This window comes from Methylobacterium sp. CM6246 (assembly GCF_054818005.1).
In genome coordinates this window covers 4899463-5011636 of sequence record NZ_JBTXKY010000001.1, presented here as the reverse complement: position 1 = coordinate 5011636, position 112174 = coordinate 4899463, and the positions used below count along the sequence as shown (strand labels likewise).

The following is a 112174-nucleotide window of genomic DNA, read 5'->3' as shown; positions in this document are numbered from 1 at the left end:
CGGCGCGCCGACGCAAGCTGTGCTGTTCCTGCTGCTCGGCCTGCTGCTATGGTGGAAGCACGCACCCAACATCCGCCGACTCGCGGCCGGCTCAGAGGGGCGTATCGGCCAGAAGGGCTGAGCCGTCACGGGCGACGGCGTGATCCCGAGGAGGGGGCGCCATGCAGCTCAGCGACGCCCAGCGCCTCGACTGGCTGCGGCTGATCCGGACCGAGGGCGTAGGCCCCCGCAGCTTCCGCTCGCTGATCAACCGGTTCGGCGGCGCCGCCGCAGCCCTCGAAGCCCTGCCTTCGCTGACCGGGCGCCAGGGGAAACGCATCGAGCCGCCGAGCCGGATGCAGGCCGAGGACGAGGTCGCCGCGCTGGCACGCCTCGGGGGTCGGCTGCTCGCCACCGGTGAACCGGACTTTCCGCGCCTGCTTCAGGTTACCGACGCGGCCCCGCCGCTCATCGCGCTGCGTGGCGACCCCAGGATCCTGGCGCGGCCCGCCATCGCCATCGTGGGGTCGCGCAATGCCTCGACCGCGGGGCTCGCCTTCACGGAGCGGCTGGCCCGGGGCCTCGGCGAATCCCGTCTCGCAGTGGTCTCGGGGCTCGCCCGGGGGATCGACGCCCGCGCCCACAAGGCCAGCCTGCACACCGGCACCGTCGCAGTGATGGCCGGCGGGCAGGACCGGATCTACCCCGCCAGCCACGCGGCCCTGGTCGACGCGATCCTGGGGGAGGGCGGTGCGGTGCTGGCCGAGATGCCGATCGGCTGGGACGCGCGCGGCCGCGACTTCCCACGGCGCAACCGCATCATCTCGGGCTTGGCCTACGGCACGATCGTGGTGGAGGCGGCGCGCCGCTCCGGCTCGCTGATCACGGCGCGCTACGCCCTGGAGCAGAACCGCGAAGTGTTCGCCGTCCCGGGCTCCCCGCTCGACCTGCGGGCGGAGGGCACCAACGACCTGATCCGCCAGGGCGCGACCCTGGTGGCCGACATCGACCACGTCCTCGCCGTGATCGGCCCGATCATCGATCGCGGCCCAGATCCCGATGCAGCCCCCGCACGGGACCGGCCGGACTTCGCCGAGCAACCGGATTTCTGGGACGAGATCGATCTGGATCGGCGGGCGGACCTGCTCAACGACAGCACCAGGATGGCCGCCGGTCCCGACGCGCCGGCGGTCGAACCGGAGGAGCCTACAGACGACCGCCAGAGAATCATCGCCCTGCTGGGGCCGTGCCCGGTTGGGACCGACGAGCTCGCGCGCAGCGCCGGGGTCGGCGCCCGGGTGGTGCAGACGGTGCTGCTGGAGCTGGAGCTCGACGGCCGGATCGAGCGGCACGACAGCGGTGCGGTCTCGCTCCTCAGTCGTTGAGTGCGTCTGCGTCGGAATCCGCGAGGTTGCGCATCACGTCGAGGCAGCCCTGCAGGATGTAGGCGGCGGCGAGCTTGTCCACGAGCTGGCCGCGCCGGGCCCGGGAGGCATCCGCCTCGATCAACGCCCGGGTCACCACGGCCGTGGACAGGCGTTCGTCGAAGAAGACGTGCGGGATGTCGATGATCGGCCTGAGGTTGCGGATGAACGCGCGGGTCGATTGCACCCGCGGCCCCTCGCTGCCGTCCATGTTCAGGGGCAGCCCCATCACCAGGCCGCCGACCGCGTGCTGCCGGCACAAGGCGGCCAGGCGCTGCGCGTCCGGGGTGAACTTCACCCGGCGGATCGTCTCGAGCGGGCTCGCGATCTGGCGGCCGAGATCCGACAGGGCGAGCCCGATCGTCTTGGTCCCGAGATCGACCCCGATCAGGCGCGCGCCACCGCGCGATGCGGCCGCGAAGGTGCGGATCTCGTCGAAGTTCATAGCTCCGCCTGATGCATCGTCCCGAACGGTGGTCGCCGGCTTTCGGGACGATGCCGCATAAAAACTGAGAGCATCATTCAGGATTCCGACCCTTGGCGATGCTCTAAGCGACCCCGGCGCCACGCGCCAGCGTGGCCTCCGAGATCCCCTCGAACCCGGCGGGGAGCGACGCCGCCCCGGGGCCCAGGACCAGGGCGGCGGAGGGTCCGGTCACCCGGGTGAAGAAGTCGGCCAGGCTCTCGCCGCCGAACCGCACCGTCTCGAGGTCGGGCGCGAGCAGCCAGATGTCGTATTCCTCTCCGGTGCCGGAGACGTCCCAGAACAGGAAGCTGCCGTCCTCGCCGGCGCCGAAGAAGCACGCGCGCTCGATCACCGCCGGGTCGCCGTCCTCGACATCGAAGCGGTGCGGTTCCCCGCCATCCTCCAGCATCGCCACGGCGTTGCCGACGCTGATGGCGATCACCCCGGCCTGGGTGGCCAGATCGCTGGCCTCGTACGGCGACGGCACGGCGATCCGGAACTGCCCGCCCGCCAGGCCGATGCCGCAGGTCTCGCAGAAGCTGCGGTAGGAGGCGGGCAGGGGGAAGCCCAGCTCCGCCGCGGTACGGTCGAGGTCGGCCCCCTGCGCCGTGAACCCCGCCGCCAGGCTCGTGAACACAGACTCCCACATCACAGCCACTCCACCGTCCACAGCGTTAACGCTCTCCGTAGATCGACCCGGATGCGCCCGGCGCCGTTCGCGAATAGGTAGGTTAAGACTTCGTTAATCCACACTCCGGGTATCGCCATGACGACGATCGGCCAGCCCTGCACTCCGGCCCAGCCCAGCCGCAAACGATCCGTGACCCGCAAGCACTGCTGGATGTTGGTCCTGGCCTTCGAAGTCCTGGTCTTCGGCGCCTCGCAATCGGTCTTCCGGCCCGTGCGCCCGGCCGGCATCACCATCGAGATGTCGGTCACGCCGAACCACGTGGTGACCTAGCGCATCGCGCTGGGCAGCGGAACCGGCACGATGCGCTAGATCGTTGGTCCGCATCGTCTTTTTCCGAAATCCAGCCGCTACCGTCCGGAAAGAGGCGTTCGGCGCGCCTCTCGCCCGCCATCCTGAGGGGCGGGCCGGCTTTAACGCCCGCGTTGCGGCGTGTCGAACCGCAGTGCTATAGCGCGGCCGGCGCCGGGGATGCCTCCCGGGCAGGGACGAACGGGACGGCATGTCGGTCGACGAGAAGACGGTTCGGCGCATCGCGCATCTGGCGCGGATCGCGGTCACCGACGACGAGGTCGGTCCGCTGCAGGGTGAGCTGAACGCCATCCTGGCCTTCGTCGAGCAGCTCGGCGCCATCGACGTGAGCGGCGTCGAGCCGATGACCTCGGTCACCCCGATGGCAATGAAGAAGCGCGAGGACGTGGTCACCGAGGGTGGCCGCGCCGCGGACGTGGTCGCCAACGCCCCCGAGACCGAAGACAATTACTTCCTGGTTCCGAAGGTCGTCGAGTAGGCTGCATCCAGGCTTCGGCGAAGCTAACATTCTGGCGGCATGCGCGCCGTGGCGCGCGAGGACGGGAACAGCGTGGATCCGAACGAACTCACCCTGGCCGAGGCGCGCGACGCCCTCAAGGCGAAGCGGATCTCGGCCCGCGAGCTGACCCAGGCCCATCTCGACGCGATGGCCAAGGCCCGCGCCCTGAACGCCTACATCCTGGAGACGCCGGACCGCGCTCTCGCGATGGCGGATGCCGCGGACCAGAAGTTCGCGGCCGGTGCGGCGCGCCCGCTCGAAGGCATCCCGCTCGGGATCAAGGACCTGTTCTGCACCGAGGGCGTCACCACGACCGCGGGCTCCAAGATCCTCGAAACCTTCGTGCCGCACTACGAATCGGCTGTTTCGGCAAACCTCTGGCGCGACGGCGCCGTGATGCTGGGCAAGCTGAACCTCGACGAATTCGCCATGGGCTCATCCAACGAGACCAGCGCCTATGGCAACGTGGTTTCGCCCTGGCGGCGCAAGGGCTCCGAGGCGCAGCTGGTGCCGGGCGGGTCCTCCGGCGGTTCGGCCGCCGCCGTGGCGGCGCGGCTGTGCCTGGGCGCCACCGCTACCGATACCGGCGGCTCGATCCGCCAGCCCGCCGCCTTCACGGGCACGGTCGGGATCAAGCCGACCTACGGCCGCTGCTCGCGCTGGGGTACGGTGGCCTTCGCGTCCTCCCTCGACCAGGCCGGCCCGATCGCGCGCACGGTGCGGGACTGCGCGATCCTGCTCGGCTCGATGGCCGGTCCGGATGCGCGCGACACCACCTGCGTCGACCTCCCGGTACCGGACTTCGAGGCCGCGGTCAGCCGCGGCGTGAAGGGCCTGACCATCGGCATCCCCAAGGAGTACCGGGTCGACGGCATGCCGCCCGAGATCCAGAAGCTCTGGGACGACGGCGCAGCCTGGCTGAAGGATGCCGGCGCGACGATCAGGGAGATTTCCCTGCCGCACACCTCCTCGGCGCTGCCGGCCTATTACATCGTCGCCCCGGCCGAGGCGTCCTCGAACCTCGCGCGCTACGACGGCGTCCGCTACGGCCTGCGCGTACCCGGCAAGGACATCGCCGGGATGTACGAGAACACCCGCGCCGCCGGCTTCGGCCGCGAGGTCAAGCGCCGGATCATGATCGGCACCTACGTGCTCTCGGCCGGCTACTACGATGCCTATTACGTCCGCGCCCAGAAGATCCGCACCCTGATCAAGCGCGACTTCGAGGAGGCTTACGCGGCCGGGATCGACGCGATCCTGACCCCGGCAACGCCGTCCTCGGCCTTCGGGATCGGCGAGAAGGCGTCGGCCGACCCGGTGGAGATGTACCTCAACGACGTGTTCACCGTGACGGTGAACATGGCGGGGCTGCCAGGCATCGCCGTCCCGGCCGGCATCGACGGCCAGGGCCTGCCCCTCGGCCTTCAGCTGATCGGCCGTCCCTTCGACGAGGAGACGCTGTTCGCGGTCGCCCAGGTGATCGAGCAAGCCGCCGGCCGGACGACCCTGCCCGAGCCTTGGTGGGCATGACAGTCCCCTTCTATCCCTGGACGGTCTGGATCTGGGCCGCGTTCGATCCGGCGCTGATCGTGGTGGCGGTCTATCTCGGCTGGACCGCCAGCCAGTTCGGCAAGGTCTTCATTGCGGCGATCGCGGCGCTCGGATTCTCGGTCCTGTTCTCCTGGGCGGTGAGCGCGGCTGGGATCCCGTGGCCGGCGCCGATCACCCATGACGGGCCGACCTTCTTCCCGGTACGGACGATCGCCGCCCTGCTCTGGGCCATGCTCGCCTATGGCGCCCGGCGGACGATCGCCCGGCGCGCTTGATTCTTCCGCGAAGCGGCCCGTAAGTGCTTCTCGAGAGTAGGACAGCGGCACACCGCGCGATCCCATCCGCGACCGCATCCTGAGGTGACCGCGCACGCGCGCCTACCAAGGGGGCCGCGAACGAGCCCACGAGGCCGCTGCGCAGCACCTCAGGATGCGGTCGTGAATCGGATCGTGCGGAGACCGCATCACATCCTGGCCCGGACCACCATGAACGCACCTGTCGACCCCAAGAAACTGATCAAGGGCGGCCTGCACGACTGGGAGGTGATCGTCGGCATGGAGATCCATGCCCAGGTCTCCAGCCAGGCGAAGCTGTTCTCCGGCGCCTCGACCGAGTTCGGGGCCGAGCCGAACGACCACGTCTCGTTGGTGGATGCCGCGATGCCCGGCATGCTGCCGGTGATCAACGCCGAATGCGTCGCCCAGGCGGTGCGGACCGGTCTCGGCCTGAAGGCGCAGATCAACCTGCGCTCGGTGTTCGACCGGAAGAACTACTTCTACCCGGATCTCCCGCAGGGCTACCAGATCTCGCAGTACAAGGACCCAATCGTCGGCGAGGGCGAGGTGCTGGTCGACATGGCCGACGGCACGTCGATCACGGTCGGCATCGAGCGGCTGCACCTGGAGCAGGATGCCGGCAAGTCGCTGCACGATCAGGATCCGCTGCGCAGCTTCGTCGACCTCAACCGCTCGGGCGTGGCGCTGATGGAGATCGTCTCCCGGCCGGACCTGCGCTCGTCTGAGGAAGCCAAGGCCTACGTGACCAAGCTGCGCACGATCCTGCGCTACCTCGGCACCTGCGACGGCGACATGGAGAAGGGCTCGCTGCGCGCCGACGTGAACGTCTCGGTACGCCGCCCGGGTGAGCCGCTGGGCACGCGCTGCGAGATCAAGAACGTCAACTCGATCCGCTTCATCGGCCAGGCGATCGAGATCGAGGCCCGGCGCCAGATCGCGATCCTGGAAGACGGCGGCAAGATCGACCAGGAGACCCGCCTGTTCGATCCGGGCAAGGGTGAGACCCGCTCGATGCGCTCCAAGGAAGAAGCGCATGATTACCGCTACTTCCCCGATCCCGACCTGCTGCCGCTCGAGTTCGACCAAGCCTATGTCGACGCGCTGGCGTCCGGCCTGCCGGAGTTGCCGGACGCCAAGAAGGCGCGGTTCGTGAAGGATTACGGCCTATCCCCCTACGATGCCGGCGTGCTCGTGGCCGAGCGCGCCTCGGCCGACTATTACGAGGCGGTCGCCAAGGGTCGCGACGGCAAGGCCGCGGCCAACTGGGTGATCAACGAGCTTTTCGGCCGCCTCAACAAGGAGGGGCTCTCGATCGACGCCACGCCGGTCTCGGCCGACCAGCTCGGGGCGATTGTCGACCTGATCGGCGAGGGCGTCATCTCCGGCAAGATCGCCAAGGACCTGTTCGAGATCGTCTGGACCGAGGGCGGCGACCCGCGCGCCGTCGTCGAGAGCCGCGGCATGAAGCAGGTCACCGACACCGGCGCCATCGAGGCGGCGATCGACCAGATCATCGCGGCCAATCCCGACAAGGTCGCCCAGGCCAAGGAAAAGCCGACCCTGCTTGGCTGGTTCGTCGGCCAGACCATGAAGGCCACCGGCGGCAAGGCGAACCCGGCGGCGGTTAACGCCCTGCTGAAGGACAAGCTCGGCATCGCCTGAAGGGAGATCGGCAAAGCGCGCGCCGCTTGGTGATGCGACGTCCGCCTTGCCGGTTCCTGTCACCAGCCAGGGATGTCGGCGCGAGAAGTTCGAGCCCGGTCGGCGCCGTCATCTCGGGCGCGGATACTTCGTCCGGCCATCGCGGGCGGCGTTCATCGCGCCAAGTGGTGTGACCGCCGCGGCGATGCCGGGCGGTGGAGAGCCGATCGGGACCTGATGGGAACCGCGGCGGAAGCGGCGCGATGTGGGGCCTTTCGCGCATTCGAAGACGAGCCATCGCTTGGCCGCTTCTGCGCCCCTGAGGCCGCCTCCGTCCGGTTGTTCGTCTGATGCCGCTGGATTCCGGGCCGAACCTGTCCCGAAGCCGTCTAGGCGGCGTCACGCTGCGGTGGAGTCATCCCTGTCTCCTCCAGCTTCCGGAAGCTGATCTGGACCAACACATCCCCGACGTGCCGGCCATCTCTCCGGTTTGTGTTCACTATCGCTGAACACATCCGAAGATTGCGCCGCCTTCAGATGCCCGTCAACACCCGATTTCCGGCCAGGCTCGATTTTCCAAGAACCCCCCCCGCATCCTTCGCGGCGCGGGACAGCCGAATCAAAGACTTACGGGCCGGGGCTCGGCACCGCAAAAGTTTGTCTCGTGCCCGTCTGGATCGACCGCATTTCACTGGCCGGCACCCCTGTCGTCCTCAACCAGAAACCCGATGCCGCGCTCGAAGAACTCGTCCGTGTCGCCGCGCAGGTCGACGCTATAGGCGCTCTCCGAAGCGTTTCCGGAAACCGGCTCGACATAGACATTCAGGTTCAAGATCCGGTTCGAAACCTTCTCGACCTCCCCGGTGATCGCGATGGCGGCGCCGAGCTTGCGGGCGAAGACACCGACGCAGCCGCTGCAGCGGCGTAGGTCTTGCGCTCCAGGCGACCTCGTCTTTCACCGGGTCGGTCGGCGCGACCACGGACAGACCCATCTTCCGGAGCAGGTCGCGCAGTTGGTCGCTGGTGCGTTCGAGCCGCGCCCGGTTGGCCTCGTCGCCCGGCACGGGGGAGAAGTTGGAGATTTGGACGTCGAACACCGCGGCCGTCTCGCGGGCCGCGACGGCTCGGCCCGCCGCACACAGCAGGCCTGCCGCGCTGAATACGGTCCGCAACGAGGGCGCCTCCTGATCGGCGCGCATTTCGGCCCCTTCAGGACCAACCCTGTCGAGGTCCGGGATCAGCGTCGATCGGCTTCGACCTGCGGGCCGGACGGGCCGGAGATCAGGCCCGAGACCCGGTTGCGCAGGTCCATGAACCATGTCGGCATCGGCGCGCGGCCATCACCCACCACCACGGTCGCGGTCATGCCGGCCACCAGCGGCACGTCGGCGGGCTTGCGGTCGATGCGGACGCGGACCGGGACGCGCTGGGCGAGGCGCACCCAGGTATAGACCGGGTTCACGTCCGGCAGACCCTGGGTGCTCGCCGCCGCGTTCGCCGTCGAGATACCAAGCGTGATGCTCTCGACCGTCCCCGTGAGATGCGGATCGTAGCCCATCAGCTTCACGTCGGCCGCATCGCCGACATGGATGTTGGCCATCTTGGTCTCCTCGAAATAACCGTCGATCCAAAACGAGTCCGTATCCACGATGCTGATGTTCGAGGTGCCCGTGCGGGCGTAATCGCCGACCCGCATCAGCAGGTTGGTGACGCGGCCGTTCACCGTGGATTTCACCTGGGTCCGTTCGAGGTTGACCTTGGCCTGCCGCAGCTGCGCCTGCGCGCTCTCCAGCGCCGCCTCGGCGATCTTGGCGGTGCCGGCGTATTGCTGCTTCTCCTCGACCGACGTCGACACGGTGGTGAGCGCCTGGCGCCGCGCGGATTGCGCATTCTTCACTTGGAGGTCGGCCTCGCGGTTCTTCACCTCGGCATCGGCCGAGGTGACGTTGACCTCGAAATCGATCGGATCGATCACGTAGAGCAGGTCGCCCTTCCGGACGAGCTGGTTGTCCTGCACGCGCAGCGCCACGATCTGCCCGGAGACCTGCGGGGCGACGTTGGCAACCTGCACGCGGACCCGGCCGTCGCGGGTCCACGGCGCCGCCACATAGAACTCCCAGACGAACCAGGCGGCCGCGAAGGCGACGAGCAGGATCACGCCCGTGGCGGCCAGCCGTAGGACCTTCCCGGCGCGGCCCCGCCGCGCGGTGAGGGGCGGCGGATCGGCCGGGCGCGGCGCCTCCTCGCGGTGAGCGGCTCTGGGATCGTCCTCGTCGGCGGTGGTGGCAGGCATCAGATGAACGCGATCAGGAGGGCGAGGACGCAGACGTAGATGCCGGCCTCGGCGAGCGGCGCGTTGGCGACGTAGCGGCTGAACCGGATCCGGGCAAAGACCCAACGCAGGCCGAGGAGGATCACGAAGGCCGCAAGCGCATACGCGACGAACGAGGAGACCAGGACCCCACCGATATGGATATCCTCATACATGTCGGTTTCGCGCCAAACCCTAAGTTAGAACAATGCGATATCGAGGCGCCGCAGGACGCGTCGATGGCGCGCGATGGTTCGGGCCGCGGTCACCAGGTCACTGGCGGCCCGCGCCGTCGTCAACCGCAGAACCCGGTCCTCCTGGGAGGCTGCCCGGATCAGGTCCCGTGCGGCGCTCTCCAGCGCCCTGTCGTCGCCGGTGGCAAGGCCGGCCCTGGCCCGCTGGATCGCGGCCCGCAACGGCTCGACCGACCAGAGCCGCCGCAGCTCCGCATGGGCCCGCGCGGCCGAGGCTTCGAGCCGGGCCAGCGCGAAGGCGTGCGACAGGCTCGCCCGGCGCACCGCCCCGCTGCCTGAACTGTAGCCGGCGAATTGGAACAGCCTGTCCGCGTTGAGGCTCGTGCGGGTGGTCGCGTCCCCGCCTTCGCCGACCAGGGCGTCGGCCAGCGACCGCTGGGCCGAATCGAGGGCGTAGACCCGCTGACGCTCCGGCGTGACCGGCAGGAGCAGGCGGACCACGATCGACAGGACGATGGCGGCGATCACGACCAGAAACGCGTTCAGCAGGAAGCTTTGGGCGTCGTAGCTCTGCGGGTTGGACGGGCCCAGCAGTACGGGGAAGAACACGATCACGATGAAGCCGATTCCGAAAGTCTTCGGATTCAACGACAGGAAGCAGCCGAGGAAGATCACCGGCGCCATCACGATGGCGAGCATCGGGAAGCCCTGGACGCCGTCGAGGAACACGAACCGCGCGATGCCCGCGAACATCGCCGCCAGCGTCATCCCGATGACCACGCCGTTGGCGAACTTCTTGGGATCGGGCGTTACTGACGAGAGCGCCGCGGTGGACGCCACCTGGACCAGCGCGAAGGATGCCTGCGGGAGCCCGAGTGCCACGAAGGCGGCGGCCGTGATGGCAAAGCCGATCGCCACCCGCAGGGCCCCGCGCAGGGCCACCGGGAAATCCCGGTGCGTCGGCAGCCTGGCGTCGCGCAAGGGCCGATGGCCGTCGGCCACCGCCTGGATCCCGTCCTGCGCGAAGGTGGCCGCGCAGGCGACGTCGAGGGCACGCTGCAGGACCACGACCTCGTCGAGGGGCCTTTTGCCGTGGCGGATCGCGGCGTCCACCAGATCCCGCAGTCGGGCGTCGTCCCGCTGGAGCGTCTCGGGGTCGGGATCCTCGGCGACGCGGCGGCAGATCGCGAGCGCCTCCTCCACCGCAGGGCTCCGCGTGCGCAAGCAGGCGGAGGCCGCAGCGACCGCGCGGACCGCAGCCGCCAGGACGTAGAGCGCCGCGATGCAGCTGCGCGCGCCCGCGGCCCGCCAGGGTCCGTCGTCGAGCTCGCCCGCGATGGCGCTGGCATCGGCCCGCATCGGCGCGATGGTGCGGATCAGCGCGGCGGTCCGCGATGCACCCAGATCGCCGTCCGACAGGGTCTCGCGGGCGTAGGCGCGCGTGTCGTCCCAGGCCTTGCGCAACTGCGGCAGCAGCGTCCGCCAGGTACTCGGCGAGGCAAGGGCGTCGTTGATGAAGGTGATGACGATGATGCCCAGCACGATCACGGCGACGCGGGAGACCGCGGCATCGAAGGTGCCTTGCGGCTCGTCGATCTGGCCGAGGGCGACGATCGCCACCGTGTAGCCCGACAGCATCGCCCCGTAGGCGCGCGTGTCCTGGAGGTACTGCGCGGTGAACACGCACAGCCCGAGCCAGACCGTGAACGAGAGCAGCAGCAGGACCCGGTCCTGGCCGAATAGCGCCATGAACAGGATCGATACGGCGGCGCCGATCAGCGTGCCCAGCAGGCGGTAGACGCCCTTGGAGATCGCCTGCCCGCGCTTCGGCTGCGCGAGGATCGCCACGCAGGTGGCCGCCGACGAGGCGCTGTCGAGTTGGAGCCAGAACGCGGCAGCCAGGGCCAGCATCATGGCGATCCAGATCCGCAGGGCGAACGCCCAGGCCGCGGGCTTGGGCACCCAGGCATCGAGGAAGCCGATCAGTCGGTCGCCGATCGCCGCCTGCCGGGGCGAGCCGGCATGGGCCGAGACCTCAGCCATGCTGCACCGGGTCCGGCGTGCTTGCGCAGGGGCGATACCTATACCGGGAGGAACGCCGGCACGACGGCATCGACCACGCGCACCGATCGGCTGCCGGGTATGCCGCAGACGGCCGGAGTGCCTGCCGATCCGTCATGTCAGCACCGAATTCCACCCACGCTCCCGTTCAAACCAGCAACGAACGAGAGGTGCGGCGGTTCGCGTTGCTGTCAAGCTTTGTCGCCGCCTTTCAGCCGCTTGTTGCAGCTGCTCCAGTATTGCGGCCATTTCGGCCCTTGAGTGGTCTTCTGAGCGTCGGAGAGGGCGCGCCACTGGGCGCCGCACGTCTTCTGCCGTTCGCGAGCCGCGCTCTGCCCGGCGCTCGGCGCCTTCGTGGAGGGCTCCTTGGCGGCCGGCTCCTTGGCGGCCGGCTCCCGGGTGGCCGGCTCCTTGCCCGCGGGGGCCTCGCTCGCGGTCGGAGCCGGCGCCTCCTTCGCCAGAAGCGGCTGGACCAAAAAGAGCGGCGCTATCAGCACCGCAATCCGCACACGACGATCGAACATCGAGACTCCCCCCGGGATCACAATGATTCCGGGGGGCAATCTCGCCGGACGGCCACGCTTCGGACAAGGGCGCGGCAGCTTTCGCCAACAAGACAGGTGCGCGCTCTCGGAAACGTGAGCCCGTCGCAATCGACGCCCTTGAGCGCGGCCGGGAAATCGTCTTCACTGCCGGCAGTGTCCGAGATCGGCGGGGGAACGCCGCGCCGCCGTGTGATCGGTCGAGGAGCAGATCAAGATGGCAGCGGTGTCCGGGCGGCCGATCGACGTCCATACCTGGAGCACGCCGAACGGCTGGAAGATTCCGGTGATGCTCGAGGAGTGCGGGCTGCCCTACCGCGTGGTTCCGGTCAACATCGGCAAGAACGAGCAATTCACGCCCGACTTCCTGGCGATCTCACCGAACAACAAGATCCCGGCCATCGTCGACCCGGACGGGCCGGGCGGGCAGCCGATCACGGTGTTCGAATCGGGAGCAATCCTGCAGTATCTCGGTCGCAAGACCGGCCAGTTCTACCCGACGGACGAGCGCGCCCGGGTGGCCGTGGACGAGTGGCTGTTCTGGCAGGTGGCCGGGTTCGGCCCGATGCTCGGGCAGACGCACCACTTCAAGATCTACGCGTCCGAGAAGGTGCCGTACGCCATCGAGCGCTTCACCGCCGAAGCCAACCGCCTCTACGGGGTGCTGGAGCGCCGGCTCGAGGGTCGGGACTACCTCGCGGGCGACTATTCCATCGCCGACATCGCGACGGTGACCTGGGCCAAGCTCAACTTCAAGCAGGGCGTCGAGATCGCCGCCCTGCCGAACGTGGCGCGCTGGCTGGACTCCGTGCTGGCGAGGCCGGCCGTCCAGCGCGGCCTCGCGGCGATCTAAGCCTCAGTTCTTGTTGGCGGCCTGCTGGTTCACGTCCGGAACCCGCGTCCAGGTCTGCGAGCCGCAGAGCACCTTGAGCATGCAGCCCGAGACGCTGAGCTCGGCCTCGCTCTCGCGCTCCAGGCTGACGGTATAAACCTTGCCCTCTTCAATGTTGTAGAGTTCGCCGGTGAACTTCTCCTCGTCGGGCTTAAGGCCGTCGATGAGCTGCAGGCCGATCACCGGACGGCTGCGCTTTTTCGGATCGGGGTTCTTCACGTCGGTCTTGGCGGCGCCGTTCTCGGCGGTGGGTGCCTTGAGCCAGACCACCTTGCCGCAGACGAGCTTCTGGCCGAGGCCGCAGCGGTCGATGCGGATCTTGGCGCGGCCATCGCCGGTGAGCCACGTGCCGGACGGATCCTTCCCGGTATCGGCGGCGGCGGCCGAGAGTCCGGCGAGCAGGAGGGTGGCAGAGAGGGCGAGGCGCATGGTTCGTCTCCGAATTTTGGGCACCGAAGGCGCCTGAGGGGCGGACGAAATCGGCTTGGGCCGAGTGAGCCGCCGCAATCAGGCGATTTTTCGGCGGTGTTGCGGCGGAGCCACGGCTCAGTTTGTTTCACCTGTTGGCAAAGCCGCCTCGCGTGCGACACTCAACGCCAGCGCAGGACTCGCTAACGCACGCCCTTGACGATATAACTCATGAGTTATAATCAGGTCGGACGGCCCGGCAATGACGTGGACGGTCGCTTTCGACGTGGATTTTCGCGCGGAGTTCGCCGCGTTCGATGCTGAAGCCCGAAAAACGATCGCGGCTTATGCCTTGGGCCTAGCCAGCGAAGGCCCGCAGCTGGGCCGTCCCATGGCCGACACCCTCAAAGGCTCGAAGCACGCGAACATGAAAGAACTGCGTCCGACCGTGAACAAGGTCGAATGGCGCGTGGCCTACGCATTCGATGTGACGCGCTGGGCGATCGTGCTCGCAGCCGCATCTAAGGGCGGTCGATCTTCGGCGCTTGTCTACAAGCAAATGATCGCGACGGCGGCTGCGCGTTTCACGCGGCATCAAGCGAATTTGGTTTCGTCCCGGACCACACAATCGGCCGCGCATACCCGTTCGCAACGCAGCAGCAGAAGGACGCCGAAGCGATGACGGAGGGCTTCAGATGACAAAGGACGCGCAGCGCGGAACCATCGTACCGCTCACCGACATCCTGGCGGAGTTTTCCCCAGGCGATCAGGCGGAGATCCAGGCCCATGCGGACCTGCTTGTCCAGGAGAGCCGAACCTTGGCGCAGTTCCGGCGCGACATGGGGATGACGCAGGCAGAACTGGCGCAGGCGCTGGAGACCTCTCAAGCCTACGTGGCCAAGCTTGAACGTAATCCGTCCGCGGACATGCAGGTTTCCACCATCGCCCGCATCGCTTCCGCCCTCGGCGGAAAGGTCAGGATCGTCGTCAGCCTGCCGGGCAGGCCGGATGCGACCTTCGCGATGCCGGCTGCCGGCCCGCGGAAGAAAGCCGCGCGTTCGAGGAAGAGCTCGGCCACCGCCTGAGCTTCGGCTCCCGGATTCGGCGCGACGCCGCGATCGCCGGCAGAGCCCAGTCCGTGCGCCGCTTGAGGCCCGGTAGGGCGCCCGCTATAAGCCTGCGGCGGAAGCGAAATTTTCGCGCCTGAGATGCGCCCGTCAGCCCGGCGCGCACCCTCCGCCTTTTTCACAGACAGACCGGACACACCATGGCAACCGAGCGCACCTTCTCGATCCTCAAGCCCGACGCCACCCGGCGCAACCTGACCGGCGCCGTGAACGCGGTGATCGAGGAGGCGGGCCTGCGCATCGTCGGCCAGCGCCGCATCCGCCTGACCCAGGAGCAGGCCGAAAAGTTCTATGAGGTCCACAAGGAGCGGCCCTTTTTCGGCGAGCTCGTCAGCTTCATGACCTCCGGCCCGGTGGTCGTGCAGGTGCTCGAGGGCGAGAACGCCGTCGCCAAGTACCGCGAAGTGATGGGCGCCACGAACCCGGCCCAGGCCGCCGAGGGCACGATCCGGAAGCGGTTCGCCGAGTCCGTCGGTGAGAACACCGTGCACGGCTCGGACAGCGCCGAGAACGCCAAGCTCGAGATCGCGCAGTTCTTCAAGGATTCCGATATCGCCGCCTGAAGCGGAGGCCGGGGTGGCGGGTCGGGCACACCGTTCCGCCATCCCGTCGCATTCCCCCCGGCAGCGGGGTGAATGCCGCCCGGTGTGTCCGGTCCGTCATTGACGGAGCGGCGCCCCGCGGCGTCCAACGGCCGAGGTTATTTGACCCTCAGCCCTGGACCGCCAAGACCATGACGATGCGCCGCCTGCCCCTGCTGATCGCGTCCGGCCTGATCGCGATCGGCGCGACCGCCGCCCTCGCGGGCGGATCCCCGGCCCCGTTCCAGCAGTACGAGCCGGATCCGGCGCTGAAGACGGCCACGAAGGCCAGCCTCGAAGGCCGCGTGCGCCATGCCTGCACGGTCGTCCAGGCCCGGCTGACCAGCGCCCCCGAGGCGTCCCTCGAGCGTCCCTGCGGCTGCTACGCCCGGCAGACCCTGCGCAGCCTCGACGAGTCTGAGGTCGAGTCCTACCGGGCGACCGGCTACTTCAACGATTCCGCCCGCGCCAAGGCCCTGTCGGCGCTCGACAGCTGCAAGCTGCAGCGGCCGATCTGATCCTCCCGGGGCGCGGCCCCGGCCCCTCCCGAAGGGGCTTGTCCCTTCGGGATCCCGCTACAGGCTGAACAGGACGCCGTCCGGTGCGGTGTCGGCGATGACGACGCGGTCGCCCTCCAGCCGGGCACGTCCCCCGGCCACCAGCGCCAGCACCGCGGGATAGAGCCGCCGCTCCTCGACGATCACCCGATCGGCGAGACTGTCCGGGTCGTCGCCCTGGCGCACCGGGATCGCGGCCTGCGCCACGATCGGCCCGGCATCGAGTTCGGGCACCACGAAGTGAACCGTGCAGCCATGCAGCCGCACGCCGGCTTCGAGCGCCTGGGCGTGCGTGTGGGTCCCCTTGAACAGCGGCAGCAGCGAGGGGTGGATGTTGAGCATCCGCCCGGCCCAGCCGGCTACGAAGTCCGGCGTGAAGATCCGCATGAATCCGGCAAGGCAGACGAGGTCGATGTCGGCGGCCCGGAGTTCGGCGTCGAGGGCGGCATCGAAGCTGGCCCGATCCCGGAAACCGGTGTGGTCGATCGCCCGGGCCGGAATCCCGGACGCCGTCGCCCGCGCAAGGCCGGCGGCATCCGGACGGTTCGACAGGACCAGCACGATCTCGGCCGGGTAGGCCGGATCCTTCGCAGCCTCGATCAGCGCGACCATGTTCGAGCCGCGGCCCGAGATCAGGACCGCGACGCGGGTCTTCCGGGGGGCGGCCATCAGAGCGCGAGGCGTCCGCTGAAGGTCACGGGCTCGGAGCCGCGCGCGGTGATCCGGCCAAGGCGCACCGGCGCCTCGCCGGCCCGGGTCAGGGCCTCGTCGACGTCGTCGACCGCCTCGGCGGCGGCGATCACCACCATGCCGATGCCGCAGTTGAAGGTCCGCAGCATCTCCGCCTCGGCGACACCGCCCTCGCGGGCGAGCCAGCCGAACACCGGGGGCGGGGTGATGGCGTTGAGGTCGATGGCGATGCCGATATCGTCCGGCAGCACCCGAGGCAGGTTGTCGGGGAAGCCGCCGCCGGTGATGTGCGCGAGCGCGCGGATGCCGTCGGTCGCCTCCAGGGCGGACAGCAGGGGCTTCACGTAGATCCGGGTCGGCTCCAGCAGGGCGTCTCCGAGGCTGCGGCTCGCGTCGAACGGGGCCGGCGCGTCCCAGCCCAGGCCGGTCTTGGCGACGATGCGGCGGACGAGCGAGAAGCCGTTGGAATGGACGCCGGAGGAGGGCAGGCCGAGCACCACGTCGCCGGGTCGGATACCGGGCTTCGGCAGCAGCGTGCCGCGCTCGGCAGCGCCCACCGAGAAGCCGGCGAGGTCGTAATCCGAGCCGTCGTAAAGGCCCGGCATCTCGGCGGTTTCGCCGCCGATTAGTGCGCATCCGGCCTGCCGGCAGCCCTCGGCGATACCGCGCACGATGTCGGCGCCGACGCCGGGCACCAGCTTGCCGGTGGCGTAATAATCCAGGAAGAACAGCGGCTCGGCGCCCTGGACCACGAGGTCGTTGACGCACATCGCCACCAGATCGATGCCGATCGTGTCATGGCGACCGGTCTCGATCGCGATCTTGACCTTGGTGCCGACGCCGTCGTTGGCCGCAACCAGGATCGGGTCGCGGAACCCCGCGGCCTTCAGATCGAACAGGCCGCCGAAGCCGCCGATCTCGGCATCCGCCCCCGGCCGCCGCGTCGAGCGCACCAACGGCTTGATCGTCTCGACCATCGCGTTGCCGGCGTCGATATCGACGCCCGCCTCCGCGTAGGTCAGTCCCTGTCCATCCTTGGCGGTCATGCCAGCGTCGTCCCGGTCATCATCGGGTCCGCTCTAGCGGCTTCCAGCGCGCTGCGCGAGTCGGCTGGCGCGTGCCTTGATCGGGACCTGCCCGATCTCCACTCTGCGACAGGGCGTGCTATGCGGCCCGAGGGGGGACGACATCATGCGCGCACGGGCTGTCATCGGGCTGGGGAGCCTCGTCGCCCTCGGCCTCCTGGTCTACCTGCTGCGCGAGGTGATGCTGCCGTTCGTGGCCGGCATCGCGCTGGCGTACCTGCTCGATCCGCTGGCGGACCGCCTGGAGCGCCTGGGCCTTGGCCGCCTTGCCGCGAGCCTGCTGATCCTGGCGCTGTTCGTCGTGGCGCTGATCGTGTCGCTGCTGATCCTGATCCCGCTGACCGCCAATCAGGTCGCGGGCTTGGTGAACGCGCTGCCCGCGATGGTCTCGCGGCTCCAGGGGATCATCGCCGAGCGCGCCGGGCCGCTGCTGGAGCGCGTCGGCGGCGACAACGTGCTCACCGAGCTGCAATCCTCCGTTGGCACGCTGGCGAGCCAGGGCGGCGCGTGGCTGCTCGCGTTCCTCAAGTCGATCTGGTCAGGCAGCCAGGCGCTGATCTCGATCGCGTCGCTGCTGGTGGTGACCCCGGTCGTGGCCTTCTACATCCTTGTCGACTGGGATCGGATGATGGCGGCTCTGGACAGCTGGGTGCCCCCCCGGCACCGGGCCACGGTGCGCGACCTCGCACGCCAGATCGACGGCGCGATCACCGGCTTCGTGCGCGGCCAGACCCTGGTCTGCCTGATCCTCGGCAGCTTCTACGCCGTCGGCCTCTGGCTGGTCGGGCTCAATTTCGGGGTTCTGATCGGGCTGATCGCCGGCCTCCTGACCTTCATCCCGTATGTCGGGACGCTCACCGGCTTCATGCTCTCGGTCGGGGTCGCCCTGGTGCAGTTCTGGCCGTCCTCGGACTGGCTGCATCTGGGGCTGACCGTGGGCGTGTTCCTGATCGGCCAGTTCCTCGAGGGCAACGTGATAGCTCCGAAACTGGTGGGCGAGTCGACCGGCCTGCATCCGGTCTGGCTGATGTTCGCGCTGCTCGCCTTCGGAACCCTGTTCGGCTTCGTGGGCCTGCTGCTCGCGGTGCCGGTGGCGGCCTCGCTCGGCGTACTCGTGCGGTTCGCCCTGAAGCGCTATCTTCAAAGCCGCCTCTATCATGCCGAGCAACCGGTGCTGATCGACCTGAACGACGAGGCCGGCCGGACCTTGACCGCCACCAAGACGCGGTCATCCTGAACGATCGATCTGGGCACCCCATGCGCGAGAACGCACCACCCCGGCAGCTGGCCTTCGACCTGCCCCTCGATCCCCGGTACGGCCGCGAGGACTTCCTGGTCGGGCCGGCGAACGAGGCGGCCTACGCGCTGGTCGAAGCCTGGCCGGACTGGCCCGACAGCGTGCTGGTGCTGACCGGCCCCTCGGGCAGCGGCAAGAGCCACCTCGCGGCGATCTGGGCCGAGCGGGCCCATGCCTGGACGGCCGCAGCCTCCGAAATCGGGGCGGATGCGGTCCAGCACCTCGTCTCGAACGGCGCGCTGGTGATCGAGGATATCGATCGCGCGGAGGGGCGCGACGAGGCGGCCCTGTTCCATCTGCTCAACCGCGCCCGCGAGCGGGCGTGTCCGGTCCTGCTGACCAGTGCCTCCGGCATCGACGCCCTGGGCCTCGTGACGCCGGACCTGCGTTCGCGGCTGCGCCTGGCGCCGAGCATCGCCATCGAGGCGCCGGACGACGCGCTGCTGCGCGCCGTCCTGGTCAAGCTGTTCGTCGACCGTCAGCTGGTGGTGGATCTCAGCGTGATCGAGGCATTGGCGCTGCGGATCGACCGCTCCTTGGGACGCGCGCGGGATCTCGTCGCCGAACTGGATCGGGACGCGCTCGGACGCGGGCGGCGGATCAGCCGGCCTCTGGCGCTGGCCGTGCTACGCCGCATGGGGTTCGACGACGAGTTCGATCCGGACGCTTAGAAGCGGAAAGCCGTGGCCGTCACGAAAGCGTCGTGAAAGCTACGGGTGTAGAATGGTAGACGCGCCGGCAGCGGCAAGGACAGGAATCGGAATGGAATCGACGCAGAAGCCCATGGACCGCGACGCCGCCGACGAGGCCGCGGAGCCCCGTCGGCCCGACGCGACCGATCCGGCCCCACGCCGCCCCGCCGCCAGACGCGCGCCGGCCAACCGCACGGCCGCGTCGAGCCAACCGGCCGAGGACACGGCCGATGCGAGCGCACCGGCTCCGCGGGCGCGCGCTCCCGCCTCTCGTACGGCCTCGCGGAGCGCGGCCGTCAAGAGCGCTGCGGTGACGAGCGACACCAACCCGAAAGCGATGGCCGCCGCGGCACCCGGTGCAACCGCTGAGACGAAGCCTGTACCGATCGATACCGCCGACGAATGGCCCACCGTCCCGGCGGCACCGGTGGAGCAGCCGGCCGGCGCGGCGCGGGAACCCGTGGTCGAGGCCGGGCGCTCTCTCCGGCATTCCCCCGAGCGGTTCGTGAACCGCGAGCTGTCCTGGCTGCAATTCAACCGCCGGGTGCTGGAGGAGGCCTCCAACCCGAACCATCCGCTTCTGGAGCGCCTGCGCTTCCTGTCGATCTCGGCGAACAACCTCGACGAGTTTTTCATGGTCCGCGTGGCCGGCCTGATCGACCAGGTCCGGGCCGGTCTGACGCTCCCGTCCCAGGACGGGCTAACGCCGTCCGAGCAACTGAACCGGATCGGTATCGAGGTGGCGCGGCTCGCCGCTGACCAGCAGGCGCGCTGGCGCCAGCTCCGGGTGGAACTGCAGGCCTCCGAGATCGAGATCGTCGAGCCCGCCGCCCTCACCGCCGAGCAGGCCGCCTGGCTGGAGGAATACTTCCTCAACCATGTCTCACCGGTCCTGACGCCGCTCGCGATCGATCCGGCGCACCCGTTCCCGTTCATCCCCAACCTCGGCACCACCATCGCGCTGGCGCTGGTGCGGCCGCGCGACGGCCGGCTGCTGCGGGCCCTGATCCGGGTTCCCGGCGTCATCGACCGGTTCGTTCGCCTGCCCACCAGCCAGAGTGAGACCGCCGCGCGCCTGATCTCGATCGAGCAGGTGATCGGGATGTTCACCGGTCGGCTGTTCCCGGGCTATCTGGTCAAGAGCAGCGGCGCGTTCCGGGTGGTGCGGGATTCGGATCTCGAGATCGAGGAGGAGGCAGAGGACCTCGTCCTGCATTTCGAGACCGCCCTGAAGCAGCGCCGCCGGGGCGTCGTGATCCGCCTCGAGGTCGAGTCCGGCATGTCCGAAGACCTCCGCGGTTTCGTCGCCGACGAACTCGAGATTTCAGCGGACGCGATCTTCCTGATCGAGGGCATGCTCGCCCTCAACGAGCTGTCCCAGATCGTCGGGATCGACCGGCCGGACCTGAAGTTCAAGCCCTACAACCCGCGCTTTCCCGAGCGGATCCGCGAGAGCGGCGGCGACGTGTTCGCGGCGATCCGCCAGAAGGACTTCATCGTCCACCACCCCTACGAATCCTTCGATTCGGTGGTGCAGTTCCTGGCCCAGGCGGCCCGGGACCCGAACGTCGTGGCGATCAAGCAGACGCTCTATCGCACCTCGTCGAACTCCCCGATCGTCGCGGCGCTCGCGGAGGCCGCCGAACTCGGCAAGTCGGTCACCGCGCTCGTCGAGCTGAAGGCCCGGTTCGACGAGGAGGCCAACATCCGCTGGGCGCGCAACCTGGAGAAGGCTGGCGCGCAGGTGGTGTTCGGCTTCGTCGAGCTGAAGACCCACGCCAAGCTGTCGCTGGTGGTCCGGCGCGAGGGCGACAAGCTCGTGACCTACTGCCATGTCGGCACCGGCAACTATCACCCGATCACGGCGCGCGTTTACACGGACCTGTCGTTCTTCACGGCCGACCCGGCGATCGCCCGGGACGTCTCGCGGATCTTCAACTTCATCACCGGCTACGCCGAGCCCGCCGAACTGGAGCGGATGTCGGTCTCGCCCCTGACGATGAAGAACCGGCTGCTGGAGAACATCGAGGCCGAGGTCGCCCACGCCAAGGCCGGCCGGCCGGCGGCGATCTGGATCAAGTGCAACTCCCTCGTCGACGCGCAGATCATCGACGCGCTGTACGATGCGTCCTCGGCCGGCGTGCAGATCGATTGCGTGGTGCGCGGCATCTGCTGCCTGCGGCCGGGCATCCCGGGGCTGTCCGAGACGATCCGGGTCAAGTCGATCGTCGGGCGCTTCCTGGAGCACGGGCGGATCTACGCCTTCGGCAACGGCGTCGGGCTGCCGCACCCGAAGGCGACGATCTACATCTCGTCGGCCGACCTGATGAGCCGCAACCTCGACCGCCGGGTCGAGGCTATGCTGCCGATCACGAACCCGACCGTGCACCAGCAGGTCCTCGACCAGATCATGCTGGCCAACCTCCTGGACAACCGTCAGAGCTGGCGGCTGCTGGCCTCCGGGGGCTGCGAGCGGATCCAGCCGGCGGACGGTGAGGAACCGTTCAACGCGCACAAGTACTTCATGACGAATCCAAGTCTTTCCGGCCGGGGCAAGGCATCGAAGAAGTCGAGTCCCCGCGCTCTGAGCCGTCGGGCTCAGCGCGCCTAAGTGCACCGGCCGATGCGCGGGACGCTCGACAGGTTTCGGGACCATGTTGTGCGGGTCTGCGTCCGGAAACTCCGCCCGGTGAAAGGGCCGGGCGGCCGAAACGTTGCTCTGCCGGCCCGATTGGGCTTAGAGCTTGCGCCGTCGCCAGGGATCCCGGTTCGGCCGCGAGCGCAGCGAATCATCGACGTGGAGCCGATCTCGGTTGCGGCTTCGGATTGCACACGCGGCCCGCCGGTCCGGCCGGCCACGTTCCATCAAGGACTCGGACGTTTGGGCAGCCCTCGCGCCAACCTCACCCTCGCGCATTCCGCCGACCGGCCTTCGCGCGATCCGCGGCCGCCGGTGGCGATCATCGATATCGGCTCGAACTCGGTGCGGCTCGTCGCCTATGACGGCCTGAGCCGCGCGCCGACGCCGCTCTACAACGAGAAGGTCCTGTGCGGCCTGGGCCGCAACGTGCTGACCACGGGCCGGCTGAACGAGGACGCGGTCAACCGTGCGCTGACCGCCCTGGGACGGTTCCGCGTGCTGTGCGAGACCATGCGGGTCGGCCGGGTGTTCGTGCTGGCGACGGCAGCGGCCCGGGACGCTGAGAACGGGCCGGACTTCCTGCGCGCCGCCGAAGCCGCCTGCGGCCAGGAGATCCAGCTGCTGTCGGGGCGCCGTGAGGCGGAGCTGTCCGCCATGGGCGTGATCTCGGGCTTCCACGCGCCGGATGGCGTGGTCGGCGACATGGGCGGCGGCTCCCTCGAACTGGTGGACGTGCGCGGCACCGTGGTCGGCCAGGGCGTGACCATGCCGCTCGGTGGCCTCGCCCTGCAGGACCTCTCCGGCGGGTCGATCAAGAAGGCCGCCAAGATCGTGCGCGAGCATATGCGCAAGGCCGAGCCGCAGCTCGAGACCCTGCGCGGCCGGACCTTCTACGCGGTCGGCGGTACCTGGCGCGCCCTGGCGCGGCTGCATCAGGCGGCGCGCGGCTACCCGGTCCACGTGATGCACGGCTACGCGGTGGAGCCCACCGACGAGATGAGCTTCCTGCAGATCGTCGAGCAGACGGATGTCAGCCTGCTCCAGGACGTCGACACGATCTCGGAGGCGCGCCGCCCGCTCCTGGCCTACGGCGCCGTGGTGCTCGAAGAGATCATCCGGGTCGGGCGCCCGCGGGAAGTCGCGATCTCGGCCTCCGGGGTTCGGGAGGGCTTGCTGTTCGAGCAGCTCGACCGCGACACGCGACTCGTCGATCCGCTCCTCGCCTCGGCGGCGGAGTTCAACGCTTTGCGCTCCCGCGCGCCGCGCCACGGCGAGGAGTTGATCGCGTGGACGGACCGGTTCGTGGCGACGCTGGACGGCCCCGAGACCGCGGACGAACGCCGCCTGCGCCATGCGGGCTGCCTGCTCTCGGATGTCGGCTGGCGCGCGCACCCCGATTACCGCGACGAGCAGAGCATCGCGGCGATCCAGAACGCCGCCTTCGTGGGGGTGGACCATCCGGGACGGGCCTATCTCGCCCTCGCGGTCTCGCTCCGCCACAGCGGCCTCGCCCCGGAAAAAGCCAACCCAATCCTCCGGACCGTGGCGGGTCCGCGCCTGTTCGAGCGGGCCCGCCTGCTCGGCGCGATGCTCCGGGTGGCGTTCCCGATCTCGGCCGGCATGGACGGTGCGCTCACCCGGGCGCCGCTCCTCGTCGAGGATGGCCGGGTCACGCTGCGGATGCCGCGGGATTGGGCCGCTCTCGCCAGCGACCGCCTTCTGAACCGGGTGCGCGCACTCGGCCGCGTGGTCGGGACGGACGGGCGCATCGAGATCGACACCGCCGCCTGACCCGACGCGGCCGGCCTGTCAGGCGCGCCGGTTCTGGAGCCGGATCGGCCGGGTACGACGGCCCGAACCCGAAACCGGATCGCGACCGCGGACGCCTGTTCGAGCGGGTACTTCAGTCATCACGTCCCGGGGCACGCCACGAAAGCCCTGCGTGCGACAAACGCGCGGCCTCGCCGCTGCGACGGTGCGGAGCTTTGGCCCAGCATAAAAATTCTCTATTAACAGCCGATGTGTTGTCGGCACCACCGTATAATATGACGTCGTCTAAGCTATAACTATTTAATCATTTATTATAATTCTTTAGTTACTCAACATCAAATTACAGCAAATCCATCGCATCAGTAGGATGCGGTGCATCGAAAGAAAGTTTCAGGTATCAGGATCTGCAGAGGCCGTGGGCGGCCATCGGATTGTGATCATGCGTTGGCTTGGACGGTTCTCGATACGGACGCTCCTATGCTTGGTGATCGCCGCTCTGGCGGTGATGTTGCTGAGCTATACGACGACTGCGCTCGTCTCTGCGCAGGAACAGGCCCGGCAAGCCAATCTCGCCGTCACCCTGGCCCATACGAGTCGGCGCCTGCTCAAGACGATCCTGCCACTGCGTCTCGAACGCGGCTCGACTCTCGCCCTGGGTAGCCAGGAACCCGCGGCGCCGAACACGCTGTCGGCGATCGCGACGAACCGGCAGGCGATGATCGAGAGTTTCGCCAGGGCCCAAGACCTCCTGCACGAGCAGACCGTTCCGGCGGTGACCGCGACCGTCACGCGGCTGAACGCAGCGCACGAGGCCGTGAACGCGCTGCGCCCCCGCATCGACGCGGCCCTGCGCCTCACCAAGGAGCGACGCGACGCGACGCTGATGCCCGCGATGCTCGCCGCCTATCAAGAGCTGCTCGATGCCCTGACCGCAACGACGAACGCCGTGGACGGCGCCATCCCCCGTTCGGACGCCGCCCTGCAGCGTTATCTCGGCCTCAAGCGTGCGGCCTGGGCGGCGCGGGTCGCGATCGGAAACGTCGCCCTCCGGGTCCAGACGTCGCTGGCGGCCGGCACCTCCTGGACCCTGCCCGAGACCGTGGCGGCTGCCGGGGAACGGGCGCGGTTGGAAACGGCCTGGGCCGTCACCACCGAGGCCGCCGCCTCCGTCTCGGATACGGTTCGGTCTGCGTTCCAGAATGCCGACGCCAAGAACTTCCAGGGCGAGAACGCGGCCATCGCGAAGGCCGTGTTCGACGCCCTGAGCCAGGGAACGCCGCCGAGCGTGACGTTCCAGGACCTGCGGCAGCGGAATACCGAGACGCAGGCCACCATCGTCGATCTCGCCTACGCGAGCCTCGACGATATGATCGAGCACGCCGACCTCCTGGCCGATGCGGCACGCGGCATCCTGATCCGCAACGTCGCCGCCCTCGCGGCGGTCGTCCTCCTGGTCGGCCTGGGCCTCGTCGTCATCTTCGCCGGCGTGCTCAGGCCGATCCGGACGATGTCGACGACGATGCGGGACCTCGCCGCGGGCGACGCCTCCGTGGAGGTGCCGGTCGGACAGTATCGCAACGAGTTCGGGCCCATGGCGGCGGCCGTGCAAGTGTTCAAGGACAACCTGATCCGGAACCGTCAGCTGGAAACCGCGGCCGCTGAGGCGCGCCTGGCAACGGAGCAGCAACGCAAGGCCGGCATGCGCCAGATGGCCGAAGCCTTCGAGACGGCGGTCGGCGGCATCATCGGTCAGGTCTCGTCCTCGGCCGCCGAACTCCAGGCGACCGCCCAGACCCTGACGGCCACCGCGAACCAGACGGCCAGCCAATCGACGACGGTGGCCGCAGCGGCCGAGCAGGCGGCCAGCAACGTCAACACCGTGGCGGCCGCCTCGGAGCAGCTGGGTTCCTCGGTGCAGGAGATCGGCCGGCAGGTCGACGGATCGGCCAAGCTGGCGCTGGGGGCGGTCACCGAAGCCGGGCAGACCGGCGCGCTGGTGCAGGAACTCTGCAGCGCAGTAGTGCGGATCGGCGACGTGGTCGGGTTGATCTCGAACATCGCCGGGCAGACCAACTTGCTGGCGCTGAACGCCACGATCGAGGCGGCTCGGGCCGGAGAGGCCGGGCGCGGCTTCGCGGTGGTCGACTCCGAGGTGAAGGCGCTGGCCGAGCAGACCGCCAAGGCGACGGAGGAAATCTCCGGCCAGATCGCGCGAGTGCAGGCCTCGACCGGCCAGGCCGTGACGGCGATCGGCACGATCACGGCGCGGATCCGGGACATCAACGCCGTGGCGACCTCGATCGCGGCGGCGGTCGAGGAGCAGGGGGCCGCAACCCAGGAGATCGTCCGCAACGTCGGGCAGGCGGCAGCGGGCGCAGGGGAAGTCACCAGCAACATCGCCGGCGTCGCCAGTGCCGCGGAGGAAACCGGCAAGGCCGCGAGCCAGGTGCTCGGCGCGGCCACCGACCTGTCGCGGCAATCCGAACACCTCACCGCCGAGGTGTCCCGCTTCCTCGACACCGTCCGGGCGGCCTGAAGGCGCGACTGGGAACGATCCCTGCAGCCGAAGCTGCCGGGATCGTTCCGCTCAGTTCACTCGGAGATCATGCCGGCGCCGGCTTCGCCCCCGGGCAGGGGCGCCGGCTCGGATTGCGCCTCGACCACGGCCGCGGCGGTGACGTTGACGATGCCGCGGGCCGTAACCGACGGCGTCAGTATGTGGGCGGGCTTGGCCGGGCCGATCAGCAGCGGCCCGACCGGCAGCGCGTCCGCCAGAACCTTGGCGAACTGGAACGCGATGTTGGCCGCGTCGAGGTTCGGGAAGATCAGGACGTTGGCCGCGCCCTTGAGGCGCGAGCCCGGCAGCACCCGGTCGCGCACCAGCTCGGAGAGCGCCGAATCCGCCTGCATCTCGCCGTCGACCATCAGGTCCGGGTCGCGCGACTGCAGAAGCGCCAGCGCCTCCCGCATCTTCATGGCCGAGGGGGAATCCGACTGCCCGAAATCCGAGTGGCTCAGCAGGGCGATCTTGGGCGTCAGGCCGAAGCGGCTGACATGGCCGGCGCAGGCCTGGGCGACCTCGGCGATCTCCTCGGCGGTGGGATTCTGGCGGACATGGGTGTCGGCCAGGAAGTACGCGCCTTCGCTGGTCACGATCAGGCTCATGGCGGCGCATTGGGCGATGCCGGGCGCCAGGCCGATCACGTCGCGGATGATCCTGAGCCGGGTCTCGAACCGGCCCTCCAGGCCGCAGATCAGGGCGTCGGCCTCGCCGCGCCGGACCGCGATGGCGCCGATCACGGTGTTGTTGGTGCGCACGAGCGTGCGGGCTGCATCCGGGGTGATGCCGCGCCGGCCGGCGACGTCCAGATAGGTCTGGACGTAGGCGCGGTAGCGGGGATCGTCCTCGGGATCGATCAGCTCGAAGTCGCGACCCTCCTGAATGGAGAGGCCGAAGCGCTTCAGGCGTGATTCGACCACGCGCGGGCGCCCGACCAGGATCGGGAACGCGACCTTGTCCTCCACGATCGCCTGGACGGCGCGCAGGACCCGCTCGTCCTCACCCTCGGCGTAGATCACCCGCTTGGGGTCGGCCTTCGCCTTCGAGAACAGCGGCTTCATGATGAGGCCGGACCGGTGGACGAACCGGTCGAGGCTGTCGACGTAGGCGTTGAAATCCGTGAGCGGCCGGCCGGCGACGCCGGAATCCATCGCGGCCTTGGCCACCGCCGGGGCGATGCGCACGATCAGGCGCGGGTCGAACGGGCTGGGGATCAGCGATTCCGGGCCGAACGGCCGTGCCTCGCCGCCATAGGCCCGCGCGACCACGTCGGAGGGAGTCTCGCGGGCGAGCGCCGCGATCGCCTTCACGGCCGCCTGCTTCATCTCCTCGTTGATGCTGGTGGCGCCGACATCGAGCGCCCCACGGAAGATGTAGGGGAAGCACAGGACGTTGTTGACCTGGTTCGGGAAGTCCGAGCGGCCGGTGCAGATCATCGCGTCGGGGCGCTTGGCCTGCGCGAGGTCCGGCATGATCTCCGGATAGGGGTTGGCGAGCGCCATGATCAGCGGCTTGTCCGCCATCTTCTCCAGCAGCTCGGGCTTCAGGACGCCGCCGGCCGAGAGGCCGATGAACACGTCCGCCCCCGGGATCACCTCGGCCAGCGTGCGCGCCTCGGTCTCTTGGGCGTAGACGTCTTTCCACCGGTCCATCAGCTCCGGGCGGCCCTTATAGACCACGCCCTTGATGTCGGTGACCGTGATGTTCTCCCGGGTCGCGCCGAGCGAGACGAGCAGGTTCAGGCAGGCCAGCGCCGCCGCGCCGGCGCCGGAGGTGACGATGCGGACATCCGAAAGCGCCTTGCCGGCGAGTTCGAGCCCGTTGAGGACCGCCGCCGCCACGATAATCGCGGTGCCATGCTGGTCGTCGTGGAAGACCGGGATGTTCATCCGGGCCCGGCACTGCTCCTCGACCTCGAAGCACTCCGGCGCCTTGATGTCCTCCAGGTTGATGCCGCCGAAGGTCGGCCCGAGCGCGCAGACGACGTCGACGAGCTTGTTGACGTCCTTCTGGTCGACCTCGATGTCGAACACGTCGATGCCGGCGAACTTCTTAAACAGGACCGCCTTGCCCTCCATCACCGGCTTGGAGGCGAGCGGGCCGATATCGCCGAGGCCGAGGACGGCGGTACCGTTGGTGAGCACCGCCACGAGGTTCTGGCGGATAGTCAGTTCGGCAGCCTGTTGCGGGTCGTCGTAGATCGCCATGCAGGCGGCTGCGACGCCGGGCGAGTAGGCGAGGGCGAGGTCGCGCTGGTTGCCGAGCGGCTTGGTCGCCTGGATCTCCAGCTTCCCGGGCTGCGGCAGGCGGTGGTAGACGAGCGCCCCGGCCTTGAGGTCCTCGGACATGTTATCGGCCATCGCTCACCTTCCAGCTCGCCTACTTTCCCGGAGACGACGCGGTCGCGCACCGCGCCGGATCCCATCGTGACCGGTCTGTTGCACCGGCTGCGTAGGGGGCGCAACCCGCATAACGAGACGCGGATCCACCTCGCCGCGCTGGCGGGCGCGCACGGCTTCTCCATAGGCGCTTACTCGTACGGGCGTCCCAAAGTGCGCTTCCCGGAGAGCGGCCGTCGCCTGACGATCGGCCGCTATTGTTCCATCGCCGACAAGGTCGAGATCCTGCTCGGCGGCGACCACCGGCTCGACTGGGCCTCCACCTACCCGTTCGCGGCGATGCGCGGCCTGTTCCCGGATGCGCGTGCACCGGCGGATTACCACGCCTCGCGCGGCGACGTGGTGATCGGGCACGATGTCTGGCTCGGGTCCGGCTGCATGATCCTGTCCGGCGTCACGATCGGGCACGGCGCCGTGGTCGCGGCCCGGGCGGTGGTGACCCGGGACGTCCCGGCCTACGCTGTGGTCGCCGGCAACCCGGCCCGGGTGGTGCGCCACCGCTTCGACGAGGCCACCGTGGCGGCGCTGGTGGAGACCGCCTGGTGGGACCGGCCGCACGCGACGGTGACGCGGCTGGTGCCGCTGCTGCAGAGCGGGCGGATCGCCGACCTGCTCGCGGCGTTGCGCGCCGAGCCGGATTCCCGTACCGGCGAGCCCTTCGCCCTGCCGGACCCGCGCGGGGCCGCACACGAAACCGACCCGAGATCCGGATGATGACCGACACGCCTCCCGACCGCCTGGCCGCGAACCCGAACAGCCCGTTCTACGACGAGGCCATGCTGGAGCGCGGCGTCGGCGTGCGATTCAAGGGCGTCGATAAGACCAACGTCGAGGAATACTGTGTCAGCGAGGGCTGGGTCCGCCTCTCGGCCGGCAAGACCCTCGACCGGGCCGGCAACCCGATGACCGTGAAGCTGAAGGGCACCGTCGAACCCTACTTTCGCGAGCCCGAGGCCGAGGCCGAGGGTTGAGCCTCTCGTAGAGTCAGTGCCGCGCTGAAGTTCTTCAATGCCCCCAGGACCAGCGTATGAACCTGATCCGGCGAGCGGGGCGCATCGATGATCAGGCTCGTCAGGATGTCATTGCGCCGGGCGCGCTGCTTGGCGGTTCGTGCATGGTTCGACAGACGCAGGTGCCAGGGGCTCTTAGATAGCGCGAGATAGAGGCTGTCACCGCGCTCGTTCCGGGCGACGATGGCGAAGCCCTCGGCCTCCAGAAGCCGTGCGGCAAGGGCCAGCGCGGCCGATGGGGGGAGGGTGCTCACGGCCCGGCCGGCTCGATCGTGCCGAGGCTGCGTCGGCCGAGCGCCCGCGCCTTGAGCGCCAGTGCCGGCCGTTCGACGCCGTACCAGGACAGCGCCGCCACCGGCAGCGTCACCGCGAGCGCGGGAGCGAGCAGGGCGAGGCCGGAGGGCTCTGGCCAGAGGGCATGCAGGCTCTGCTGCACCGGCCAGCCGTAGAGATAGATCCCGTAGGACAGGTCGGCCCTCGGATCGAACAGGCCGCGCGCCATCGGCCCGAGGGCGAGCCACACGGCGCCGTAGGCTTCCGCCAGGAACAGCAGGGGCGGGTAGGCCGGCGTTCGAGCGAGGAGCGTGGCCGCGACAGCCAGGCCGGCAAGGACGACACCCGAGACGCGCAGGCTGTCGCGCCACAGATACAGTCCGGCGCCGGCTGAAAAGATGAGCGGCAGCCGCAGGACCGTCTCCAGACCCTTCGGCAACTCGGGGCCACGCCAAGCTATGGCGGCCGTCAAGGCGACAGCGAGCCCCGCAACGATCAAGAGCGCCGGGATCCGCCGGCGGAGGAGGCCGCACAGGGCGGCGAGCAGCACGCCCAGGTAGCAAAGAGACTCGTATTTTAAGGTCCAGATCGTGCCGAGCGGCGCCCGGTACGGGTTGGCCTCGAAGACGCCGGGCAGCGCGGCGTTGCTCTTGAAGGCGGTCAGCGTCCCGCGCACGAACGACCAGAGGGCTGGATCGCGCAGGTACTCGCTCAGCGGCAGGCGCGTCATCGCGGCGCCGAGGAGCAGAGAAACGAGCACGGTGGCGGCGACGAAGCCCGGGAGGATCCGCAGGGCGCGGGCCAGCGCGTAGTCTCTGAGGCCGCGCCGGTCGCAGCTCATGGTGACGAGAAACCCCGAGACCGCGAAGAAGCCGTTCACCGCGTGCTCGCCCAGAGTGTAGCCGGTGAGCCGCGACAGCGGCTCGTCGCCCGCGGCCCCGGTAGCGACGCTGAAGGCGTGCGAAACGACCACCGCCAGCGCCAGCGCCAGGCGCAAGCCGGTGAAGCCGTTGCGGCCGCGTGCCAGGGCGGTGGCGATCGTGGGGCCGGCCATCAGCGCAGCCCCTCGCGGGCCAGGGCGTCTCGGCCGCGCAGGAAGGCGAGGGCGCCGGATGCGGAGCCACCGTACCGCTCCAGCCCGGACCGGCGCAGGGCGAGTGCCGAGAGCGCGACCTTCGGCAGGTTGGTCATGAGGTGGGACACGCTCGGGTCGGGCAGGCCGTATTTGCGGCTGACATAGGCCCGCGACCACGCCTGATGCCAGCGCGACCGGAACACCCGGCCAAGCTCCGGTGCGGACGAGCGCCCGCGACCGTGCAGAGCCACGGCGCCGTGGACGTGGACGAGGGCGCGGCCCGCATCGGCTACGCGCCGACAGAGGTCGTCGTCCTCGTAGAAGAGGAAGATGTTCGGATCGAAGCCGCCGAGGTCGAGGAACAGGGCCCGCGCGATCATCAGACAGGCCCCGGACAGGAACGGCGCGCAGGCATCGCCCTCGGGCAGCGCCGGGCGTCCCCCCGGGTTGGTGAGATACGGCGCCAGCAGCGAGCGCGCCTGGTAGAAGAACCGCCCGTCCGGCTCGACCAGGCGCGGCGCCAGCAGGCCCACATCCGGCCAAGCGGCGGCCGCCGCCAGCAACGCATCGACGGCCCCCGGCTGCAGGACCACGTCCGGATTGACGATGAGGACCCGCTCCGCCGTCACGGCCGCGGTGACGCCGATATTGTTGGCGCGGCCGTAGCCCTCGTTGCGGGCGTTGCGGATCACCCGCGCGCCGGCGGCCTCCGCCACCGGCACGGAGGCGTCCCGGCTGGCGTTGTCGACCACGATCGCCGGCACGTGCTGCCGCGCCAGTGCCGCCAGACAGGCCGGCAGCACGTCGGCGCTGTCATGGGCGACGACGACCGCGACGAGGCTCGCCACGGCGCGACCGGTCCGCCTGCGCTTACGCCTTCTTCTCGGGCAGGTTCAGGCGGATGTGCAGCTCGCGGAGCTGCTTGGGCGTCGCCTCGGAGGGCGCGCCCATCATCAGGTCCTCGGCGCGCTGGTTCATCGGGAACAGCACGACCTCGCGGATGTTCGGCTCGTTGCACAGGAGCATGACGATGCGGTCCACTCCCGGGGCGATGCCGCCGTGCGGCGGGGCGCCCATGCGCAGGGCGTTGAGCATGCCGCCGAACTTCTGCTCCAGCACATCGTGGCCGTAGCCGGCAATCGCGAAGGCCTTCTCCATCACGTCGGGGCGGTGGTTGCGGATCGCGCCGGAGGACAGCTCGATGCCGTTGCACACGATGTCGTACTGGAACGCCTTGATGTCCAAGATCTTCTTGGTCGTCTCGCCATCCTGGCCCTCGTTGGCCAGGGCCTCGAGGTCGAGGGCCAGAAAGTCCTCGCGGTCGATGTTCGGCATCGAGAAGGGGTTGTGCGAGAAGTCGACGCGCTTCTCCTCCTCGCTCCACTCGTACATCGGGAAGTCCGTGATCCAGCAGAACGCGTACTGATCCTTGTCGCAGAGGCCAAGCTCGTCGCCGACGCGGATGCGGGCCTTGCCGGCGAGCGCCGCCGCCTTGGCCTCGGTCCCGGCGGAGAAGAACACCGCGTCGCCCGCCTTCGCGCCGGTCTTCTGCGCGATCAGGGCCTGGACCTCGGCCGGGATGAACTTGGCGATCGGCCCCTTGCCGGTAAGCTGCCCGCCGTCGTCCTCGAACACGACGTAGCCGAGCCCGGGCGCGCCCTCGGAGCGGGCCCAGTCGTTGAGCTTGTCGAAGAACGAGCGCGGCTGCGACGCGGCTCCGGTCGCCGGGATCGCCCGGACCACGCCGCCGGCACTGATGACGCCCTTGAAGGCCTTGAACGCCACGTCGTCCCGGGCGAACTCATCGGTAACGTCGGCGATGATGAGGGGATTGCGAAGGTCCGGCTTGTCGACGCCGTATTTCAGCATCGAATCCGCGAAGGTGATGCGCGGGAACTCCTTGGTGACACGCTTGCCCTCGGCGAACTCTTCGAAGACGCCGCGCAGGACCGGCTCCACCGCCTGGAACACGTCTTCCTGGGTAACGAAGCTCATCTCGATATCGAGCTGGTAGAACTCGCCCGGCGAGCGGTCGGCGCGGGCGTCCTCGTCACGGAAGCAGGGCGCGATCTGGAAGTAGCGGTCGAAGCCCGCGATCATCGTCAGCTGCTTGAACTGCTGCGGCGCCTGCGGGAGCGCGTAGAACTTTCCGGGATGGACCCGGGACGGCACGAGGTAGTCGCGCGCGCCCTCGGGCGACGACGCGGTGAGGATCGGCGTCTGGAACTCGAAGAAGCCGCCGTCGCGCATCCGGCGGCGCAGCGCGTCGATGATCGCCCCGCGCTTCATGATGTTGGCGTGGAGCTTGTCCCGGCGCAGGTCGAGGAAGCGGTACCGCAGCCGCGTCTCCTCAGGGTATTCCAGATCGCCGAAGACCGGCAGCGGCAGCTCGCCGGCCGGACCCAGCACCTCCAGATCGTCGATGTAGACCTCGACCGCCCCGGTCGGCAGCTCGGCATTCTCGGTGCCGGCGGGCCGGGTGCGCACGCGCCCGTCGATACGCACCACCCATTCCGAGCGCGCGACCTCGGCGGCCTTGAAGGCGGGCGAGTCGGAATCGACCACGCATTGCGTCAGGCCGTAATGGTCCCGCAGGTCGATGAACAGCACGCCACCATGGTCGCGGATGCGGTGGCACCAGCCGGAGAGCCGGACGGTCTGTCCGACGTCGGACGGGCGGAGCGCCCCGCAGGTGTGGGAACGGTAACGGTGCATGACGGGCTTCTTCTCTGGGAAGGCGGGCACCATTCACGCGAGGCCCCCCAAGTCAAGCACGCGACGCCGGAAACCGGTGCCGAACCGGACCTCCAGCCTACCGGACGGGGCCCACGATCCCCATATGATGTCCATGAGCCAAAACGCGTTTTCCGTTTCTGTCGGCCGTCCCGACCGGCCCGTCGAAAGCCAGTCCGGCGCCTGGCGCACGCTACCGCTCGAGGGGCATTTCGATCTGGTCTACGAGGACGCGACCGGTGCCTGGAGCAACCGCTCCCTGTCTGCGCGCGAACTGAAGCTCGGACCGGGCCGGACGCTCCTGGGCGGCATCGACGCCCGCCGGGGCGGCTATCGCGGCTTCCGGGTCGACCGGATCCGCCGCCTGACCGACGGCGCCACGGGCGAGCGCATCGAGACCGGCATCCTGGATCGCCTGCTCGGGCGCGCCGAATCCCAGCGCCGGGCCGACGCAATGCGGATCCGCCGGCAGGCCCAGGCGCGCCGCCGGACGGCTTTGGCGAGCTGACCGGGCGCAAAGAGGACCGTGTGAAACATGGGGACCTTCGCGCAGGCGTCTCCCCATGACGGCGCCGGTTGCGTATAGCCGGATCCATGGACCTGATTACCACCACCGCCGCGCTGCACGACATCTGCTCGCGTCTCGCCGAGCAACCCTTCGTGACCGTCGACACGGAGTTCATGCGCGAGACGACGTACTACCCGAAACTGTGCCTGATCCAGATCGCGGCACCGGACGGGACCGGCGTATTGGTCGATCCCCTGGCGCCGGGCATCGACCTGCAACCGTTCATTGATCTGATGGCCGACGAGCGGACCGTGAAGGTGTTCCACTCGGCCCGTCAGGATCTCGAGATCATCTGGCTGATGGGCGGGATCCTGCCGCAGCCGTTCTTCGACACGCAGGTTGCCGCCATGGTCTGCGGCTACGGGGATTCCGTGTCGTACGAGCAGCTCGTCAACGACGTGGCGAAGGCCAAGATCGACAAATCGTCACGGTTCACCGACTGGTCGCGGCGGCCGCTCTCGGAAGCCCAGCTCAGCTACGCCCTGTCGGACGTCACCCACCTGGTGAAGGTCTACGAAGTCCTAGTCGCCGAGCTGCTGCGCACCGATCGCGGCGCCTGGCTCGACGAGGAGATGGCGGTCCTGACGTCGCCGGAGACCTACCGGGCCGACCCGGCCCAGGCCTGGCGGCGGCTTTCCGGACGGATGCGCAAGCCCCGTGAGATCGCCGTGCTCATGGAAGTAGCGGCCTGGCGCGAGAGCGAGGCACAGTCCCGGAACGTCCCCCGTGGCCGGGTCCTGAAGGATGAGGCGGTGATCGACGTCGCCTCGGCGGCGCCACGCGGTGCCGAGGCCCTGGGCCGGCTGCGGACGATTCCGGCCGGCTTCGAGCGTTCGCGCACTGGAGCCGACATTTTGGCCGCCGTGGAGCGCGGTCTCACCCGGGACACCGGTGACATCCGCATACCGGAGCGGATGCGCCGGAGCGGCGGCAACGGTGCCATCGTGGAATTGCTGAAGGTGCTGCTCAAGGCAGTGTGCGAGTCCGAGGCCGTCGCGCCGAAGATCATCGCGACGGTGGACGACCTGGAGGCCATCGCGGACGACGACACCGCCGAGGTCGCCGCGCTGCAGGGCTGGCGCCGGACCCTGTTCGGCGACAAGGCCCTCGCCTTGAAGCAGGGTCGTCTGGCGCTTTCGGTCGAGAACGGCCGCATCGTGGTTCGAGAACTGGAGCCGACGAGCGCGGTGGGTCACTCGGGTGTCGATGGCTAGGGTCACGGGCGGGCGCCGGGACAGCGTCTGCGAAGGCGGTGGCGGTCGATAGGTGTTTACCGCGCCTCGGCGCCGGATGTGGCCCTGACCGGAGCCACTCTGAGTAAATTTCCGGCATCCTGGGATCGAGGAAGAGAGACATCTCTCAGCGAACCATCTTCGGGGCCCAGGCCGCCTGTTCGAATGTCGCCCCAAAGAAGGATGGCCGGTCGTCGGACCTGGCTCACATGGCCTTCGCCGTAAGCGTTACCCCGATCGAGGATTAGGTCCGTGTCGACCCCCGGCCCACGGCCAGGCGCAGCCAGTCTGTTTGATTTCTGTGGCGCTGTTATCGAAGCGGGGTTGCACCCCGGCACGGTAGGCGACCGCACCGAAAGACTCGAACGGAGTTGTCTTCAGCGTATCGCGCCCGCCGTGAACGGTATCAGCGGCGATCTGCTCCCCAGATGCTGCGAAGCACAGGGCTGTTGCCGGTTGTCCGTATCAGCGCAGCACCGTGAAGCTTCCGACGCCTGCACGCCGACGACGCTGCCGCCTCACGCAACAATACGGTCACGAGGGCGTGACACTTCGCGGCGGTAGGATTAAGTGGCAATGTTGCTTGCCACTTAATCCTACCGCCGCGTCACGCGTATGTTCGAACCGAACGAGATCCTGACGACGCTGACCGGGCGGGGCCTTGTCACGGCTGAAGGATGCCAAAGCGTTCGTGTCCGCTACCGTGTCGTCGTGGAGCGAAGGCAGGGCGGTGTGTTCGCCCACGGTGACCTCCACGGCAGCCACGCCGGCTTGAGACCGATCTGGCTCGAACCCGATGCCCAGCTCCGTCTCAAGAACGGCCGCCGCGTCGACATCTCCCTGACGGACCTCGTCGGCGACAGTGCCGAATTCGAAAGCGTTGGCGACGTCGGCGCGCTGTGACCGGTAACGACCGACGTTACTGACGGCCGGCAAGGGCTGTCTGCACGCAGTGTTCGTAGGGACGCCCGACCACCCCGCACCAAGCTGTCCCCGGCCGAGCCTGAACCCGCCGATGCCGGCGCAACACCCGGCCCAACCCGCCGGACCGTTGCTGTCTTGAACGTCACGAATCGAGCCGGGACGATTCGGCAATCACAGCCTCGTGAGGAGCACGAGCCACGGGCTCCAAAACGTCGCATCCAACGCGAGCGGCGGGACTACAAGCAGTCTTCAACCCACGAAAACGCCGTCATTTCCCAAGCTCGACCATTTCGCACCGCGATTGACCAAGCTCTCAGCCTGCGCCCTGAATACCGGTTATGGTCACGCTCATCAGGCAGTCGGAGCATAGTGGAACGAGCCGGGCGGCCTGGGCGTGCAAGAACTGCATGGACAGCACGCTCTGCAGCCTGAGACGGGCCCAAATAGCCGCACCCCAGCTTGTGCAGCGCAGCATTCCACATTGCACAGCAATGACATTCGCGCGTGTTTTGTTACGCAAAAAGAAGCTTTCACCGTATCCCCAAGGCTCAGCAACATCGAGTTGACGGCGCTCAAAAATCTCTTAAGGTCCGGGCAAGCTTCGGTTTCGAGGGAGCCGCCTCAGGGATGGCGGCTCCTGGCGAGGGGATCTTTCGATCTCCTCAAGTCCGCTACGCCCGCTACCGAAGCGTCCATCCCTGTCGCAAACAGTCAGGTCGGGGTCCGAGCGACGCCACTCTCTAAGTGCGTCTGTACGACTCTTAAGACTTGTCGGAGGAACCCATGAGAGCGGTACATCTCCTCGCGCTCGGCGCAGGTGTCGCGGCTATCGCCGCGCCGGCGCTGGCCAACGAAAGCGTCCTGAAGAGCATCGCCAACCCGGCGGAACAAGCGCTTCAGACGGTCGACTACGGCAACACCCGTTATTCGAAGCTCGATCAGATCACCTCGGCGAACGTGAAGAACCTCCAGGTTGCCTGGACCTTCTCGACCGGCGTGCTGCGCGGCCACGAGGGCTCGCCGCTCGTGATCGGCAACATGATGTACGTGCACACGCCGTTCCCGAACATCGTGTACGCCCTGGACCTCGACCACGAGGCCAAGATCGTCTGGAAGTACGAGCCGAAGCAGGATCCGTCCGTGATCCCGGTCATGTGCTGTGACACGGTCAACCGCGGCCTCGCCTATGCCGACGGCACCATCCTGCTGCACCAGGCCGACACCACCCTCGTGTCGCTCGATGCCAAGACCGGCAAGGTGAACTGGTCCGTCGTCAACGGCGATCCGAAGAAGGGCGAGACCAACACCGCCACGGTTCTGCCCGTGAAGGACAAGGTCATCGTCGGCATCTCGGGCGGCGAGTTCGGCGTGCAGTGCCACGTCACCGCCTACGACCTGAAGACCGGCAAGAAGGTGTGGCGCGGCTACTCCATCGGCCCGGACGACCAGATGCTGGTCGACCCGGAGAAGACCACCTCGCTCGGCAAGCCGGTCGGCAAGGATTCTTCGCTGAAGACCTGGGAAGGCGATCAGTGGAAGACCGGCGGCGGCTGCACCTGGGGCTGGTTCTCGTACGACCCCAAGCTCGACCTGATGTACTACGGCTCGGGCAACCCCTCGACCTGGAACCCCAAGCAGCGTCCGGGCGACAACAAGTGGTCGATGACCATCTGGGCGCGTAACCCGGATACCGGCGTCGCCAAGTGGGTCTACCAGATGACCCCGCACGACGAGTGGGACTACGACGGCATCAACGAGATGATCCTCACGGATCAGAAGGTTGACGGCAAGGAGCAGCCGCTCCTGACCCACTTCGACCGTAACGGCTTCGGCTACACGCTGAACCGCGAGACCGGCGCCCTCCTGGTCGCCGAGAAGTTCGATCCGGCCGTCAACTGGGCGACCAAGGTCGATATGGACAAGGGTTCGAAGAACTACGGCCGGCCGCTGGTCGTGTCGAAGTACTCGACCGAGCAGAACGGCGAGGATACCAACTCCAAGGGTATCTGCCCGGCGGCCCTCGGCACCAAGGATCAGCAGCCTGCTGCCTTCTCGCCGAAGACCAACCTGTTCTACGTGCCCACCAACCACGTCTGCATGGACTACGAGCCGTTCCGGGTGACCTACACCCCGGGCCAGCCCTACGTCGGTGCGACCCTGTCGATGTACCCGGCCCCGAACTCGCACGGCGGCATGGGTAACTTCATCGCCTGGGACGGCGTCAACGGTAAGATCAAGTGGTCCAACGCCGAGCAGTTCTCGGTGTGGTCCGGTGCTCTCGCGACCGCCGGCGACGTGGTGTTCTACGGTACCCTCGAAGGTTACCTGAAGGCTGTCGACGACAAGACCGGCAAGGAGCTGTTCAAGTTCAAGACGCCGTCGGGCATCATCGGTAACGTGATGACCTACCAGCTCAAGGGCAAGCAGTACGTGGGCGTCCTGTCGGGCGTCGGCGGCTGGGCCGGCATCGGCCTCGCGGCCGGTCTGACCGACCCGAACGCCGGTCTCGGCGCGGTGGGCGGCTACGCAGCCCTCTCGCAGTACACCAACCTCGGTGGTCAGCTGACCGTCTTCGCTTTGCCGAACTAATCGGCCGCAGGGTTTAGGTGTCGAAATGGTGCCGGCGCGGGTTTCCGCGCCGGCATCCTTGTGATTAGAATTCGTCGTAAGAGGCTACGGCTCCAAGCGAGACGAAGGGCCTCGCTCCAGGGAGACTACGCGTTGCACAACCTCAGCAACATCGTCACGCGGCCGTTTCTCGCCGCCCTCGCCCTAGCGACCGTTTCCGCGGTTGCCGTACATGCTGAGGATGCCAAGCCTGCCGATCCGGCTCTCGCCAATTCGCTGAACGCGAACGACAAGACCGCCGAGCAGGACCCCGCTCTACTTAAGAAGAACGCCGCCGTTAAGGTCGAGGACGGCAAGTACGTCGACGCCGACGGCCATCCGACGTACCACGTCACCAACGATGGCAAGAAGCTCGACTGGTACACCTACTCCGGTTACCGCCGCTATCACGCCGAGTGCCACGTCTGCCACGGTCCTGATGGCATGGGCTCGACCTACGCGCCGGCCCTGAAGGACTCGCTGAAGCACCTCTCGTACGAGGAGTTCATCGGCATCCTGGTGGGCGGCAAGCAGGACATCAGCGCATCCGAGCAGAAGGTCATGCCGGCCTTTGGCGATAACAAGAACGTCATGTGCTACTCGGACGATCTCTACACCTACCTCAAGGCCCGGGCCGATGGCGCGGTTGGCCGCGTTCGTCCCTCCGACCACGAGGACAAGCCTGAGACCGCCCGGAAGGCCGAGAAGGAGTGCATGGGCGGCTGATGTCCTCCCCTGCATTGTCCTTTACCCGGACGCTCGCCCTCTGCGCCCTGTCGATGACGGTGGCGCAGGGGGCTGCCGCGCAGCATCTGCCGGACACGGTTACAACCGATGTGCTGCGCGTCTGCGGCGATCCCGGCAACATGCCGTTTTCCGAGCGTAAGGAAGACGGCTTCGAGAACAAGATCGCGGCGATCATCGCCGACGAACTGAAGATCAAGGTCCGGTATTACTGGCTGACCCAGGGTCCTGGCTTCGTGCGCAACACCCTGGGCACCGGCCTGTGCGACCTGATCATGGGCCAGGCCTTCGGCAGCGACCTCGTCCAGACCACCAATCCCTATTATCGCTCGTCCTACGTGCTCGTCACCCGCACGGGAGAACTCGACGGCATCACCGCCCTCGACGATCCGCGGCTCAAGGGCAAGGCGATCGGGGTCATCGCCGGCACACCACCGGTGAACCGGATGGGTGATCTCGGCCTCGTCTCGACCATGAAGGCCTACGCGCCCTATCAGCTCGATCCGGCCCGCAAGTACCAGACCGTCGGCGCCGAGATCGTCGGGGGGCTGGCTGCCAAGGACATCGATGCAGCGGTGCTCTGGGGACCGGCTGCAGGATGGCTGGCGAAGCAATCCGGAACGCCCATGACGGTGACGCCCCTGCTCAAGGAGCCCTCCCGTCCGCCTATGGCCTACCGGATCGCCATGGGTGTGCGCCTCGGCGAGAACGACTGGAAGCGCTCGCTCAATACGGTCCTGCGCAAGCGCAAAGCAGACATCGATAAGGTACTGCGCGACTACGACGTGCCGCTCCTCGACGACGAGGCCAATGAAATGGCCGAACCCGGCGCGAAGTAGGCCACGCTTCGGACTTGCGGGCTGACAGCCGCCCGCAAGCCTCAGCTCAGACTCGCGTGATCCCGGCGCGGTTAAGCTTGGCCAGGGCATCGGCGACGCGCTCGCCGCCGATCACGAGATCGGGGGCGATCTCGGCCAGTGGCACCAGCACGAAGGCACGCTCCCGCACATGACGGTGGGGCAGAACCAGCCGCGCGTCGTCCACCATTGCTCCCTCGTACGCCAGCACGTCGACGTCGATCACCCGGGGGCCCCAGCGCTCCTCGCGGATGCGCCCGAGCGCATGCTCGACGCCGAGGCAGGCATCGAGCAGCCCATGCGGATCGAGCGTCGTATCGACGGCCACCGCACCATTGAGAAACCAGGGCTGATCGGTCTTGCCCCAGGGCGGCGTCCGATAGTCGGCCGAGCGGGCGACCACGTCGATGCCGGGCGTCGCGGCAAGCCCCGCGACCGCACGATCGAGCATCGCGGCCATGTCGCCGATGTTGCTGCCGATGCCGAGATACGCCCTCATGCGCGGGCTCCGCGGTGGCGCGTGATCTCGACGCTGACCCCATCCAGGATCGCGGGCACCGGCGCGCTCGGCTTGTCGATGCGGATCGTGATCGATTCAACCATGGCGTGGCGTTCGAGGATCGTGGCCGCGATCGTCTCGGCGAGAGCCTCGATGAGGTTGAACCGGCGCTCCGTCGCGATCATGACGGCGATCTCGGTGAGGTCCGCGTAGCTGACCGTGTGGGCGACGTCGTCTGAGCGACCGGCCGGCGCAAGGTCGAGCCGCGCATCGATCGAAATGTAGAAGCGCTGACCGAGCACGGCTTCCTCGGGCAGCACGCCGTGGCGCCCGAACACCGCGATGCGGGCGACGCCGATCCGGTCCGTGCTCATCGGGCGTCCGGCCGCATGACGGCGTCGACAACCCGAACGGCATCGACATGGGCCGCGACGTCGTGGACCCGCACGATGTCGGCTCCGAGCGTGGCGGCGAGGGCATGGGCTGCGAGCGATCCGTAGAGCCGGTCCGCCGGCCGGGTTTCACGGTCGTGCAGTCGGCCGAGCAGCGATTTGCGGGAGACTCCAACCAGGACGGGAAAGCCCAGGGCCCGGATCTCGGGAAGGCGCCGCAGCACGTCCAGGTGCTGCGTCCAGGTCTTGCCGAAGCCGACGCCAGGATCGAGCACGATGTCGCGCTCCGGAATGCCGGCCCGCCGGGCGATGTCGAGCGAGCGCTCGAAGAAGGTCAGCAGGTCCGAGATGATATCCAGATCCGCGTCGATGGTCTCACGGTTGTGCATGATCACCACGGGGGCGCCGTGTGCGGCTGCCACGGAGGCGATGTCGGGCTCTCGCTGGAGGCCCCAGACGTCGTTGACGATGCGCGCGCCCGCTTCGAGCGCGAGACGCGCGGTGGACGCCTTGTAGGTATCGATCGAGATCGGGACAGTCAGGCCGGGTGCCACCGCCCGGATCACCGGCAGGACGCGGGCCTGCTCCTCCTCGGCCGGGACGGGAACGTGGCCCGGCCGGGTCGATTCACCGCCGATATCGAGGATCGCGGCGCCCTCGTCCACGAGGCGCTTCGCCTGGGCGACCGCCTCGGCCTTACCGGAGAACAGGCCGCCGTCGGAGAACGAATCGGGCGTGACGTTGAGGATGCCCATGACCAACGTGCGCGACCCGAGGCCGGGCAACAAATCGGACAGGCCGGGGGAGGGGGGCACGGATCGGGTCCCGTTCTCAGGAGCGGTTCGGGACCCGGTGTGATCGAAACCACAGGCCAGCGCAACGCCGGCCGTCATGGTCCGGTCATCAGCCGCGATAGCAGCGGATTTCCGCCTCGGCCTGCGCGCGCCGGAGATCGGCGACCTTGTCGTCGAAGATCTTGGTCGCCTTGAACTCGTTCGCCCGGTTGCCGATGCCCTGGCGCATCGACAGGACCGTGCTCGCCTGCACGTACTTGTCGTAGGGCAGGATCGCGGCGAGCTGGTCGAGGGAACAGGAGCAGCGCTGCATGCTCTCGCGGGTCTGGCCGTTGGCTGCCATGCAGCCGAAGACGTAATCGACCCGCGCGTCGGTGGGATAGTCGTTCTCTTCAGCCGCCCAACCGGCGAGGCCGGACAGGCACAGGGCGAGGGCGGCGAGCGCGCCGCGTTCAGCCAGCTTTCGGATCATAGCTCAGCTTCTCCTCGAGCAATTCGCCACCCTCGGCGTTCTTCGACGACGCCTCGATGGAGACGATCTCGCCAGGAACCGTCGGGGCGATGATGAAGGTGTAGATCATCTTGTCCATGCCGCGCATGCGCTGTTCCATGGCATCCTTGGCGAAGGGCTGGATCTCGACCCGCCAGCCATCGACCTCGCGGCCGCCTACCGAGACCTTGGTCGGCGTCACGGTCGCGGCCTCACGCAGTCCCTTACGGATGGCGAGCTTCAGGTAGCGCGGGTTGGCCTCCAGCACCTTCGCCAGAGAGCGGAGGTGGTTCTCCAGGAACAGCGAGACCACCGGGTTGCCGCTCATGTCCTCAAAGGGACCGGCCGGCACGCGGTTCAGGCCGGAGAACATCATGACGCGGATGTCGCGTGCCTCCGGGCTCTTACCTGGCTCCAGCGTGAGCGTGAGCGTATCCGACAGGGGCGGCCCGAACGGTCCCTTGGCGATGCCCGACCGGCGCAGGTAATCGTACGTGATCGTCGAGCCGGGGGCCGCGTTCTTCATATGCGGCTGCTCGAACAGCAGATCGGCCGCACTGGGCGGGGCCGCCGCGTTGACCTGGGTGACCGCCGCGGGCTTGGGCGCATCTTCAGCAAACGCCGGCGCCGCGGCCAGCACCAGCGCGACGGCTGTCGTGGCAAGAAGCTTCACGAGTTGACGTCCTCCTTGAAAGGCGACCGGACGTTGCTGCCGATCGTCCGATACACATATTCCGGCGGCGTCTCGGCCGCTTCTTCGACGGCCAACGCCCGCACCTTGGCGTGGAGCGGCGAGAGCGAGCAGGCCGGATCGGTCGCCGCGGCATCCCCGGCGAGCGCCAGCGCCTGACAGCGGCAGCCGCCCCAATCCTTCTCCCGACGGTCGCAAGAGCGGCAGGGCTCCTTCATCCAGTCGGTCCCGCGATAGGCGGTGAAGGCTGGCGAATCCCGCCAGATCTCGCCCAGCGCGTGGTCGGTGACGTGCCAGAACTCGAGACCCGGGATCGTCTCGGCCGCGTGGCAGGGCAGGACTTTGCCCTGGGGCGTGACGTTCATCAGCTTGCGGCCCCAGCCGCCGGCACAGGCTTTCGGGTATTTCGCGTAGTAATCCGGCACGACGAGGTCGATGACGAGCTGACCCTTGAGCCGCTCACGTGCGGCCTCGACGATCCGGATTGAGGCATCGACCTGCGCCTTGTCGGGCATCAGGGCCGCGCGGTTGACGTAGGCCCAGCCGTAATACTGCGTGTGCGCCACTTCGAGGCGCTTGGCACCCATCTTCACGGCAAGGTCGATGAAGCCTTCGACCTCGTGGATGTTACCGCGATGGATCACCGAGTTCAGCGTCAGCGGCAGCCCCAGCTCGACCACCTTGGCGGCGAACTCGAATTTCTGCGGCTGCGCGTTCTTCAGGCCCCCGATCTTCTCCGCGTTCTGCGCATCGACGCCCTGCACCGAGAGCTGCACGTGGTCGAGCCCGACATCGTAGAGCGCCTGGAGCTTGCCCAGAGCACCGCCCACCCCGGAGGTGATCAGGTTCGAGTAGAGGCCGAGATCCGCGCAGGTCTTGGTGATCTCGACGATATCGTTGCGCGCCGTCGGCTCGCCCCCGGAGAGGTGGACATGGAGGACGCCGAGGCCGGACGCCTCCGTCAGGACACGCTGCCACGTGGCCGTGTCGAGCTCGCCGGAGCGACGGTCGAGCTCCAGCGGGTTCGAACAATAGGGGCAGCGCAACGGACAGCGGTGGGTCAGCTCGGCGAGCAGGCCCACCGGCGCTGGAACGTCCGGCCGGTTCGGCGTCAGTGCGTTCATCGCTCCAGGACCCGTTTTTCCGCCAGCCCGTCCAGCATCACCAGGATATCGGCCTCGATGGCCCGCGGATCGGCCGCATAGGTCCGGCCAAGCTCGTCGGCGATCGCAGCGACGCTGCGGTTCCCATCCACGAGCTTGAGCACCGCCACGGCGTTGTCGTCGAGGTCGAAGGTCCGCTCGGGAGCGAGCAGGACGTATTTGCCGCGGGTCTCGTCGTGGCGCAGCCGCACGCCTCGCGGAAGGCGCGGCCGGTCGTCGGCCGCCATCTTGCGAACGCCGGACCCCGCCGTCGCGACGGGTGCTTCCGCAACGAGACCGGTTCCCGGCGTCCACGCATCCGGCGGGATCATGCCGGGGGCGACATAGGCGAAATAGAGGGCGTCGAGCTGGGTCCAGAGCACGTTGCACTTGAACGTCAGCGCGGCCATCGCCTGAAGCTGCAGGTCCGGCGTCGTCGCATGCGTCTTCACGTAATCGAGGGCGAAGTCTGCATCACGTGGTGCCTGGATCAGGCGCTTGTCGAAATACGCCAGCGTGTCCTTGGTGATGAAGTCGTAGTTCTTCAGCATCCCGGCGACGCGCTCCGAGATGATCGTCGGCGAGAACATCTCGGTGAGCGACGAGGCGATCGCCTCCAGCAGGCTCTTCTCGGCGACGAAGTGGACGTAGGCCTCGACGGAAAACTTCGTGGCAGACAGGATGCCACGGGTCGACAGCACGTAATCCCGGTCGAACCCGACACCCTCGGCGAGCTTCAGCCAGCGCTCGATGCCCCCGTCGCCGGGATGATCACCGTCGTGATCGACGATGCGCTGGCGCCAGATCCGCCGCAGGGACGCGTCGGTCATCCGTGCGAGCACGGCGGCGTCCTTCACCGGGATCATCGCCTGATAATAGTAGCGGTTTAACGCCCAGGCCCGGACCTGATCCTTCGAGAGCTTGCCGTCGTGCAGGAGCCGGTGGAACGGATGCAGGATGTGGTACCGACGCGCGCCGATGTCGCGCAGAGCTGCCTCAAGCTCGTCCGGGGAGAGCAGCCGCTGGCTCTCGGCAGAGTCGGGGGTCGACGAAGGGGTCGGGAAGACTGCGTTCATGGCGTTACCGGAATCCGTTCTCGGGTCGCGTTTCCTGTACTCCGATCCCGCCCTCTGCGCGGGAACCATCCCGAGTGCCGGCAACGACAGTTCGGAATGATGCCCCGCCGGGGCGAATGTCCGGGCTCGATCCCGATATAGTGCCGGCTCGGCCTGTACCCAACCGGTGGGCGAGATTGCCTCAGAGGGCGAGGCTCAGACCGTCATGGGCCACGGTCCAGCCGGCCGCCTCGACATCGGCGCGCTCCGGCGAACCTTCGACCAGGACCGGATTGGTGTTGTTGATGTGGACGAAGACGCGGCGGCCGAGCGAAACGCCGGCCAACGCATCGATCGAGCCATTGTCGCCCCGCATCGGCACGTGCCCCATCCGCCAGCCGGTCTTGGTGCCGACGCCGGCGCGGATCATGTCGTCATCGTGCAGGACGGTACCGTCGAACAGCAGAGCGTCCACGCCGGCGATCCGGTCCCTGAGCGCGTCCGTGACCCGGGCGCATCCGGGGATGTAGGCGAGGCGACGCCCGCCCGCCTCGATCAGCGCGCCCACGGTGGTCTCGGTCTCGGCTCCGATCTCCATGGTCTCGTCCTCGAGCCAGAGCGGCACCTTCCCGGGAACCGGGAACAGCGTGACGGACAGGCCGGGCAGCGGCTCGAACCGCTGGTCCATGGCGATCGGCTGGCGGGCGACGACGCCCTCGGCCATCACGTCGAACACGCGGTTGGCATTGACGGAGTCCAGGATGCCGCGGGTGGCGTACAGCGTATAGGGCTGGCCCTCGCGCAGGGTGAGCAGACCCGCCACGTGGTCGACGTCTCCGTTCGTGAGGAGCACGGACCGGATTGGCGAGTGGCGCAGTCCCTCGCGGGGATGCATCTGGGAATTGTCGAAGAGTTGTTGCCGGATATCCGGCGAGGCGTTGATCAGGAGCCAATCGGACCCGTCCGCGGAGACCGCGATGCTCGATTGGGTCCGTGGGCGCACCCGGTCCGGCTCGGACCGCGCAAGGGTGCAATTGGGGCAGCGGCAGTTCCACTGCGGGAGGCCGCCACCGGCAGCGGAGCCGAGAATCACGACGCGCATGGTGCGGTTCCCGCGATCCCCGGCCCCGGAAATCTTAGTTGAAGGTGTCGATCTCGGCCGACTCGTAGCTCGTCACTTCCATGCCGACACAGATCTCGGACACAACAGGGGCAGCCCACTTCATGGTGTTTCTCCTTGGCGGTATCCTCACCAGGCGTCTCGGGTTCCTAAGAGTACCCTAAGACACTGATGGCGCTCTGGTTTTCCGGCGCGCCACCGATATCGGCGATTCAGCAGCGGGCTTCAAGCACTAAGTTGCCGGATACTCCCAAATTTTTTGTGAGACTCTAGCTAAATGCCCGGCTCACCATCAAAACCGTTACCGGATTCGACTTAAGTATAGTGGCTCATTGGCGGAAATCGGGACCGCGTAGTTCGAGCATGAAGCCCTTGCCCCGAACGGTGACCAATCCTGGCCCCCCGTACCGAACGAAGTCCGCCATCTTGGAGCGTAGATAGCCGATATAGACGTCGACCACGTTAAGGGAGAGGCCGCCCTGGCTGGCCCAGAGCCGGTCGAAGATATCGGCGCGGGACACCGGCTTGCCGATGCTCTCCATCAGCATGGCGAGGAGATCGGCCTCCCGCGGGGTCAGGCGCGCGCTGGCCTCGCCGCAGCTCGCCTGACGGGTGTCGAGATCGAGCAGCAGCCGCCCGGCACTGATCCGCGAGCGCGGCGCCTCGGCCTGCTCGCGCCGCATCAGGTGCGTCCGCAGGCGCGCCACGAGCTCGTCGAACACGAACGGCTTGATGATGTAGTCGTCGGCGCCGAGCGCCAGGCCCTCGGCCCGGTCGCGGATCTCGTCGCGCGCCGACAGGAACAGGATCGCGCCCGGGAAACCACCCTCACGCAGGGACCGGCAGACATCGTGGCCGGAGCCGTCGGGCAGGTTGATGTCGAGCAGGACGGCGCCGGGCGCAGGATCATGCGCCGCCTTCAACGCCTCGTCGACGCAGGCGGCGGTACCGACCTCGAACCCTTCGGCCTCCAGGCCGCGGGCCAACAGCCCCCGGATGTCGATATCGTCCTCGACGATCAGGATCCGCGTCATGCGGCTGGCTCCCTCACCTGCATGGTACTGGCCGTATTCCCAGCCGTGCCGCTCTCCCATGCCGGATCGAGCGCCGGGATGTCCAGGCTGACCCGAGCGCCGCGTCCGTCGGGGCCGGCCCCGAGGCGGATCGAGCCGCCATGCTGCTCGACGATCCAGCGCGCGAGCGCCAGGCCGATGCCGAAGCCGGTCTCGTCGGGGCTCGCTCCGGCGCCGCGGCGGAAACGCTCGAACAGCTCGGCCTCCGACGCGCCGAAGCCGGGCCCGTCATCGGTCACGGTTATCAGGGCGCGGGCTCCGGGCTCGCCCGACAACGCGACCTCGACCCGGGCCAGCCCCTTAGCGTGACGCAGGGCGTTGTCCACGAGGCTCTCCACCGTCTGGCGCATCCACTCGCGGTCGGCCAGGCACTCGACGTCCTGGGTGCCGGGATCGAGGCTGAGGCCGACGCGACGTCGGGCCGCCTCCGAGGCCATGTTGTCGACGGCCTCGGCCAGCACCGAGGCGAGCCCGAGCGGACGCTTGTCGAACTCGATCTCTCCGGACTCCGATCGCGCAACGCGCAGCAGATCCTCGACCCGAAGCTTCAACCGCTGCGCCCGCTTCCGGATCGTCGCGAAGACCGGCGCCGGATCCGCACCCCGGGACGCACCACGCAGCGCCAGATCGCATTCGCCGAGGATGACTGTGAGCGGCGTGCGCAACTCGTGGCTGACATCGGCGAAAAAGCGCCGGCGGGAGCGATCCACGGCCTCCAGGCGGGCGTTGGCGGCCCGCAGGTCCGCGGTGCGGGTCGCCACGGTGTCCTCCAGGGCAGCACGGTCGGCCACCACCCGGGATTCGCGCCGGGCGAGGCGTGCGGCCATGCGGTTGACGTTGGTCATCAGCAGCCCGAGCTCGTCGCGGGTCGCCACCGATAGGCGCGTATCGAGGGCACCGTGGCCGATGGCGCTCGCCGCCCGACGGACCTCCTCGATCCGCGCCAAGGTCGGGCGGGTGACTCCGCGATAGAGAACCGCCAGGAGCACGAGGGCCGCCGCAACCGCCGAGGCTGCGGCCACGCGCAGACGCACCGACAGGGCGCGTGCCTGTTCGGACCCGAGCGCCATGCTGCGCCGCTCCGCCTCGATCAGGAACGACAGCGGCTGGCCGGTCATCGCCCCGAAGCCGTTGAGCGCACCCTTGATCGCGTCCTGACGCTTCTCGGGTTCGGTCTGCCGGTTGATCCGCGCGACCTGACGGTCGAGCACGACCCGGGCGGCGCGCAGCTGCGCCATCGGTCGCGTCCGGGCGGCGTATTGCATGCGGTCGGCCGGGTCGTCGCTCGGCGGGAAACTCTGGGCCAGCGCCTCGTCGACCGTGGTGAGCGCCCGGTCGGCATTGTCGCGGGCGATCGCCATGGCCTCGGGCTGCCCGTCAGGATTGCCGACCGTCTCCACCGCCGCGAGGCCGAACTGAGTGAGGCGGCCGGACAACTCGGCCAGCAGCTCGAGACGGCGCTGCGCTTCGAGGGTGCGGTCAACCGTCCGTTCGGCCGCCGCGATCGAGGCCAACGCCGCGAGGGCCGCCAGCATCACCACGATCGCGGTGCCACCAAGCAGCAGCGCGAAACGGAGTTTCAGCGAGCGCATCGGTGCCGCCCGGCCGGGGCTCGTCGCCGGCAACCGGCCGCCCGGAGACCCGGCGCCGGGAGGCGGTCTAGGGACGCGCTCACAGGTTTTTCGGCAGGCTGCCGCGCGCGGCGCAGCGCCAGCGCTCGACATGCCAGTCCGGATGGGCGGCCTGCCAGGTCGCCAGCGCGCTCTGCGAATGGCGCAGGCAGATGAACGGGTTCGAGCCCTCGTAGGACATTTCGATCCTGTCCTCGCGGCAGGTCGAGGGCTGGGCGACGAGACAGATCGACAGAAGCAGGAGCATGGGCGTCTCCCCAATGTGCCGGCCTCGTACGGGCCCGCTTGGACAGAGCATATGCCGCGTGCGGCCGCTCTGCCCAGGGTGACGTCAGGACGCGACCCAGATCTCGCCCTTGGCGAGGGTCGCGAGGTCGCCGGAATAGCGCCGCAGCGGCCGATCGAGCAGCGCGGCATGCTCCGCGCTGAGGCCCCGGAGTGATTTTCCAAGCAGCTTCAGGAAGACGAGATCGTGCGTCCCGGTCTCCACGAAGGTCGGCGACAACCGTCCGTGCGAACCGATCAGCAGGGTTCCACGGCGCATGCCGTAGCCCGGATGGTCCCCGACGGTCAGGGCGGCCAACGTCCCCGCGATCATCCGAGAGCCGGCATAGGCACCCGCCCGGCCAGCCAGGAGGATCCCGCGCCGCATCCGGTCGCCGAGATGCGCGCCTGCCGTTCCGCGGATGATCAGCGTCGCACCATCGAGGCCGGCCTTGGCCGCGTACACGGCACCGCCCGCATAATCGCCGGCATCGCCGTCGATCGTGATGGCGCCACCGGTGGCGCCGGAGCCCGCATAGGGTCCGGCATCGCCGGTCACGGTCAGGCTGCCGCCGGCCATGCCCTCACCGAGGCGCTGGCCGACATTGCCGGTCACGCGGATCGCTCCTTCGGACAGGGCAGCGCCGACCCGGTCGAGGCGCTCGTGGCCGCCCTCAATGGTCAGGGTGTCGGAGCCGTCCAGCGAGACGGAGAAGCAGTCGCCGAGACGCACGCCGGTGCGGGATGTCCCGATCTCCAGGCGTTCGGCGTCGGCCTGGGAAAGCCGGCTCAGGGCCAGCGGATTGATGTTCAGGAAGTCGAGCCGCTCGGGCGGGGCCGCGCGCAGGGTGAGGGTGCTCAAGGCTCAGCCCTCCGTCTTGGTGTCGTCGCGCGCGAGCAAGTCGCGCAGATGGTAATGGTGACGGCCTAGATTGCCGCCGTAATTGCCCGCCGTCACGGCGATCAGCCCGTGCTTTCCGCCGATCTCGGTGGCGGCATGGAGGCCGGCGCGCATCGAGTCGGACACGCCCTGCGAGGTCAGGGCATCGATCACGATCTCCAGCACGACGCCGCAATCGGCCGGCAACGCCGAGCCGGCACGGCCCTTTAGGGTCGGGCAATAGGCATCGTTGGTCGAGGCCATCATGCCCTTGGTGCGGCCGCCGACCTTCGAGCCCGAACGGACTATGCCGCCCGGGAACGGCAGGATCGCACCTTGTACCGCCTTGGCCGCCTCGACGGCCGCCTCGGCGACGATCAGGGTTTCGGAATGGGTCCGGCCAAGGAACAGCAGGTTACCGCCGCCCACGGCGCCATCAACGGACCGGACCGAATCCTCGCAGAGGAACTCCCCGTCCATCACGGGGATGCGCCAGTAGCGCCGAAGCTTGCCGCTGGCGTCCGGCAGCCGCTTGGCGATGGCGAAGCCGTCACCGAAATACCGGATCGCGCCGCCGAGCTTGATCTTCGTCGGTCCGTCCACGCCGGCATAGCAGGCCGTGCCCGGGCAGGTGAGGATGCACTGACCCACGCGCTTGATCAGCTGGTCCTTGAGGCCGTTCGGCTCGAAGCCGAACAGCAGGATGCGCACGCCGTGCCGCCCGTCCGGGGTTTCGTCCGGCGACAGCACGGCATCGATGCCGGCCTCGGCGCCGCAGCCGATCACCGACGTGGCGAAGCCTGTCATGGTGGTCGCGGCGATCATCGCCCATTTGGCGGTGTCGTTGGTGACGATGATGGCGGTCCCGGCCACATCGAACGCCTCCGCGAAGGTGTCGATGATCGGGATGCCGTTGAGGCTGAGGTCAGACATGGTTGTTTCCGCCACTCGCCCCGCTGATCACGCCCGGCATGGCACCGCCTCGAAGGTGTCCGTATCTGCGTCGAACGCCGCGTCCGGGACAGCGAAGCTGTCGAGCCCCTCGCCGAACCGGTCCGTCAGGTAGGCGTCGGCGCGCTTGGCCATCGCCGGATCCGACTCGACCGAGAGCGAGAGCGTCCGGCCGGCGCGCCATTCCACCACCTCGCCATCCTCGACGATCGGCACGCCGTCCTTGAGGACCAGCTTTGCGGCCGTGAACATCGCCGTGCGGTCGGATGTGTCGCGGTAGACCGCCACGTCGGCACAGGCCCCGGGCCGCAGGTGGCCACGGTCGGCGAGTCCCAGCAGCTTGGCCGGGCCGGATCGCGTCAGCTGAGCGATTTCCGAGAGGCTGTATTCCCGCTCGAGAGTCGGCAGGCTGGACCGCTCCGCGACGATACCCGGCAGCGTCGCGATCTCGCGATCGCGCTCAGCTTTGTCCATCAGCCAGTGGATGATGCGCGGGTATTGCGTGAACGGGCCGCCGTTCGGGTGGTCGGTGGTGAGGATCGTGCGCTCCGGATCCGTGGAGAGCAACATGATCTCCAGACCGATCGCCCATTGCAGCGAGCTGGTCGGGCCGCGCGGCCGGTACAGGAACGGCACCACGCCGCCGCCTTCGGCATCGCCGGCGTTCAACACCCACTTCTTCGGCTTGGCACCCTTACGGCCGGCGAACTGCCGCAAGATGTCGAGCGAGACCGTTACGGTCTGTCCGAACACCACCTGCCCGATATCGAGGGTCGCGTTCGGGTTGTCGGCGATGGCCTGGGCGATGCGCTCGGCCGCGGAACGGAAGCCGCCACCCTCGGTGGCGCCGTAGGCATAGAACTGCGCATGGGCGAAGTGGATGCGTCGGCCTTCCGCGGCCTCCAGGGTCTCGATGAACGAATCGTCCGCGCCGGGCAGGCCGAGATTGTTGCAGTGGACGTGCAGCGGGTGCGGGACGCCGATCTCTTCGACCGCGTCGAGCAGCGACCCCATGATCTGCCGAGTCGAGAGACCGTAGACCGGAATCTCGTCATCGAGAGACAGGCGCAGCGCGCCGTCCTTGAAGGCGGATGCGCCGCCGGCGTTGATGCACTTGACGCCGAGGCCGCGCGAGGTGGCGACCGAGAGCGCCACAAGATCGCGGACGGCATTCCCGCCCTGCCGTTCGCGCAACAGCTGCAGAAGCTGGTCGTCGTTGCCCATCACGGTGAGCGCGCCGCGATCCAGCAACGGGATGTCGGCCAGTTCGAGCTGGGTCGCCAAGGCGTGTGTCGGCGGCATCGCCGGCTCGACCGCGGTGGTGTAGCCCATCCGCGCGTAGGTCGAGCCGATCCAGCCCGCAGCTCCGCCGGCATGCGCGAAAGGATGCCCCTCGGGCGAGGCCTCGCTGACATAGAGGTCGGGCAGGAGCAGGCGCGAGGTGATCACGTTGCCGCCGGCAATGTGCGAGTGCACCTCGACGCCCCCCGCCATCACGACGCAGCCGGACGCATCGATCACCCGATCGGGCGCCCGGCCGGCGGGCTCGACGATGCGGCCATCCTCGATCCAGACGTCGCCGACGGCATCGCGGGACGCGGTCGGATCGACGACGCGCCCGCCCCGGATCACGCTCAGCATGCGGGCTCACTCCTCGACACGGCGCCAGCTTCGACCAGGCGCTCTGTCAGGGCACCCAGTACCGACGCGGCGGACGGCAGGTCCGTCGGGGCCGAAGCCGGCCAATAGGTCAGCGCGGCGCGCTGCTCGTTCCACAAGACGCCGCCCAGGTCGCGTCCCGGACGGCCGACCGCAATCACCACGTCGGCGAGAGAGGCTTCCGCCTCGGCGACCAGCGCCACGGACGGCACGGCAGCCAGCCAATTCGGCCGGTCCACCGGCAGCGCGGCGAGCCAGACGACGGCATCGACCTCGCCAGCGGCGACCTGCCGGGCGACATCGAAGCGCCACGGATCATGTTCGGGGACGCGGCGGCCGAACCCGCTGCGCGGCGCCTGCCCGGTCAACCAGGCGGCCACCGGCACGACGGCGCGGTCCTGATCCGGTCCAGCCACCGAGAGCGTGAAGCAACGCGTGGTCTCGTTCAGCTCCATGGCGAAGCCCTGGAGCATCTCCACGCCCAGTTCACCGAGCTCCGCGGGATCGTACAGCAGGACGCCGTACTGTGCGGCGGCGATCCGCGCGACGAGCTTGGCCTGCGGCGTGTCGCCTGCGAGATGGCCTTTGGCGTAAGCGCGCAGTTCCGCGACGGCCTCCGCCAGCCCGCCCGTAGCCGGGCAGGACAGCGCCGCCTGTGAGCCCTCCGGACCGGCTCCCAGCGCCAGGAGCGCCCGGTCCGAACCGGCAGCGCGCCCACGCGTGGGCTTCGATTCCGCCAAGCGTTTGATGAGTGGCGTATGCCAAGTGGCTGCGCCGACCACGAGCACGGCATCGGCCCGGCCGACCGCCTCGGCCGGCGTCGAGGTCATGGCGCCCACCCGGCTCAGCGAGCCTAGCTCGGCATACGTGCCGACCGCGCCGGCGGTATCGATGGAGGCGCCGATGCGCCCCGCGAGATCATAGGCCGCGCGGATCGCGGCGACGTCGGCACTCAGGCCGGCGATTACCGGCGCGCGCGCCTTGGCGAGCAAGGATACGGCCGCCTCGATGGCGGTGCCCGCGTCCGTCGCGCCACCCTTCACCCAGGCTGCCATGCTCCCTCACGCGACGTTCTTGTTTGGCTTCGGAGCGGGCGACGGCCGTAAGACCGGACGAAGCAGGTTCACTCCCGAAGGAGAATCCCGCCGGATCGGAATGGCTCGACCGCCCGACAGGTCCGGGCGGGCGGCAACTCGGCGCGCCGTCGCTGCCCTAGGTTTGCATTCATCCGCACGCCTCGGCAAGGGGGGTTCGCATTCTGGTTCGGCCGATCGGCCGCAAGATCCCGTTGCTTCGGCCGCCCGCCGTATGGGAAAAGCGCGCCGGTTCGGCGTGTGGATTTCGAAGACATGGGCGTGGGCGAGGTCCCCCAGCGGAACGAGGCGGCCGCTTCGAGCAGCATCATCCGAGTCGAGGCGCCCGCGCGGCTGCATTTCGGATTCCTGGACCTGCACGGCGGCCTGGGCCGCCGCTTCGGCAGCATCGGGCTGGCCATCGACACGCCCTCCCTGGCGCTCACCGGCCGCCGGTCCGCACTCCTGTCCGCCACGGGCGAAGAGGTCGAGCGCGTCCAGGGCTACGCCCGTGCGGCGGCGAGCCATCTCGGCGGGTCCGACGCGGTGGCGATCGCGGTCGAGCGGACGATCCCGGCGCACGCTGGATTCGGATCGGGCACGCAGCTCGCGCTGGCCGTGGCGGCCGCGATGGCGCGACTGAGCGGGGCTTCCTTCTCGGCGGCCGCGTTCTCCTCCAGCCTCGATCGCGGCAATCGGTCGGGGGTCGGGCTCAGTGCGTTTACCGAGGGCGGCTTGATCGTCGATGGCGGCCGCGGCCCCGATGGCGCAGTACCGCCGGTCACCGCGCGCCTCTCCTATCCCGAAGCCTGGCGGATCGTGCTCATCCTTGATCGGAGCATGGCCGGCGTGCACGGGACGCGGGAGGTAGAGGCGTTTCGCGACCTCCCGCGCTTCCCCGAGGCACAGGCGGCCGAGATCTGCCGGATCGTGCTGATGCAGGTCCTGCCGGCGGTCGCGCTCGCCGAGCCGCACGGCTTCGGCGCGGGAATCACCCGGATCCAGGATCTCATCGGCGATCATTTCGCCCCGCACCAGGGCGGCCGCTACGCCAGCGCCGCCGTCGCACAGGCCCTCGACCAAGCCGCCGCGCAGGGCGTGCCCGGCTACGGCCAATCGTCCTGGGGACCGACCGGATTCGCGCTGATGCCGTCTGAGGCCGACGCCCGGTCCCTGGTGGCAAGTCTCGACCGCGGCGGGCCGCTTCGCTTCCTGATTGCCCGCGGCCGCAACAGCGGCGCATCGATAACCACGGGGGACTGAACCGGCGGGTCCGGACTTGACCGCGGCACCCGCAGCGGGTTTGGACGGTCTGCAGGCGCAGGTTGATGCGCGCCAAACGGGATAGAACGTCATGGCCCGCTCGATCCTCCACATGCTGACGCCGCTCCGGCACATGAGCCCGTTCGACGTGAACATGGCCGTCGACGCCGGCTTCGAGACGGTGGTGACCTACACCGAGGTCAGCCTCGCCGACGTCGTGTCGCTGACCCAGGATTCGATCTTCTCGCGCTCTCCGGCGGACGGCACGCGGACCGGCATCTTCATCGGCGGCAAGAACGCCGAGGACGCCCTCGACATGGTCGACCGCGCCAAGAAGGCGTTCGTGCCGCCGTTCGTGAACCACGTCTTCGCCGATCCCGCCGGCTCGTTCACCACCGGCGCCGCCATGGTGGCGCAGGTCTCCCGGGCCCTCCGGCAGAAATTCGGCACCGATCTGACCGGCAAGCGCATCGTGATCTTCGGCGGCGCCGGCGTGGTCGCCTACGTGGCCGCGGTGATCGGCGCGCTTCAGGGCGCGCAGACCGTCCTGGTCGGCCATGACGGCGAGGAGCGGGTCTCCAAGATCGCCTTCACGATGAAGTGGCGCTTCGGCATCGAGGTCGGCGCCGTCGACGGGACGACACCGGAGGACCGCCGCGTAGCCATCCGGGACGCCGACGTGATCCTGTCGGCCGGGCCGGCTGGCATCCCGATCCTCTCGGCCGAGGATCTGAAATCCGCTCCGAAGCTTCTCGTCGCGTCCGACGTGAACGCGGTGCCGCCCGCCGGGATCGCCGGAATCGACGTCAACGCCGTCGACGTGCCGCTGCCGACCGGCAAGGGCGTGGGCATCGGCGCCCTCGCGGTGGGTAATGTGAAGTACCAGACCCAGCGCCGCCTGTTCGATCGGATGCTCGCCTCCGATACGCCGCTCTGCCTCGACTTCCGCGACGCCTACACGCTGGCCGTCGAGATCGCGGGCTGAGCCGGCTCCGGCGCATCCCGGCGTGGCAGAGGCGATCCTGATCGCCGCTCAATCCGGGCGCGCCCTCGCGGAGGCGGCTCGGCGGGCGGGAATGCGCCCCTTCGTGGCCGACCTGTTCGGCGATTCCGATACGCTGGCGCTCAGCGAAGCCTACCGGCCGCTCCCGGGTCGCTTCGGCAGCCCGATGGCTTTCGAAGCGACCCTGGCGGCAATCGACGCCTTGGCCGAAACCGCAGGCTCGGTCGTCGGCCTCGTCCTCGGCAGCGGCTTCGAGGACGCGCCCGGCCTGATCGCCCGGGCCGCCGAACGGCACCGTCTGGTCGGCGCCGATGCGCCCGCGGTCGCCGCACTCAAGGATCCGTTCGCGCTCGCCGCGCTCTGCGTCCGGCTCGACATCCCGCATCCCAAGATCGCGACCGATGCACGTCCCGACCCGTCCGGCTGGTTGCTGAAGCGGACCGGCGGCAGCGGCGGCAGCCACATCCGTCCGGCGGGTCGCGGCCCCGCGCCGGACGCGCATTATTTTCAGGCCCGGGTCCCGGGCCGACCCCACGCGCTGAACTTCCTCGCCGACGGACGCGCGATCCAAATGCTGGCGGTGACGGAGCAATGGTGCGCGCCGTCGCCGATCCAGCCCTACCGGTTCGGCGGTGCCGCAACCGGCGCTGCGACGGAAGCTCGGCTTCTCCCCGACGCGCTGATCGCTACGGTCGCGGAGGCCGTTGAGAGCATCGTTGCGGCGACCGGCCTGCGCGGCCTCGGCAGCGCCGATTTCCTGGTCGACGGGTCCGGCTGCTGGTGGCTCACCGAGATCAACCCGCGGCCCGGCGCGACCCTCGACATCCTCGATCGCCGGAGTACGCCGCTCCTGGCGGCCCACATCGCGGCCAGCCTCGGCGCCATGCCGGCGCTCGGTGCGCAACCGGCGGATGCGGCCGCCGCCCAGATCTGTTACGCGGGTCGGGAGCATGCGCCCGTGCCGGATTTCGCCTGGCCGGATCATGTGCGCGACCGCCCGCGCCCCGGCACGGTGGTCCGCCGCGACGCGCCTCTCTGCACGGTGCTTGCCCATGGGGCCGACCGGCAGATGGCGCTCGACAGTTTGAACACGCGGACGGCGCGGCTCCAAGCCGACCTCACCGCCGAGAAAATGCACCCCGAGGAAACCCTGAGATGAGTGCCAGCCAATCCTATCCCAGCGTCAACGCGCTGACGGCGCCGCTGATCGAGCGGTTCGTGGCCGACGCCGCGACGCTGCGCCTGTCCGTTTCGCAGACGGCCGGCGGAGCCCGGATGGTCGATGCCGGCGCCCAGGCGCGCGGCTCCATCGAGGCCGGACGACGCATCGCCGAGATCTGCCTCGGCGGCCTCGGCACCGTGAGCATCGCCCCGAGCGGCCCGATCGCCTCCTGGCCGTATTCCGTGATCGTCCATGCGGCCGACCCGGTGCTCGCCTGCCTGGGCAGCCAGTATGCGGGCTGGAGCCTGGCCGATGAAGCCGGCGATTCCGGCTTCTTCGCCCTCGGCTCGGGCCCCGGCCGCGCAGTCGCTGCGGTCGAGGATCTGTATCAGGAGCTCGGCTATCGGGATTCCGCTTCGAAGACCGCTCTGGTGCTCGAAGCCGCCGGCGGTCCGCCCGACAGCGTCGTCGCCAAGGTCGCCGAAGCGGCCGGCTTGCGGCCCGAGGACCTGACCTTCATCTTCGCACCGACCCAGAGCTTGGCCGGCTCGACCCAGGTGGTCGCCCGGGTACTCGAGGTGGCCCTGCACAAGGCCCACACGGTCGGGTTCGACCTGCACGCGATTGTCGACGGCATCGGGTCGGCCCCGCTTTCGCCGCCGCACCCGGACTTCATCAAGGCGATGGGCCGCACCAACGATGCGATCATCTACGGTGGCCGGGTCCAGCTCTTCGTCGATGCCGACGATGCCGACGCCAAGCAGCTCGCCGAGCAGATCCCGTCCACCACGTCGAGCGACCACGGCGCCCCGTTCGCCGAGATCTTTTCGCGGGTGAACGGCGATTTCTACAAGATCGACGGCGCGCTGTTCTCGCCGGCCGAAGCGATCGTCACGTCGGTGCGCACCGGCGCCACGTATCGCGGCGGCCGCCTGGAGCCGACGCTGGTCGAAGCGTCGTTCGCTTAAACGCGGGGCGTTCGAGCTCCGGTTCACGAGGCATCGCGGCGTAGACGACGTCGCACTGCCAATCGCATGAAGCGAGGGTTCCTCTCTCCCCAGTGGGAGAGGGGGAAGCCGGTCCCGGCCGGCCCTCGCGATCGCGCTTCGCACCCACACAGATCCGGTGCTTTCCCGTGCAGGAAAGGGCCGTCGAGAGTCTCCGATCCATGCGCATCGCCCTCGCGGCCGATAACGGCAGTTGGCACAAGGCCCGGCTCCTGGCGGCCCTGCGGGCGCAGGGGGTCGAGCCGGTGCTGTTCTCCCTGGCCGACGTGATCGTGGCCACCGGCGGCGGCGAGCCGCTGCGGGTCCCGGGCTTCTCCGACGAATTGCCCGGCGGCGTGTTGCTGCGGACCATCGCGGGGGGCACGTTCGAGGCGACCACCATGCGGCTCGGCGTGCTGCACGCCCTGGTCTCGGCGGGCGTGACGGTCTGGAACCCGCCCACGGCCATCGAGCGCTCGGTCGACAAGGCGGCGACCTCGCTGCTGATCGCCCGTGCCGGCCTTCCGACCCCGGAGACCTGGGTCGTCTCGAAACGCGAGGCCGCCGCGGAGATCGTGGAGCGGGAAGCCCGCCCCGGCGCACCTCTGGTCCTCAAGCCGCTGTTCGGCTCGCAAGGGGAGGGTCTCGCGCTGATCGAGACACCCGGGGACCTACCGGACGAGGAGGCTGTAGCCCGTGTCTACTATCTTCAGCGCTACGTGCCGCGGCGGGACGGGCTGTGGCGCGACTATCGTGTGTTCGTCTGCGACGGACGCGCGATCGCCGGCATGATCCGGGAGGGCGACGGCTGGATCACCAACGTCCACCGCGGGGGCCGGCCGCTGCCCTGGGCCATGCCCCGGGACGCCGCCGAGATGGCCGAGGCCGCCGCCGCCGCGGTCGGGGTCGACTATTCCGGGGTGGACCTGGTGGAGGACGGGGAGGGCGGCTTCTCGATCCTCGAAGTCAATTCGATGCCGGCCTGGTCCGGCCTGCAGACCGTGTGCGACACCGATATCGCCGGCGCTGTCGTGCGCGGTTTCCTGTCCGCCGTCCGGGGCGCCAGCATTCCGCGGCTCGTGGTGGCATGACCGGTCTCGCGCCGGGGCTGATCGGCACGCTCTACCGCGCCGCCTGCCTGGCGGAACTCGACGCGCTGAAACCCGGCAACGTCCACGCCTACGCAGCCGGCCATCGCATGGTCATGGCGGATTTCGTCACCAGCGCCGACGTCTCGGCACCGGAGCTGGCGCGGGCGGGATCAGGCGTCGGTGCGCGGGTCCGCGCCGGGGTCGCGGCCACCCTGGCGGCCGTCGCCCAGAACACCAATCTCGGCATCCTGCTCCTGTGTGCGCCGCTTGCCGTCGCAGCGGAGGGGGGCCGATCGGTCGAAGCGGTGCTGGACACCGTGCAGGCTGACGATTCCGAAGCGGTCTTCGCAGCGATCCGGCTCGCGAACCCGGGAGGCCTCGGCCGGGCCGACCAGCACGACGTATCGGCCGCCGCCCCGGCCTCCCTGCGCGCGGCCATGGCGGAAGCGGCAGATCGCGACCGCATCGCTCGGGCCTACGGCACGGGCTTCGCGGACATCGCAGAGATCGGGCTGCCGGCCCTCGCCGGCGCGCGCGCCGCAGGCCTCGATCCGACCTGGTGCACCACCGCGATCCACCTCGCCTATCTCCGGACCGTTCCGGACAGCCACATCGCCCGCAAGGCCGGCGCACCGGTGGCGGAGTCTGTTCGCCTGGAGGCCGCAGGCTTACTCGGCGGTCTCGATCTCGCCACACGTCCGGTCGAGCCGCTGCTGCTCTTCGACGCGTCGTTGAAGGCGCGCGGGCTCAACCCTGGCACCAGCGCGGATTTCACGGTGGCGACCGTGTTCTGGGACGCCCTGACTACGGCAGGCGCCGCCCTGGCGTGATACGCGGATAAGTTCCAGCTTTTCACGGCCCGCGGTCAAAGAAATTCCTCAGATCCAGGGCCTTGCGCGGGTTGTGAGCCGCTGGGTCGCACTGTAGGGTCCGGCGCGCTGTCCGGCCCAACCGGCTCGGCCCAACCGGCTCGTCCGGAGGTTCGGGCGCCGATAACAAGGATGGCTTCCCGGCCGCTGGCATTGTCCGGCGCCGCGGCCCTATTTCGGAATCCAGGGAGAGACACCGAATGGCGAAGATCACCAAGGTTCAGGTTGGCGAAGCCCTCGTCGGCGACGGCAACGAAGTCGCTCACATCGACCTGATCATCGGACCGCGCGGCTCGCCCGCCGAGACGGCTTTCTGCAACGGCCTCGTGAACAACAAGCACGGCTTCACCAGCCTGCTCGCGGTCATCGCGCCGAACCTGCCGTGCAAGCCGAACACCCTGATGTTCAACAAGGTCACCATCAACGACGCCCGTCAGGCCGTCCAGATGTTCGGCCCGGCCCAGCACGGCGTTGCCAAGGCCGTCCAGGATGCCGTCGCCGAAGGCATCATCCCGGCCGATGAGGCCGACGACCTGTTCATCCTGGTCGGCGTGTTCATCCACTGGGAAGCGGCCGACGACGCCAAGATCCAGAAGTACAACTACGAGGCCACCAAGCTCTCGATCCAGCGCGCCGTGAACGGCGAGCCGAAGGCTTCGACCGTCACCGAGCAGCGCAACTCGGCTCAGCACCCCTTCGCCGCCAATTAGATTGGGGACGGTCCTGGACAGAGTGAGCCTCCGCCCGCACCGCGGGGCCTGCTCCAGCGACTGGCTTCTATCTTCTTAGGCCGATAGGCACGACGACAGACGGGACGGCGCAAGCCGTCCCGTTTTTTTTGGTTCCGCAATCACTCGACGTGGAAGAGCGCGCTCGGGGCAGCGAAACCTGGGCCCTTCAATCGAGCAGCGTTCAAGAGTTCCCGACGATCAGGCCCAGTCCTGGCATCGATGCGGCCTTGTTGACGAGCATGGCGGCACCGCATAGACGACCGTCCTCATGACAAGCTTGCCGTTCACCGCATCCTATCGCCCGCCCTTCTCATAGCGGCGGCTTGCTTATCTTGCCCAACCGCTGCGTCGTCGGCGGTTGCACTTCATCATGATCCGTCGACCTCGCGTCTGCCCGAGGTCACCGTGTCAGTCTCCCAAGCCACTCAATTCCGCCCCGCCGTCGGGGTCATCGGTTTCGGCGCCTTCGGTCGCCTGATCGTCCGGCATCTCGGGCCGCACATGGCGCTGCGCGTCTACGATCCACGCCCGGCCGAGGCCGATTCCCAGACCTACGGCGCCGTGCGGACGGACTTGATCGCGGCGGCACGCTGCTCCGTCGTCATCCTGGCCGTTCCGGTATCCCGCCTGTCCGATGTCGTGGCCGACATTGCCCCTCATCTCCGATCGGGAACGCTGGTGGTCGATGTCGGCTCGGTGAAGATGATCCCCGTCGAGATCATGCGGGCGGGATTACCGGCCGGCGTCGAGATCCTGGGAACCCATCCCCTGTTCGGCCCGCAGAGTGCCGTCGGCGGGATCGCGGGACTGAAGATCGCGGTGTGCCCTGACACCACGGGACGGCACGGGCGTCGTGCTGCGGCTTTCCTCCGGACGGTGCTGAAGCTCAAGGTGATCGTCACGACGCCCGAGGCCCACGACCGCGAGGCCGCGGCCGTGCAAGGCCTGACGCATCTGATCGAGCGGGTGCTCGTCGCCATGGAGCCGCTTCCCACTCACATGACCACGCGAAGCTTCTCACTGCTCATGCAAGCGGTCGACATGGTCCGGCACGACGCCCCCGAAGTGTTCGAGGCGATCGAGCGATCCAATCCGTTTGCCGCTGATGTCCGCCAGCGCTTCTTCAAGCTCGCTGCCCAAGTCGAGGCCGATCTCGCACGCAGAAATCTTTCTGCAGCCGTCGAACAGCCGCCCCTCATGACGGCCCGGACTTCCGCGGGACCGTGAGACGGCCGTGTCATACCAACGAAAAAAGGGGCCGCCTTTCGGCGACCCCCTTCGTCAGATCGATGGTTGGCGTGGACTTAGAAATCCATGCCGCCCATGCCGCCGCCGCCCGGCATCGCGGGGGCGCCGCCATCCTTCTTCGGCGCGTCGGCCACCATCGCCTCGGTGGTGACCAGCAGGCCGGCCACGGAAGCGGCGTCCTGCAGGGCGGTACGGACGACCTTGGCCGGATCGACGATACCGGCCTGGATCATGTCGACATACTCTTCGGTCTGGGCGTTGAAGCCGTAGGTCTCCGAGGAGGTGTTGTCGGTGATCTTGCCGACGACGATCGAACCTTCCACGCCTGCGTTCTGGGCGATCTGACGGATCGGGGCCTCAAGCGCCTTCAGCACGATCTTGATGCCGGCCTGGACGTCCGGAACATCGCTCTTCAGCGCGGCGACCGCCTTCTTGGCACGCAGCAGTGCAGTGCCGCCGCCCGGGACGATGCCTTCCTCGACAGCCGCGCGGGTGGCGTTGAGGGCGTCGTCGACACGGTCCTTCTTCTCCTTGACCTCGACCTCGGTCGCGCCGCCGACGCGGATCACCGCGACGCCGCCCGCGAGCTTGGCCAGGCGCTCCTGCAGCTTCTCGCGGTCGTAGTCCGAGGTGGTCTCCTCGATCTGCGCCTTGATCTGCGAGATCCGGCCCTCGATGTCGGTCTTCTCGCCGACGCCGTCGATGATCGTGGTGTTCTCCTTCTCGATGCGCACCCGCTTGGCGCGGCCGAGCATGTCGAGCGTCACGTTCTCGAGCTTGATGCCGAGGTCCTCGGCGATCATCTGGCCCTTGGTCAGGATCGCGATGTCCTCGAGCATCGCCTTGCGGCGGTCACCGAAGCCCGGCGCCTTCACGGCTGCGACCTTCAGGCCGCCGCGCAGCTTGTTCACCACGAGGGTGGCCAGCGCCTCGCCCTCGATGTCCTCGGCGATGATCAGCAGCGGCTTGCCGGTCTGCACCACGGCCTCGAGCACCGGCAGCATCGCCTGCAGCGACGACAGCTTCTTCTCGTGGATCAGGATGTAGGGATCCTCGAGCTCGGCGACCATCTTCTCCGCGTTCGTGATGAAGTACGGGGACAGGTAGCCGCGGTCGAACTGCATGCCCTCGACGACGTCGAGCTCGGTCTCGGCCGTCTTGGCCTCCTCGACCGTGATCACGCCCTCGTTGCCCACCTTCTGCATGGCGTGGGCGATCATCTCGCCTATCTCCTTGTCGCCGTTGGCGGAGATCGTGCCGACCTGGGCGACCTCGTCGGAGGTCGAGACCTTCTTGGCGCGCGCGATGATGTCCTTCACCGCGGCGGCGGTGGCGAGGTCGATGCCGCGCTTCAGGTCCATCGGGTTGATGCCGGCGGCGACGTACTTGGCGCCTTCGCGGACGATGGCCTGGGCCAGCACGGTGGCGGTGGTGGTGCCGTCACCCGCGATGTCGTTGGTCTTCGAGGCCACTTCGCGCACCATCTGGGCGCCCATGTTCTCGAACTTGTCGGCGAGTTCGATCTCCTTGGCGACGGTGACGCCGTCCTTGGTGATGCGCGGGGCGCCGAAGCTCTTCTCGATCACGACGTTGCGGCCCTTCGGGCCCAGCGTCACCTTCACCGCGTCGGCAAGGATATCGACGCCGCGCAGCATCTTATCGCGGGCGTCGGCGGAGAAACGAACGTCTTTCGCTGCCATGGTTTGCCTCTTGTGGTTGGGTTGGACCCCAAGGCCTCAGGTGGCCTCAAAGGGTTGGAACGGGCGATCCGATCAGGCGGCGACGACGCCCATGATGTCGGATTCTTTCATGATCAGGAGGTCCTGACCGTCGATCTTGACCTCGGTGCCGGACCACTTGCCGAACAGGACGCGGTCCCCCGCCTTCACGTCGAGCGCGTTGACGCGGCCCTGCTCGTCGCGAGCGCCGGGACCGACGGCGACGATCTCGCCTTCCTGCGGCTTCTCCTTGGCGGTGTCCGGAATGATGATGCCGCCCTTGGTCTTCTCCTCGCCCTCGATGCGACGGACGACCACGCGGTCGTGCAGCGGACGGAACTTCATGAGCTGCCCTCTTGCTTCAGGTCTGCAGTTGGCGTTGATGCGGCGTGCGCGGCCGCTCCCAAGCCCGACTGTTAGCACTCTGTCTTGGCGAGTGCCAATGACGGCGGCGAGTTAGCTCTCGTGCGGCTCGAAGTCAAGACTGTCGCACCCGCGCGCGACGGCGAGATGACCCGGCATCGGCCCTTATTTCCCCTAGGATAACGCGCCCTCATGCTGAGCCTCCACGGACCCGAAGGCGCGGTGACGCCTGAACGCGGCGGCCCGATTCCCGGCAATGCCGTCTGGCTCGATCTGAACGACCCGAGTTCCGAGGAGGCCGCCGCCGTGGAAGCGGCCACCGGCCTGCGCGTACCGTCCCGGGCCGCACTGTCGGAGGTGGAATCCTCCAGCCGGCTGCGGCGCGTGAAGGGCGGGCTGTCGCTCTCGACGCCGATGATCACCTTCGAGCGCAGTGATTCCCAGTTGAAACCGCTGGGGTTCCTCCTGTCGAAGGATCACCTCGTCACGATCCGGTTCCACGACATGCGCGCGATCGACTCGTCGGAGAAGCGCATCGCCGACGGCGACGGCAGCGTGACGCCGAGCGAGATCTTCCTCGTGATCCTGGAGGAGTTGGTCGACAGCCTCGCGGACGCCCTGGAGGACATGGCCTCCGAACTCGACACGCTGTCCACGCGGATCTTCGACTTCGATGTCCGCGGCGCCGATCGCCGTCGGCTGGAAAGCCCGCCGCCCCGCCGCCGCGACCTGGCGCTGCGGCGGATCCTGCGCGGCATCAGCAACCGTGGGAAGGTTCTCGGGAAGATCCGCGCGAGCCTGCTCGGCCTGGAGCGGATCGTGCCGTTCGTGTCGGCCGCTTGCGAAGGGCTCGGCCTGCCCGGCGACGGTCGCTTCGAGACGATCCGGCGCGACATCGACTCCCTGGACGAGTTCGAGACGCGGCTTGCCGAGAACGTTCAGTTCCTCCTCGACGCCACATTGGGGCTCATCAACATCGAGCAGAACAACGTCTTCCGGGTACTGACGGTGGTGTCTGTGGTTGGTGTGCCGCCGACGCTGATCGCCTCGATGTACGGCATGAACTTCAAGCACATGCCGGAGCTGGACTGGGCCTACGGATATCCCTACGCCCTCGCGCTTATTTTGATCAGCGCTCTTGCTCCAATTGTATATTTCCGAAGCCGCGGGTGGTTCTGATATTCGTCAGCTTAAAAGGCAAAAGCTGTCTTTAATACAAATCTAAGCCTCTGCCAATCAACTATTACAACTTACTTTGATTGAATATTTCATTTGACGCGCTCTCAATGCAGGCTTCGGTTTCAAAGACTGTCGAATTATATAAAATTTAACCCAATCTCGGCCATATGCTCGCAGGAGCAGCGTGGACACCGATATGTTCAAGAGAACCGTCTATAACGAGGCGCAGGCCAAGCTTGACGCCCTGGACCGGTCGTTGGCGATCATCGAACTCTCGATGGACGGGCAAGTCCTGAGTGCCAACCACAACTTTTTGCACCTGATGAAGTACACCCTTGCGGATGTACAAGGCAAACATCATCGCATCTTTGTCGAACCGATGGCTGCCAAGTCGCCAGAGTACACGGAGTTCTGGTCGAAGCTGAAGGACGGTCAGTACGTCACCGGCGAATTCCTGCGGATCGACAAGAACGGCACGGAGGTCTGGCTGGAGGCGACCTACAACCCCGTCCTCGACGCGCGCGGCAAGCCGGTGAAGGTGGTCAAGTTCGCGGCCGACATCTCGGCCAAGAAGAACGATATCGATCGGCTGATGTCGATGATCGACAACATGCCGGTCGCGGTGATGACCGCCGATCCCCGCAACGAGTTCAAGATCAACTTCCTGAACGCGACCTCGCGCCGGACCCTCGGGCCGCTGGAGCAATGGCTGCCGATCAAGGTCGACGAGATGCTCGACCACTCCTTCGACGTGTTCCACAAGAACCCGCGTCACCAGCGTAACATGCTGGCGGATGCGAGCCGGCTGCCGCACCGGACCAAGATCAAGGTCGGGCCGGAGACCCTCGATCTGCAGGTCACCGCCGTCAACGACCGGAAGGGCAATTACATCGGACCGATGCTGACCTGGGCCGTCGTATCCGCGCAGGTGAATATGTCCACCGACGTCAGCCGTGTCGTCGATGCCGTGGGTTCGGCGATCCGCGAGATGCAGCATTCGGCCGAGGGGCTGACGCAGTCGGCCGATTCCGCTCGGCAGAAGGCCTCGTCCGTGGCGGCGAACTCCGAGCAGATGAACGGCGCAATCCAGGAGATCTCGGGTCAGGTCGGACGGGTCTCCGAGCGCGCCCGCCAGATCGCGGTGCAGGCCGAGACCACGGACGCGACGATGCGGCAGCTCGCCGAGAACGCCCGGGAGGTCGACGCGGTGGTCGGCATGATCAAGTCGATCGCCGGGCAGACCAACCTCCTGGCGCTGAATGCCACGATCGAGGCCGCGCGGGCGGGCGCCGCCGGCCGGGGCTTCGCGGTGGTGGCGAGCGAGGTCAAGGCTCTGGCCGAGCAGACCGCGAAGGCCACCGGCGAGATCACCCAGCAGGTTGCGGCGATCCAGAGCGCAACCGGCGAGGCGGTCGGAGCGATCGAGATGATCACCGCCGCCGTCGCCGAGCTCTCGACGCTGACCCTGGCGATGGCGAGCGCTGTCGAGGAGCAGGCGGTCTCGACGCACGAGATGTCCGGCAATATCGGCGGCGTTTCGCAGGCCGCCAATGCCACCGGTCAACTGGCGGAAGCTGTCCTGGGAGTCGCCGAGAGCCTCGCCGGACACTCAGCGGATCTCTCGGAGAGTGTCACGCGGTTCATGAAATCAGCCTGACCTGGATCACGCGCGAGCCGCGGCGTGAAACGCGCACGCGGTTTGCAACGTATCGGCGGTTCGGACTGTCCGGATGGAGCTGAACCGATTCCCCACGCCGTCATCACGCTCCGCAGCCTCACAAGGTCTTGGCGGACAACCCTCATCGCCGTGGCGTCCTGCGCTCCGGCTTTCGCATTGGCCGAACCGGCGGGCCTGGAACCGCCGCCCGGCAGCGTGGCGATCGCGCGTCTCGCCGCCCGGGGCGTGCAGGTCTATGCCTGCATCGCTGCCGAGAACGGCCCGGCCTGGGGCCCCGCCAAACCCGAGGCCGAACTCGTCCAGCCGGATGGAAGCACGGTCGGGCGCCACTTCGAGGGACCGGTCTGGGAGGCGCAGGACGGATCCCGGGTGCTCGGTACCGTCATCGCTCAGGTGCCCGCACCGCGACCCCAGGCGGTCGCGTGGCTGCTACTCTCCGGCCGGACGTCCGGAACCGGGTTGCTCGCCGGAACGCAGTATGTCCTGCGCAGCGACACAGTCGGCGGTGAGAAACCGCAGGGCGTCTGCATGCCGGGCCAGACGGCGCGGGTGCCCTACAGCGCGACCTACACCTTCTATCGCTGACGTCTCACGGCGCTCGTTCACACGGCCCCACCCGCGGCGAGGCGATATTTCGAACTGTCACGCGCGCTCCCGTCAATCCCGCGCCAGCTGCGCTCGGCCGATGGTGAAGACCCGTCCATCCCCGAGCAGATGGGCCGTGAACCCATTGGGGAATAGGCCGTCGATGGCCCGGTCGCGGACGTTCAGCCCGCCCGCGTAGGCACCGAAGGCGGGCATCACCAGGCGGGTGCCGTCGGTGACGAAGCAGCGGCGGCGGACCGCCCGGCCGCGCATGGCGACCTTTCCGCAGGGATGGAGATGGCCGGCGATCTCACCGGGGACCGGTTCGCCGCTCGGCTCGTGACGCAGGATCAGGCCGCCCAGGGTTAGCGCGTCGGCGTAGCGGCCGCCGACGCCCTCGCTAACCGCCGCGTCGTGATTGCCCGCGATCCAGACCCAGTCCCGGCCCTCCTGCAAAGCCGACACCATGGCCCGGTCGCCGGGCTCCATCCGCTCCGGGCCGCGGACATCGTGGAACGAATCCCCGAGCGCGACCACGCGCGCCGGATCGTGGCGCACCACCGCCTCGTGGAGGCAGGCGAGGGTCTCGCGGGTGTCGTAAGGCGGCAGGAACTGGCCGGTGCGGGCGGCGTAGGACGACCCCTTCTCCAGATGGAGATCGGAGACGATCAGCGTGCGGTGCTCGGGCAGCCACACGCCGCCACACAGATCGAGCACCAGGGTCTCGCCCGCCAGCAGCAGGGTCGGGTGCTTGTGAGTCTTCTCGAGTCTCAGGCCGGCCGCCAAGATCGCATCCTCGGTCTCGATGGGGGAGGGCGGATCGACGGTCAGGACAGGGCTTCCTGAAGAAGCTCCGCCTCGGCCTCGGCCAGGATCTCGTCGGCCCCCTCACCGTAGACCCGTTCGCGCCCGATCTCGAGCATCACGGATACGGAGAGCGGCGAGACTCGATCGAGAGCCTTATGGATGATTCGCCCCTGAATGCGCTCTAGCATCATGCCGAGGCGCCTCACGTCGAGGAGTCCGGTTGCCGCATCCTGTCGCGCGGCGCGCAGCAGGAGATGGTCGGGCTGGTGCTTGCGCAGCACGTCGTAGATCAGGTCCGTGGAGATCGTGACCTGGCGACCGGACTTCTTCAAGCCGGGATGATGGCGCTCGATCAGGCCGGCGATCACCGCGCATTGCCGGAACGTGCGCTTCATCATCGCCGATTCATCGAGCCACGCCTCGAGGTCGTCGCCCAGCATGTCGACCGCGAACAGGTCGCCGATGAAGTCGGGGTCCAGCGCGGCCCGCTCCGAAACATCGCGGGTCGTCCAGATCGCGATGCCGTAATCGTTGGCTGCGAACCCGAGCGGGCGCAGGCCATCACGCTCCATCCGCCGTGTCAGCAGCATGCCGAGCGTCTGATGCGCCAGCCGTCCCTCGAACGGAAAGGCCGTGAGATAGTGCCGCTTGCCCCGAGGGAAGGTCTCTACCAGCAAGTCGCGCTCGCCCGGCAGCACGGAGCGGCGGCGCTGCTGCAGCAGGTACTCGCCGATCTGCTTCGGCAAGCGATCCCAGGCGAACGGGTCGGCGATGATCGCCCGGACCCGCTCGGCCAGGAAGGTCGAGAGCGGGAATTTCGCACCGGCATAAGAGGGAATCGCAGGATCGGTCCCCAGTGGCGCGCGGGTCACCAGGGCCTCGTCCTCGGCCAGGCCCTCGAAGCGCAGAGTCTCGCCCGCAAACAGGAACGTGTCGCCGATCGTCAACGTATCGGCGAACTCGTCCTCGATCTCGCCGAGCACCCGGCCGCCCTTCGGCAGGACTGTGCCGGGCTTGCCGCGCAAGGTCCGTCCGAGCCTCACCCGGACCCGCGCCGCCTCGACGATCGTGCCGACATTCATGCGGTAGGCTTGCGCCGTCCGGGCATCGCGCACGCGCCACAAGCCGTCGGGCCCACGCAGGATCTTGGCGAAACGCTCGTAGGCACGCAGGGCGTAGCCGCCGGTCGCGACGTAATCGACGACCTGCTCGAACGATTCCCAAGTCAGGCTGGCATAGGGTGCTGCGGAGACGATTTCGTCGTAGAGGCCGACCGGATCGAAGGCGTCGGCGCAGGCCATACCGAGCACGTGCTGGGCGAGCACGTCGAGGGCGCCGAGCCGCGCGTCCGGGGTGTCCTGCGCGGCCGCCTCGACGGCATCGAGGGCCGCCTGGCACTCCAGCATCTCGAAGCGGTTGCCGGGTACGAGATAGGCCTTCGACGGCTCGTCCATCCGGTGGTTGGCCCGTCCGATCCGCTGCATGATCCGGCTCGCGCCCTTGGGAGCCCCCACGTTGACCACGAGATCGACGTCGCCCCAATCGATCCCGAGGTCGAGGGTCGCGGTGCAGACGATCGCCCGCAAACGTCCCTCCGCCATGGCGGCCTCGACCCGTCGCCGCTGCTGCGCGTCGAGGGAGCCGTGATGGATCGCGATCGGCAGCGCGTCCTCGTTGAGACGCCACAGCTCCTGGAATGTGTACTCGGCCTGGAGCCGGGTGTTGACGAAGACCAGGGTCGTCCGGTGCTCTTTGATCAATGCGTAGATCGCCGGCATCGAGTGCCAGGCAGTGTGCCCCGAAATCGGCAGCGACCGTCCGAGATCGAGCAGGCGCAGGTCGGCCTTGGCGCCGCCTTGGACGGTCACGAGGTCAGCCATGCAGGGTTCTGCGCTGCCTTCCTCCCCTAAGGAGGCGGGTAGACCGGCCGTAAGACCGGTTCGGGAAAGCGAAGCGCCGCCGGAGACGTCCCGACCGGCTTCCTCTTCTGAGCTGTCGCTCGGCTCCTTTTTCCGATTGCTGCGCAGGGTACCTTTCCCCGCACAGGGAAGAGGAGGCTTCTGCACCTGCGGCACCAGATACTTCCGCAGCTCATCCGGCTCGCGCACGGTGGCGGACAATCCGATCGCCGCCAGATCCGGGGCGAGGCGGTGCAGCCGGGCGAGCGCCAGGGAAAGCAGATCCCCGCGTTTCGAGGTCACGAGGGCGTGCAGCTCGTCGAGGATGACGCAGCGCAATCCCGCGAAGAATTCGGTGGCGTCGCGATGGGCGATCAGAAGCGCCAGTTGCTCGGGCGTCGTCAGCAAAATGTCGGGCGGGCGGCTGATCTGGCGAGTCCGCTTGTGCGCCGGGGTATCGCCGGTGCGGGTCTCGACGCGCACCGGGAGGCTCATCTGGGCGATAGGCGCGTCCAGGTTGCGGGCGATGTCGACCGCCAGGGCCTTGAGCGGCGAGACGTAGAGGGTATGCAGGCCTCTTGAAGCCTTGGCCTCGGCTTTGGTGGCCCCCCGTTCCGAGAGGGCAACCAGGCTCGGCAGGAATCCCGCCAGCGTCTTACCGGCCCCGGTCGGCGCCACCAGGAGCGCCGACCGGCCCGCACCGGCGATCCGAAGCAGGTCGAGCTGGTGCGGACGCGGCGTCCAGCCACGCGCCGCGAACCACGCCCGGAAGGCCTCCGGCAGGATCTCGGATCGATCGCTCAGGCCAGGGCCATCAGGAAGCGGTCGATCAGTTCCAGGGCACGCTCGCTCATCGGGCCCGGGTACCGGGCGAAGACATGGCAACCGCCGGGATAGATGGCGGTGTGGCCGCCATTGCCGGCGGCGGCCCAGCGCGCAGACATGTACAGCGTGTCGTCGAGGAGCGGATCCGCGGTCCCGATGGTGAACAGGGCCGGCGGTAGACCTTTCAGGTCGGCATAGATCGGCGACACGTCCGGACGTCGCCGGTCGATCCCCTCGCGGACGTAGCCGTCGGCGAACTTGGTGAGATCGAGGGTGTTCACGACGAGGCGCTCGTCACCCCAATTGCGCACCGACGGGGTCAGGCCGAGATCGTAGAATCCCGCGTTGAGGTTGGCGCCCCGGAACGCGCGCGGCTGGTTGTGCCGGTCCCGCAAGCGCAGCAGCACCATCACGGCGAGATGCGCGCCGACCGATTCGCCGCCGATCGTCAGCGCATGGATGCCGAACTCCGCCCGTCCGGGTCCCGCCAGCCAAAGGGCGGCGGCCTCGCAATCGAGCAGCGCGGCCGGATAAGGATGCTCGGGGGCGAGGCGGTACTCCACCGACAGCACGACGAAGCCGCAGGCGTCGGCGATGCGCTCGAGCCAGGGATCCTGTTCGTCGGCCGCGCCCCAGACCCAGCCGCCCCGGTGGATGTGGAGATAGGCGCCGCGCACCTTCGTGTCGGCCTTCGGGCGGATCACGCGGAGCTTGAGCGGCCCGCTGGGCCCCTCGATCGTCATCCATTCCGCCCGGGCGCTGTGCGGCATCGCCGGGGCCGCCTTGGTCCCGGCGCGACGGCGGGCACGAACCTCCTCGATCGGAAACGACCAGGGATCGGGCAGGGCGGCGTGCGCCGCGACGATCTCGGCATTGAGCCGAAGCGTCTCGGGATCGATCGTCGCCGGGTCGAACAAGGCGTGGTCGATCATGTTGGGTCTCGTCCCGTCGGCGCTGTCCCGCGGCCATTCCCGGCATCTTGGCGGGACGGCTCTCGCTTGCCATCTCGGGTCCGTGGGTGAAACCCGCTAACGCCCGATCCGGGATCCGGTTTCGACGCGGTGTTGTGTGCCGGCCACGGTTCCGCCCGTTTCCTCGCCGATCCCGACCCTTTCTGGCTTCATGAGGACGCGATGCTCGTCGATCACGACCGGCGCCGGCAAGGCGCTCCGCCGCCGAACGCCGCATACGGGGCTGAGACCTACCAGCGGCGGCCCTCGGCGCTGCACCGATTCCTGGGTGGCTCGCCGGCCGGAGTCTTCCTGCGCCTGCTGTTCCTGTCGGTCCTGGTCGGCGCCTTCATGTCGATGCTCGGCCTGACGCCTGGCCGGCTGTTCTGGCACGCCTACGACTCGGCCCGGGCGCTCCTGGAGATCGGCCTCGCCTCGCTGCACGATTTCGGCGGCTGGATCGTCGCGGGCGCCGTGGTCGTCATCCCGCTCTGGCTGCTCTCGCGGCTCTTCGCGACGTCGCGCTGACCGGACCGCGCATGGTCCGGCTCGGCTAAGGCCGCGGCATGACGCATCCGCCCACCGCCCCGGTCCTGCCGACGCATCGCCGCGTATTGGCACTGGCCCTGCCGATGACGCTCGCCAATGTCACGACGCCGATGCTCGGCTTCGTCGGCGCGGCGGTGATCGGCCGGCTCGGCGATGCGGCCCTGCTCGGCGCGGTTGCGCTGGGCGCCGTCATCTTCGATGCCATCTTCTGGTCGTTCGGGTCCCTACGCATGGCAACCGCGGGACTGACCGCCCAGGCGGTCGGGGCCCGGGAGGGCATTGAGGTCGACCGTATCCTGGCCCGGGCGCTGATGGCCGGCGCCGCGATCGGCCTGAGTTTGGTCGTGCTGCAATGGCCGATCGCGCAAGCCGCCTTCGCGGTCAGCGGCGCCAGCGAGGCGGTGACGTTGGGGCTCGCGACCTACTTCCATATCCGCATCCTGTCCGCGCCCTTCGTGCTGGCAAGTTATGGCGTGCTCGGCTCGGTGGTGGGGCGTGGGCGGACCGATCTCGGTCTGCTGCTGCAGGTGGCGATCAACCTGATCAATGTCGGGCTGACGCTCGCCTTCGTGCTCGGCCTCGGCCTGGGGCTCGCCGGCGCAGCGCTGGCGTCGCTCTGCGCGGAGGCGGCCGGGCTGGGGCTAGGCCTGATCGTACTGGCGCGGCTCGGATCGCGACCGTTCCGGGTGCCGCTGCGTGATCTGCGGGACGCCGCCGCCCTGCGCCGGACGCTCAGCGTCAATCTCGACGTGATCCTGCGCACCCTGGCGCTGATCACCGGCATCGTGCTGTTCTCTGCGCTCGGCGCACGCCAGGGCGACGTGGTCCTGGCGGCCAATTCCGTCCTGTGGAATCTGTTCCTGATCGGCGGCTTCTTCCTCGACGGCTTCGCCACGGCGGCGGAAACCCTGTGCGGACAAGCGGTTGGCGCGGGGAATGCGGACGGGTTCCGGCGGGCCTCCGCCTTGAGCCTGCGCTGGTGCCTGGGCTTCGGGATCGGGGTCAGCCTGCTGGCGCTCGGTGGGGGGCCGGGCTTCATCGACTTCGTCACCACGAGTGCGCCGGTGCGCGAGACCGCCCGGGCGTACCTGCCGTACGCCGCGCTGGCGCCGTTCGCGGCGGCGGCGCCATTCGCCTATGACGGGATCTATATCGGCGCGACCTGGACGCGGGCGATGCGCAACCTGATGGCGGGCGCGCTCGTGATCTACTGCGCGGCCCTGGTGCTGGTGCAGGTGTTTGGCCTCGGCAATGCCGGGCTGTGGCTGGCCTTCGTGGCGTTCCTGGGTGCCCGCGGCCTGTTCCAGGCAGTGGCGTTTCCCCGCCTGTCCCGCGCCACGTTTCGCGGATCGACGAATTCTGCAGATGGGAATCCGACGCCAGCCTCCGCGTAGTCTGCGAAGCGTAAGCCGCGGCCCCCGAAACCGAGGTCGTTCTTCGAAGAATTGCGGTCCGGGCGCGCGGCCCGGCTCAGCGCGGATCCTTCCAGGCCGTGGCGGCCGGCGGCGCAGCCCGGGCGACCGTCCCAGTTGTGCGCGGGATCTCTGCCTCGGCGCGGCGTTGGGGCGCCCGGCGGATGCTGCCGTACCGCCGGCCCCTACGGAGGTGGCGGCGTCCGCGCTCGCTGGAATGGCCGACGAACCCGCCGACCACGGCGCCGGCGACCGCCCCGATCGGGCCGCCCACCAGGGCGCCGGCCACCGCGCCGGAGCCGACCCCCAAGGTGGTCCGGCTCTGAGCCCGGGCCGGATCGGGTGCCCCGGCCAGGACCAGGCCGGCGAGGACGAAGACGGTCGAGAGAGCGCGCATCAGACTGGATCCCGGGATCCAAGGATTGAACCCGGGCCGCCTTTAGCCGTGAGAACATGACCAAAGCACGGCTGGATCCAGCACCGCCCCGGACCGTATCAAACCGCGCGCAGACTCACCGATGGCAGGACATCGGGCGTGGCGTATCGAACGTTCTGCTCTAGGGTGCAGTGCAACGAAGGCCGGCCGGGGAGCGGCCGCAGGAGGGAGATGCCCATGGCCACGACGACGGACCTGCGCCTGCGCCGGAGCGTGCTCTACATGCCCGGCTCGAACCAGCGGGCGCTCGACAAGGCCAAGACCCTGCCGGTGGACAGCATCATCCTCGACCTCGAGGACGCGGTCGGCCCCGAGGAGAAGGAGCTCGCCCGGGAGCAGGTCTGCGCCGCGGTCAAGAGCGGCGCTTACGGCAGCCGGGAGTTGGTGATCCGGGTCAACGCCCCGCAGACCCCCTGGGGCGAGGCCGACCTCCACGCCGCCATCGAGGCCAAGCCCGACGCGATCCTGATGCCGAAGGTGTCGTCCTCGGCGGTGCTGGAGAGCATCGCCGACCGGCTCGAATCCCTCGACGCCCCGGAGGGCATCGCCGTCTGGGCGATGATCGAGACCCCGGCCTCGATCCTCAACATCCAGGAGATCGCCCGGGCCAAGCGCGATCCGCGCATGCGCCTGACCTGCCTGGTCCTGGGCACCAACGACCTCGCCAAGGACACCTGGGCCAAGATCGTGCCGGGCCGGGTGCCGATGCTGCCCTGGATGATGATGGCGCTCGCCGCCGCCCGGGCCGAGGGCCTGGCGATCCTGGACGGCGTCTACAACGACATCGCGGACACGGAAGGCTGCCGCGACGAGTGCCGCCAAGCCCGCGACCTCGGCTTCGATGGCAAGACCCTGATCCACCCGACCCAACTGGAGCCGGCCAACGCCTCGTTCGCGCCCACCGCCGAGGAGGTGCGCCGGGCCAAGCTGGTGATCGAGGCGTTCGAGCGCCCGGAATACGCCAAGCGCGGCGCGATCAAGCTCGAAGGCCGCCTCTACGAGCGCCAGCACCTCGGCGTGAACCGCCGGGCCGTGACCTGGGCCGAGGCGATCAGGGCGAAGGGGTTCTGAGATCGGGTGTCCGACGCGGGTTCCGGCCCGCGTCGAGATCGTGGTGGGCGTGTCCCGGGGCGGGCGGCGCAGCCCGCGTCGGTACGCGCTTGAACGGACGCGCGGCGCTACCACACGGGATACGCGGGTTGCACGGTTCCCCTCTCGAGGGCCGATCCTCCATATCTGATCACCTGCACCGTCATTCCGGGGCGCCGCTCGGCCGATCGCGGCTCGGACGACGGCAATCGACAGCGATTCGCCTGACAGCTCGGTGCACGCCCTCCCAAAACTCATCGGCCGGCGCGGCGAGCCCCGGCGGATCCTGGGTGCGCGCGTGGACGATTGACCCATCGCCGTTAACATGGGCGTGTCATGGGAGAGGTCTTTAAGCCTAGCGTGACAGAAGGACCGTGACGGTGCCCCGCCTGCCCGTGCACGCCCGTGCACTCCCGAATCGATGGCCCCGGCGTGCCGTACGGCCCGGCCCGTACCTCTTGGCGGCCCTGGCGCTTTGCCCGGCCACGGCGCGCGCCGACGACCTCAGCGCGCTGTTCGATCACAACACCATCGTCTCGGTCGGCGGTTTCGCCGGCGCCGGCCCGCGCTTCCAGGGAAGCCGGGCGGCCGGGCTCTGGGGTTTGCCCTACCTGTCGTTCCGCAAGGCCGACGAACCCCGCGACTGGTGGTCCCCGGACGATGGCCTCGATGCCACGCTCGTGGGCGAAGGCCCGGTCCAGCTGGGTGCCGTCCTCGATTTCCGGGAAGGCCGGTCCCGCCGCGACGACCAGCGCCTCGCCGGCCTGCCGCACTTGCCGGCCACGGTCGGGCTCGGCCTGTTCGGAGAGGTCTGGCCGGTCCCCGATACGTTCAGGCTGCGGGCCGAAGTCACGCAGGGCGTCCGCGCCCATGACGGGATCATCGCCAAGCTGGCGGCCGACTGGGTGGACCATTTCGGACGGTTCACCCTCAGCCTGGGCCCCCGTTTCGTGGTCGGCGATGCCGCCGCCATGCATCTGGATTTCGACGTCCCGGTCGCCACGACGCTCGTGAATCCTGTCCTGGCCCCGTACCGGGCTTCGGCCGGACCGCGTTCCGCCGGAGCGACGGCGACGCTGAGCTACGATTGGTCCGACGCATGGCAGAGCCTCGGCTATGTCCGCTACGACCGGCTGATCGCCGCGGCGGCGGCGAGCCCGATCGTGCGCCGCGTCGGAACCGCGAACGAACTCACGGTTGCGGTCGGGGCGATCTACTCATTCCGCATGTTTCCTTGAACTTGGACAAAGACCAACGAGCGGTCTTCTTCTTGATCGCATAGATCACGCGTTCGTGAGTATCTTCCGCCAAACGATCACGGGCCCGTGATGACTGTGGCTGATCGGGCACGGTCGAAAAAAGTTCATGTTTTAAGCTGCCGCCGCGGGATTGTTTCCGAAGTTTTGCGCTACTCACTCTCCCTATCGAGCGGAGAGCACCGTTGGCACGCATACTTCTGACGGGCGGGACCGGGTTGATCGGCGGCGCCGTGCTTCACCAGGCCCTCAGCCGCGACGACGACGCGAGCTGGGTCTGCCTGGTCCGGTGCACGAGCGTGGAGCAGGGGCGCCAGCGCATCGCCGCGCGCCTGGAGCGGTTCACCGACGCGTTCACGGCCCAGCGCCTGGTGCGCAAGATCGAGATCGTGCCCGGCGACTTCACCCGGGCGGACCTCGACATGGATCCGCGGCTCGACGCGTGCACCCACGTGCTCCACCTCGCCGCCGACACCTCGTGGTGGGGCGGCGAGCGCGTGTTCCGGACCAACCAAGACGGCACCCTGGCGCTCGCCCGCCGGGCCCGGGCCATGCCGGGATTGCAGCGGTTCCTGCATGTCGGAACCGCCATGATCTGCGGTGCGGGCGCCCCCAGCCTGGTGGAGGAGGCGGCTTATCCCGATGCCGACGCCCAGCACATCGTCGGCTACACCGAATCGAAGGCGGCGACCGAGACATCGCTCGCCGCGCTATTCCCCGACCTGCCGATCGTGGTGGCGCGCCCATCGATCGTCGTCGGTCATGCGACGCTCGGCGCCGCGCCGAGTTCGAGCATCCTCTGGGTCCTGCGCGCCGCCGACGCCCTGCGCATGCTGCCCTGCAGCCCGGAGAGCTGCGTCGACATCGTTCCGGCCGACTGGGTCGCCGAGATGCTGATCGGCCTCCTCGCGAAGCGTGAGCTGAACCACACCCTCTATCACCTCTCCGCGGGCACCGCCGGGCGGACCCGCTGGGCCGACGTGATCGCCGCCTTCGAGGCGGCGGATCCGAGCGACGGGGTGCGTGCCTTCCAGCGCTTCGATCTCGAGCGCGACCACGCCCGGTTGCGCAAGCGCTTCGCAGAGGTGTTCGGCCTGAACGACGCGTCCAAGCGGGCGATGCTGCGTGCCACCCGCGCCTACTACGCCTTCTGCGCCCTCGACCTCACCTTCGCCAACGACAGGCTGCTCGAGGACGGGTTCGCGCAGGCGCCGTCGCTCGCCTCGTATCTTCCGGTGTGCCTCGCGAACTCGGGGACGATCGTCGAGCAGTTCGCCGACGACATGGAGATGTTCGCGCCGGGCCCCAGCGCGGACGCCGCGCACTCGGACCGGCCGCTAGCGGCGATCGCGTGAATTTCGCCGGCGATCTGGACTGACGAGACGCGACGGCGCAAGTCTTTGATCCGACGATGGTTCTGGATCCCGGGCTCCGCTTCGCGGCCCCGGGATGACGAAGCTGCCTTCAAAGCGGCTTCTACAAAGACCAGGGGGCGCCGGACAGGCGGGACGGTTCGATGCCGACAGCTGCTGCAAACACCTTGCAAGGGCTGGGTCTCGTCCCTTTGGGAAGCCGGGTTCCCCTTTCCCGACCCGCTTTGCGGGCCATCCTCTTCCGCACCGGGGTGAGGGTGCGCGCCTGGGTCCGCCGGTTAATCTCATGCGGCCCGCGTTTCAAATATTCGATCCCCATTCGCGCGCCGCTCGACGGATTACACACGGGATGAGACACTATTCGACCGGCCGAATCGGACCGTGTCGAACGCATGGATCCTGGGCGCGCGGCCGCGATCGGAGGCTCACGCCATGAGCAGCGCGAATCCAGACATCCCGGCCCCGGTGAAGGGCGGGCTGGTGGCCTACCTGACCGTGGACGGCGCCTTGAGAGCGGCCGAGTTCTACGGGCGCGCCTTCGGGGCCGAAATCGTCACCGCGATGCCGGCGGACGACCAGGGCCGGACCATGCACGTGCACCTTTACGTCAACGGGTCGTCGTTGATGCTGAGCGACGCCTTCCCGGAGCATGGCCACCCGCTGCAGGCGCCGCAGGCGTTTTCCCTCATGCTGATGGTCGAGGATATCGACGCGCGCTACGCCGAGGCCGTCGCGGCGGGCGCGACCGCCTTGATGCCGCCGGCCGAGATGTTCTGGGGCGACCGCTACGGCCAGTTGCGCGATCCGTTCGGGATCATCTGGGCCATGAACCAGCGCAAGGGCTGACGGCCCGCGCGCGCGATCCCGAACCCGCCCACGCTTCCGAGCCCCGCCATGACCGATCCGACCGGGCGCGACCTCGTCCTCACGCGCAGCATCGCCGCATCCCCGGCAGCGCTCTACCCGGCCCGGACCGAGCCGGATCTCCTGAAGCGCTGGTTCGCACCCGCGCCCTTCACGGTCTCGGAGGCCGAGACCGACCTGCGCACCGGGGGCGCCACCCGGATCGTCATGCGGGCGTCCGACGGCTCGAAATTCCAGAGCGCGGGTGTCCATGAGGCCATGGGCTTCCACGAGGGCTGGGGCCGCTGCGCCGATCAGCTCGCCGAACTCGCGGCCGGTTTGTAGGCCGCGCGACGGGTCCAATCCCCCCGGACGGAGGTCTCGTCATGGCGACGGTCAGCACCTGCCTGTGGTTCGCGGACGACGCGGAGGCGGCCGCGCGCTTCTACGTGTCGCTGGTGCCCGGCTCCAGCCTCGGGCCGATCCTGCGGGCGCCCGGACCCTGGCCCGGCGGCGCGCCGGGCGCCGCGATCCTGGTGGCGTTCACCCTGGGCGGCCAGAGCTTCCAGGCGCTCAACGGCGGCGTCCCGGCGCAGTACGGCACCGCCGCGTCGATTGCGGTGTCCTGCGCGGATCAGGCGGACGTCGACCGGCTGTGGGACGCCCTCACCGCGGAGGGCGGGGCGGCGATCCAGTGCGGCTGGCTGCGCGACCGCTGGGGCGTGCCCTGGCAGATCGTCCCGGAGGCCCTGCCGCGGCTGCTCGCAGATTCCGATCCCGCGGTGGCGGCCCGGGTGTTCGCCGCCATGCAGACCATGGTGAAGCTCGACGTCGCGGCCCTGGATGCGGCCGCCGCCACGCCTTGAACGGTGAAGCCTAGGCGGCCGCCCCGTAGCGCGTGCGCTGGGTGCGCGCATCCCGGGCGGTCACCGCCACGTGGCCCGCCTCCTCCAGCCCCGAGAGGGCACGCAGCACCAGGGCGTGCTCCACCGCGAAGGTGCGGGCGAAGGCACGGCTATCGCCGGGCAGGCCGAGGGAAAGGGCTGCGAGCAGCCCGGCCTCCAGCGGCATCATCCCGGGATGGGCCGCCGTCACGCGGTCGAGGGCGGCGACGAACGCCGCCTCGTCCAGGGGACGGTCCGCGGGCCCGCTCACGCGGCCGCGCGGGCCTGCAGGGTCACGAGCACCGATTTCGAGGTCGGCGTGTCGCTCTTCTCACCGAAGGTCGAGAGCGGCACCAGCACGTTCAGCTCCGGGTAGTAGCCGGCCACCGCGCCCCGGGGCATGTCGAACGGGACGAGGCGGAAATCCTCGGCCCGCCGGGTCACGCCGTCGGCATGGAGGCCGACGATGTCGACGCGCTCGCCGATCCGATCGCGGATCTCGGCGAGGTCGTCCGGGTGGGCGAACAGCACCTTCCGTTCGCCGTAGACGCCGCGATAGCGGTCATCGAGGCCGTAGATCGTGGTGTTGTACTGGTCGTGGCTGCGGAAGGTCTGGAGAACGTAGGTGTCCGCGGATTTCCGGGCGACCTGATGCTCGGTCTCGGCCGGCAGGGCGTCGGCGGAGAAGTTGGCCCGGCCCGTGGCGGTCTCGAACACCCGCTCGGCGGCGAGGTTGCGCAGCATGAAGCCGCGCGGCTTGCGCACCCGTGTATTGTACTCCGCAAAGCCCGGGATCGTCGCGGCGATCGCCTCGCGGATCCGGTCGTAATCGGCCGCCAGTCCGGCCCAGTCGATCGCGGCCGAACCGACGGTGGCCTGGGCCATGCCGGCGATGATCGCGATCTCGGAGCGCAGCTCCTTCGAGGCCGGCTTGTTGATGCCGCCCGAGCCGTGGACCATGCTCATCGAATCCTCGACGGTCACGATCTGGGTCTTGCCGGCCGCGTTCCGGTCGATCTCGGTGCGGCCCATGCAGGGCAGCAGGTAGCCGATGGCGCCCGGCACAAGGTGGGCGTGGTTGAGCTTGGTCGCGATGTGGACGGTGAGGCGGCAGGCGGCGAGCGCCTGCGCCACCACGGGCGTATCCGGCGTCGCGCGAAGGAAGTTTCCGCCGAGCCCGATGAAGGCCTTCGACGTGCCGTCGCGCATCGCCCGGATCGCCGCCAGGACGTTGTGGCCGTGCCGGCGCGGCATGGCGAGGCCGAAATGCCGCTCCAGCGATTCGAGGAAGGCCACCGGCGGGCGCTCGTTGATGCCGACCGTGCGGTCACCCTGGACGTTGGAATGGCCGCGCACCGGGCATAGGCCGGCCCCGGGCCGGCCGATATGGCCGCGCAGGAACAACAGGTTGGCGATCTCCCGCACGGTCGCCACCGAATGGCGGTGCTGGGTCACGCCCATGGCCCAGGTGGCGATCACCCGCCGCGCGCCGAGATAGACATCCGCCATGGCGGAGATGTCCTCGTAGGTCAGGCCCGACTGGTCGAGGATCGCATCCCAGGCGGTCGCCTCCACGGCGGCCCGGTAGGCGTCGAGACCCGCGGTGTGGTGCTCCAGGAAGGCTCGGTCGAGCAGCGACGGCCGCCCGGCCGCGAGGGCCTCGGCGTCGCGGGCGAACACGATCTTGGCGATGCCCCGGAAGGCCGCCATGTCGCCGCCGGAGCGCGGCTGGAGGTAGTGGCTGGCGATCGGCTGGCTGGAGCCGCGCAGCATCTCGACGGTGTTCTGCGGGTCGGCGAAGCGCTCCAGCCCGCGCTCGCGCACGGGGTTCAGCACCACGACCTGGGCGCCGCGCTCGGCCGCCCGGCGCAGGTCGCCGAGCATGCGCGGATGGTTGGTGCCGGGATTCTGGCCGACGCAGAAGATCGCGTCCGCCTTCTCGAAATCCTCCAGCAGCACCGTGCCCTTGCCGATGCCGATGGCGTCGATCAGGGCGACGCCGCTGGCCTCGTGGCACATGTTCGAGCAGTCGGGAAAGTTGTTGGTCCCGTAGGAGCGGGCGAACAGCTGGTAGAGATAGGCCGCCTCGTTGGAGGCGCGGCCCGAGGTGTAGAACTCGGCCTGGTCGGGGGTGTCGAGGCCGCGCAACGTCGCGCCGATCTCGGCGAAGGCCTCGTCCCAGCTCACCGGCAGGTAGCGGTCGCTCGCCGCATCGTAGCGCATCGGGTGGGTGAGGCGGCCTTCGCCCTCCAGGGCGTAGTCGCTCCAGCCGCGCAGCTCGGTGAGCGTGTGGCGGGCGAAGAAGGCGGGCGGCGTGCGCTTGTCGGTGGCCTCCCAGGACACCGCCTTCACGCCGTTCTCGCAGAACTCGAACGACGAACCGTGCTCCGGGTCGCCCCAGGCGCAGCCCGGGCAATCGAACCCGTCGGGCTGGTTCGCCTTCAGCAGCGCACGGGCCCCCGTCAGCGGAGCGCGCGAGCCGAACAAGTGCTTGCCGCAACTCTTCAGAGCACCCCAGCCGCCGGCGGCGGATGAGCGCTTGGGAGCCCCGTCAGGCTGGGCCATGAATTGTCCTGGATGTTCTCATGAAAGCGAGTTGGCTCGCCAATTCGCAACCGCGAGATAAGCGGCTTGGGATACCGCTCACAATGGCGTGCAGGCGCAGGCCCCTCATGCATGGGGCACAGACTAAGTCTCCGCTCGGCAAAGCCTTTCTAAACTCGCGGGTGCGACCGGCGGCGGTTGACCGGGTCGCCGGCAATTCGAAGCCCCGCACGCCGCCCTGGCATGCTGCAACCCGGGCGCGATGACGGAGTGCGTGTGGGACCGGCACGGGCCGACGGCGGCTCAGGCCGCGCGGGCGAGATCCGCGGCGCCCCGGCCGACGACCTGGCTGAGCGAGGCCAGCCCGTTCGCGGCCATCCGCTGGACGAGGCCGGCCTTGATGCGATCCACCAGCCCTGGCCCGTCATAGACCAGCGCCGAATAGAGCTGGACCAGGCTCGCACCGGCCTCGATCTTGGTCCAGGCGGCCTCGGCGGAATCGACGCCGCCGACGCCGATCAGGGGAAGCGTGTCGCCGACGCGGAGGCGGGTCTGGGCTAGCATCCGGGTAGCCGGGCCGAACAGCGGCCGGCCGGAGAGGCCGCCGGTCTCGCGGGCCAGGGTCTTCTCCCGCAGGCTCTCGGGCCGGGCCACCGTGGTGTTCGAGACCACCAAAGCCTGGACCCCGCGCTTCAGCGCCGTGGCGCAGATCGCGTCGAGGGCATCCAGCGCGAGGTCGGGGGCGATCTTCAGGAGTACCGCCGCCTTGGCGCCGGCCGCGTCCCGCGCTTCGACGGTGCGGGCGAGCAGTTCGTCCAAAAAAGCCTCGCCCTGCAGGTCGCGCAGGCCCGGCGTGTTGGGCGATGACACGTTGACGGTGACGAAATCGACCAGGGGCGCCAGGGTCCCGGTGCAGGCGACGTAATCGGCCAGCCGGTCGGTGGAGTCCTTGTTGGCTCCGATATTGACCCCGACGAGGCCGGGCCGGCCAGCCCGGGCCCTGAGCCGCGCCGCCACCGTCGCCAGGCCTTCGCTATTCAGGCCGTAGCGGTTGATCACCGCCCGGTCGGCCGCGAGGCGGAACGCTCGCGGCTTCGGGTTGCCGGGTTGCGGCCGCGGCACCACGCCGCCGACCTCCACGAAGCCGAAGCCGAGGCCGAGCATCGCGTCCGGCACCCGGGCCCCCTTGTCGAAGCCGGCCGCGAGGCCGACCGGATTGGGGAAACGGCGCCCGAGCAGATCCACGGCGAGGCGCGGGTCGTCCGTGGCGGGCTTACCCGGGGGCAGCAGCGCGAGGGCGCGTAGGGTCAGGTCGTGGGCGCTCTCGGCATCGAGGCGAAGCAGCAGCGGGCGGACCAGCGGGAAGGCGGCGGCGATCATGCGCGCGGGAGTCCCGCCGGCAGGACATGCTGCCCATCCGGCCCGAGGGGCAGATCCTCCACCGACGCCACCGCCGTGAGCGGCAGGTCACCGTAGAGGTGCGGGAACAGAGCGCCGCCGCGCGACGGCTCGTAGACCAGGGCCGCGCCCAGGGTCTCGGCCTCCACGGCGATCAGCAGCAGGTCGGCCTGGCCGGCGAAATGGCGGTCCGCCGTCTCGGCGGTCTGCGCGGCGGTGGAGAAGTGGATGAAGCCGTCGGCCCGGTCGACGGGCGCCCCGGTGAACCGGCCCGCCGCCTCGGCCTCGCGCCAGAGCGCACGCGGACAGATCTTGTAGATGAGCGGCATCGGCACTCCCTGGAAAGCGCAGGGTCCATAGCCCATCGCTCCGGGGACCGGAACCAGGGCCGAAGGAGCGTGCGCGCCGATCAATCCCACCGGTCCTGTCGCAGGAGCCGTTTCGAGGCGGCTGCGACGGCAGACCGGAGACCAACCCCGTCATCCCGGGGCCGCGAAGCGGAGCCCGGGATCCGGAGATACATGCCGCGCAAGGTGTTGCACTCTCGGCGGTTCTGGATCCCGGGCTCGCCTGCGGCGCCCCGGGATGACGGGGTGGATCCTGGATACGGCCTCGGACATGCGGAATCCGCAGCAGGCCTGTCTCCGGACGACACGCCCACCGCAGACCGCGCCATCCGCTGGCAACACACGGAAACCAGATCGATGCCAACGGCGATTGCATTCTGTAGGTTGTAGTTCTACTTTCCTACGACTAGGCTGAGCGTCACAGAACCGTGTCCGAAACGGGTCACTCGGGCCGGCTCGTGGCGGTCTTCAATATACCGCGCTCCTCGGGTGATTTCAGTCCGAATCCTCCGGGGAGACTGCCTCTGTGCCTCCGCGGCAGCCGGCAGCCGGCTGGCGAGACGGGGGTGCCGGCCCGCTCACGTTGAGCCTTCGAGCCCGACATGCTGTCTCACGAGCAGATCTGGAACGCCATCGACCGCCTGGCGGAGCGACACGGCTACTCCGCCTCCGGGCTCGCCCGCCGCGCGGGCCTCGATGCGACGAGCTTCAACCGTTCCAAGCGGATCGGCGCCGACGGGCGCAAGCGCTGGCCCTCCACGGAATCGGTCTCGAAGGTGCTGGCCGCCACCGGCGCAAGCCTCGACGAGTTCCTGCGCCTGATCGAGGCCCGGGAGATCCCGGCCCGCACCATGGTGCCGCTGATCGGCCTGACCCAGGCCGGGGCCGGACGCCTGTTCACCGATGAGGGCATGCCCACCGGCGGGGCCGGCTGGGAGGAGATCGAGTTCCCCGATCTGGGCGAGGAGCGCGCCTTCGCGCTGGAGATCCAGGGCGATTCCATGCAGCCGCTGTTCCGCGACGGGGACGTGCTGATCGTGTCGCCCACCGCCAGCGTGCGCAAGGGCGACCGTGTCGTGGTGCGCCTCCACGGTGGCGAGGTCCTCGCCAAAGAGTTGCGGCGGCGTACCGCCCGGACCGTGGAGCTGGTCTCGCTCAATCCGGAGCACGAGGACCGGGTCCTCAATATCGGCGAGGTCGCCTGGATGGCCCGGGTGATGTGGGTCCGGCAATGAGAGTCACCGCGCTCCGGGGTTGAACCCGTCCCCCTTGGCCGCGCCGCGGTTCGCCGCTATCGCGGGCCTCGCCGCGGGTTTCCCGCACCCGCTCAGCTCGGACGCAGGATGACGCAGCCCGGGACGGATCACGGCGAGGCGGGCGGCCCGCTCACGGCGCAGGCCCGCGCACTTCTCGATGCGCTGCCCACGCCCAGTCTTCTCGTCGATGCGCAGGGTCGCGTCCGGTACGCCAACCCGGCCTTCGAGCGCCTGACCGGTCATCCGGCGCAGGCGTTTGCCGAACGCGGCCTCGAGCCGATCCTGGCGAGCCGCGGGTCGGCGCCCGATCTCTCGGGCGACGCACCGCAGGAATTCCTGGCGCAGCGGTCGGACGGGACCAGCTTCTGGGCGAGCCTTACCTTGGGGCAGCTCCCCGGGAGCGATGCGAAGATCGGCCAGATGCTCGACGTCACGGCACGGCGCGAGGCCGAGGGGGCGCTGGCTCTGTCGCGGCAGCGTGAGGCCCTGGGCTTGCTGACCAACAGCGTCGCCCACGAATTCAACAACTTCCTGCAGATCCTGATCGGCTACATCGACGGGCTGAAGCGCCGCCTGGGCGACCGGCCCGAGCCGTTCATCCAGCGGGCGCTCGTCCGCTCGGCCGACGCCACCGAGCGGGCCGCGATCCTCACGCGCCAGCTCCTGGCCTATTCGCGCCGGATCGCCCCGGACGTGCGCGCCGTGGACCTCGATGCCATCGTGGCGGAGCTGGCGGAACGCCTCGCGCCGGACTTCCCGGCCGGGATCCGCCTCGTGGTGAACCCGACGCCGGGGCTGCCCCGGGCGATCAGCAACCCGACGCAGATCGAGTTCGCCCTGCGGCATCTGGTCGCCAATGCCTGCGAGGCCATGCCGGCGGGCGGGACGCTGACGCTCTCCACCTTCCGGGTCGATCCGGGCGACCGGGCTCTGCACCAGCCGGGGCCCGGCACCGTGGGGATCCAGGTCAGCGATACCGGGCCGGGCATGTCGCCCGAGATGCTGGCCCGGGCGCTCGCGCCGTTCCAGACCAGCCACGAGGCGGGACGGGGCGCGGGCCTCGCCATCGTGCACGGCCTGATGAAGCGCCAGAACGGCACGATCACCCTGGACAGCCAGCCCGGCGAGGGCACCCGGGTGCGCCTCGGCTTCCCGGCTGCGCCGGACCGGACGCTGCACTGACGCGACGGTCGGCGACAAACGTCATCACGACGCCGAGAGGCGCGGACTAAAACCCGCGCTGAGCCGTCACCATATAGTCGTCGGCGGCTTCCGCCACTCGGTTCTCGTCCTCAGAGGCGCGTACATGCTCACCCAATTCTCGCGTCGTCGGCGCACGGCCGCCTTCCTGGCGCTCGCTGCTGCCTTGACCGTCGCGGCGCCCGTCGCGGAAGCCCGTCCGGGCGGCGGCGGGTCCTTCGGTTCGCGCGGCTCGCGGACCTACACCGCCCCCTCCGCGACGCCCACGGCGCCGGGCGGGGGCTCGACCATGCAGCGGTCCCAGACCGCGCCGTCCCCCGGGATGTCCAATCCCGGGATGCAGGCGCCGGCCGCGCCCGGTCGTCGCTTCGGCGGCGGCTTCTTTGCGGGCCTGCTCGGCGCCGGCCTGCTCGGCGCCCTGCTGGGCGGTGGCTTCTTCGGCGGCCTCGGCGGCCTCGCCTCCATGATCGGCCTGCTGTTCCAGGTCGGCCTGGTCGTGCTGGTGGTGATGCTGGCGGTGCGGTTCTTCCGCCGCCGCAGCGAGCCGGCCGGCGCCGGCGCGCCCTACGCCCGCTCGACGCTCGATGGCGGCCCCAACCAGGGCGGCCTGAATTCGGGCGGTCCGATGGGCGGCGCGGCCACCGGCGGCTCGTTCGGCGGCCAGCGTCCGGTACAGACCCGCAACGTCCAGATCGGCCCGGCCGACTACCAGGCGTTCGAGCGCCTGCTCGGCGACATCCAGGACGCCTACACCCGTGAGGATCGGGTGACGCTGGGCAACCTGGCGACGCCCGAGATGGCCGGCTACTTCGACGAGGAGCTGCGCAACAACGCGGCCCAGGGCGTGGTCAACAAGATCACGGACGTGAAGCTGCTGCAGGGCGACCTCGCGGAATCCTGGGGCGAGGACCGTACCGACTACGCCACCGTGGCGATGCGCTACGCCCTCAAGGACGTGATGGTCGACCGCGCAAGCGGCCGGGTCGTGAAGACCGAGCCCGCCCCGGAGGCCGTCGAACTCTGGACCTTCCAGCGCCAGCCCGGCCGCGGCTGGGTGCTCTCGGCGATCCAGCAGACCCGCTGATCTGGGACTTGCCGTCCCGGCCGTTCAGGCCGGGACGGGGTTATCGAGCCAGCGCCGTTTCCGCGGCGCCGGTTTTTTTGTTTTTGCGCAGATACCGGATCAAACGGCCCGGCGGCTGTAAATCCAACCCCGTCATTCCGGGGCGCCGCAGGCGAGCCCGGAAGGGCGGGGTGGTCGCTCGAGCGGGAGCGAAATGTCTGGACGCGTGACCGGCAGCGTTACCGTCCACGCTCCGCGTCCCACAGGTTGGCCAGGGTCACGAACCCGGCCACCGGCACCTCCTCGGCCCGGGCCGTCTCTAGGATCCCGGCCGCCGCCAGCAGGGCGCCGGGCTCGGGGCTCAGGGCCTTGAGGCTCTGGCGCAGCATCTTGCGGCGCTGGCCGAACGCCGCCCGGGTCACGGCCTCCAGGGCGCCGGCCCGGCAGGGCAGGGGCTGCGCCCGGGGCAACAGCCGCACGACGCTGGACGTCACCTTCGGCGGCGGCACGAAGGCCGAGGGGCTTACGTCGAACAGGATGTCGGCCTGGGTGCGCCAGCCGCACAACACGCCGAGCCGGCCGTAATCCGCCCGGTTCTCTGGGCCCGCGACGATGCGCTCGGCGACCTCGCGCTGGAACATCAGTACCGCCTGGTCCCACCAGGGCGGCCAGGCCGCGCCGTCGAGCCAACCGGTGAGCAGCGCAGTCCCGACGTTGTAGGGCAGGTTCGCGACGATCCGGACCGGGCCGGTCCCGATCAGCGGCCGGGGATCGAACGCGAGGGCGTCGGCGTCCACGACCTCCAGCCGGCCGGGATAATGCGCCGCGATCTCGGCGAGCGCCGGCAGGGCGCGGGGATCGCGTTCGATCGCCACGACCCGGGCCGCGCCCTCGGCCAGCAGCGCGCGGGTCAGGCCGCCGGGCCCGGGGCCGACCTCGACCACGGTCACGCCGTCGAGCGGCCCCGCGGCGCGCGCGATCCGGCCGGTGAGATTGAGATCGTACAGAAAGTTCTGGCCCAGCGCCTTCCTGGGCTCCAACCCATGCCGGGCGACGACATCGCGCAGGGGCGGCAGCCCGTCTCCATCGCTCACAGCTCGTCCTCGGCGTCGAAATGCTGGGCGCCCGTGGCGCGCGGCCGCCCGGCATAGATGCTGAACGGGATGATGTCGGCGCCGCCCGGGCCGGGGCCGGTGCGGGCCGCCTCGGTGTCGACGAGCCGCCGCGCGAGCCGCAGGGCGGCGATCAGGCTGTCGGGTCGCGCCACCCCGGTCCCGGCGATGTCGAAGGCGGTGCCGTGGTCCGGCGAGGTCCGTACGAACGGCAGCCCGAGGGTGACGTTGACGCCGTCGTCGAACGCGATGGTCTTGATCGGGATCAGCGCCTGATCGTGTGTCGGCGCGAGGGCGACGTCGTAGGTCGCCCGGGCGCGGGCGTGGAACAGGGTGTCGGCGGGCAGGGGCCCGCGGATGTCGATCCCGGCGGCCCGCAGCCGCGCCACCGCGGGTGCCAGCACGTCACGGTCCTCGTGCCCGATGGTCCCGGCCTCGCCGGCATGGGGGTTGAGCCCGGCGAGCACCAGGCGCGGCTCGGCCAAGCCGAACCGGTCGCGCAGGTCCCGGGCGACGATCCGGGCGGTCTCCTCCACCAGTTCCTGGGTAAGCAGGCCCGGCACGTCCTTGAGCGGGACGTGGATCGTCACCGGCACGACCGCGAGATCCGTACTCCAGATCATCATCACCGGACGCGGCGGCGTGCGGCCGGGGGCGACGGACAGGGCGGCCAGGAACTCGGTGTGGCCCGGATGGGCGAACCCGGCCCGGGTCAGGACGAACTTGGCGATCGGGTTGGTGACCACGGCACCGGCGCGCCCGGCCGCCACGAAAGCCACCGCGGCGGTGATCGACTCGATGACCGCGCCGGCATTGCCGGAATCCGGGACGCCGGGCTCGGCCGCCACCGTCGCGCCGCTCGGCAGCGGCACCACGGGCAGCGCCCGGGGAAACACCTCGGCGGCGGTCTCGGGATCGACCTCGGCCACCGGGACCGGCCGGTTCAGCCGGTTCGCGAGGCGCTCGATGAAGTCCGGGTCGGCCACGAGGAAGAACGGCGGCAGCGGATCCGCGCCGCCCCGTCCGAGCCAGGCGCTGAGGGCGAGTTCCGGGCCGATCCCGGCCGGGTCTCCGAGGGTGAGGGCGAGCGGCGGCATCGGGGGTCTATAGCGCCCGTGGGGCGGGGGCGCATCCTCTTGGGGCAGATCTCCGCTTCATCGCGGGAGGATGGCGGCAGACGCGTGTTTCTCTCCGCCTCAGCGGGTTACGAAATCGACCGTGCGCGAGACGCGCTTCTCTCTCCTGTCCCTTGTGGAGAGGAGGTGGAGGGCAGGGGTGGTTCCGGATGAGACGCAGCGCGGCGTCCCGGGGCCGCGCAGCGGAGCGCGGGATCCAGAGACGCCGACGTGTCGTGCTCCTGCACCGATAGCGGTTCTGGGTTCCGGGCTCGCCCGCGGCGCCCCGGAATGACGGCGCGGGTCATCGGATCTGGGGATCACTCTGCGAGAGATGAATCGTCCACCCCGGCTAACCCGGAGCCCTTGCGGGGAGGGGACCTACGCCGTCCGCACCAACGCAAGCCAGCAACGCGTTTGTGCGGACGGCGCGTTTTCCGGTGCGGAGCCTGCCGCGACCTAGGCTCTACCCGAAAAACCCCAGCACACTACCGCACGGTGGCGATGCCGTCCGCGGTGGTGGCGGTACCGACGTTCTGGCGCAGATCCGCTTCGCCCAGCGTCTTCAGCTCGAGGCGGAGCAGCACGGTCTGGTTGCGCTCGCGGACACCGGTCGCGGTGGCGATCGGCGAGTTGATGTAGTTGATCGAGATGGTCGTGCACTCGTCCTGGTAGCCGCCGCCGAAGCTCGCGCCGGAGAAGTAGAACCGGCCCGGGTTCTGGTAGGTGGGCACCGTGCCGATCGGGTTGGCGAGGTAGGCCGAGAGGGCATCCGTGTAGGTGTTGCGGATGTCGAGGTAGTGGGTCAGGTCCACCAGCAGCGAGCCGGAGACGAACCAGTTCGGCGTGATGTTGTAGGTGGCGCTGGCGGTCACGCCCTCGCGGTAGTGGCTGTAGCCGAGCAGCGGCTGCGCCTCGTAATACGAGTAGAACGCGGAGACGGTGAGCGGCAGGAACGGCGCGAACCGCGCCGTGGCGCCGGTCTCGAGCCGGGCGACGTGGAAGTCGGACTGGTCGAACCGCGCCCGGGTGATGAACGTGATGTTCTGGTTCGGCGAGACCTGGAACCGCCCGACGAAGTCGGAGCGCCGAGTCTCCAGGCCGGAATCCAACCCGACATTGGCGATGTCGCCCCGGCGGAACGAGTTCACCCCGGCGAGCTGGATGGACTCGCCGAACATCACGTTGGTGTACCAGCCCGAGGGCGTCACCACGGAATACTGGCCGCCGAGATTGGTGCGCACGCCGCCCTCGACCCGGTCGTAGCCGGAGAACTTGTCCCACTCGAACAGGGAGGTGTCGTCGAACACCAGGCTCTGGGCGTCCTCGTTCGGCAGGCGGCCGATCCGGGTTTCGGACGGGCGTGCGATGATCTGGCCGATCGGCTCCAGGGTGTGGACGCCGAGCGCACCGAAATTGGCGACGAACGGGTAGCGGTAATCGAGCCCGACCGCCGGCATCACCCGGCCGGCGAAGCCGTCGTCGATCTTGGCGACCTGGGGGGCGAGGTCGTTCTGGTAGCCGGAGAAGCTCGGGTTGGTGAAGAACGCGTCGGTGCGCAGATACGCGAACGGCGTGAACTTCTGGCCCCAATCGTCGATGAAGCTCCGGCGCCAGGACAGCTCCGCCGAGGCGCGGGTGTTGGTGCCGGCGAGCCCGTCGATGGCGCACAGGCCGCGTTGGAACACCGTGCAGGTCTGGTAGAGCGGGAAGCTGACGCCGTTCACGCTCGGCGAGAACAGGTAGCTCGAGGTGCGGGGCAGGCCCTGGAACTGGGTGGTCTCGCGGGTCAGGCTGGTGATGTTGGCCTGGAACCGGACCTCGCCGCCGATCTCGGCCGGGCCGTTGACGCGCTTGTCATAGTCGATCACCGGCGCGACGATCGGCTGCTGCTTCTGCCAGTCGAAGCTCGACAGACCCTTGAAGTAGTAGCCGCGCGCCTCGAACCACGACCGGTCGCCCTGTCCGACCAGGTAGGCCGTCGAGGTCGCCTCGCGGAAATAGTCCGTGGTGATGTTCTGGTTGCGGATTCTATAGTTGTCGAGGAACCACTTGTCGGTGACGCCGACGAGGTCCCAGCCGGTCCGCCAGCGGTCGTTGATGTAGAACCGCCCCTGCGATTCCACCGAGCCGCGGAAGTCGCGCTCGCCGGCCCCCAGCGGGCTCGGGAGGAACGCCGACGGAGTCGTCTGCGAGATGCCCGACAGGCGGATGTTGTAGAAGCCGTTGTCGATCCGCTGGCGGAACTCGGCTTGGCCGAGCACGCCCTGGCGGCTCAGCAGGGTCGGGGTGATGGTCAGATCGTAGTTGGGCGCGAGGTCGACGAAGTACGGCAGCGACACGCCGCGGCCGAGCGCCGTGGTCGAGATGAAGCGCGGCGTCAGGAAGCCGGTCTTGCGCTTCACGGTCGGATCCGCCGCCTCGAAATAGGGCAGGTAGGCGACCGGGATCCCGGCGATCTCCAGGGTGGAGTCGTCGAAGTAGATCGTGTGGGTCTTGTTGTCGTGGATGATCTTCTTGGCGCGGATCTGCCAGAGCGGCGGCGTCTCCGGGTTGTCCTTGCACGGCTCGCAGGCGGTGTAGCTGCCGGCCTCGAAACTGGTCTGCTCGCCGTTCAGGCGCTCGGCCCGGGGCGCCGAGAACCGCGTCCGCACCGTCTCGGTCCGCCGCTCCACGGTCTGCTGGCCGCGGAACGCGTCGACGAAGCCGGTCTTGAAGTCGTCGGTCAGCTCCATGCGTGCGCCGGTCACGACGCCGCCATCGGCCTCGGTGAGGCGGACGTTGCCCTGGGCGAAGACCCGGCCGGTGCCGCGGTCGTAGCGCACGCTGTCGGCCTGGAGGGTCCGGGGACCGAAATGCAGCTCGGCGTTGCCGCGCGCGGTCACGGTGTTGTGGTCGTTGTCGTAGATCAGCTCGTTGGCCTCGACGAGCAGCTTGTCGCCCGGCAGCTTCCCGCCCGAATTGCCGAGCTTCGGCGCAGCCATCCCCTGGGCATGCGCCGAGACGCCCCCGGCCAGCGGCGCGGCGAGTGCCAGCGCGGCCAGGAGGGCCGTCTTCCGCAGGATGTGGGCAACCTTACGCAACGCGCGACCCAACCCCTGTGACGTGATCCGCCACCAACCTCACACACCCGTCTCCCGTCCCGCGATGACTCACGGGCGTCAGCCGTCTTCCTGGTACAGAAGCGTAAGCGTACCGAGAAGACTGCCTACCACGGCGGGGAACCAGGCCGCCACCGGTGCGGCGACGAGTCCGGAGGCGCCGAGCCCCTCCATGACCTGTCGGACCACGTAGAGAGCGAAGCCCGCCGCGACGCCGCCGAGGACGAGTTTACCGACCCCACCAAAGCGGAAGAACCGTAAGGAAACGGTTGCAGCCACGATCACCATGGCCAGAAACAGGACCGGCCGGGCCCACAGGACATCGTACTGCAGACGGTATCGGGTGGCGTCGAGACCGGCCCGCTCGGTCCGCGCGATGGTTGTGGGAAGTTGCCAGAAAGGCACAGATTCCGGGGGGGTGAAGCGCTGCCGGACCTGCCCGGGGTCCAAGTTCGAGGCGATCAGGTAGGTGTCGAACGACTCAGGCGGCGCGTCCGGGGCCAGCACGCGGGCGTCCGACAGCGCCCAGTAGCCGTCGTGCAGGGTGGCCTGGGCGGCCACGATCTGCTCGGCGAACTTGCCGGCCTCGTCGAAGGTGAAGACCGAAACGCCCGCCAGGGTCGTTGTGCCCTCGATGGCGGTCTCGGCCCGGATGATCGCCTCGCCGTCCAGGCCGCGCTGGCGGATCCAGAGATCCTTGCCGGACCCCGCCTTGGTCGACTTGGCGAAGATCCGGGCCTCGATCTCGGTGGAGCGCTGCTTCAGCAGGGCGGAGACCGGGTTGTAGATGCCGACGGCCACCGCCCCCAGCGCCAGGGCCACGAAGAAGCCGGGCTGGAGGAACTGCCAGGCCGAGATCCCGGCCGCGCGCGCCACCACCAGTTCCAGCTTGCGCGAGAGCTGCAGCAGGGCTGCCATCGAGCCGAACAGCACCGCGAAGGGCAGCACGCCCTCGGCCACCGCCGGGGTGCGGTAGAGCGAGAGTAGCGCCATCAGCCCGGTGGAGGCGCCCTCGGCCTCGCCGGCCCGGCGCAGGAGCTCGACGAAGTCCAGGGTGTAGACCAGCGCGAACACGGTGACGAACACACCGAGCACCGTGCGGGCGAACCGGGCGGCGAAGTAGCGCCCGAGGGTCGGACCGATCAGCATCGTGGGCTCAGCGTGCCGGGGCGAGGCGCGGGGCGCGGAACAGGGCGCGCACCGCGCCCGCCACCGCGGCATTGAAGGCGCGCACCCGCGGGCCGAAGAAGATCAGCAGGCCGGACAGCGCGATCGCCAGGAGCGGGACACCGTAGATCGCCGCCACCGCCCCGGCGCTGCGCGCGGCGGCGCTCACCGCGGCGAAGCCGGCGATCCGCAGGGCGACCACGGCCAGGATCGCCCCGGCGACCGCGAGCCCGCGGCCCTGCCGGGTGGTGCGGGGATCGCCAAGCGCCGCGAAGGCGATGAACACCAGGGCCAGCGGATAGAGGCAGGCCGACAGCCTATCGTGCAGCTCGGCCCGGAACCGGCCCTTCTGCAGCTTGTAGTAGCCCTCGGTCTGGTCGGGGAACAGCAGCTGCGAGGTCGAGCGCTCGCGCGGCTTGTAGATCGTGTCGGCATCCGGGGGCGCGAAGGCCGCGAGGTCGATCGTGTAGCGCTCGAAGGTCAGGATCGAGGAATCGCGCGAGTCCTTCTGCTGCTGGTGGACGCTGCCGTTCTCCAGGACAAGGAAGCTCTGCCCGTCGATGTCGACGGCGTTGCCGCGGTCGGCGAGGTAGACCTTGGTCTTCCCGGCCTCGCGCCGGTCCTGGATGAACAGGCCCTTGAGCACGCCGCCGGGCCCGCGCTCGCGGAAGTGGAAGGTGATGCCGTTGTCGAGCTGGGTGAACTGCCCCTCCTTGACGACGTTCGCGATGAAGTCGCCCCGGACCCGGGTGATCACGTCGCGCAGCTCCTGGAAGCTCGCGGGCATCACCACCACCACCAGGAACCCCACCAGGAAGCTCACGATCAGCGCGAGCGTCAGGAACGGCCGCAGCAGCGCGCGCGGCGGCATGCCGGCGGCCGACATCACGATTAGCTCGGAATCGCCGTTGAGCTTGTTCAGCGCGTACACGGTGCCGATGAACAGCGCCACGGGCGCGATCACCACCACCAGCGTCGGCAGCGACAGCCCGGTCACGAACAGGAAGACCAGGAGGGTCTGGCCCTTGGCGGTCACCAGATCGAGCTCGCGCAGGGCCTGCGTCAGCCAGATCGTGCCGGTGAGGCCGATCAGGCACGCGAGGCTCGCGCCCAGGGCGATCCGAAAGATGTAGCGCTCGATCTGCCTCATTGGCCCGGCAGTTCCGCCCGTCCTCTCGCGCCCTCATGGGCTAGGGAACCGACAAAAGGGGCGATTCCAGGGCTGCTGCGTCGCGTTGCGTTTGCCGCCTCAGCGGCTACACAAGGCGGATCACGCCTTGCGGCATGGCCCAAGCGTGGGAACGGCTGCGGAACATTGGGCAGGACGACGGGTATGGCGGACGGTATCGAGATCGGTTTCGGACCCCTGGAGCAGAGTGGCCAGGGCCCGGGGGGAACGGGCGATCTCGTGGTGTTCGTCGGCGACGACCTCGCCCTCGGATCGGCGGCCCGGGCGGCGCTCGGCGCCGCGGGTGCCGACCTCGTCGCGAAGGCCGCGGCCTCGGAGAAATTCAAGGGCCGCTCGCTCAGCGCCATGAGCCTGCCGACGCCCGCGGGCGTCAGCGCCGACCGGCTCGTCGTGGTCGGGCTCGGCTCCGAGAAGGACCGGGCCAAGACCGACTGGCCGGCGCTCGGCGGCTTCACCGCCGGCAAGGTCGCGGGCCGGGCGGCCCGGGTGGTGCTCGACTGGCCGGGCACGAATGTCAGCGCCGCGCAGGCCGGCGAGTTCGCGCTGGGCGCGCGCCTGCGGGTCTACGCCTTCGACCGCTACAAGACCAAGAAGAAGCCCGACGCCGAGGACAAGAGCGGCACCACGCTCACCCTCCTGCTCGCCGAGCACGGCACGGCCTCCCGCGAGGGCGAGGGCGCCCGGACCCTGTCCGAGGGCGTGATCCTGGCGCGCGACCTCGTGAACGAGCCGCCGAACGTGCTCTTCCCGGAAGAGTTCGCCCGGCGCGCCTCGGAGCTGTCGAAGCTCGGCGTCGAGATCGAGGTGATCGAGCCGGCGCGTATGCGCGAACTCGGCATGGGCGCGCTGCTCGCGGTGGCGCAGGGCTCGGTCCGCGAGCCGCGCATCGTGATCATGCGCTGGAACGGCGGCCCCGCCGGCGAGGCACCGGTCGCCTTCATCGGCAAGGGCGTGGTGTTCGATTCCGGCGGCGTCTCCATCAAGCCGGGCGGCGGCATGGAGGACATGAAGGGCGACATGGGCGGCGCGGCCGCCGTGGTCGGCGCGCTCCACGCGCTTGCCAGCCGCAAGGCCCGGTGCAACGTCGTCGGCGCCATCGGCATCGTCGAGAACATGCCGGACGGCGGCTCCTACCGCCCGTCCGACATCCTGACCTCCATGTCCGGCCAGACCATCGAGGTCATCAACACCGACGCGGAGGGCCGCCTCGTGCTCGCCGACGTGATCACCCACGTGGTCCGTAGCGCCAAGCCGAAGGCAATGGTCGATCTCGCGACGCTGACCGGGGCGATCATCGTGGCGCTCGGCCAGGACATCGCCGGGATGTTCTCGAACGACGACGCGCTGGCCGCCAACATCAACGCCGCCGGCGAGGCCACGGGCGAGAAGGTCTGGCGGATGCCGCTGATCCCCGCCTACGACAAGGCGATCGATTCCAAGTTCGCCGACATGAAGAACACCGGCGGCCGTCATGGCGGCGCCGCCACCGCGGCCTCGTTCATCAAGCGCTACGTCGAAGAGGTGCCTTGGGCGCATCTCGACATCGCGGGCGTGGCGATGTCGTCGAACGCCAGCGAGATCAACCGCAGCTGGGGCGCGGGCTGGGGCGTGCGCCTCCTCGACCGGCTGGTGCGCGACCATTACGAGGCGCGGTGAGGCGGATCATGTGTCTGAGCCGCTCAGCGTCGGAGATGCCGTCGTCTGGTCTATGGACGGCAGCCTGACAGACCGATTTTGTCATTCCGGGGCGCCGCAGGCGAACCCGGAACCCATAATCGCCGACGCGGCCAGGTTTCGATCGGTCGGTGGCTATGGGTCCCGGGCTCCGCTGCGCGGCCCCGGGATGACAAGGTGGGTGCCCAGGTGCCAGCATGATCCGGACGCCGGCAACGGAACGATCGTTTGATAGGGGCGCGCCCTGTGCAGTCCGTTGCGCGTGACCAGACCGATGCGTCTGTGGCCGATCTGAGAAAGATGCTCCTGGCCGCAGCCCCGATCCTGGCCGCGCTCGCGGCGCTGGCGCTGGTGACCGTCACCGGCTTCAGCCAGCGCTCCGCCGTGCCGGAGGCGTTCGAGCCCTGGATCTACGGCTACTTCATCGCCCGCTATCCGCTCTTCGCCTTCGCGCTCGTCTACGGGATCGCGCATCTCGCGACGGTCGCGGCGGGGCCGGGGCCGGCCTCGGCATTCCGACGGATCCTGTTCGCGTCGCTCGGCACCGCGGCCCTCGCTGTGATCGGTCTCTACCCGACCTTCGGAGGCCTGATCCTGCGCGGCGGCTACGCCACCGGCGGGATGGCGTTCCTGACCCATCAGCCCCTATGGCTGGCCTACGGGCTCGGCGCCGGCGTCGCGGCGGCGATTTTCGGCGGCACCCTCGGCCTGTTCGCTCTGGCCGCCAACCGGCCCCTGCGCCCGCGTCTGCGGCGGATCGGGGCCGGATTGCTGGCGTACCTGGCCCTCTGGTTCGGCGCCGGCGTGATCGGGCTCGCGGTCCCGCTGGGGTTCGGATCCTGGCCGCTCCGGGGCCTGCGCCTGCCCGAGGCCGGCCTTGCCGCGCTGCTCCTTTCCGTCGCCGCCCTGCCGCACGCCGCGCTGACGACATTCAGCCGGCTACGTCGGACCGCCTGACGGCGGCGCCTTGCTAGTGGCGGTGGGTTCGCCCACAGTCGGGGGGTTCTGCGTAGGGACGAGACCCGACCGTCGAGAGTCGGGCTCGCGGGAGACGACGCGATGCGCGAGGCCAGCGTAATCGAGCACGGTGCGACGGCACGCACGCACGGGTCCGAGACGGATCCGGCGTTCGCACGGCTTTCCCCCCGTCCCTGGCTCGCCGCTTATCCGCCGGGGGTCCCGGCCGAGATCGACGTCGACAGCCTCGGTACGCTGGTCGACCTGTTCGAGACCAGCGTCTCGGCCTTCGCCAACCGCCCGGCGATGCTCTGCTTCGGCTCGACCCTGACCTATGCGGGCCTAGGCAAGCAGGCGCGCGCCCTGGCGGCCTGGCTGCGCGCCCAGGGGCTGGCGAAGGGCGACCGCGTCGCGATCATGCTGCCGAACGTGCCGGCCTACGCGGTGGCCCTGTTCGGTGTGCTCTCGGCCGGCGGGACGGTGGTCAACGTCAACCCGCTCTACACGCCCCGGGAATTTTCCCAGCAGATCAACGATTCGGGCGCTCGCTTCCTGATCGTCCTCGAGAATTTCGGCGCGACCGTCGCGGCGGCTCTGGCCGACGTGACGCTGGAGCGCATCCTCCTGGTCGGCCCCGGCGACGGCCTCGGGCTCAAGGGTCAGGTGATCAACCTGGCTAGCCGCCACGTGCGCAAGGCCGTGCCGCCGTTCCAGCTGCCCGACGGGCTGGCGCTGCCGTTCACGACCGCCCTGCGCCGGGGCAGCGGCATGCCGCACGCCTCGGTGCCGGTCGCGCCGGAGGATCTGGCGTTCCTCCAATACACCGGCGGGACAACGGGCGTGGCCAAGGCGGCGATGCTCAGCCACCGCAACATCATGGCCAACGTCGAGCAGTCGCAGGTCTGGTTCAACTCGAAGGATCCGAGCATCCTCCGCTGCGCCGTCACGGCCTTGCCGCTCTACCATATCTTCGCGCTGACGGCCTGCTTCTTCCAGTTCATGCGCAACGGCGGGTCGTGCCTGCTGATCCCCAATCCGCGCGACTGCGACGGCATGGTGAAGACCCTCAGCCGCCACCGCTTCACGTGCCTGATGGGCGTGAACACGCTGTTCAACGTGCTGATCAACCACCCCAAGATCGACACGGTCGACTTCTCGAACCTCGACTTCGTCGTCGGGGGCGGGACGGCGGTGCAGCGTCCCGTGGCCGAGCGCTGGAAGGCGCTCACCGGCAACACCATCCTGGAGGGCTATGGCCTGTCGGAGACCTCTCCGGTGGTGAGCGCCAACCCGCCCGGCATGACGGAGTTCTCCGGGACGATCGGGTTCCCGTTCCCGTCCACCGAACTCTCGATCCGCGACGCCGCCGGCAAGCCGGTGCCGCCGGGCCAGCCGGGCGAGATCTGCGTGCGCGGGCCCCAGGTGATGCGCGGCTACTGGAACCGGCCGGATGAGACCGCGCGCGCGATGACGCCGGACGGCTTCTTCCGCACCGGGGACGTCGCCGTGATGGAGCCGGACGGCCAGATCAAGATCGTCGACCGGATGAAGGACATGATCCTCGTCTCGGGGTTCAACGTCTATCCGAACGAGGTCGAGGAGGTGCTGGCGGCCCATCCGGCGGTTCTGGAATGCGCGGTGGTCGGCGCGCCGAGCGAGGAGACCGGCGAGATGGTGGTCGCCCACGTGGTGATGAAGGATCCGGCGGTCTCCATCGACGCCCTGCGGGCGCATGCCCGCACCCAGCTCACCGGCTACAAGGTGCCCCGCCGGGTGGTGCTGCACGATGCCTTGCCCAAGACCAATGTCGGCAAGGTGCTGCGCCGGGTCCTGCGCGACGAGACGCCGCCCGGCTGAGCGTGCCCGCGGCGGATCGTCGTCGGCCGCGCACGTAACCGCCTGCCCCGATCGCCGAATGGTGAGACTGCGGCGGTTGTACCCCTGTCGGCGCAGACCGATCTGTGGGCTGTTCGCGCGGGACAGGCGAGGAGAAGCGATGTTGATCCGGAGCAGGCGCGGGTGGGAGATCCCGGAGACCGAGGCCACGCCCGAGGCCGTCTTCCTGAACCGCCGGGCACTGATCGGAGCCGCCGCCGGGCTGGCCGCCGGATCCGTCTTGGGCGGTCGCTCCGCCTTCGCGGCCGCCGGTGATGCGGCGCTCTACCCGGCGCCGCGCAACCCGGCCTACACGCTGGACCGGCCGCTGACGCCGGAGCAGTTCAGCGGCGCATACAACAACTTCTACGAGTTCGGCACGTCCAAGACGGTGCTGCCGGCCGCCAACGCCCTCAAGACCCAGCCCTGGACGCTGAAGATCGACGGCCTTGTGGAGAAGCCGTTCGAGATCGGCGTCGAGGACCTGATCCGGAAGATCGGCCTTGAGGAGCGGCTGTACCGTCACCGCTGCGTCGAGGCCTGGTCGATGTCGGTGCCGTGGACGGGGTTTCCCCTGTCGAAGCTCGTGGCGCTCGCCAAGCCCGGCTCCGGAGCCAAGTATATCCGGTTCGAGACCTTCATGGACAAGGCGATGGCACCGGGCCAGCGCGCGTTCTACTATCCCTGGCCCTACACCGAGGGGCTGACCCTGGCCGAGGCCGGAAACGACCTCGCCTTCGTGGTCACGGGCGTCTACGGCAAGCCGCTGCCGAACCAGTTCGGCGCGCCGATCCGCATCGCGGTGCCGTGGAAATACGGGTTCAAGTCGGCGAAGTCGCTGGTCAAGATCTCGTTCACCGCCGACCGACCCAAGACGTTCTGGGAGGGCCTGCAGGCCTCGGAGTACGGCTTCTGGGCCAACGTGAACCCGGCGGTGCCGCATCCACGCTGGAGCCAGGCCTCCGAGCGGGTCCTGGGCACCGACGAGCGGGTGCCGACGCTGATCTACAACGGCTACGGCGAGCAGGTCGCCGGGCTGTACAAGGGGCTGGAGGGCGAGCGGCTGTTCCTGTGAGGGACGACTAGATCCCATATGGCCTGGGCGCCTTGGTGGGGGTCTCAGGGGCGAAGCCCCTGAGACTTGCAGGGCGGAGCCCTGCACCCGCAAAAGATCGACGATCTTGTGAAACCGGACCTATCATCGACCGCGCAACGGCCGGTCAGTAGGTCCAGCGCTGCGCCTTCGAAACCAGGAAGTCGCGAAACGCCTGCACCCGGGCGACCGAGCGCATCTCCTCGGCGTAGACCAGGTAGCTCTCGAGGCTCGGCATCTCGGTGTCGCGCAGCACCTGGGTGAGCTGCTGGTCGCCGTCCACCGCGTAGTCGGGCAGGATGCCGATGCCGGCGCCGGCTTCCATGGCCCGTTGGAGCGCGCCGATGTTGTTCACCGTCAGGTGGACGCTGCGCCGGTCGCGGCCCTCACGCCCGGCATCGGCCAGCCAATGGGCCGCCAGCAGGTAGGAGGGCTCGTTGCCGCCGAACGAGACCAGGCGGTGATTGTCCAGTTCCTCGATGGTCTTGGGCTCGCCGAAGCGCTTGACGTAATCGACGCTGGCGAACGCGTGGTAATGCACGGTGAACAGCCGGCGCTGGATCAGGTCCGGCTGGGCCGGGCGACGCATGCGGATCGCCACGTCCGCCTCCCGCATGGCAAGGTCGAGCTCCTCGTTGGTCAGGATCAGCTCGATCCGCACATCGGGGTAGAGGTCCAGGAATTCGCCGACCCGTTGCGACAGCCACGAGGTGCCCAGCCCCACCGTGGTGGTCACCTTGAGGTCGCCGGTCGGCCGCTCGGAAGTCTCCACGAGGCGCGCCCGGGTGTTCTCCAGGCGCAGCTTCATGTCCCGGGCGGCGCGGAACAGCAGGTCGCCCTGCTCGGTCAGGATCAGGCCGCGGGCGTGGCGGTGGAACAGCGGCGCCTTCAGCTCACGTTCCAGGGCGCTGATCTGGCGACTGACCGCCGATTGGCTGAGGCCGATATCGTCGCCCGCCTTGGTGAAGCTGCCCGCCTCTGCGACGTTCAGGAAGATCCGGATCTTGTCCCAATCCAAGGCGAGAACCCCCACCACCGCGAATCCGCATTCGATGCGCGGCCCGCGCCGGGCCGGTGCTGCATCAGGCGTAGCACCGGGCGATCCGCACGCGGCCGACGCCGCGCGGACGCGGCCGGCGCTGCTGGGGCATGCAAGGTTTGCAGCCCTGCCCGGTCAGAACCCCTATGCGCCCGGCGCATGGTCCGACGCAAGGGTTCAGATCGCGAAGTTGTTGACAGGACTTTGGTCCAAGAGCGCCGAAGCCTTGGCGCTGCGTGGTCTCACTCGGCGGCAGCGGCCTGGATCGGGCTCTCGCCGATCTCCAGGTTGGCGAGGAACTTCTCGGCCTCCAGGGCAGCCATGCAGCCCATGCCGGCGGCCGTGATCGCCTGCCGGTAGACGTCGTCGGTTACGTCGCCCGCAGCGAACACGCCGGGGATCTCGGTCTCGGCGGTGCCCGGTCGCACCGACAGGTAGCCGCCGTGGCGCATGGGCAGCTGGCCCTCGAAGATCGCGGTGGCCGGCTGGTGACCGATCGCCACGAACACGCCGTCGGCGGGCACGTCGCTGATCTCGCCCGAACGCGGATCCTTGAGCCGGACATGGGTGACCGTCGGAGCCGGCTTCTGCACGCCGCAGATCTCGGCGATCTCCCGGTGCCACAGCACGGTGACGTTCGGGTGCTTGAACAGCCGCTCCTGCAGGATCCGCTCGGCCCGGAAGCTGTCCCGGCGGTGCACCACCGTGACCTTCTTGGCGATGTTGGCGAGGTACAGCGCCTCCTCGACCGCGGTGTTGCCGCCGCCGACCACCACGACTTCCTTGCCGCGGAAGAAGAAGCCGTCGCAGGTCGCGCAGGCCGAGACGCCGCCGCCCTGGAACGCCGCCTCGGAGGGCAGGCCGAGCCACTTCGCCTGGGCACCGGTGGCGATGATCAGCGCATCGCAGGAATAGGTCTCGCCCGAATCGGCCTCCAGCCGGAACGGCCGCTGCTTGAGATCCACCGACGTGATGTATTCCGAGACGATCTTGGTCCCGACATGCTCCGCCTGCAGCCGCATCTGCTCCATGAGCCACGGCCCCTGGATCGCCTCGGCGAAGCCCGGGTAGTTCTCGACGTCCGTGGTGATCATCAGCTGGCCGCCGGGTTGGAAGCCGGAGATCAGCAGCGGCTCGACCATCGCGCGGGCGGCGTAGACCGCGGCCGTGTAGCCGGCCGGGCCGGATCCGACGATCACGAGCTTGGCGTGCGTGTGGGCCATCTCTCTCGTTCCCTTCAGGTCAGTCCGGTCGCGCGGTGCGCAGCGTAAGCCTTGGCGAGCGCCTCGGCTATCACCGGGGTCGCATCGATCGGCTTGTAGGGCAGATCGACTAAGCGACCGGTGAACGGCCGCAGCGCCCCGGCGATCGCCAGGCCGGCGAACATCCGCCGATGCCGGATATAGGTACGCGGCAGGTCGAACAGCAGAACGGGTGCGCCGGTCGCCACCGCCTCGCTGACCATGTTGGCCGAATCGGAGGTGACCACGATCGCCTCGGCGAGCGCCAGCATGGCGACGTAGGGGTTGTCGCCGGTGCCGTCCCAGAGGAAGCCCCCGGTCTCGGCCGTGAGCGTCTTGACCGCGTCGCGCAGCGGGTTGGGCGTGCGCCGGGAGATCGTCACCATCAGCCGGCAGCCCTGGTCGATCAGGCTGCGCAACTCGCCCACGAGGCGCTGCATGTCGGTCTTGCGGTAGCTCAGGTGCCGGCTGTCGCCGCCCACCAGCACCGCCACGCGCGGCCCGTCGAGGTTCGCGAGCCGCGGATCCGGGTTGGCCCGGGCCGCCTCCAGCCGGGCGGCGGTGACCAGGTGCGGCGCCGTCAGGGTCGTGAAGACGTTGGGGCCGCGCAGGTCGTCGTAATCCGGCACCCAGATGAAGTCGGCGCTGTCCGCCCCGGTCCGCGGATCCTTGAGGAACGCCGTGAAGGTCCGCCCGTCGGTCGCGCGCCGCAGCGCCCGGAGATACGGCACCGCCCGGCGGCCCGAGGCGATCAGCAGGTCGGGGTAGGGCCCGGACAGGGCGCCGTTGCGGCGGCGCGGGCTCTCGCGCGGGTCGATCGGCCCCCACGGGGCGACCCATCCGAATGGGCCGGCGGCCGGGACCTGGCGGATCTCGAACGGGACCCCGAGGGTTTCGGCGATGCCGACGCACTGGTTCTCGTCGCCGGCCTTGCCGTCGGTGATGATCCAGGCCCGGGCCTGCGACAGTTCGGGAGGGGGCTCGCGCCGCACGGATGTCTGATCCAGCGAGGCGGGCGTCGCCTCCGGCACGTCGATGCTTCTCATCGGGAACGCCTTACACCGCGGGCCGGGCCGGGGCTAATTCCGCGGCAGGTCGCGGGCGAGCCACTGGGCGTAGATGTCGGCGATCGCCGCCAGCCGCCGCGCCTCGAAATCGGGGGCGTACCACGCGCCGCCGTAGCTCGACGGGGTCGCGGTCATCTGCGGGTGACGCCCGAGCACCTGCCCGTTGCGGCCGACGAGAAGCGCCTCCCCCTCCAGGTAGTCGGTCTCGAAATTGCCGCCCCGGCCGCGCATCGCGCCGCCGCCGACATAGGGGCGCAACGACAGCGCCGTCACGACCACCACCAGACGCGGTCCGGCGCCGCCGATCCGCCCCGCGAAAGTCTTGCGCAGGGCCGCGCTCAGGTCGGCCGCGAGCGCGTCGGCCTGGAGGCCGGCGCCCTTGTCCCGCAGGGGCCGCACGTCGACCCGGACGTCGGAGAAGGTCGCGGTCGGCGGAAAATCGCCGGCCGCCGAGGCCGGCACCAGCCCGCACAGCAGGAGGAGGCCGGAGAGCCAGCTCCGGGCATACGCGCGCATCGCGCTCAGCCGCCGAACTGGACGCCGACGACCTCGTACGACTTGCCGCCGCCCGGCGTCGTCACCTCGACCGTGTCGCCGACACCCTTGCCGATCAGCGCCCGCGCGATCGGGGACGTGATCGAGACCCGGCCCGCATGCACGTCGGCCTCGGGCTCGCCCACGATCTGGTAGGTCTTCTCCTCCTCCGTGTCGTCGTCGACGAGCTTCACGGTGGCGCCGAACTTGATCTTGTCGCCGGACAGCTTCGCGACGTCGATGATCTCGGCCCGCGCGATCATGCTCTCGAGTTCCATCACGCGTCCCTCGTTGTGGGACTGAGCCTCCTTGGCAGCGTGATACTCGGCGTTCTCGGACAGGTCGCCGTGCGCGCGGGCTTCGGCGATGGCCGCGACGATGCGCTGGCGCTCCACCTGCTGGCGGTGCTTCAGCTCCTCCTCGAGAGCCGCGAAACCGCGCACCGTGATCGGAACCTTGTCTATCGTCATCGTCTCGCGCCACAATGAAGAGGCCCGGCCGAGAGTGAAGCACTCTCCCCGGGCCACGAAGTTAAGTCAGCGGGACCCTGAGGCTCAGGCCGCAAAGTATTCTTGCAAGGCGCGAACCTGGAGATCGCCTTCTAGATAGGCCTTGATCCCTTCGGCCGCAGCCATCGCGCCGGCTAGAGTGGTGTAATACGGCACCTTATGCAAGAGGGCCGCGCGGCGGAGCGAGCGCGAGTCCGACAGCGCACCCGCGCCCTCCGTCGTGTTCAACACGAGCTGGATGTCACCGTTCTTGATCGAGTCGACCACGTGCGGCCGGCCCTCCAAGACCTTGTTGACGCGCTCGGCCGGCACGCCGTTCTCGACCAGGTATCTCTGCGTCCCGCCGGTGGCCAGGATCGAGAAGCCGAGTTCCGACAGCAGCTTCACGCTCGGCAGGATCCGGGCCTTGTCGGCGTCGCGCACCGAGACGAACACGGTGCCGGAGCGCGGCACCTGCGTGCCCGAGCCGAGCTGGCTCTTGGCGAAGGCCACGCCGAAGCTGGCATCGAGGCCGATCACCTCGCCGGTGGAGCGCATCTCCGGTCCGAGCAGGACGTCGACGCCGGGGAAGCGCGCGAACGGGAACACCGCCTCCTTGACGGCGATGTGGGCCAATTCCTTGCGCTTGAGGCCGAAGCTCGCGAGCTTCTCGCCGGCCATCACCCGGGCGGCGATCTTCGCGATCGGCTCGCCGATCACCTTGGCGACGAACGGCACGGTGCGGGAGGCGCGCGGGTTCACCTCCAGCACGTAGATGTCGCCGTCCTTGATCGCGTACTGCACGTTCATCAGGCCGCCGACCTTCAGCGCCAGCGCCATCGCGGTGGTCTGGCGCTCCAATTCGGCGATGGTCTCCGGGGAGAGCGAACGCGACGGCAGGGAGCAGGCGGAATCGCCGGAATGGATGCCGGCCTCCTCGATGTGCTCCATGATGCCGGCGATGAACACGTCCTGCCCGTCGCAGACCGCGTCCACGTCGATCTCCACGGCGTCCGACAGGTAGCGGTCGAACAGGAGCGGGTTCTTGCCCAGCACCGTGTTGATCTGACCGGTCTTGTCGTTCGGGTAGCGGGCGACGACGTCGGACGGGATCAGGCTCGGGAGCGTGCCGAGCAGATAGTCGGCGAACTGGCTCTCGTCGCGGATGATCGCCATGGCGCGGCCGCCCAGCACGTAGCTCGGGCGCACCACGAAGGGCAGGCCGAGCTCGGAGGCGATGATCCGGCTCTGCTCGACCGAATAGGCGATGCCGTTCTTCGGCTGCTTCATCCCGAGCTTGTCGAGCAGGCGCTTGAACTGGTCGCGGTCCTCGGCGAGGTCGATCGCGTCCGGGGAGGTGCCGAGGATCGGCACGCCGGCCGCCTCCAGGGCGCGGGCGAGCTTCAGCGGGGTCTGGCCGCCGAACTGCACGATGACGCCGTGCAGCGTGCCGGCCTGCCGCTCGGTCTCGATGATCTCCAGCACGTCCTCGGCGGTCAACGGCTCGAAGTAGAGCCGGTCCGACGTGTCGTAGTCGGTCGAGACCGTCTCCGGGTTGCAGTTGACCATGATGGTCTCGTAGCCGGCCTCCGACAGCGCGTAGCAGGCGTGGCAGCAGCAATAGTCGAACTCGATACCCTGGCCGATCCGGTTCGGTCCGCCGCCCAGGATGATGATTTTCTTGGCATCCGTCGGTTGCGCCTCGTCGACGACCGTGCCGGCGAAGGGGGCGACGTAGGTCGAGTACATGTAGGCGGTCGGCGCCTTGAACTCGGCCGCGCAGGTGTCGATGCGTTTGAAGACCGGACGGATGTCGAGCGCCCGGCGCTTGGCCCGGACCTCGGATTCCTCCAACTTCGCCAGCACGGCGAGGCGCGAATCCGAGAAGCCGGCGGCCTTGAGCTGGCGGAACGCCCCGGGAGTGCCCGGCAGCCCGTGGGCCTTCACCCGGTTCTCCAGGTCGACGATCGCCTGGATCTGCTCCAGGAACCACGGATCGACCTTGCAGGAGGCGTGGACCTCCTCGTGGCTCACGCCGAGGCGCAGGGCCTGGGCGATCTTGAGCAGCCGGTCCGGCGTCGGCACGCCGAGCGCCGCCTTGATGGCGTTGTGGTCGTCGCCGCGGCCGAGGCCCTCGATCTCGATCTCGTCGAGACCGGTCAGCCCGGTCTCCAGCGAGCGCAGGGCCTTCTGCAGCGATTCCGCGAAGCAGCGGCCGATCGCCATCGCCTCGCCGACCGACTTCATGGCGGTGGTGAGCGTCGGCTCGGCGCCCGGAAACTTCTCGAAGGCGAAGCGCGGGATCTTGGTGACGACGTAGTCGATCGTCGGCTCGAACGAGGCCGGGGTCGCGCCGCCGGTGATGTCGTTGGCGATCTCGTCGAGGGTGTAGCCGACCGCGAGCTTAGCCGCGACCTTGGCGATCGGGAAGCCGGTGGCCTTGGAGGCCAGCGCCGAGGAGCGCGAGACGCGCGGGTTCATCTCGATCACGATCATCCGCCCGTTCTCGGGGTTGATCGCGAACTGCACGTTCGAGCCGCCGGTCTCGACGCCGATCTCGCGCAGCACCGCCAGCGATGCGTCGCGCATCACCTGGTATTCCTTGTCGGTGAGCGTCAGCGCGGGGGCGACGGTGATCGAGTCGCCGGTATGCACGCCCATCGGGTCGATGTTCTCGATGGAGCAGACGATGATGCAGTTGTCCGCCTTATCGCGGACGACCTCCATCTCGTACTCCTTCCAGCCGAGCACGCTCTCCTCGATCAGGACCTCGTTGGTCGGCGAGGCGTCGATGCCGCGCTCGACGATGTCGAGGAACTCCTCGCGGTTGTACGCGATGCCGCCGCCGGTGCCGCCCATGGTGAAGGACGGGCGGATGATCGCCGGCAGGCCGACCTCGGCCAGCGCGATCAGGGCCTGCCCGAGGGCGTGCTCGCTGTAGCGCTTGCGCCGCTCGGATTCGCCGGACTGCCACTTGCGCTCGAAGGCCGTGATCGCCCCGGCGCGCGCCTGCGGGTCGGCGTTGGCGGCCTCGATCCGGGCGATCTCGGCCAGAAACTTCTCCCGGTCGGCCTTCTTGGCCGCCGAGGCGTTGGCGAGCGCCGATTTCGGGGTGTCGAGACCGATCTTGGTCATCGCGTCCCGGAACAGGCTCCGGTCCTCGGCCTTGTCGATGGCCTCCGCGGTGGCGCCGATCATCTGCACGCCGTACTTGGCCAGCACGCCCATCTTCTGCAGCGACAGGGCGCAGTTCAACGCCGTCTGGCCGCCCATGGTCGGCAGGATCGCGTCGGGGCGCTCCTTCTCGATGATCTTGGCGACGATCTCCGGGGTGATCGGCTCGACGTAGGTCGCGTCCGCCATGTCCGGGTCGGTCATGATCGTCGCGGGGTTCGAGTTCACCAGGACGATGCGGTAGCCCTCCTCACGGAGCGCCTTGCAGGCCTGGGTCCCGGAATAGTCGAACTCGCAGGCCTGCCCGATGATGATCGGTCCCGCACCGACGATGAGGATCGAGGAGATGTCGGTGCGCTTGGGCATCTGCGGCCTTTTCAGGCCAAGCGCGCCCGATCGGGCACGGCTCGGATCGGCCCTGCTCCCGGACGCGCGTGGCGGGATTGTCGTTGAGCGCCGCGTTTACACGGCGGATCGGCGCATTGGAAGGCCGTGCGCGTTCGGCGATGGTGCGGGGCGTTGCAGGCGGGTCCGCGGGCCTCACGCCAGATTCAAATAGTTCTGAAGTCTTCGCCTGATGGCGAACGGCATTGCCGAGTCGTTTCCGGCTCCATAAAGCTCTTTCGATCGACGGGTCCGTCGATTGAAACGATAACAATTCGAGATTGACGATGATCAGGGAAACGTTCAGCGCGGCGATGCTTCTGCTCGGCGCGGCAGCCGGCGCACGGGCGACGGAAGTCTCCGTCAAGACGCTCAACAACGGCCCGGGCGGGATGATGGTCTTCGATCCGGCCTTCGTGAAGATTCAGCCCGGGGACACGGTCCGGTTCGTGCCGGCCGACAAGGGCCACAACGCCGAACTCATCAAGGGCATGGCGCCCGAGGGCGCGCCGACCTTCAAGACCGTGGTCGGCAAGGAGGAGGCTGTGACCTTCGACACGCCCGGCCTCTACGGCTTCAAGTGCTCGCCGCACTACATCATGGGCATGGTCGGCCTGATCGAGGTCGGCGACAAGCCGGAGAACCTCGAGGCCGCAAAGGCGGTCCAGCACGGCAAGCTCGCCGCCAAGCGCTTCGAGCCGCTGTTCGAGAAGGTGCAGTAGGGGTCCGGCGGGGGCGGCCCGCCGTCCCCGCTCAGAATCCGGCGTGAAGCGCGGCGAGCGCCCGGTCGATCGACAGGTAGAAAATTCCGAAGGCGACCAGGGCGGCGGCGGCGAATTCGAGCGCGACGTTCGAGAGCGTCTGCGCCCGGCGCAGCATCTCGCGGCCGAAATACAGGGACACCCAGGCGAACGCGAGCACGGCCGGCATCGCGAACAGGTAGGACACCGTGCTCTCGACCCGGTCCAGGCCGGCGGCGGGATCGATCAGGGCGCGGATGTTGCGCACCCAGGGGGCGTAGACGGCGGCGTAGAGCGCGGTCGCCCAGGCGAGGCTGGCCGCGACACCGAGATGGAACGTGAAAGTCCGGTGCAGGCGGGAGAAGTCGTCGCGCGCCTCGTCGATGGTCATCCGGCAATCCCCCCGGACGGAACCGCCATGTGCGGCCCGTCGATGGGTTCTATAAGCCGCCGGAATTCGCGGATTTTGTGACCCCGGCGCGGCCTGAATGGGACCACGCGGACGCGGACCGATCAGGCGTCCTCCTCGGTCTCCGGCGCACCGGAGCGCATCAGCGCGACGAAGCGCTCGAACAGGTAGTGGCTGTCGCGCGGGCCAGGCGAAGCCTCGGGATGGTGCTGCACCGAGAAGGCCGGGCGGTCGGTGAGGGTGAGCCCGCAATTCGAGCCGTCGAACAGCGAGACATGGGTCTCGACCGCGCTGGCCGGCAGGCTCGCGGGATCCACCGCGAAGCCGTGGTTCATCGAGACGATCTCGACCCGGCCGGTGGTCTTGTCCTTGACCGGGTGATTCGCCCCGTGATGGCCCTGGCCCATCTTCAGCGTCCGGCCGCCGAGCGCGAGGCCCATGAGCTGGTGCCCCAGGCAGATGCCGAAGGTCGGCACCTTCTCGTCCAGCAGCTTGCGGATCACCGGCACGGCATAGGTGCCGGTCGCCGCCGGGTCGCCGGGACCGTTGGACAGGAACACCCCGTCGGGCTTCAGCGCCAGGATCTCCTCGGCGCTGGTGGTGGCCGGCACCACGGTGACGTCGCAGCCGGCCTGGGCCAGCAGCCGCAGGATGTTGCGCTTCACGCCGTAATCGATCGCCACGACCTTCAGGCCCTCGCCGGGCGCGCGCTTGCCGTAGCCGTCGCCGAGCGCCCAGACGGTCTCGGACCATTCCGAGTTGGCGCGGCTGGTCACCGGCGGCACGAGGTCGAGGCCCTCCATCGGGGCGAGGGCCGCGGCCCGGGCCTTCAGGGCCTCCCGGTCGAACCGGCCCTCGGGATCGTTGGCGATCACGGCGTTGGGCATGCCGCCGTCGCGGATGCGGGCGGTGAGCGCCCTTGTGTCCACCCCGGTGATCCCGACGATGCCGCGGGCGTCGAGCCAGCCGTCGAGATGTGACGACGACCGCCAGCTCGACGGCTTGGTCACCGCCGAGGCGATCACGGTGCCGCGCACGCCCGAGGCCGGGGCCGCCTCGAGGCTTTCCAGATCCTCGTCGTTGGTGCCGACATTGCCGATATGCGGGAACGTGAAGGTGACGATCTGCCCGGCATAGGACGGGTCCGTCAGGATCTCCTGGTAGCCGGTCATCGCCGTGTTGAAGCAGACCTCGCCGTCGGCGACGCCGGTCCGGCCGATGCCGAAGCCCTCCAGGATGGTCCCGTCGGCCAGCACCAGCAGGGCCGTCGCGACGGGCTCCGCCCAGGGCTCGGGGGCAGCGGCTTTGGAGCCAGCGGGTTTGGAGGCCTGCGCGGCGGCGTCTTGCAGCATCGGGTCGGTCTCGCTTATGTCCGGCCGAAGGCAGGCACCGTGATGCGGTACGCTCGG

At 69.0% G+C, this 112174-nt stretch carries 105 protein-coding genes and 1 pseudogene (1 of these 106 cut by a window edge); 52 read left to right on the top strand and 54 right to left on the bottom strand.

The annotated features are described in order from the left end of the window. Positions 1-121, top strand: the end of a protein-coding gene (gene plsY / locus ACYQPG_RS24180; RefSeq protein WP_147906564.1) for a glycerol-3-phosphate 1-O-acyltransferase PlsY. 485 nt of this gene lie to the left of the window's left edge; the window shows 121 of its 606 coding nt (coding positions 486-606); its start codon lies beyond the left edge, outside the window; the stop codon is at positions 119-121. A gap of 40 nt (positions 122-161) precedes the next feature. Then, a complete protein-coding gene (gene dprA / locus ACYQPG_RS24175; RefSeq protein WP_461231909.1) occupies positions 162-1364 on the top strand; it encodes a DNA-processing protein DprA in 1203 nt (400 codons plus the stop codon). Here dprA and ruvX read toward each other — a convergent pair. Beyond that, on the bottom strand, positions 1354-1848 hold the full coding sequence (gene ruvX, locus ACYQPG_RS24170) for a Holliday junction resolvase RuvX (RefSeq protein WP_147906566.1): 495 nt from the start codon (positions 1846-1848) through the stop codon (positions 1354-1356). The genes dprA and ruvX overlap by 11 nt on opposite strands. A 103-nt stretch (positions 1849-1951) precedes the next feature. Then, positions 1952-2518 carry an SMI1/KNR4 family protein gene (locus tag ACYQPG_RS24165; RefSeq protein ID WP_419830418.1) on the bottom strand — a complete coding sequence of 189 codons (567 nt, stop codon included), beginning with the start codon at positions 2516-2518 and terminating at the stop codon, positions 1952-1954. Between the two features lie 117 nt (positions 2519-2635). Between ACYQPG_RS24165 and ACYQPG_RS24160 the strand changes: the two genes are divergently transcribed. From ACYQPG_RS24160 to gatB, 5 genes are all read left to right on the top strand, one after another. Then, on the top strand, positions 2636-2830 hold the full coding sequence (locus ACYQPG_RS24160; RefSeq protein WP_147906568.1) for a hypothetical protein: 195 nt from the start codon (positions 2636-2638) through the stop codon (positions 2828-2830). 229 nt (positions 2831-3059) lie between these two features. After that, positions 3060-3347, top strand: a complete 288-nt coding sequence (gene gatC / locus ACYQPG_RS24155; RefSeq protein ID WP_147906569.1) for an Asp-tRNA(Asn)/Glu-tRNA(Gln) amidotransferase subunit GatC — start codon at positions 3060-3062, stop codon at positions 3345-3347. Positions 3348-3419: 72 nt separating this feature from the next. Then, a complete protein-coding gene (gene gatA, locus ACYQPG_RS24150; RefSeq protein WP_246692391.1) occupies positions 3420-4898 on the top strand; it encodes an Asp-tRNA(Asn)/Glu-tRNA(Gln) amidotransferase subunit GatA in 1479 nt (492 codons plus the stop codon). Then, the gene (locus ACYQPG_RS24145; protein ID WP_147906571.1) at positions 4895-5194 is read left to right on the top strand and encodes a hypothetical protein; all 300 of its coding nucleotides are present in this window, start codon (positions 4895-4897) and stop codon (positions 5192-5194) included. Before gatA ends, ACYQPG_RS24145 begins: the two co-directional genes overlap by 4 nt. A gap of 210 nt (positions 5195-5404) precedes the next feature. Next, positions 5405-6877, top strand: coding sequence for an Asp-tRNA(Asn)/Glu-tRNA(Gln) amidotransferase subunit GatB (gene gatB, locus ACYQPG_RS24140; RefSeq protein WP_147906572.1), 1473 nt, complete (start codon positions 5405-5407; stop codon positions 6875-6877). A 667-nt stretch (positions 6878-7544) separates the two neighbouring features. On the opposite strand, the pseudogene ACYQPG_RS24135 reads toward gatB, so the two are convergent. The 5 genes and pseudogenes from ACYQPG_RS24135 to ACYQPG_RS24115 form a co-directional block, all read right to left on the bottom strand. Continuing rightward, positions 7545-7733: pseudogene (locus ACYQPG_RS24135) on the bottom strand (DUF2380 domain-containing protein); the annotation flags it as partial. A gap of 360 nt (positions 7734-8093) precedes the next feature. Continuing rightward, the gene (locus ACYQPG_RS24130; protein ID WP_147906573.1) at positions 8094-9149 is read right to left on the bottom strand and encodes a biotin/lipoyl-binding protein; all 1056 of its coding nucleotides are present in this window, start codon (positions 9147-9149) and stop codon (positions 8094-8096) included. Continuing rightward, on the bottom strand, positions 9149-9343 hold the full coding sequence (locus ACYQPG_RS24125; protein ID WP_147906574.1) for a DUF1656 domain-containing protein: 195 nt from the start codon (positions 9341-9343) through the stop codon (positions 9149-9151). The genes ACYQPG_RS24130 and ACYQPG_RS24125 overlap by 1 nt, the downstream gene beginning before the upstream one ends. 24 nt (positions 9344-9367) lie before the next feature. Beyond that, a complete protein-coding gene (locus ACYQPG_RS24120; protein WP_461231908.1) occupies positions 9368-11404 on the bottom strand; it encodes an FUSC family protein in 2037 nt (678 codons plus the stop codon). Between the two features lie 209 nt (positions 11405-11613). Next, complete coding sequence (locus ACYQPG_RS24115) at positions 11614-11946, bottom strand: hypothetical protein (RefSeq protein WP_147937882.1); 333 nt, start codon at positions 11944-11946, stop codon at positions 11614-11616. A gap of 235 nt (positions 11947-12181) precedes the next feature. On the opposite strand from ACYQPG_RS24115, the gene ACYQPG_RS24110 reads away from it, so the two are divergent. Next, positions 12182-12817, top strand: coding sequence for a glutathione S-transferase family protein (locus tag ACYQPG_RS24110; protein WP_147906577.1), 636 nt, complete (start codon positions 12182-12184; stop codon positions 12815-12817). 3 nt (positions 12818-12820) lie between these two features. Here ACYQPG_RS24110 and ACYQPG_RS24105 read toward each other — a convergent pair whose 3' ends face one another. Beyond that, positions 12821-13285 carry a DUF2147 domain-containing protein gene (locus ACYQPG_RS24105; RefSeq protein WP_461231907.1) on the bottom strand — a complete coding sequence of 155 codons (465 nt, stop codon included), beginning with the start codon at positions 13283-13285 and terminating at the stop codon, positions 12821-12823. A 241-nt stretch (positions 13286-13526) separates the two neighbouring features. Here ACYQPG_RS24105 and ACYQPG_RS24100 point away from each other — a divergent pair, with 241 nt between their 5' ends. The 4 genes from ACYQPG_RS24100 (at position 13527) to ACYQPG_RS24085 (ending at position 15490) form a co-directional block, all read left to right on the top strand. Continuing rightward, positions 13527-13946, top strand: a complete 420-nt coding sequence (locus tag ACYQPG_RS24100) for a type II toxin-antitoxin system RelE/ParE family toxin (protein WP_461231906.1) — start codon at positions 13527-13529, stop codon at positions 13944-13946. 13 nt (positions 13947-13959) lie between these two features. Continuing rightward, the gene (locus ACYQPG_RS24095) at positions 13960-14349 is read left to right on the top strand and encodes a helix-turn-helix domain-containing protein (RefSeq protein WP_419830415.1); all 390 of its coding nucleotides are present in this window, start codon (positions 13960-13962) and stop codon (positions 14347-14349) included. A gap of 182 nt (positions 14350-14531) precedes the next feature. Next, positions 14532-14954, top strand: a complete 423-nt coding sequence (gene ndk / locus ACYQPG_RS24090) for a nucleoside-diphosphate kinase (protein WP_147856474.1) — start codon at positions 14532-14534, stop codon at positions 14952-14954. 170 nt (positions 14955-15124) lie between these two features. After that, positions 15125-15490, top strand: coding sequence for a hypothetical protein (locus ACYQPG_RS24085; RefSeq protein ID WP_147906581.1), 366 nt, complete (start codon positions 15125-15127; stop codon positions 15488-15490). A 57-nt stretch (positions 15491-15547) separates the two neighbouring features. Here ACYQPG_RS24085 and purN read toward each other — a convergent pair whose 3' ends face one another. Both purN and purM read right to left on the bottom strand, forming a co-directional pair. Then, positions 15548-16198, bottom strand: a complete 651-nt coding sequence (gene purN / locus ACYQPG_RS24080) for a phosphoribosylglycinamide formyltransferase (protein WP_419830414.1) — start codon at positions 16196-16198, stop codon at positions 15548-15550. Next, a complete protein-coding gene (gene purM, locus ACYQPG_RS24075; RefSeq protein WP_419830413.1) occupies positions 16198-17265 on the bottom strand; it encodes a phosphoribosylformylglycinamidine cyclo-ligase in 1068 nt (355 codons plus the stop codon). The genes purN and purM overlap by 1 nt, the downstream gene beginning before the upstream one ends. Before the next feature lie 145 nt (positions 17266-17410). Between purM and ACYQPG_RS24070 the strand changes: the two genes are divergently transcribed. The 5 genes from ACYQPG_RS24070 to ACYQPG_RS24050 all read left to right on the top strand — a co-directional run bounded on the left by ACYQPG_RS24070 (position 17411) and on the right by ACYQPG_RS24050 (position 26240). After that, complete coding sequence (locus ACYQPG_RS24070; RefSeq protein ID WP_419830412.1) at positions 17411-18541, top strand: AI-2E family transporter; 1131 nt, start codon at positions 17411-17413, stop codon at positions 18539-18541. Between the two features lie 20 nt (positions 18542-18561). Continuing rightward, positions 18562-19272 carry a P-loop NTPase family protein gene (locus ACYQPG_RS24065; protein WP_461231905.1) on the top strand — a complete coding sequence of 237 codons (711 nt, stop codon included), beginning with the start codon at positions 18562-18564 and terminating at the stop codon, positions 19270-19272. A gap of 91 nt (positions 19273-19363) precedes the next feature. Next, positions 19364-21904 carry an RNA degradosome polyphosphate kinase gene (locus ACYQPG_RS24060; RefSeq protein WP_461231904.1) on the top strand — a complete coding sequence of 847 codons (2541 nt, stop codon included), beginning with the start codon at positions 19364-19366 and terminating at the stop codon, positions 21902-21904. 270 nt (positions 21905-22174) lie between these two features. Then, positions 22175-23725: an exopolyphosphatase gene (gene ppx / locus ACYQPG_RS24055; protein WP_419830410.1), complete on the top strand. Its 1551-nt coding sequence runs from the start codon at positions 22175-22177 to the stop codon at positions 23723-23725. A 418-nt stretch (positions 23726-24143) separates the two neighbouring features. Then, positions 24144-26240, top strand: a complete 2097-nt coding sequence (locus ACYQPG_RS24050; protein ID WP_461231903.1) for a methyl-accepting chemotaxis protein — start codon at positions 24144-24146, stop codon at positions 26238-26240. Positions 26241-26296: 56 nt separating this feature from the next. Here the strand turns inward: ACYQPG_RS24050 and ACYQPG_RS24045 are convergent, their stop codons facing one another. Next, a complete protein-coding gene (locus ACYQPG_RS24045; protein WP_461231902.1) occupies positions 26297-28624 on the bottom strand; it encodes an NADP-dependent malic enzyme in 2328 nt (775 codons plus the stop codon). Between the two features lie 78 nt (positions 28625-28702). Between ACYQPG_RS24045 and ACYQPG_RS24040 the strand changes: the two genes are divergently transcribed. Both ACYQPG_RS24040 and ACYQPG_RS24035 read left to right on the top strand, forming a co-directional pair. Next, on the top strand, positions 28703-29377 hold the full coding sequence (locus ACYQPG_RS24040; protein WP_461232504.1) for a CatB-related O-acetyltransferase: 675 nt from the start codon (positions 28703-28705) through the stop codon (positions 29375-29377). After that, positions 29377-29634 (top strand): DUF3297 family protein, encoded by a 258-nt coding sequence (locus ACYQPG_RS24035; RefSeq protein ID WP_147937874.1) that lies wholly within the window; start codon positions 29377-29379, stop codon positions 29632-29634. Before ACYQPG_RS24040 ends, ACYQPG_RS24035 begins: the two co-directional genes overlap by 1 nt. On the opposite strand, the gene ACYQPG_RS24030 is transcribed toward ACYQPG_RS24035, so the two are convergent. From ACYQPG_RS24030 to aspS, 4 genes are read right to left on the bottom strand one after another with little or no spacing between them, the layout of a single operon-like run. Then, positions 29598-29927 (bottom strand): hypothetical protein, encoded by a 330-nt coding sequence (locus ACYQPG_RS24030; RefSeq protein WP_147937873.1) that lies wholly within the window; start codon positions 29925-29927, stop codon positions 29598-29600. The genes ACYQPG_RS24035 and ACYQPG_RS24030 overlap by 37 nt on opposite strands. After that, entirely contained in the window at positions 29924-31000 is a 1077-nt protein-coding gene (locus tag ACYQPG_RS24025; RefSeq protein ID WP_461231901.1) for an acyltransferase family protein, read from the bottom strand. Before ACYQPG_RS24025 ends, ACYQPG_RS24030 begins: the two co-directional genes overlap by 4 nt. Continuing rightward, positions 31000-31869, bottom strand: coding sequence for a glycosyltransferase family 2 protein (locus ACYQPG_RS24020; protein WP_461231900.1), 870 nt, complete (start codon positions 31867-31869; stop codon positions 31000-31002). Before ACYQPG_RS24020 ends, ACYQPG_RS24025 begins: the two co-directional genes overlap by 1 nt. 22 nt (positions 31870-31891) lie before the next feature. Next, a complete protein-coding gene (aspS, locus tag ACYQPG_RS24015) occupies positions 31892-33736 on the bottom strand; it encodes an aspartate--tRNA ligase (protein ID WP_419830405.1) in 1845 nt (614 codons plus the stop codon). A 124-nt stretch (positions 33737-33860) separates the two neighbouring features. Between aspS and ACYQPG_RS24010 the strand changes: the two genes are divergently transcribed. From ACYQPG_RS24010 to ACYQPG_RS23985, 6 genes are all read left to right on the top strand, one after another. After that, a complete protein-coding gene (locus tag ACYQPG_RS24010; RefSeq protein ID WP_461231899.1) occupies positions 33861-34262 on the top strand; it encodes a hypothetical protein in 402 nt (133 codons plus the stop codon). An 86-nt stretch (positions 34263-34348) separates the two neighbouring features. Beyond that, positions 34349-35536 carry a ribonuclease D gene (gene rnd, locus ACYQPG_RS24005; RefSeq protein ID WP_461231898.1) on the top strand — a complete coding sequence of 396 codons (1188 nt, stop codon included), beginning with the start codon at positions 34349-34351 and terminating at the stop codon, positions 35534-35536. Positions 35537-36169: 633 nt separating this feature from the next. Continuing rightward, the gene (locus ACYQPG_RS24000) at positions 36170-36457 is read left to right on the top strand and encodes a hypothetical protein (RefSeq protein WP_147937869.1); all 288 of its coding nucleotides are present in this window, start codon (positions 36170-36172) and stop codon (positions 36455-36457) included. 804 nt (positions 36458-37261) lie between these two features. After that, a complete protein-coding gene (xoxF1, locus tag ACYQPG_RS23995; RefSeq protein WP_147906597.1) occupies positions 37262-39067 on the top strand; it encodes a lanthanide-dependent methanol dehydrogenase XoxF1 in 1806 nt (601 codons plus the stop codon). 132 nt (positions 39068-39199) lie between these two features. After that, positions 39200-39811, top strand: coding sequence for a c-type cytochrome, methanol metabolism-related (locus ACYQPG_RS23990; protein WP_147906598.1), 612 nt, complete (start codon positions 39200-39202; stop codon positions 39809-39811). Continuing rightward, on the top strand, positions 39811-40668 hold the full coding sequence (locus ACYQPG_RS23985) for a substrate-binding domain-containing protein (protein WP_419830403.1): 858 nt from the start codon (positions 39811-39813) through the stop codon (positions 40666-40668). Before ACYQPG_RS23990 ends, ACYQPG_RS23985 begins: the two co-directional genes overlap by 1 nt. Positions 40669-40714: 46 nt before the next feature. Here the strand turns inward: ACYQPG_RS23985 and folK are convergent, their stop codons facing one another. The 16 genes from folK to ACYQPG_RS23905 all read right to left on the bottom strand — a co-directional run bounded on the left by folK (position 40715) and on the right by ACYQPG_RS23905 (position 54382). Beyond that, positions 40715-41185 (bottom strand): 2-amino-4-hydroxy-6-hydroxymethyldihydropteridine diphosphokinase, encoded by a 471-nt coding sequence (folK, locus tag ACYQPG_RS23980; protein WP_461231897.1) that lies wholly within the window; start codon positions 41183-41185, stop codon positions 40715-40717. Then, on the bottom strand, positions 41182-41559 hold the full coding sequence (gene folB, locus ACYQPG_RS23975; RefSeq protein WP_461231896.1) for a dihydroneopterin aldolase: 378 nt from the start codon (positions 41557-41559) through the stop codon (positions 41182-41184). Before folB ends, folK begins: the two co-directional genes overlap by 4 nt. After that, on the bottom strand, positions 41556-42392 hold the full coding sequence (gene folP, locus ACYQPG_RS23970) for a dihydropteroate synthase (RefSeq protein ID WP_461231895.1): 837 nt from the start codon (positions 42390-42392) through the stop codon (positions 41556-41558). The genes folB and folP overlap by 4 nt, the downstream gene beginning before the upstream one ends. Before the next feature lie 88 nt (positions 42393-42480). After that, entirely contained in the window at positions 42481-42843 is a 363-nt protein-coding gene (locus ACYQPG_RS23965) for a hypothetical protein (protein WP_147906603.1), read from the bottom strand. Further along, entirely contained in the window at positions 42824-43534 is a 711-nt protein-coding gene (locus ACYQPG_RS23960) for a hypothetical protein (RefSeq protein ID WP_419830401.1), read from the bottom strand. The genes ACYQPG_RS23965 and ACYQPG_RS23960 overlap by 20 nt, the downstream gene beginning before the upstream one ends. Then, positions 43531-44676: a pyrroloquinoline quinone biosynthesis protein PqqE gene (gene pqqE, locus ACYQPG_RS23955; RefSeq protein WP_419830400.1), complete on the bottom strand. Its 1146-nt coding sequence runs from the start codon at positions 44674-44676 to the stop codon at positions 43531-43533. The genes ACYQPG_RS23960 and pqqE overlap by 4 nt, the downstream gene beginning before the upstream one ends. Next, the gene (gene pqqC / locus ACYQPG_RS23950) at positions 44673-45770 is read right to left on the bottom strand and encodes a pyrroloquinoline-quinone synthase PqqC (RefSeq protein WP_461231894.1); all 1098 of its coding nucleotides are present in this window, start codon (positions 45768-45770) and stop codon (positions 44673-44675) included. The genes pqqE and pqqC overlap by 4 nt, the downstream gene beginning before the upstream one ends. A 181-nt stretch (positions 45771-45951) precedes the next feature. Continuing rightward, the gene (gene pqqB, locus ACYQPG_RS23945) at positions 45952-46851 is read right to left on the bottom strand and encodes a pyrroloquinoline quinone biosynthesis protein PqqB (protein ID WP_419830399.1); all 900 of its coding nucleotides are present in this window, start codon (positions 46849-46851) and stop codon (positions 45952-45954) included. 34 nt (positions 46852-46885) lie between these two features. After that, positions 46886-46975, bottom strand: a complete 90-nt coding sequence (gene pqqA / locus ACYQPG_RS23940) for a pyrroloquinoline quinone precursor peptide PqqA (protein ID WP_007564431.1) — start codon at positions 46973-46975, stop codon at positions 46886-46888. Between the two features lie 223 nt (positions 46976-47198). After that, positions 47199-47903 (bottom strand): response regulator transcription factor, encoded by a 705-nt coding sequence (locus tag ACYQPG_RS23935; protein ID WP_147906608.1) that lies wholly within the window; start codon positions 47901-47903, stop codon positions 47199-47201. Further along, positions 47900-49534 carry a sensor histidine kinase gene (locus tag ACYQPG_RS23930; protein ID WP_461231893.1) on the bottom strand — a complete coding sequence of 545 codons (1635 nt, stop codon included), beginning with the start codon at positions 49532-49534 and terminating at the stop codon, positions 47900-47902. The genes ACYQPG_RS23935 and ACYQPG_RS23930 overlap by 4 nt, the downstream gene beginning before the upstream one ends. 79 nt (positions 49535-49613) lie before the next feature. Then, positions 49614-49820, bottom strand: a complete 207-nt coding sequence (locus ACYQPG_RS23925; protein WP_007564437.1) for a hypothetical protein — start codon at positions 49818-49820, stop codon at positions 49614-49616. 84 nt (positions 49821-49904) lie between these two features. Further along, positions 49905-50699 (bottom strand): formylmethanofuran dehydrogenase subunit C, encoded by a 795-nt coding sequence (locus ACYQPG_RS23920; protein ID WP_147937865.1) that lies wholly within the window; start codon positions 50697-50699, stop codon positions 49905-49907. A 3-nt stretch (positions 50700-50702) separates the two neighbouring features. Continuing rightward, positions 50703-51650 carry a formylmethanofuran--tetrahydromethanopterin N-formyltransferase gene (gene fhcD, locus ACYQPG_RS23915; RefSeq protein ID WP_147906611.1) on the bottom strand — a complete coding sequence of 316 codons (948 nt, stop codon included), beginning with the start codon at positions 51648-51650 and terminating at the stop codon, positions 50703-50705. A 27-nt stretch (positions 51651-51677) separates the two neighbouring features. Next, entirely contained in the window at positions 51678-53309 is a 1632-nt protein-coding gene (locus tag ACYQPG_RS23910; protein WP_419830398.1) for a formylmethanofuran dehydrogenase subunit A, read from the bottom strand. Further along, on the bottom strand, positions 53303-54382 hold the full coding sequence (locus ACYQPG_RS23905; RefSeq protein ID WP_147906613.1) for a molybdopterin-binding domain-containing protein: 1080 nt from the start codon (positions 54380-54382) through the stop codon (positions 53303-53305). The genes ACYQPG_RS23910 and ACYQPG_RS23905 overlap by 7 nt, the downstream gene beginning before the upstream one ends. A gap of 300 nt (positions 54383-54682) precedes the next feature. Between ACYQPG_RS23905 and ACYQPG_RS23900 the strand changes: the two genes are divergently transcribed. From ACYQPG_RS23900 to ACYQPG_RS23865, 8 genes are all read left to right on the top strand, one after another. Then, on the top strand, positions 54683-55663 hold the full coding sequence (locus ACYQPG_RS23900; protein WP_461232503.1) for a beta-ribofuranosylaminobenzene 5'-phosphate synthase family protein: 981 nt from the start codon (positions 54683-54685) through the stop codon (positions 55661-55663). A 91-nt stretch (positions 55664-55754) separates the two neighbouring features. Continuing rightward, positions 55755-56648, top strand: a complete 894-nt coding sequence (locus ACYQPG_RS23895; RefSeq protein WP_147906614.1) for an NAD(P)-dependent methylenetetrahydromethanopterin dehydrogenase — start codon at positions 55755-55757, stop codon at positions 56646-56648. 22 nt (positions 56649-56670) lie between these two features. Next, positions 56671-57825 (top strand): ATP-grasp domain-containing protein, encoded by a 1155-nt coding sequence (locus ACYQPG_RS23890; protein WP_419830396.1) that lies wholly within the window; start codon positions 56671-56673, stop codon positions 57823-57825. Further along, entirely contained in the window at positions 57822-58796 is a 975-nt protein-coding gene (mch, locus tag ACYQPG_RS23885) for a methenyltetrahydromethanopterin cyclohydrolase (RefSeq protein WP_147906616.1), read from the top strand. The genes ACYQPG_RS23890 and mch overlap by 4 nt, the downstream gene beginning before the upstream one ends. 200 nt (positions 58797-58996) lie before the next feature. After that, a complete protein-coding gene (locus ACYQPG_RS23880; RefSeq protein WP_461231892.1) occupies positions 58997-59905 on the top strand; it encodes an ATP-grasp domain-containing protein in 909 nt (302 codons plus the stop codon). Beyond that, positions 59902-60735, top strand: coding sequence for a triphosphoribosyl-dephospho-CoA synthase (locus ACYQPG_RS23875; RefSeq protein ID WP_419830394.1), 834 nt, complete (start codon positions 59902-59904; stop codon positions 60733-60735). Before ACYQPG_RS23880 ends, ACYQPG_RS23875 begins: the two co-directional genes overlap by 4 nt. Positions 60736-60974: 239 nt before the next feature. Beyond that, complete coding sequence (gene fae, locus ACYQPG_RS23870) at positions 60975-61484, top strand: 5,6,7,8-tetrahydromethanopterin hydro-lyase (protein WP_007568574.1); 510 nt, start codon at positions 60975-60977, stop codon at positions 61482-61484. Between the two features lie 426 nt (positions 61485-61910). Next, positions 61911-62732, top strand: coding sequence for a prephenate dehydrogenase/arogenate dehydrogenase family protein (locus ACYQPG_RS23865; protein ID WP_461231891.1), 822 nt, complete (start codon positions 61911-61913; stop codon positions 62730-62732). A 77-nt stretch (positions 62733-62809) separates the two neighbouring features. Here ACYQPG_RS23865 and groL read toward each other — a convergent pair whose 3' ends face one another. Both groL and groES read right to left on the bottom strand, forming a co-directional pair. Continuing rightward, positions 62810-64453 carry a chaperonin GroEL gene (gene groL / locus ACYQPG_RS23860; protein ID WP_147906620.1) on the bottom strand — a complete coding sequence of 548 codons (1644 nt, stop codon included), beginning with the start codon at positions 64451-64453 and terminating at the stop codon, positions 62810-62812. A 72-nt stretch (positions 64454-64525) separates the two neighbouring features. Beyond that, complete coding sequence (groES, locus tag ACYQPG_RS23855; RefSeq protein WP_147906621.1) at positions 64526-64816, bottom strand: co-chaperone GroES; 291 nt, start codon at positions 64814-64816, stop codon at positions 64526-64528. Between the two features lie 210 nt (positions 64817-65026). Between groES and ACYQPG_RS23850 the strand changes: the two genes are divergently transcribed. The 3 genes from ACYQPG_RS23850 (at position 65027) to ACYQPG_RS23840 (ending at position 68276) form a co-directional block, all read left to right on the top strand. Continuing rightward, a complete protein-coding gene (locus ACYQPG_RS23850) occupies positions 65027-66013 on the top strand; it encodes a CorA family divalent cation transporter (RefSeq protein ID WP_147906622.1) in 987 nt (328 codons plus the stop codon). A gap of 196 nt (positions 66014-66209) precedes the next feature. Further along, a complete protein-coding gene (locus ACYQPG_RS23845) occupies positions 66210-67670 on the top strand; it encodes a methyl-accepting chemotaxis protein (RefSeq protein ID WP_461231890.1) in 1461 nt (486 codons plus the stop codon). A gap of 177 nt (positions 67671-67847) precedes the next feature. Further along, positions 67848-68276, top strand: coding sequence for a DUF3455 domain-containing protein (locus ACYQPG_RS23840; RefSeq protein WP_187193668.1), 429 nt, complete (start codon positions 67848-67850; stop codon positions 68274-68276). Positions 68277-68348: 72 nt separating this feature from the next. On the opposite strand, the gene pdeM is transcribed toward ACYQPG_RS23840, so the two are convergent. From pdeM to ACYQPG_RS23825, 3 genes are read right to left on the bottom strand one after another with little or no spacing between them, the layout of a single operon-like run. After that, entirely contained in the window at positions 68349-69062 is a 714-nt protein-coding gene (pdeM, locus tag ACYQPG_RS23835; protein WP_147937855.1) for a ligase-associated DNA damage response endonuclease PdeM, read from the bottom strand. 41 nt (positions 69063-69103) lie between these two features. Next, complete coding sequence (locus tag ACYQPG_RS23830) at positions 69104-71785, bottom strand: ligase-associated DNA damage response DEXH box helicase (RefSeq protein WP_419831072.1); 2682 nt, start codon at positions 71783-71785, stop codon at positions 69104-69106. After that, positions 71782-72738, bottom strand: coding sequence for an alpha/beta hydrolase (locus ACYQPG_RS23825; protein ID WP_419830392.1), 957 nt, complete (start codon positions 72736-72738; stop codon positions 71782-71784). The genes ACYQPG_RS23830 and ACYQPG_RS23825 overlap by 4 nt, the downstream gene beginning before the upstream one ends. Before the next feature lie 201 nt (positions 72739-72939). Between ACYQPG_RS23825 and ACYQPG_RS23820 the strand changes: the two genes are divergently transcribed. Next, the gene (locus ACYQPG_RS23820; protein ID WP_419830391.1) at positions 72940-73284 is read left to right on the top strand and encodes a DUF6460 domain-containing protein; all 345 of its coding nucleotides are present in this window, start codon (positions 72940-72942) and stop codon (positions 73282-73284) included. A gap of 38 nt (positions 73285-73322) precedes the next feature. Continuing rightward, the gene (locus ACYQPG_RS23815; RefSeq protein WP_461231889.1) at positions 73323-74699 is read left to right on the top strand and encodes an MATE family efflux transporter; all 1377 of its coding nucleotides are present in this window, start codon (positions 73323-73325) and stop codon (positions 74697-74699) included. A gap of 76 nt (positions 74700-74775) precedes the next feature. Here ACYQPG_RS23815 and ACYQPG_RS23810 read toward each other — a convergent pair whose 3' ends face one another. Further along, entirely contained in the window at positions 74776-75114 is a 339-nt protein-coding gene (locus tag ACYQPG_RS23810) for a YMGG-like glycine zipper-containing protein (protein ID WP_147906628.1), read from the bottom strand. Positions 75115-75330: 216 nt separating this feature from the next. Between ACYQPG_RS23810 and ACYQPG_RS23805 the strand changes: the two genes are divergently transcribed. From ACYQPG_RS23805 to ACYQPG_RS23780, 6 genes are all read left to right on the top strand, one after another. Further along, positions 75331-76224: an HpcH/HpaI aldolase/citrate lyase family protein gene (locus ACYQPG_RS23805; RefSeq protein ID WP_461231888.1), complete on the top strand. Its 894-nt coding sequence runs from the start codon at positions 75331-75333 to the stop codon at positions 76222-76224. Positions 76225-76622: 398 nt separating this feature from the next. Then, positions 76623-77480 carry a MipA/OmpV family protein gene (locus ACYQPG_RS23800; RefSeq protein WP_461231887.1) on the top strand — a complete coding sequence of 286 codons (858 nt, stop codon included), beginning with the start codon at positions 76623-76625 and terminating at the stop codon, positions 77478-77480. A 203-nt stretch (positions 77481-77683) separates the two neighbouring features. Continuing rightward, the gene (locus ACYQPG_RS23795) at positions 77684-78853 is read left to right on the top strand and encodes an SDR family oxidoreductase (protein ID WP_461231886.1); all 1170 of its coding nucleotides are present in this window, start codon (positions 77684-77686) and stop codon (positions 78851-78853) included. 450 nt (positions 78854-79303) lie between these two features. Beyond that, positions 79304-79717 (top strand): VOC family protein, encoded by a 414-nt coding sequence (locus ACYQPG_RS23790; protein WP_461231884.1) that lies wholly within the window; start codon positions 79304-79306, stop codon positions 79715-79717. 48 nt (positions 79718-79765) lie between these two features. Then, a complete protein-coding gene (locus tag ACYQPG_RS23785; protein ID WP_461231883.1) occupies positions 79766-80059 on the top strand; it encodes an SRPBCC domain-containing protein in 294 nt (97 codons plus the stop codon). A gap of 41 nt (positions 80060-80100) precedes the next feature. Further along, positions 80101-80580, top strand: coding sequence for a VOC family protein (locus ACYQPG_RS23780; RefSeq protein WP_461231882.1), 480 nt, complete (start codon positions 80101-80103; stop codon positions 80578-80580). A 10-nt stretch (positions 80581-80590) separates the two neighbouring features. Here ACYQPG_RS23780 and ACYQPG_RS23775 read toward each other — a convergent pair whose 3' ends face one another. The 4 genes from ACYQPG_RS23775 to ACYQPG_RS23760 all read right to left on the bottom strand — a co-directional run bounded on the left by ACYQPG_RS23775 (position 80591) and on the right by ACYQPG_RS23760 (position 84869). After that, a complete protein-coding gene (locus tag ACYQPG_RS23775) occupies positions 80591-80869 on the bottom strand; it encodes a hypothetical protein (RefSeq protein WP_147906633.1) in 279 nt (92 codons plus the stop codon). Further along, positions 80866-83163: an FdhF/YdeP family oxidoreductase gene (locus ACYQPG_RS23770; protein ID WP_461231881.1), complete on the bottom strand. Its 2298-nt coding sequence runs from the start codon at positions 83161-83163 to the stop codon at positions 80866-80868. Before ACYQPG_RS23770 ends, ACYQPG_RS23775 begins: the two co-directional genes overlap by 4 nt. Positions 83164-83445: 282 nt before the next feature. Continuing rightward, positions 83446-84522: a quinone-dependent dihydroorotate dehydrogenase gene (locus ACYQPG_RS23765; RefSeq protein WP_419830386.1), complete on the bottom strand. Its 1077-nt coding sequence runs from the start codon at positions 84520-84522 to the stop codon at positions 83446-83448. Continuing rightward, a complete protein-coding gene (locus ACYQPG_RS23760; RefSeq protein WP_147937846.1) occupies positions 84519-84869 on the bottom strand; it encodes a DUF952 domain-containing protein in 351 nt (116 codons plus the stop codon). The genes ACYQPG_RS23765 and ACYQPG_RS23760 overlap by 4 nt, the downstream gene beginning before the upstream one ends. 620 nt (positions 84870-85489) lie before the next feature. On the opposite strand from ACYQPG_RS23760, the gene ACYQPG_RS23755 reads away from it, so the two are divergent. The 3 genes from ACYQPG_RS23755 to ACYQPG_RS23745 all read left to right on the top strand — a co-directional run bounded on the left by ACYQPG_RS23755 (position 85490) and on the right by ACYQPG_RS23745 (position 88427). Further along, the gene (locus ACYQPG_RS23755) at positions 85490-86122 is read left to right on the top strand and encodes a S24 family peptidase (RefSeq protein WP_147856975.1); all 633 of its coding nucleotides are present in this window, start codon (positions 85490-85492) and stop codon (positions 86120-86122) included. 108 nt (positions 86123-86230) lie between these two features. Next, positions 86231-87325 (top strand): two-component system sensor histidine kinase NtrB, encoded by a 1095-nt coding sequence (locus ACYQPG_RS23750; protein ID WP_461231880.1) that lies wholly within the window; start codon positions 86231-86233, stop codon positions 87323-87325. A 124-nt stretch (positions 87326-87449) separates the two neighbouring features. Next, positions 87450-88427: a Tim44 domain-containing protein gene (locus ACYQPG_RS23745; protein WP_461231879.1), complete on the top strand. Its 978-nt coding sequence runs from the start codon at positions 87450-87452 to the stop codon at positions 88425-88427. A gap of 218 nt (positions 88428-88645) precedes the next feature. Here ACYQPG_RS23745 and rsmA read toward each other — a convergent pair whose 3' ends face one another. The 5 genes from rsmA to lptF all read right to left on the bottom strand — a co-directional run bounded on the left by rsmA (position 88646) and on the right by lptF (position 96051). Further along, positions 88646-89500, bottom strand: a complete 855-nt coding sequence (gene rsmA / locus ACYQPG_RS23740; RefSeq protein WP_461231878.1) for a 16S rRNA (adenine(1518)-N(6)/adenine(1519)-N(6))-dimethyltransferase RsmA — start codon at positions 89498-89500, stop codon at positions 88646-88648. Continuing rightward, positions 89497-90615 carry a 4-hydroxythreonine-4-phosphate dehydrogenase PdxA gene (pdxA, locus tag ACYQPG_RS23735; protein WP_461231877.1) on the bottom strand — a complete coding sequence of 373 codons (1119 nt, stop codon included), beginning with the start codon at positions 90613-90615 and terminating at the stop codon, positions 89497-89499. The genes rsmA and pdxA overlap by 4 nt, the downstream gene beginning before the upstream one ends. A 506-nt stretch (positions 90616-91121) precedes the next feature. Then, complete coding sequence (locus tag ACYQPG_RS23730) at positions 91122-93716, bottom strand: LPS-assembly protein LptD (RefSeq protein WP_461231876.1); 2595 nt, start codon at positions 93714-93716, stop codon at positions 91122-91124. A 78-nt stretch (positions 93717-93794) separates the two neighbouring features. Then, positions 93795-94883, bottom strand: coding sequence for an LPS export ABC transporter permease LptG (lptG, locus tag ACYQPG_RS23725; protein WP_419830382.1), 1089 nt, complete (start codon positions 94881-94883; stop codon positions 93795-93797). 7 nt (positions 94884-94890) lie between these two features. Next, the gene (gene lptF, locus ACYQPG_RS23720; RefSeq protein ID WP_147906643.1) at positions 94891-96051 is read right to left on the bottom strand and encodes an LPS export ABC transporter permease LptF; all 1161 of its coding nucleotides are present in this window, start codon (positions 96049-96051) and stop codon (positions 94891-94893) included. A gap of 183 nt (positions 96052-96234) precedes the next feature. Between lptF and ACYQPG_RS23715 the strand changes: the two genes are divergently transcribed. The 4 genes from ACYQPG_RS23715 (at position 96235) to msrP (ending at position 101671) form a co-directional block, all read left to right on the top strand. Beyond that, positions 96235-97746: a leucyl aminopeptidase gene (locus ACYQPG_RS23715; protein ID WP_419830381.1), complete on the top strand. Its 1512-nt coding sequence runs from the start codon at positions 96235-96237 to the stop codon at positions 97744-97746. 300 nt (positions 97747-98046) lie between these two features. After that, a complete protein-coding gene (locus ACYQPG_RS23710; RefSeq protein WP_419830380.1) occupies positions 98047-98721 on the top strand; it encodes a hypothetical protein in 675 nt (224 codons plus the stop codon). Between the two features lie 102 nt (positions 98722-98823). Then, entirely contained in the window at positions 98824-100578 is a 1755-nt protein-coding gene (locus ACYQPG_RS23705) for an AMP-binding protein (protein WP_461231875.1), read from the top strand. A 139-nt stretch (positions 100579-100717) separates the two neighbouring features. Next, positions 100718-101671 (top strand): protein-methionine-sulfoxide reductase catalytic subunit MsrP, encoded by a 954-nt coding sequence (gene msrP, locus ACYQPG_RS23700; RefSeq protein WP_147906646.1) that lies wholly within the window; start codon positions 100718-100720, stop codon positions 101669-101671. 145 nt (positions 101672-101816) lie between these two features. Here the strand turns inward: msrP and ACYQPG_RS23695 are convergent, their stop codons facing one another. From ACYQPG_RS23695 to carB, 6 genes are all read right to left on the bottom strand, one after another. After that, entirely contained in the window at positions 101817-102707 is an 891-nt protein-coding gene (locus ACYQPG_RS23695) for a LysR family transcriptional regulator (RefSeq protein WP_147854249.1), read from the bottom strand. Between the two features lie 263 nt (positions 102708-102970). After that, on the bottom strand, positions 102971-103951 hold the full coding sequence (trxB, locus tag ACYQPG_RS23690) for a thioredoxin-disulfide reductase (protein ID WP_147937839.1): 981 nt from the start codon (positions 103949-103951) through the stop codon (positions 102971-102973). Positions 103952-103965: 14 nt separating this feature from the next. Beyond that, positions 103966-105015 carry a mitochondrial fission ELM1 family protein gene (locus ACYQPG_RS23685; RefSeq protein ID WP_147937838.1) on the bottom strand — a complete coding sequence of 350 codons (1050 nt, stop codon included), beginning with the start codon at positions 105013-105015 and terminating at the stop codon, positions 103966-103968. Between the two features lie 33 nt (positions 105016-105048). Beyond that, positions 105049-105552, bottom strand: coding sequence for a hypothetical protein (locus tag ACYQPG_RS23680; RefSeq protein ID WP_419830378.1), 504 nt, complete (start codon positions 105550-105552; stop codon positions 105049-105051). Between the two features lie 5 nt (positions 105553-105557). After that, a complete protein-coding gene (gene greA / locus ACYQPG_RS23675) occupies positions 105558-106034 on the bottom strand; it encodes a transcription elongation factor GreA (RefSeq protein WP_187193718.1) in 477 nt (158 codons plus the stop codon). A 90-nt stretch (positions 106035-106124) separates the two neighbouring features. Further along, on the bottom strand, positions 106125-109598 hold the full coding sequence (carB, locus tag ACYQPG_RS23670) for a carbamoyl-phosphate synthase large subunit (RefSeq protein WP_461231874.1): 3474 nt from the start codon (positions 109596-109598) through the stop codon (positions 106125-106127). Between the two features lie 305 nt (positions 109599-109903). Between carB and ACYQPG_RS23665 the strand changes: the two genes are divergently transcribed. Next, complete coding sequence (locus ACYQPG_RS23665) at positions 109904-110338, top strand: pseudoazurin (protein WP_147937834.1); 435 nt, start codon at positions 109904-109906, stop codon at positions 110336-110338. Positions 110339-110369: 31 nt separating this feature from the next. Here the strand turns inward: ACYQPG_RS23665 and ACYQPG_RS23660 are convergent, their stop codons facing one another. Both ACYQPG_RS23660 and carA read right to left on the bottom strand, forming a co-directional pair. Continuing rightward, on the bottom strand, positions 110370-110747 hold the full coding sequence (locus ACYQPG_RS23660; protein ID WP_147906653.1) for a hypothetical protein: 378 nt from the start codon (positions 110745-110747) through the stop codon (positions 110370-110372). 122 nt (positions 110748-110869) lie between these two features. After that, on the bottom strand, positions 110870-112117 hold the full coding sequence (gene carA / locus ACYQPG_RS23655; protein WP_461231873.1) for a glutamine-hydrolyzing carbamoyl-phosphate synthase small subunit: 1248 nt from the start codon (positions 112115-112117) through the stop codon (positions 110870-110872). Positions 112118-112174 lie beyond the last annotated feature (57 nt).

Bases quoted from the DNA above. Each gene is read 5' to 3' on its own strand.
- ACYQPG_RS23760 (WP_147937846.1), bottom strand. From the start codon at position 84,869: ATGCCGCTCATCTACAAGATCTGTCCGCGTGCGCTCTGGCGCGAGGCC.
- fhcD (WP_147906611.1), bottom strand. From the start codon at position 51,650: ATGTCTGACCTCAGCCTCAACGGCATCCCGATCATCGACACCTTCGCG.
- pqqE (WP_419830400.1), bottom strand. From the start codon at position 44,676: ATGAACGCACTGACGCCGAACCGGCCGGACGTTCCAGCGCCGGTGGGC.
- ACYQPG_RS24130 (WP_147906573.1), bottom strand. From the start codon at position 9,149: ATGCCTGCCACCACCGCCGACGAGGACGATCCCAGAGCCGCTCACCGC.
- ACYQPG_RS24095 (WP_419830415.1), top strand. From the start codon at position 13,960: ATGACAAAGGACGCGCAGCGCGGAACCATCGTACCGCTCACCGACATC.
- ACYQPG_RS23905 (WP_147906613.1), bottom strand. From the start codon at position 54,382: ATGGCAGCCTGGGTGAAGGGTGGCGCGACGGACGCGGGCACCGCCATC.
- ACYQPG_RS23750 (WP_461231880.1), top strand. From the start codon at position 86,231: ATGACGCAGCCCGGGACGGATCACGGCGAGGCGGGCGGCCCGCTCACG.
- trxB (WP_147937839.1), bottom strand. From the start codon at position 103,951: ATGGCCCACACGCACGCCAAGCTCGTGATCGTCGGATCCGGCCCGGCC.
- ACYQPG_RS24000 (WP_147937869.1), top strand. From the start codon at position 36,170: ATGTTCGAACCGAACGAGATCCTGACGACGCTGACCGGGCGGGGCCTT.
- purN (WP_419830414.1), bottom strand. From the start codon at position 16,198: ATGGCCGCCCCCCGGAAGACCCGCGTCGCGGTCCTGATCTCGGGCCGC.
- folB (WP_461231896.1), bottom strand. From the start codon at position 41,559: ATGAGCACGGACCGGATCGGCGTCGCCCGCATCGCGGTGTTCGGGCGC.
- ACYQPG_RS23765 (WP_419830386.1), bottom strand. From the start codon at position 84,522: ATGATCGCCGCCGCCTTCCCGCTGGTCCGCCCGCTGCTGCTTCGCCTC.
- ACYQPG_RS23825 (WP_419830392.1), bottom strand. From the start codon at position 72,738: ATGATCGACCACGCCTTGTTCGACCCGGCGACGATCGATCCCGAGACG.
- ACYQPG_RS24120 (WP_461231908.1), bottom strand. From the start codon at position 11,404: ATGGCTGAGGTCTCGGCCCATGCCGGCTCGCCCCGGCAGGCGGCGATC.
- ACYQPG_RS23745 (WP_461231879.1), top strand. From the start codon at position 87,450: ATGCTCACCCAATTCTCGCGTCGTCGGCGCACGGCCGCCTTCCTGGCG.
- ACYQPG_RS23785 (WP_461231883.1), top strand. From the start codon at position 79,766: ATGACCGATCCGACCGGGCGCGACCTCGTCCTCACGCGCAGCATCGCC.
- ACYQPG_RS23780 (WP_461231882.1), top strand. From the start codon at position 80,101: ATGGCGACGGTCAGCACCTGCCTGTGGTTCGCGGACGACGCGGAGGCG.
- msrP (WP_147906646.1), top strand. From the start codon at position 100,718: ATGTTGATCCGGAGCAGGCGCGGGTGGGAGATCCCGGAGACCGAGGCC.
- ndk (WP_147856474.1), top strand. From the start codon at position 14,532: ATGGCAACCGAGCGCACCTTCTCGATCCTCAAGCCCGACGCCACCCGG.
- ACYQPG_RS24110 (WP_147906577.1), top strand. From the start codon at position 12,182: ATGGCAGCGGTGTCCGGGCGGCCGATCGACGTCCATACCTGGAGCACG.
- ACYQPG_RS23875 (WP_419830394.1), top strand. From the start codon at position 59,902: ATGACCGGTCTCGCGCCGGGGCTGATCGGCACGCTCTACCGCGCCGCC.
- ACYQPG_RS23660 (WP_147906653.1), bottom strand. From the start codon at position 110,747: ATGACCATCGACGAGGCGCGCGACGACTTCTCCCGCCTGCACCGGACT.
- ACYQPG_RS24045 (WP_461231902.1), bottom strand. From the start codon at position 28,624: ATGGCCGATAACATGTCCGAGGACCTCAAGGCCGGGGCGCTCGTCTAC.
- ACYQPG_RS24100 (WP_461231906.1), top strand. From the start codon at position 13,527: ATGACGTGGACGGTCGCTTTCGACGTGGATTTTCGCGCGGAGTTCGCC.
- ACYQPG_RS23925 (WP_007564437.1), bottom strand. From the start codon at position 49,820: ATGCTCCTGCTTCTGTCGATCTGTCTCGTCGCCCAGCCCTCGACCTGC.
- gatB (WP_147906572.1), top strand. From the start codon at position 5,405: ATGAACGCACCTGTCGACCCCAAGAAACTGATCAAGGGCGGCCTGCAC.
- ACYQPG_RS23880 (WP_461231892.1), top strand. From the start codon at position 58,997: ATGCGCATCGCCCTCGCGGCCGATAACGGCAGTTGGCACAAGGCCCGG.
- ACYQPG_RS23680 (WP_419830378.1), bottom strand. From the start codon at position 105,552: ATGCGCGCGTATGCCCGGAGCTGGCTCTCCGGCCTCCTCCTGCTGTGC.
- ACYQPG_RS23715 (WP_419830381.1), top strand. From the start codon at position 96,235: ATGGCGGACGGTATCGAGATCGGTTTCGGACCCCTGGAGCAGAGTGGC.
- aspS (WP_419830405.1), bottom strand. From the start codon at position 33,736: ATGCACCGTTACCGTTCCCACACCTGCGGGGCGCTCCGCCCGTCCGAC.
- ACYQPG_RS23810 (WP_147906628.1), bottom strand. From the start codon at position 75,114: ATGCGCGCTCTCTCGACCGTCTTCGTCCTCGCCGGCCTGGTCCTGGCC.
- ACYQPG_RS23755 (WP_147856975.1), top strand. From the start codon at position 85,490: ATGCTGTCTCACGAGCAGATCTGGAACGCCATCGACCGCCTGGCGGAG.
- pdxA (WP_461231877.1), bottom strand. From the start codon at position 90,615: ATGCCGCCGCTCGCCCTCACCCTCGGAGACCCGGCCGGGATCGGCCCG.
- pqqB (WP_419830399.1), bottom strand. From the start codon at position 46,851: ATGCGCGTCGTGATTCTCGGCTCCGCTGCCGGTGGCGGCCTCCCGCAG.
- carA (WP_461231873.1), bottom strand. From the start codon at position 112,117: ATGCTGCAAGACGCCGCCGCGCAGGCCTCCAAACCCGCTGGCTCCAAA.
- fae (WP_007568574.1), top strand. From the start codon at position 60,975: ATGGCGAAGATCACCAAGGTTCAGGTTGGCGAAGCCCTCGTCGGCGAC.
- ACYQPG_RS23705 (WP_461231875.1), top strand. From the start codon at position 98,824: ATGCGCGAGGCCAGCGTAATCGAGCACGGTGCGACGGCACGCACGCAC.
- ACYQPG_RS24125 (WP_147906574.1), bottom strand. From the start codon at position 9,343: ATGTATGAGGATATCCATATCGGTGGGGTCCTGGTCTCCTCGTTCGTC.
- ACYQPG_RS23685 (WP_147937838.1), bottom strand. From the start codon at position 105,015: ATGAGAAGCATCGACGTGCCGGAGGCGACGCCCGCCTCGCTGGATCAG.
- ACYQPG_RS24065 (WP_461231905.1), top strand. From the start codon at position 18,562: ATGCGCGAGAACGCACCACCCCGGCAGCTGGCCTTCGACCTGCCCCTC.
- ACYQPG_RS24050 (WP_461231903.1), top strand. From the start codon at position 24,144: ATGCGTTGGCTTGGACGGTTCTCGATACGGACGCTCCTATGCTTGGTG.
- ACYQPG_RS24105 (WP_461231907.1), bottom strand. From the start codon at position 13,285: ATGCGCCTCGCCCTCTCTGCCACCCTCCTGCTCGCCGGACTCTCGGCC.
- ACYQPG_RS23790 (WP_461231884.1), top strand. From the start codon at position 79,304: ATGAGCAGCGCGAATCCAGACATCCCGGCCCCGGTGAAGGGCGGGCTG.
- ACYQPG_RS24035 (WP_147937874.1), top strand. From the start codon at position 29,377: ATGACCGACACGCCTCCCGACCGCCTGGCCGCGAACCCGAACAGCCCG.
- ACYQPG_RS24165 (WP_419830418.1), bottom strand. From the start codon at position 2,518: ATGTGGGAGTCTGTGTTCACGAGCCTGGCGGCGGGGTTCACGGCGCAG.
- groL (WP_147906620.1), bottom strand. From the start codon at position 64,453: ATGGCAGCGAAAGACGTTCGTTTCTCCGCCGACGCCCGCGATAAGATG.
- pqqC (WP_461231894.1), bottom strand. From the start codon at position 45,770: ATGAACGCAGTCTTCCCGACCCCTTCGTCGACCCCCGACTCTGCCGAG.
- purM (WP_419830413.1), bottom strand. From the start codon at position 17,265: ATGACCGCCAAGGATGGACAGGGACTGACCTACGCGGAGGCGGGCGTC.
- ACYQPG_RS23895 (WP_147906614.1), top strand. From the start codon at position 55,755: ATGGCCCGCTCGATCCTCCACATGCTGACGCCGCTCCGGCACATGAGC.
- xoxF1 (WP_147906597.1), top strand. From the start codon at position 37,262: ATGAGAGCGGTACATCTCCTCGCGCTCGGCGCAGGTGTCGCGGCTATC.
- ACYQPG_RS24025 (WP_461231901.1), bottom strand. From the start codon at position 31,000: ATGGCCGGCCCCACGATCGCCACCGCCCTGGCACGCGGCCGCAACGGC.
- ACYQPG_RS23985 (WP_419830403.1), top strand. From the start codon at position 39,811: ATGTCCTCCCCTGCATTGTCCTTTACCCGGACGCTCGCCCTCTGCGCC.
- ACYQPG_RS23965 (WP_147906603.1), bottom strand. From the start codon at position 42,843: ATGATCCGAAAGCTGGCTGAACGCGGCGCGCTCGCCGCCCTCGCCCTG.
- ACYQPG_RS23850 (WP_147906622.1), top strand. From the start codon at position 65,027: ATGCTGAGCCTCCACGGACCCGAAGGCGCGGTGACGCCTGAACGCGGC.
- pqqA (WP_007564431.1), bottom strand. From the start codon at position 46,975: ATGAAGTGGGCTGCCCCTGTTGTGTCCGAGATCTGTGTCGGCATGGAA.
- ACYQPG_RS23805 (WP_461231888.1), top strand. From the start codon at position 75,331: ATGGCCACGACGACGGACCTGCGCCTGCGCCGGAGCGTGCTCTACATG.
- ACYQPG_RS23910 (WP_419830398.1), bottom strand. From the start codon at position 53,309: ATGCTGAGCGTGATCCGGGGCGGGCGCGTCGTCGATCCGACCGCGTCC.
- rnd (WP_461231898.1), top strand. From the start codon at position 34,349: ATGGACCTGATTACCACCACCGCCGCGCTGCACGACATCTGCTCGCGT.
- ACYQPG_RS23770 (WP_461231881.1), bottom strand. From the start codon at position 83,163: ATGGCCCAGCCTGACGGGGCTCCCAAGCGCTCATCCGCCGCCGGCGGC.
- ACYQPG_RS23815 (WP_461231889.1), top strand. From the start codon at position 73,323: ATGACGCATCCGCCCACCGCCCCGGTCCTGCCGACGCATCGCCGCGTA.
- gatC (WP_147906569.1), top strand. From the start codon at position 3,060: ATGTCGGTCGACGAGAAGACGGTTCGGCGCATCGCGCATCTGGCGCGG.
- ACYQPG_RS24070 (WP_419830412.1), top strand. From the start codon at position 17,411: ATGCGCGCACGGGCTGTCATCGGGCTGGGGAGCCTCGTCGCCCTCGGC.
- lptG (WP_419830382.1), bottom strand. From the start codon at position 94,883: ATGCTGATCGGTCCGACCCTCGGGCGCTACTTCGCCGCCCGGTTCGCC.
- ACYQPG_RS24145 (WP_147906571.1), top strand. From the start codon at position 4,895: ATGACAGTCCCCTTCTATCCCTGGACGGTCTGGATCTGGGCCGCGTTC.
- mch (WP_147906616.1), top strand. From the start codon at position 57,822: ATGAGTGCCAGCCAATCCTATCCCAGCGTCAACGCGCTGACGGCGCCG.
- ACYQPG_RS24160 (WP_147906568.1), top strand. From the start codon at position 2,636: ATGACGACGATCGGCCAGCCCTGCACTCCGGCCCAGCCCAGCCGCAAA.
- dprA (WP_461231909.1), top strand. From the start codon at position 162: ATGCAGCTCAGCGACGCCCAGCGCCTCGACTGGCTGCGGCTGATCCGG.
- lptF (WP_147906643.1), bottom strand. From the start codon at position 96,051: ATGAGGCAGATCGAGCGCTACATCTTTCGGATCGCCCTGGGCGCGAGC.
- ACYQPG_RS23930 (WP_461231893.1), bottom strand. From the start codon at position 49,534: ATGCGCTCGCTGAAACTCCGTTTCGCGCTGCTGCTTGGTGGCACCGCG.
- ACYQPG_RS24010 (WP_461231899.1), top strand. From the start codon at position 33,861: ATGATGTCCATGAGCCAAAACGCGTTTTCCGTTTCTGTCGGCCGTCCC.
- ACYQPG_RS23935 (WP_147906608.1), bottom strand. From the start codon at position 47,903: ATGACGCGGATCCTGATCGTCGAGGACGATATCGACATCCGGGGGCTG.
- groES (WP_147906621.1), bottom strand. From the start codon at position 64,816: ATGAAGTTCCGTCCGCTGCACGACCGCGTGGTCGTCCGTCGCATCGAG.
- ACYQPG_RS23820 (WP_419830391.1), top strand. From the start codon at position 72,940: ATGCTCGTCGATCACGACCGGCGCCGGCAAGGCGCTCCGCCGCCGAAC.
- folK (WP_461231897.1), bottom strand. From the start codon at position 41,185: ATGAGGGCGTATCTCGGCATCGGCAGCAACATCGGCGACATGGCCGCG.
- ACYQPG_RS24085 (WP_147906581.1), top strand. From the start codon at position 15,125: ATGACGATGCGCCGCCTGCCCCTGCTGATCGCGTCCGGCCTGATCGCG.
- ACYQPG_RS24060 (WP_461231904.1), top strand. From the start codon at position 19,364: ATGGAATCGACGCAGAAGCCCATGGACCGCGACGCCGCCGACGAGGCC.
- ruvX (WP_147906566.1), bottom strand. From the start codon at position 1,848: ATGAACTTCGACGAGATCCGCACCTTCGCGGCCGCATCGCGCGGTGGC.
- ACYQPG_RS24115 (WP_147937882.1), bottom strand. From the start codon at position 11,946: ATGTTCGATCGTCGTGTGCGGATTGCGGTGCTGATAGCGCCGCTCTTT.
- ACYQPG_RS23845 (WP_461231890.1), top strand. From the start codon at position 66,210: ATGTTCAAGAGAACCGTCTATAACGAGGCGCAGGCCAAGCTTGACGCC.
- ACYQPG_RS23665 (WP_147937834.1), top strand. From the start codon at position 109,904: ATGATCAGGGAAACGTTCAGCGCGGCGATGCTTCTGCTCGGCGCGGCA.
- carB (WP_461231874.1), bottom strand. From the start codon at position 109,598: ATGCCCAAGCGCACCGACATCTCCTCGATCCTCATCGTCGGTGCGGGA.